Source organism: Mycolicibacterium gadium (assembly GCF_010728925.1).
Taxonomy (GTDB): Bacteria; Actinomycetota; Actinomycetes; order Mycobacteriales; family Mycobacteriaceae; genus Mycobacterium; species Mycobacterium gadium.
This window is the reverse complement of record NZ_AP022608.1, coordinates 1,879,140-1,993,472: the sequence shown is the minus strand read 5'-3', so window position 1 is coordinate 1,993,472 and position 114,333 is coordinate 1,879,140. Positions and strand designations below refer to the sequence as shown.

Sequence of the window (114,333 nt, the reverse complement as noted above, 5' to 3'; positions counted from 1 at the left end):
ACGCGGGATCACCCGCGGAGGTGAACACGTGCCGCACACCCGCCGCGGCGAGCATTTCGACGATCGAGGGGTCACCCTTCCAGCCCTGGATCATCAGGTTGGCCGCGACGGGCAGGTCCGTCAGCGTGCGCACCCTCATGAGGTCCGCACGGCCCTCTGGGGTCAAGGTCTCGATCATCCCCAGCCCGCCGGCCTCTGAGACCGCTGCGGCCAATTCCGCGCGCGCGATGTACGTCATGGGGGCTTGAACGACGGGATAGTCGACGCCGAGAAGGGTTTGCACTCTATTGGGCACAGACCATTTAACCGCGCTGAGCGGGCAAGCAGCCGGCTGTCGCCTTTTTACATTGAGTGCTTTATGATTTTTCGCATGGCCAAGCCACCCCTGTCGATGAAGCCGACCGGCTGGTTCCAAGTTGCGTGGTCTGACGAGATCAAGATCGGCGACGTGCACCGGATGACGTACTTCGGCACCGAGATGGTCGCGTGGCGAGCCGAGTCCGGCCAGCTCACCGTGATGGACGCATACTGCGAGCACCTCGGCGCGCACCTCGGTCACGGTGGTCATGTCGAGGGCGAGGTCATCCAATGCCCGTTCCACGGCTGGCAGTGGAACCACGAGGGTCGCAACGTGTGCATTCCGTATCAGGATCGGCCCAACCGGGGCAGGCGTATCCGCACCTACCCGACTGTCGAACGCAACGAGTCCGTCTACATCTGGCACGACATCGAGCGCCGCGAACCGTATTTCGACGCACCGGACATCTTCGCGAGTTTCGGCGACGGCAGCAGCGCGGCCGACTACTACCCGCAGCAGCGGCTCTACCGCGAAACGTTGGAGCTGCACCCCCAGTACGTCCTGGAGAACGGCGTCGACTTCGCCCACTTCAAGTTCGTGCACCAGACGCCGATCGTGCCGGTCTTCACCCGCCACGACTTCGACAACGACGTGTCATACGTCGATTTCACGATCACCTTCGAAGGCGACGATCAGCAGAGCATCGAAGACGTCGACAGCAGGGTCGAAGCGATCAACGGTGGTCTCGGGATCGCTGTGACGAAAAGCTATGGGATGATTGATAATCGGACTATCTCCGCAGTCACCCCGGTCGACGATCGCACGTCCGACGTTCGGTTCATGGTCTACATCGGGCGCACGCCGGGCCGTGACGACGAGCGGGCCGAGATGAAGGCCCGCCAGTTCGGTGACGAAGTCATCCGGCAGTTCACTCAGGACATCCACATCTGGCAGCACCAGCGATACTCGGATCCGCCCGCGTTGGCGAATGCCGAGCAGGATGGGTTCACCGCAATCCGGCAGTGGGCCTTGAAGTTTTATCCCGACGGCCTCGGCGGTAGCGCCGCCGACCTGCAATCCGCTTCCAAGAGAGGGCAGAAGAGTTGAGTGCAAATCGTAAGCCGATCCGCGTGTTCCAGGTCGCGACGGGCAACGTCGGCAGCGAGATGATCAAGCGGATCGCCGACCGGCCCGACCTCGAACTGATCGGTGTGCACTGCTACTCACCGGAAAAGGTGGGGAAGGACGCCGGCGAGCTCGCCGGGCTGGCGCCCAACGGGGTGGTCGCGACCGGGTCGATCGAGGAGATCATCGCCGCCAAGCCCGATGTCCTGACCTTCCACGGCGTCTTCCCGGACGAGGACCTCTACGTCAAGATCCTCGAGGCCGGCATCAACATCGTCACCACCGCGGACTGGATCACCGGCTGGCACCGCGACACCAACCATCCGCATCCGTCGGGTAAGCCTGTCTCGCAACTGCTTCGGGAGGCATGTGAGAAGGGCGGTTCCACCTTCTACGGCACCGGGATGAATCCAGGCCTGAACCAGATCCTGGGAGTCGTGTGCTCGGCCGACGTCGCCGAGATCGAGAACGTCACCACGATCGAGTCGGTCGACGTGTCGTGTCACCACTCGAAGGACACCTGGATCGAGGTCGGCTACGGCCTGCCCGTCGACGATCCGAGCATTCCGGGCAAGTTGGAGAAGTACACCCGCGTATTCGCGGACAGTGTGCTGATGATGGCCGATTGCTTTGGTCTGACACTCGATGAGGTCAAGTTCAGCTTCGAACTCGGGGCGTGCACCAAGGACGTCGATCTGGGCTGGTACGTGCTGCCGAAGGGTTCGCTCGGCGGCAACTACATCAAGTATCAGGGCATGGTTGACGGCGTGCCCAGAGTTGAGACGCATCTGGAGTGGCAGATGACTCCGCATACGGATCCGAGCTGGGATATCAAGGGCTGCTACATCACACAGATCAAGGGCGATCCGTGTGTGTACAACAAGCACATGATCTTCCCGAAGCCCGGAGTCGACCTGTCCGACCCGGCGAACTTCGCGTCGATCGGTATGACGGTGACCGGAATGCCCGCCTTGAGTGCGATCACGTCCGTGGTCGATGCGCCGCCCGGGCTGGTGACGAGCGCCGATATACCGTTGCGTGGGTTCGCGGGCCGCTTCAAGTTGTGACCGTCTCAGGCCACGCTGAGTTTCAGCCTTTCCAGACGACGCACGAGAAGGCTGGGCAGCCACCTGCCGGTGTCGACTGGCTCGATCCACGAGGTGCGCTCGAGGAGTCGGCCGATGACGATTCTCGCTTCCAGCCTCGCGAGCGCTGCGCCGACACAGAAGTGGGCTCCCTTGCCGAAAGTGATGTGCCCCTTACCGCCCGGTCGGTCAAGGCGGAAATCGTTGGCAGAGGGGAAATGTGACGGGTCCCGGTTTGCCGCCCCCCACAGCAACACCAGACGTGACTCGGCGGGCAGGTCGACGCCGAAAAGCACAGTGTCGTTGATGACGTGGCGGTAGTGCCCCCGGAAGGGCGGCTCGAACCGCAGCACTTCTTCTAGAAAGGCCCCCAGCAGATCCGGATCATCACGGACCTCCCGCTGGACGGCGGGTTGTGAAGCCAGCACGTGTGCAGCGGATCCGATCAGCGACGCGGTGGACTCACCGCCGGCACTGAACAATGTCGCCATGATGTTGAGTGCAGTCGCGTCGGTCAAATCCCCTGCGGCGCGGGCCGTCGCAAGATCACCGAGCAGATTGTCCTGCGGGTTGTCGGCAGCCTGCTGAAAGTGCTCGTTGATGTAGACGGCGAGTTCCATGACGGCGACGCCCGCCTCGGTGACTTCCTCCTGGCTGACCAGGCCCTCGACCGTTTTCGTGCCGGCGTAGCCCCACCGCATCAGCTGCTCGGTATCGACATCAGGTACGCCGATGAGGCGGGTGACGATCATCATCGGCAGCCGGTTGGCCATCGCCGACATCCACTCGATGCGTCCGTCGTGGACATGCTCGTCCCACAATCGGGCTTCCATCTCGCCGACATACTCCTCGACCGACTTGATCCGCCTCGCTGCGAGTTGTGGCAGCAACAACTTGCGGTGGGCGGCGTGGGCGGGGTCATCAGCCGTCGCCAGCGCTTGCAACTCGCTGCCGAGCTCACTGAACGCGAAACGTCCGACCTTGCCGTTCTCGTAGGTCATCGTTGCGGTCAAATTCGATGAGAAATCTTCCGGCCGTGCGATGACCTCATTGATGGCATCCCAACCGGAGACGGCGTAGAACCCCGAGTCGCCGATCGCATGTACCTGGCCGCTGGCATGCATTCGCTCGTAAAGAGGATACGGATCCTGGATGTTCTCATCGTCGAACAAAGCCAGTCCGAGCTGACCCTCTTGCACCGTCATTTCTCAAGGCTGAGGCGCAATGCGCACCGCGTCAACGGCGGCGCGTGAAGTTGAAACGCCAAGTCGCGGCAGTTGACAGAGGCTGTCTCACGTCACGGCTTGTAGCAGCAATTTCCGTGAGATGGATACACGATTTTGTCTCAACGTGAGATCATCCGTTCCATGACTCGCACAGACTGGCTGGTGGGCGACGACCGGCGAACGGCGGCCGCTGAGCGCATCTACGCCGCCGCCACCGAGATGATCGCCAGCGGTGGACTGGACGCGTTCGATGTCGACACGCTCGCGTCGCGGGTGCACTGCTCGCGCGCGACGATCTACCGCCACGCGGGCGGCAAGGCCGAGATTCGTGAGGCCGTACTCATCCGCGTCGCTGACCGGATCATCACCACGGTCCGCGAGTCCGTCGACCACCTCACCGGCTCCGGCCGTATCGTCACGGCGATCTCGGTGGCCCTGAAAGAGATTCGGTCCGATCCACTGGGACGCTTGATGATGTCCTCGGTGAAGGCTCAGGAGATCAGGTTGTTCACTGACTCTCCGGTGGTCGCGCGGTTCGCCCGTGACATCAACGGCCTCACCGAGGACGATCCACAAGCCGCGCAGTGGATCGTCCGCATCGTGCTGGCGCTGATGTACTGGCCCGTGGACGACGCCGAGGTCGAACGCCAGATTGTGCAGCGCTTTGTCTCGCCGGCCTTCGATTCGGCCGCCGTAACATCTGGAGAACCATGACCTCCAACGTCACGCCGCGTCGTCCCGCCAACGGCAAGCAGGTTCGCGCGGACCGCACGCGGGCGATGGTCATCGACGAGACCGTGCACTGCGTCCTCGAGGAGGGGTTCGGCGCCGCGAGCGCCAAACACATCACCGAGCGCGCCGGTGTGACGTGGGGTGTGATTCAGTACCACTTCGGTGACCGCGACGGTCTGCTGATGGCCGTCGTCGACAGTGGGTTCAGCGAGTTGCTGGCGAAACTGCGAGAGGTCGAACCCAAACTGGGCTCACACATCGGACGTGCGAGGACCGAACTTCTCGTCAACACTGTCGCGGACGCATTTCTGAGTCCGACATCGATTGCGGCACTGGAGATTCTGATCGCGACGAGGGCGAGCCGGGCGGACGTCGACCAACGTCATCTGCTGAATTTGTTCGCGACGCTCACCGGTCTCGGTCGTTATGTCGCCGAGGGACTCGAGCCCGAGCGCGCAGATGCGGTCGGCAATCTCGTGTGGACCACGTTGATGGGCACCATGGTGGCCACCATGGCGGTGCCGGACCCCGTCGACGTCAGCCGCGAACTACGTGCGTTGACCGATGCGATCACGGCGTACGTCGACGAGGCGCGCAGAGGTTAGCGCGGTGCGGCCCGTGTCGGCTCGGTCGCGGCACCGGCCGGCGCTGCCGCGCGGCGGTGGGTGGCGAGCACGCAACCGACGAGGATGAGCACCAGGGCAGCGACGTTCCACGGCGTGAGCTGTTCGTTCAGCACGATCACCCCGGCCGCCAGAGCCACCGCCGGATTGATGTAGGTGAATACCAGCGCCCGAGCCGCCCCGACCTCGCGGATCAGGGCGAAGAACACCATGAACGCCAACGCCGTGCAAATCACGGCGAGCCCGGCGAGTGCCAAAAGCACTTGAGTGGAGGGCATTTCAGATGGCCAGGTGACCGCGGCCGGCACCGCATACACCAGTGCCGCGAAGCCGAGACACACTGCAGTCATCGGCAGTGCAGGCACGTCGGCCAGATGGCGCGCGGCGATCAGCGGTGCGATCGCGTAACACGTCGCCACCAACAGCACCTCGATGATCGGCCACGTGCTGCCCCCGATGTGCGGGCCTGCGAGAACCGCGACACCCGCGATGCCGACGGCGAGGCCGAGGATCCGTTTGGCGCCGAGTCGCTCGCCGCCGGTGAGGCGGTCCAGCGCCGCGGCGATGATCGGAGCCGCGGCGATGAGAAGACCGGTCATCGAACTGCTGAGGTGACGTTCGGCGTCCGACAGCAGCCACCACGCGGCGATGATTTCGAAGAAAGCGAATCCCAGCAACGCCTTCCAATGGTCGCGCACGATGGTCACCGTCCGTCGCGACATGGCCAGCGGGAGCAGGACCGCGGCGCCGACGGCGACGCGGGTGAACACCAGCACCGGTACCGAAACGCCATCGACCGCAATCTTGATCAGCAGGTAGGGGATACCCCAGATGATGCTCATCGCGAGGAACAGGATCCATCCGCGCGAGCTCACGCAGCCACCCTACGTTGCGAATTCGGCGCGTTAACCGACCGCGAGGGTTGACCAGCGCGCCCGATTCGCTACTACGTGGTGAGCTCCGCATACCGGCCGACGTGATAGTCCGTTGAACCGAACTCGAACTGGGCCGCGGTCAACCGCTTGAAGTAGTGGCCGATCGCCAGTTCCTCCGTCATACCCATACCGCCGTGGAGCTGCACCGCCTGTTGACCGATGAAGCGCGCGGCGCGCCCGACTGTGGCCTTGGCCGCCGATACCGCTCGGGCACGGATTTCGGGTTCGGAATCGAGCTTGAGGACCGTGAGGTAGACGGCAGCGACGGCCTGCTCGAGTTCCATGTACATGTCGACCATCCGATGCTGCAGCGCCTGAAAGCTGCCGATCGGCTGTCCGAACTGATGGCGCTGCTTGGCGTATTCGACGGTATCGGACAACACCTTTCGCATGCAGCCGACCGCTTCGGAGCAGACCGCCGCCGCCCCTTCGTCACGCGATGTGGCGATCGACGGCCAGGCCTGACCTTCCTCGCCCAGCAGTGCTTCGCCCGGCAGCGTCAGCCCGTCGAAGACGATGTCGGCGGCGCGTCGGTCATCGACGGTGCGATACGGGTGCGTCTTGATACCAGCGGTCGCCCCGTCCAGCTCGACGACGAACAACGACATGCCGTCATCGGTGCGGGCAGTCACGAGCAGGTGAGTCGCCAACGGGGCGCTCATCGCGACGATCTTCGACCCTCGAAGAACCCACCCGTCGCCGCCACGCTCTGCGATCGTGGACACGTCCTGCCAGTTCTCGCCCGACGATGCTTCCGCCGCTGCCAGCGCGACGACCGCATTGCCTTCCACGATCTTCTCGAGCAGCGACGTCGCGACGGGACCGCCCGCACGCTGCAGCAATCCGCCCGCGACCACCACAGTGTCCACATAGGGCTCGACCACCAGCGCGTGCCCGAGCGCCTCGGCGATCACCATGATCTCGACCGGGCCGCCGCCGATGCCGCCGACATCCTCGGGCAGTGCGGCGCCGAGGATGCCGAGTTCATTGGCGAAGCCACTCCAGATGTCGGGCTGCCAGCCAGGGCCCGTCTTCGCCGCGGCGCGGCTCTTCTCGAGGTCGTATCGGGTCGCCAGGAACTTGCCGAGCCCGTCGCGCAGCAGTTCCTGTTCCTTGCTCAGGTTGAAGTCCATGTGATGCCGCCTATCAAAGTCCGAGAGCCGCTTTGGCCAGGATGTTGCGCTGAATCTCGTTGCTGCCCGCGTAGATCGAGCCGGCGCGATCGTTGAGATAGCGCAGCGGCGCGACGGCCTGCCACTCGTCGCCGCTGATGTAGTCGTCGGCGGGGGCCTCGTATTCGGTCACCGGGCCGCCGGGACAGGCCGCGTGTGGTTGGTAGACCCGTCCGCGTGGGCCGGCCGCTTCCATCGCGAGCTCGGTCAGCGCCTGACTCAACTCGGTGGCGAGCACCTTCAGCATCGACGACGCCACGCCCGGATTCTTGCCCTCGGCGACGGCGGCGAGCACCCGGTATTCGAGAATCTCCAGAACTTCGGTACGGATTCGCGCGTCAGCCAGCTTTCGCGCGAAGGCGGGGTCGTCGAGCAGGCGCCCGCCGGCGGGACCGGGCTGATCGGCGGCGACGGAGGCGATCTCGTCGGCCATCACCTGCAGCGCCGGCGATGACGCGCCGCCACCGCGCTCGAACTCCAGCAGGTACTTCGCGACGGTCCAGCCCTCGTCGATCTTGCCGAGCACATTGGCCTTCGGCACCCGAACCTCGTCGAAGAAGACCTGGTTCTGCACCTCCTCGCCGGAGGTCATGACGAGAGGGCGGATTTGGATGCCCGGCGTTGTCATGTCGATGAGGACGAACGTGATGCCCTGCTGTTTCTTCTGGGCCTTCGAGGTCCGCACCAACGCGAACATCCAGTTGGCCTCGCGGGCGTGGGTCGTCCAGATCTTGCTTCCCGTGCACACCAAGTGGTCGCCATCGTCGACGGCGGCCATCGACAGCGCCGCCAGGTCGGAGCCGGCTTCGGGTTCGGAATACCCCTGGCAGAAGAACACCTCGCCGGTCAGGATGCGGGGCAAAAAGAAGTCCTTTTGCTTCTGCGTGCCGAACTTGACCAGCGCGTGCGCGACCATGCGGATGCCCATCGGAGACAGCGACGGCGCTCCGGCCAGCTGGGATTCTCTACTGAAGATGTAGTGCTGGGTCAGGGTCCAGTCGCAGCCGCCGTGCTCGACGGGCCACGCGGGTGCCGCCCAACCACGTTCGTGGAGAATGCTCTGCCACTTCATGCTCGCTTCGTGATCGGCGTAGACGCTCGTCATGAGGCGACCGGCGCGGCGCAGTTCCGGTGTCAGCTTGTCGTCCAGAAATTCGCGCACTTCGTCGCGAAAAGCCACATCGGCCGACGACCACGTGAGGTCCATGGTTGATCCCCTGTCTGCAGGACGCTACGGACAGAGTAAACCTAGTTAGTTAAGTGGGATACAGGCGGTCGTACCTTCAGGGCGACATGAAGTGCGTGGTGGCGCGATAAACCTTGGCCTTGTACATCGCGGCGTCGGCGTCGCGCAGGATCTCTGCCGCGTCACGCGAATCCTCAGGAACCACCTGGGTCACGCCGATACTCGCGGTGAGGCTGCACGCGATGCCGGCGACATCCAACGGTGCGGCGAGGGCGGCATGCAGTCGCTCGGCAAGGCCTTCCAGCGCGGAGTAGTCGGGGTTTCCGAAAAGCAGTGCGACGAACTCGTCTCCGCCGTGGCGGGCGATCAAGTCCTCGGAGCGCAGGGTGGCTCGTAACCGCTGCGCCGCGGTCTTGATCACGGCGTCGCCCGCGTAGTGGCCGAACGCATCGTTGACGGTCTTGATGTTGTCGAGATCGATGAACATGACCGCCGCCAGCGTGGGTGGGTCGGCCTGCAGCGCCTGGGTCGCCTGCGCCTCGGCATACGCTCGGTTCGGGAGCCCGGTGAGTGAGTCGTGATGAGCTTGATGTTTGAGCTGAAGTTGCGCATCACGCTGGTCGGTGACATCGGTGAACGACGCGAGCAGCGCCTGCTGGCCGGTCTCGGCCGGGTCGAGCAGGCGGGAGCTGACGGAAAGCCAGCGACGCGCGCCGTCCGGCCGGTCGAAGCCGACGACTACGTGCCGAGGCACGAGACCGGTGGTCAGTGACCTCACGAAGAACGGATGCCAATCCTCGAGCTCGTGGCCTTCGGCGTCATACAGCGGGAATGCCTCCGAGAGGTCTGCGTAGTGGGGCAGCTTGCCGCTGAACGGCAAGCCGAGGATGCGGCGCGCGGCGGGGTTGATCCACTCCGGCTGGCCGTCCGCGTCGAGAACCACCACGCCTTCGACGAGTGAGTCCACGACGATCTGAAACCTGCGCTCGGCTCGCCGCAGGGCCGTCTGGTCAGAGCAGACGAGGACGTAACCGTCGTCCATCGCCGCGGCTGCGACCCGAACGATGAGCGCCGTGCCGTCCGCGGAGTAGTGAATCGAGTGCTCGACGCCGCCGTCTGCGACGATTGCGGCGGGATCGACGGCGGCGCCGACCGCCTCGGTGATCGGGAGGTCCAGTGCGTCCGCCGCGGACCTGCCGTAAATGGCTTCGGCCGCTGGATTCCAGGTGGTGATCGTGCCAGCTAACGTCGTCGCGATGATTGCGTCCGTGGCGTGAGTTACGAGTGCGGCCTGATATCGCAGGGTGGCCTCGGCGGCCTTCTCGATCGTCAGGTCGCGGAAGATCACTTGGTAAGCAGGTTTGCCGTCCCAGCTCGTCAGCACCGACACGATTTCGGCGTCCACCGGGCTGCCGTCCAGCCGCAGCATCACCGCTTCCGCGGCCGGCGTGCTGTCACCCTCCCCGTGCAGAGAGGCAATGCGGCCGAGCATCGGTGCGATGGAATCGGGATGGACGAAATCCGTGATCATCCGCCCCACGAGGTCATCTGCGCTCTTGGCGGCGATCCCCCTGACACCGGCGGGATTTACGTAAACTACACGCCCTTCGGCGTGGACACACATGGGGTCGGGGCTGTGTTCCAACAGCCGCCTGAAGCGCTCTTCGACCGGATCGAGCGGTTGAGACGAGGCGTCGTTCGTGGCCGCGTCGTCGTCACTGGCCGTCATCGACGGCTCCTCGATCCCAAGTTAGCTGGTGGTTCACGCAGCTCAACGGTGTGCGTCGTCACTGCACCCACTGTCCCATGTGTGACATTCTGCCTGGTCAACTCCGGCGGAATAGGCGTTAATTGAATGGGGAATTTCTCAGCAACGGGCAAACAGAAAGGCGATAAATCATGGTAGGACCGATGACCATCACCGGGATCGGTGCAGTAACGGGGTATGGCTGGGGCGCGGAGCCGCTGTGGACCGGCCTGATCAGCGGCAAGCCTGCCGCAAAATTGGTCGGGGGGTTCGGTTCGAGCGGCGATGAGGATGCGTGGGTGGCTCAGATCGCCGACGAGGGTAATCCGCTCGACGGGCTCACCAGGTTTTCCCGTGCGATGCGCGGGGCCGCTCGCGAAGCCGTGACCGACGCATTCGAGCGGGGCTGGGTGCCCGGCCGCAGGGTTGGGCTGCTGCACGCCGTCGTGATCTCCGAGGTCGAGGGTTGGCGCGACTTCTACCTCAAGGACGCGGCCCATCGCAGAATTCGCGACTACCTCACCTTGATGCCGTCCACCCCGGTGTCGATGCTGATGAAGGAATACGACTTCCATGGGCCCGCGATGAACGTCTCGGCGATGTGCTCGTCGGGCAACGCCGGGTTGATCACCGCGAAGATGTGGCTGGACAGCGGCTTCGTCGACGACGTGGTGTTCGTATCCACTGACCTGTCGCTGACGCCGGAGAACGTAGAACATTTCGTACGCCTCGGCGTCGGCGTCGTCGACGTCGAACCGCTCGACGCGTGCCGCCCGTTCCAGGAGGGCAGCCGAGGCTTTCCGGCGGGCGAAGCCGCGGTTTCCTTCGTCCTGTCCAAAGGCGTCGAGCGGCCTTACGCACAAATGCTCGGTGGCGACATGTCCCACGACGCTCACCACCTGACGTCGGTCGACCCCGCCCGTACGTACATCGATCAGTGTGTCCGCAACGCGCTGAGTGCGGCGAACACATCGACCGACGAGATCTCCTATCTCAACGCTCACGGACCCGGCACCCAGCAATGCGACGCCGCAGAGGCCGGAATCGTCGACGAGGTACTGCACGGCATACCGGGCATTTACTCCATCAAGCAGATGGTCGGGCACTGCCAGGGCGCCGCGGCGGCCGTCGAGCTCGCCGCGGCCGCACTCAGCTATGAGCACGGAACCGTTCCTGCGCCGCCGACCGTGGCTCCCGGTCACCCGCGACTGCTGGATGGGCCCACGCGGATGAAACCCGGTGCGCTGACGCTGAAGACGTCATTGGGCATGGGCGGACACAACTCGGCGGTGGTGCTCGCACCGGCTGCCTGATTAGTTTCCGAATCAACATTGTGGACCCCCTGATTGCCCGTAGTCTGCGGCCTGCCCGGCTTCGGTGTACCGCCGATCCTGGGGAGGAGAGTTCAGTCGCCCGATGGGCGTTGATGTCTGGGCACCTGCGCCGTCAGCCGACAGGGAGAACATGAGTCATCGAGTTTCCGGCCGTCGCGACGAGTGGCGCCCGCCTCGGCGTGCGGCAGATCAGGCGCCCGCGTCGGCTCCGACTCGGCGGTGGTCGGTGTTGGGCGTCATCGGGGCGGCGCAGCTGATGGTCGTCCTCGACATCACCATCGTGAACATCGCTCTGCCGTCGGCTCAAGACGAACTCGGATTCGACGTCGCGAGCCGGCAGTGGGTGATCACGGCTTACTCGCTGGCCTTCGGCAGCCTGCTGTTGCTCGGGGGCCGGTTGTCCGACCGGGTGGGCGTCCGCCGCACGCTGATCATCGGACTGCTCGGATTCGCAGGGGCGTCTGCTGTCGGCGGCGCCGCCGGCGGGTTCGCGATGCTGATCGCGGCGCGCGCGGGCCAGGGAGTTTTCGCCGCCATCCTTGCCCCGGCGGCACTATCCACCCTCAACATCACGTTCACCGAACCCGAAGACCGCGCAAGAGCGTTCGCCGTCTTCTCCGCGATCGCGGCCAGCGGCGCCGTCGTTGGACTGCTTCTCGGGGGTGCGGTGACGGAGTTGCTTTCCTGGCGGTGGTGCCTCTACATCAATCTGGCGTTGGCGTTGCCGGCGGCGGCCGGCGCGTTCTTCATCGTGCGAGCCGCCCCACGGCCGCGCCGGGCCGGGCTCGACTGGCCCGGCGCGGTATCCGCGAGCGGCGGGCTCTTCTGTCTGGTGTACGGGTTGTCAACGGCTGAGTCGGACGGCTGGACCGCATCGCTCACCGTCGTCCTGCTCACCGCGTCGGCGCTGCTGATCGTGGCCTTCGTCGTCATCGAAACGCGGGTGCAAGCGCCGCTGCTCCCTCTCCAGATCGTCGCGGATCGCAACCGGGGTGGCGCCTACCTGACGATTGCGCTCACGTTTTGCGCGATGTTCGCGGCGTTCCTGTTCCTCACCTACTTCATGCAGCGCGACCTGATGTACAGCCCACTCGCTACCGGTGTCGCCTTCCTGCCGATGGCTGCCGGCATTGGGCTCGCCGCCGCATTGGCGAACACGGTGTTGATGCGCCGCGTCGGGCCGCGCCCGATAATCCCGACGGGCATGGTCGTGGCAGCGGCAGGCATGGCCTGGCTCGGCCGGCTCGCGGTCGATGCGACGTACACCCGCGACATCCTCGGCCCGATCATCCTGCTCGGTCTCGGCATGGGGATGGCGTTCTCACCGGCGGTGGCTACCGCGACAAGCGGTGTCGCCACCCGGGACGCAGGCGTCGCCTCGGCGATGGTCAACACCAGTCAGCAAATCGGCGGAACGGTCGGTACCGCCGCCCTTTCGACGATCTTCACCACGGTGCTGGATCGCTATATCCACCACCACCAACCGCCCACCCCCGCTGTCGCGGCAACCGGGGCCATCCACGGGTACACCGTGGCCTTTCACATCGCGAGCGTGCTGTTCCTCGTCGGCGCGATTCTGACGGGCATCATCTTGCGGAGCGGACGATTGATCAACAATGAACCAATTCATATCTGAGCGCCCTTTTGGCAAGCGGCTGAGCGGGTCCCCTGTCGGTCGGTGGGCTGGCACTTTCACGGTGCCCAAGCAATCAAGCAACGAGATGACTTTGTGCCAGGTCAGGAGGAAGGTGACATGCCGGTTAACTTCGCCAGCTACTACTCCCGCGACCATTTGCCAGGCGTTAACATTTGTCAATGCCGAGGTCCGCGTGCCATCCATGAGGGGTGAGCGCTGATGACCGCTGGCGGGCGCAAAGAACGCAGCCGCGATCATTACTATTGGCTCACAGCGTTTCTCGCGGCGCGAGGAGCTCAAACGACCACGTGTCGGGCGATCGCGGCGTTCATAACTTTCTGCGGGATCATCCCGTTGGCGTTGGCCTTTGGTTCCCCCGGCGCGTCCGGCACGTGGGACCGATGGGTGGCGGTGGTCGGCGGGGTGGCCGCTTTCGCGATGGCCGCATGCTGGCTGCGGAGTCGTTGGCCCGCTCGTATCACATCGGAAGTATGTGTCGTCGTCGGCTCCCTCTACACGGCAATCGCCACCCTGATTCAAGGCGATCCTGTCGTCGGGCTTTTGGGATCGACAGCGTTCGCAATCGTCGGCGGCTTCGTCGCGCTGTTCCATTCGATGCGATTGCTGATGTTCATGTGGTTGGTCGGCGGCGCGACAATCGTGGTTCTGGCGGTGCGGATAGCTGAGACCAATCCGGCGTTGGCGGTCTGCGGCGCACTTCTTGTCGCCCTGGTGAATGCCTTCGTGGTGTTCGCATGCCGGACGCTGCTGCGGTCGATCAACAGTGAGGCGATGTTCGACGACGTCGAACCACTGACCAGCCTGCTGACCCGGGATGCCTTCGCCGAGAAGGTCGCAACGCTCATGAGTTCGCGAGCCCGCGGCGATGACCGCTACCTAGCGGTGGCCGTGGTGAACCTCGACAGCTTCTCGCTCCTACAGGACATGGCCGGCGTCGTGGCGGCCAACCGGGCGCGAGTGGCCATCGGCCAGCAGTTGCGCGAAACGGTTCGACGCGTCGCTGTGCTCGCTCACGTAGCCGAGGCGGAGTTCTTCATCGCCGACATCCTCACCAGCGATGATCCGTCCCCCTTCGTGGAGCGGGTGCGGGCGACGATCGCAACGTCGCCCAGCCGACTGACCGCCAGCATCGGCGTGGTGAGCACTCCGCTGAGCCCCCTGGCGGGGCACCCTCCGTACGACGTCCTCGACGAGCTCCTCGGCATCGCCACCACGGCGATGCGTCAGGCCCGCCGTGAAGGCGGGAATCGGGTAAAGCAGGTCCTTTCCCCCGCGCTGGCCGTCCTGGATCGCCCCTCCGGGGGCGCCTGGGAATCCGAAGAATCGGCCTGACAGGCTCTTCCCGTCGCCCACCGCGTTTCTCGACGAAGTCGAATCGAATGTGGAACGCCTCGTCTGCTCGCCGCCGGTGTTGTGGCACTGTGAGCACCGGATCATCCGATACGGCAACCAGACAGTGGATTTTCAAAAGGAGCGACAGTGAAAACCTTCAGTGGGCTCGATGAGCTGATCGCGGCGCAAGGCAGCCAGCTCGGTCCGACGGAGTGGCTCGAGGTCACGCAGGACCGCGTCAACACATTCGCGGACGCCACCGATGATCATCAGTGGATCCATGTCAACCCCGAACGCGCGGCCAACGGCCCGTTCGGCGGAACGATCGCTCATGGATTGCTGACACTGTCACTGATTCCGCACTTCTCCCACCAGCTGTACACGGTCGAGAACATCACGATGGCAATCAACTACGGCTACAACAAGGTTCGCTTCATCACGCCGGTCAAGGTGGGCGCCAAGATCCGGGCCCGCGCAGAGCTCACGAAGGTCGATCAGCTCGACGGGGGAGCGCAGGCGACGATGACGACGACCGTGGAGATCGAGGGCTCGGACAAGCCCGCCGCCGTGGCGGAATCGATCGTCCGCTTCCTGGCGTAGTCCCTGGGCTTCGCGTCGGCCCGAGAGCGCCACGCGTCAGAACTGCGTCGAACCCTGGTCGACCGATATCGCCTGGGCTGTCACCATCTTCGACTCGTCGCTGGCCAACCAGCAGACGGCGTCGGCGATGTCTTCGGGCTGAGCCATCCAGGTCGGCAGGAACGGCGTCAGCACGTTCAACAGCGCGTGGTTGCCGACGACTTCCGCCGCCTTGGCGATCGCCTCGACCATCTCCGGGGAACCCATCTCCGTGACGACGGGGCCCGGGTGCACACTGTTGACACGGATCGAATGCGTGCCGAGTTCGGCGGCGAACGCCCGGGCCATCCCGGTGACGGCGTGCTTGCTGGCGGTGTAGTGAATCATGAACGGCTGGAACTTGACTCCGGCAGCAGAGCTGATCAGGATGATCGACCCGCCCCGGCCACCGTCGACGATGTGCTGCGCGCCGGCCATCACGGTGTTCCAGGTGCCGGTGAGGTTGATGTCGATGACGTCGCGCCACTCCTGGTGAGTGATGGCGTTCCAGGCGTGCGGCGCGGTGATTCCGGCGTTGGCGACGATGATATCGAGCCTGCCGAACTCGGCGACGCCGTCGTCGACGACCTTGCGCAGCCCGTCGTGGTCGCGAGTGTCGACCGCGGCCGATAGGACGCGGCCCCCGGAGGCCTCGGCCAGCCGCACCGTCTCCTTGAGGTCCTCCGGTGTCGCCGACGGGTAGGGCACACTCGCGGGCAGCGGGCCGGCGATGTCGACGGCGATGATGTCGGCGCCTTCCCTGGCCATTCGGACCGCATGTGCGCGGCCCTGGCCACGCGCTGCCCCGGTGATGAATGCCACCCTGCCGGCGAGTCTTCGGTTCATGCCTTATCCCTTTGTGCTGCTTTGACGAGGTTCGCCCCGATGATGAGCCGCTGAATCTCGCTGGTGCCCTCGTAGAGCCGCAGCAGGCGGACGTCGCGGTAGATGCGCTCGACGGGCACTTCGCGCATGTAACCGCTTCCGCCGTGGATCTGGACCGCGAGATCGGCTACCTGGCCGACCATTTCGGTGCAGAACAGCTTCGCCGCGGACGGCGCGATCCGACGATCTTCTCCGCTGACCCACGCCCGTGCGGTCTCCCGCACCAGGGCTCGGCCGGCGAGCACGCCGGTTTGTTGATCGGCGATCATTGCCTGCACGAGCTGGAAGTTGCCGATCGGTGTGCCGCCCTGGGTGGCCGTCGCCGCGTAGGCGACGGACTCGTCGAGGGCGCGCTGCGCGGTGCCCACGGCCAGCGCGGCGATGTGGACGCGGCCACGGGCCAAGGAGATCATGGCGGCCCGGTATCCGATGTCCTCACTGCCGCCGATGAGCGCGGAGGCGGACACGCGAACGTCGTCAAAGCTGACGTCCGATGTCCATGCGCCTTCCTGGCCCATTTTTGCGTCTTTGGTGCCGACGACCACGCCGGGCGCGTCGGCGGGCACGAGGAACACCGCGATGCCCGCGCCGTCGTCGTCGGCCGGGCGGGTACGCGCAAACACGATGAACAGGTTCGCGGTCGGTGCGTTGGTGATGAAACGCTTCTGGCCGTTGATGATCCAGTCGTCTCCTGAGCCATCGCGGACCGCCTTCGTCCGCAGACCGGAGGGATTCGACCCGGCGCCCGGTTCGGTCAGCGCGAACGAGGCGACGACGTCGCCGGTGGCCATCGGCTCGAGCCAGCGCGCCTTCTGTTCATCGGTGCCGAACCCGACGAGAACCTGCCCGGCGATGCCGTTGTTGGTGCCGAACATCGACCGCAGCGCCAGCGACGTGTAGCCCAGCTCCATCGCCAACTCGACGTCCTGCGCGAGGTTCAGGCCGAGCCCGCCCCACTCCTGCGGAATCGCATAGCCGAACAATCCCATCTTCTTCGCGTGCTCGCGCAAGTCGTCGGGCACGCGGTCGTCGGCCAGGATCTCCTGCTCGCGTGGGACGACGGCAGTGCGGACGAAGGTGCGTGTCTGCGCCAGGATCTCCTGAAAGTCGTCGTCGCTGACTTCGGACGTGGTCATCGGCAGTCTCCTGTTCCGGTTGTCGCGCGAGAAGACGGAAAACTGCCTAGAAATACGCACAAAAGGGCACTTTTGCGTCTGCTCGGCCAGGGGGTCCCCGGCGGCCGCCGAAATCATATATGAAATATGATGTCTGCTTGAAGGGGCCCCTGCGGGGTTCCACCAGCCAAGAGGGGTGATCAGGTGTCGTTGCTGAGCGGTCGGACCGCGGTCGTCACCGGAGGCGCGCAGGGCCTCGGGTACGCGATCGCGGAGCAGTTCATCGCCGAGGGTGCGCGTGTCGTGCTCGGTGATCTGGACCTCGGCGCAACCGAGGCGGCGGCGAAACAACTCGGGGGAGAGCAACATGCGCTCGCCGTTCGCTGCGATGTGACGAAGGCCGATGAGGTGGATGCGCTCGTCGCCGCCGCGACCGAACGGTTCGGTGGCCTGGACGTCATGGTCAACAACGCCGGGATCACGCGCGATGCGACGCTCCGCAAGATGACCGAGGACCAGTTCGACCAAGTGATCGCCGTCCACCTGAAGGGCACGTGGAACGGCACCAAGGCGGCGGCGGCGATCATGCGCGAGAACAACCGCGGCGCGATCGTCAACATGTCGTCGATCTCGGGCAAGGTCGGCCTGATCGGCCAGACCAACTACTCGGCGGCCAAGGCGGGCATCGTCGGTATGACGAAAGCGGCCGCAAAGGAGCTGGCCCATCTCGGAGTGCGGGTCAACGCGATCCAGCCGGGGCTCATCAGATCCGCGATGACCGAGGCTATGCCCCAACATATTTGGGACCAGAAGCTGGCGGAGGTACCGATGGGTCGCGCTGGTGAACCGGCGGAAGTGGCCAAGGTCGCGCTGTTTCTCGCCAGCGATCTGTCCTCGTACATGACCGGCACCGTCCTCGAGGTCACAGGTGGGAGGCACGTATGAGTCGAGACGCTGTAATCTGCGAACCAGTTCGCACGCCGATCGGCCGATACGGCGGCATGTTCAAATCGCTGACCGCGGTGGACCTCGGTGTCACCGCGCTCACCGGGTTGCTCGAACGCACCGGGATCGATCCCGCCGCAGTGCAAGACGTCATCCTCGGGCACTGCTATCCGAGCAGCGAGGCGCCCGCGATCGGCCGCGTGGTCGCGCTCGATGCCGGTCTGCCGGTGACGGTGCCGGGCATGCAGGTCGACCGCAGATGCGGCTCGGGTTTGCAGGCGGTGATCCAGGCGTGCCTTCAGGTTGCCAACGGCGACAACGACCTCGTGGTCGCGGGCGGTGCCGAGAGCATGAGCAATGTCAGCTTCTATTCGACCGACATGCGTTGGGGCGGCGCCCGGTCGGGTGTCCAGGTGCACGACGCGCTGGCACGCGGACGCACCACCGCCGGCGGCAAGCACTACCCGGTACCCGGCGGCATGCTGGAGACCGCGGAGAACCTGCGCAAGCAGTACTCGATCTCCAGGCAGGAGCAGGACGAGCTCGCGGTGACGTCGCATCAGCGGGCAGTCGCCGCGCAGAAGGACGGGATTCTCGCCGAGGAGATCATCCCCGTCACCGTCTCAACCCGTCAGGGCGAGGAACTGATCGACACCGACGAACACCCCCGCGCCGACACCACTGTGGAGTCGCTGGCGAAGCTGAAACCTGTTCTGCTGAAAAGTGATCCCGATGCGACCGTCACAGCTGGCAATGCCAGCGGACAGAACGACGCGGCATCGATGTGCATCGTGACCACGCCCGAGAAAGCCGCCGAACTCGGCCTTACGCCGCTCGTTCGGCTGGTGTCGTGGGGATCGGCGGGAGTGGCGCCGAACATCATGGGCATCGGGCCCGTACCTGCGACCGAAGCGGCGCTCGCCAAGGCGGGACTGTCGCTGAGCGATATCGACCTGATCGAACTCAACGAGGCGTTCGCTGCACAGGCGCTCGCGGTGATGCGGGCGTGGGAATTCAACGCCGCCGATCACGACCGGACGAACGTGCACGGTTCGGGTATCTCGCTGGGCCACCCGGTCGGTGCGACCGGCGGACGAATGCTGGCGACACTCGCACGCGAGTTGAACCGCCGCGGTGCCCGGTACGGGTTGGAGACGATGTGCATCGGCGGCGGGCAGGGCTTGGCCGCCGTCTTCGAAAGGGTGGGCAAATGACCAAGCTTGCCCAGACGCTGGGCCTGACCGAGTTCCAGACTGAGATCGTCGCCAACGTACGGCAATTCGTCGACAAGGAGATCATCCCCGCCGCGCAGGAACTCGAGCACGCAGACACCTACCCGCAGGCCATCGTGGACCAGATGCGGGAGATGGGTCTGTTCGGGTTGATGATTCCCGAGGAGTACGGCGGGCTCGGTGAGTCGCTGCTGACTTACGCGTTGTGCGTCGAGGAGCTTGCCCGCGGCTGGATGAGTGTCTCCGGGGTGATCAACACGCACTTCATCGTCGCGTACATGATCCGCCAGCACGGCACCGATGCCCAGAAGCAGGACTACCTGCCACGGATGGCCACCGGTGAGACCCGCGGCGCGTTCTCGATGTCCGAGCCCGAACTCGGATCCGACGTCGCGGCGATCCGCACCAGGGGCAAGCGCAACGACGACGGCACCTACACCATCGACGGCCAGAAGATGTGGCTGACCAACGGCGGCAGTTCGACATTGGTTGCCGCGCTGGTGCGCACCGACGAGGGCGCGGACAAGCCGCACCGGAATCTCACCGCATTCCTCGTCGAAAAGCCAACGGGATTCGGCGAAGTCGCTCCGGGACTGACGATTCCCGGCAAGATCGACAAGCTGGGCTACAAGGGCATCGACACCACGGAACTGATCTTCGACGGTTACGTGGCGCAGGCCGCCGACATCCTCGGTGAAGCCCCCGGTCAGGGCTTCTTCCAAATGATGGACGGCATCGAGGTCGGTCGTGTCAACGTGTCTGCCAGGGCGTGCGGGGTGGGGATCCGAGCGTTCGAGCTCGCCGTGAACTACGCGCAGCAGCGGCAGACGTTCGGCAAGCCGATCGCAGAACACCAGGCCATTGCGTTCCAGTTGGCCGAGATGGCGACCAAGGTCGAGGCGGCGCATCTGATGATGGTCAACGCCGCGAGGCTGAAGGATTCCGGCGCACGCAACGACGTCGCGGCGGGAATGGCGAAATACCTTGCGAGCGAGTTCTGCTCGGAGGTCACCCAGCAGAGCTTCCGGATCCACGGCGGCTATGGCTACTCCAAGGAGTACGAGATCGAGCGCCTGATGCGCGACGCGCCGTTTCTGCTGATCGGTGAGGGAACCAGCGAAATCCAGAAGAACATCATCAGCAAGCGACTGCTCGCCGATTATCGGATCTGATCTGTGTCCGTTCCCGAGCTTCCCCACGCGCTGGCCAGGACGCAACTGGCCGAAGACGTCGCGCGCATCGTGCGCAAGCGGGTCTTCGACGGCACGTACGCCGCGGGCACTTACGTGCGATTGGATCAGCTCGCGGCGGATCTCGGCATCAGTGTCACGCCCGTGCGCGAGGCGCTGTTCGAACTGAAGGCCGAGGGACTGCTCGCGCAACAGCCACATCGCGGCTTCGTGGTGCTGCCGGTGACCGGTCGGGATCTGACCGACGTGTCCGACGTGCAGGCCTATATCGGAGGTGAACTCGCCGCGCGCGCAGCAACCAACATCACCGACGACCAACTACGTGATCTCCAGCAGATCCAGTCCGATCTGGAAGACGCATACGCCGCCGATGACGACGAAAGCGCCGTGCGGCTCAACCACGAGTTCCATCGTGCGATCAACGTCGCCTCGGATTCGCCGAAACTCGCCCAGCTGATGTCACAGATCACCCGTTATGCACCCGAATCGGTGTTCCCGATCATCGCGGGCTGGCCGGAGAAGTCGAACAAGCACCATCGCCGGTTGCTAGCCGCGTTGGAGAAGCGCGACGAGAACCTCGCTCGCACGGCGATGTCCGAGCATCTGGCGGCCGGGGCCAAGCCGTTGATCGAGCACCTCACGTCGCGCGGTGTAGTCCAGTAGCCTCGCGCAGTAGCGCGCGCAGTCGGGGCACATCGACCTTGCCCGTCGCCTTGCGGGGAACCGCGTCGTCGGAGTCGACGGCCAGCCACACCGACGGAACCTTGAAGGCGCTCAGCAGCCGGCGCGCTGCGTCACGGAGTTCTCCGGCAGCCAGCCGGGAGATCACAACGGCGCCGACGGCGCCGTCTACCTCCGTGACGAAGGCACCGCCCACCCCGTCGATCGTGCGCAGCGCATCCTCGACCTCGCTGGGGTACACGGTTGCGCCGCTGACCTTGAACATGTCGTCGGAGCGACCGTGGTAGAACATGAAACCGTCGTCATCAAGGTGGCCGAGATCGCCGGTGGGGTAGAAGCCGTCAGCGGTGAACAGCTCATGGTGACTGACGCGGCAGATGCCCCGCATCATGTTGGGTCCGCGGAGCTGGATCATCCCGACAGTGCCGCGGGGGACGGGTGTGCCGTCGTCCGCGTCTACGATCCGAACCTCCGTGCCGTCGAACGGTTTTCCGCAGCTGCCCCACGCGGACCGCGGCATGTCGGTATCGGCGGGATAGCCGCAGTATGGGCCGAACGATTCGGTCATCCCGAACAGCCTCGCCCTGGCGCCGGGTTCGGCTCGCTGATCGGCGGGTAGCAACGCCTCGAGGCTGCCAGGACGCAGTGACGACAGATCGGCTGCCACTGCATCAGTTTCGCGTGCCAGCGCCGCCGCTTGATCCGGCCACCCGCGGAACAAGGTGACGCGTTCGCGCTCGAGCAGTCGCAACGTCGTCTCGGGCCGGGGGATCTGCTCGGTGACCAGCGTGGCGCCGGCGAGCAGTGCCGACAGCACACCACTGCCGAATCCGCCGACCCAGAAGAAGGGCATCGGGAGATACAGCCTGGTGTCGGCATCGATGCAGCGGGCCGCCAGGCCTGATCGCACCGCGCCCAGCGCGTTGCCGTGCGAATGGATGACACCTTTGGGGGGGCCACTGCTGCCTGACGTGAACATGATCGCGAGTGTGTCGCTGGGCGTGACGGTTTCGGCGACCGCATCGACGGGCGCATTGTCGGAGGGGCGTGGAAGCCGGTCGGCCGTCCATAACTTGCGAAGTGCGGGGAGATCCACCCGATATTGCTCGAGGTCGTCGAGGTAACGGTGGCCGCGGAATTCCTCCACGGTGATCAGGCACTGGACGGAGGCCGTCCGCAGCGCGGCGGCGAGCTCGGGCGGTTGCATCAGCGTGCTCAGCGGCACCAGCACCGCGCCGATGCGGGTGAGCGCCACAGCGATCTGCACCCACTGCGCACAGTTCGGCATGATCAGCCCCACCCGCACGCCCTTGGCGACACCGGTGGCGATGAACGCGGCGGCCAGGTCGCGGCTTGTCGCGTCGAGTTCGGCGTACGTGAGCCGGGCATCAGGGTCGATGACCATCGGTTTTCCCGCGTCGTTGGCGGCTCGAAGTCGCACCAGCCGATCAATCGTGTCAGGCATCGAAGACCTTTGTGAGACGCGGCATGTCGACTTTTCCGCTGGACATCAGTGGAATCTCTGCGGCGCGCATCGCGGCGAAGCGCCTCGGAATCTTGTATGACGACAGCTCGCTCTTTAGCCTTTCACGCAGCGCGTCCTCGTCGAATTCGGCACCTTCGTCCAGCGCAACGATCGCGGCCACGACCTGTCCGCGCTCGGGATCGGGTAGCCCGACGACGTGCGCCGCTAATCCGGCGACCTTGGCGATCGCCTTCTCCACCTCGGCGGGTGCGACGTTTGCGCCCGCGGTCTTGATCATTGCGCCGCGTCGGCCGATGAAGTAGACGAAGCCGTCGGCATCGGTGCGGACGAGATCGCCGGTGTGAAACCAGTCGTCGGCGTCGAAGCACTCTTCACGGCTGAGCTTGTAATAGCGTTGCATCAGAAATGGTCCACGGACGCACAACTCGCCCATCTCCCCCGCGTCGACACGTTCGCCGGTGTCGTCGACGACCTTGGTGTCGAATCCCGGTGCCGGCCGGCCGAACGACCCACGCCGATGTTCGGGCTGGTCGGATTCGTCCTCGCTGATAGTGATGACGCTTCCGGTCTCGGTCATCCCGAGCATCGTGTGCCGCAGCTCGGGGTCCGCCGGCCGCACATCGGGGGCCATGATCGAGTACAGGTTACCGCGGCGCATGGAGGACAGATCTCGCGTCGGGAGGCTGGGATGACTGGCCAGCGAGGTGATTCCGCCCACGAAACCATTGGTCATGGTGGGTTTTTCGGCTTCCAGCAGGTCGAGGGTTTCGCTCGGGTCGACGGCGTTGGAGCACACGAGCGTGGCGCCGGCGAGCATCACGGCCAGAATCGAGAATGCGATACCACCTATCCAGAAGAACGGTGAGTTGCAGAACAATTTGTCTGTCGGGCCCAGCCCGCGGATCTCGTTGAGCACCCGTTGATGGTCGAGTAGCGACGCATGTGTGTGCATGACGCCCTTCGGTGCGCTCGTCGAACCCGACGTGTACACAATCGCCAGCGTGTCCGAGGCGTCGACGTCGTCCTCCATCGCCTCCAGCAGTTCCGAATCGACGGCGACCGGCGGCGCGGAATCGAAGAAGGTCTGCTGTAGCAACGGGATACCGGCCCGATCGATCTGGGCGAATCTCTCGCGGTAGTCGTGGCCGCGGTAGGAAGCAGTGGCGAGCAGGATCTCGACGTCGGCGTGGGCGAGCTGCGTCGCCATCTCGGAAGCGGTGGCGAACGTCGAGAAGGGGATCACGACGGCGCCTATGCGGGCTGCGGCCAGCATTGCCACGATGAAGTCCGGCCCGTTCGGGTACAGCACTCCGACGTGACTACCCTTACCTGCACCGAGCGTGATCAGCCCGCATGCCAACTTGGTCGAGCGTTGTTGGGCCTCGGCATAGCTGAGATGGTCGCTGTCGCATATCAGCAGCGGATGGTCGCCCCGGCTGCGCACTTGTTCGCGCAGCACTGCGGCGACGGTGTCGTCAGGCATGGTCGACGGCGTCGAAGTGTCCGCGGACGGCGGTCAGGTCGGCCTTGCCCGACGGTGTTCTGGGGATCTGTTCGACGATCGCGATGTCAGTGGGAATCTCGTAGCGTGCCAGCCGTGTTCGCAGGTGGTCCAGCAACGTCGCCACGTCGACAGTCTCGCGCAGTTCGACCATCGCCACGGGTGTCTCGCCAAGCCGCTGATCGGGTCGTCCGACCACCGCCGCACCCTGCACGGCCGGATGACTTTCCAACGCGGTACGCACGTCGTCGGGCATCACCTTGAAGCCGCCACGGATGATCGCCTGATCGGCGCGGCCGAGAATCCACAGAAACCCGTCCGCGTCGATGCGCGCCATGTCCGTGGTCCGCATCCAGTCTCCTGCCGGCCCGAGTTGACCGGGCCGCACCTCGAGCACCCCTGGCTGGTTGGCGGTGACAGGCGTGCCGTTGTCGTCGACGACACGTAGTTGCGCGCCGAGCGTGGCCTTGCCGACACTGCCACGCTTGGTGTCCCAGTACTTCTGGTAGTCACGCAGTGACCACCCGGCGACCCCTCCGCCGAACTCCGTAGCGGCGTAGGACGTCAGGACCGGAATACCGAACTTGTCGGTGAATGCGTCGGCATCCTCTGCCGACAACGGGGCGGTACCCGAGGTGACCGCGCGGATACTGTGCAGGTCGTCGCGGGTCAAGTTGGAATGAAGCACGGTGCGCAGGGCCGCGGGAACCAGCGATACCGCCTGCGGGCGGTGTCGGCGGACCGCATCGGCCCACCGGTCGAGCTCGAAGCGATCCAGCAGTGCGAATGACCGTGCTTCGCAGACGCATTGAAGCACCCGGAACACGCCCCCGATGTGCACCAGCGGGGCATTGACGATAGCCACGCCACGCCGTGGTCCGGTCGGTGACGGTGCGGCGTCGAAGTCGGTGCCGATCACGCTGCGGGCCAGCATGTCGTAGGTGAGATCGATGCGCTTGGGCGGACCCGTCGTACCACTGGTCAACATCCGCACCGCGACTCCGGCGCGGCCGGCATCACCGGTTGGTTCGTCCGCCGCGTTCACGGCAGGGGCGTCCATCAGCCCGGCGATCGCCACGGTCGCGGTGTGCGTCGCCGGTGCGACCAGCGTCGACAGATCTTTGTCCGTACCGATGATCAATGGGAGGCGCAGTGATTCGACGTCAGCTCGGATGCGATCGTCGCCGCGCGCGGGGTTGACGACGACGACGGTCCCGCCGCCCATCAGCACGCCGAGGAACGCGGCGACGTGAGACGGTGTGTTACGCAACAGGATTCCGACCTGACACCCGGTGTCATCGAGCGCCTCGATGTGACGCGCCAACGTGGCGACCTCACCCCACGTCAGCCATTCGGCGTCGTACTCGATCGCGGGACCTTCAGGCCGCAGATCCATTACATCGCTGATGCGCCGGCTGAGCGGATGTGCGGCCATCAGCGCAGCCTCGGTGTGAACGTGTCGTCGGGAGAATGGTTGGCGAGTTCGGCCTGCCCGAGGGGGTTTCCCAACCGGGTGTAGATCAGGTTCTGTTCCATGGCCGCGCGATAGGGCTTGTCCAGAGATTCCCAAATCGCTTTCACAGTGCCCTGGGTTGCCGTCGGCGGTTTGGCCGCGATCGCGGACGCGATCTGGTGGGCGCGGGCCCACAGCTGGTCGGTAGACACGACCTCGGACACCAGACCGATCCGCAGCGCGGTGCCGGCGCTTACGCGTTCGTCGTTGCCCATCAGCGCGATTCGCAGTGCTTCACCCAAGCCGACGCGGCGCATCAGGCCGATCGGTTCCAGAGCGCACACCAGACCCGCGCTGACGTGCGAATCGAAAAACGTCGCGTCGTCACTGCAGATGACGACGTCGGATTCGTTGACGAAATAGAACGCGCCCGCGGTGCACATGCCTTGCACCGCGCATACGACGGGCTTCCACATCTTCTGCCACTTGGGGCTGAGGTATTCGCCCGGATCTTCGTGATTCCACACGTTCTCCGGCTGACCATAAGGGGACTTGATGTCCAGACCGGCGGAGAACGCGCGATCGCCCGCCGCACGCACCACAACGGCATGGACCGCGTCGTCGAGCTTGACGATCCGCCATGCCTCGGCCATTTCCTGGCACATCACCCTGTTGAAAGCGTTGAGCGAGTGCGGCCGGTTCAGCGTGATCGTCGCGACGTGCGCGGTGGCATCCACGTCGAGCAGGATCGTCTCGAAACTGTCCGAGGTCATCGGCATTGCCAGATCGGCGCGCGTTTCTCCATGAACGCCCTGGGTCCCTCCAGCGAATCCGCTGTGTGCAGATTGCGCTCTCGAAAGGCTTCCGCGAGAATTTCCGCCTCGTTGAGTGGCAGGTCCAGTGTCTTGTGGATGGCCAACCGAGTGCCCCGCACAGCCAACGGGGCATTCGAGTTCACCATGTCGGCGATCTCGTGTGCGCGTTCGAGAAGACGGTCGTGGTCGACGATCTCGGAGATCATTCCGAGGTCGTACGCGCGCTGGGCATCCATCCGTTCGTGCTTACCTGTCAGCGCCATGCGCAGCGCGATGTTTCGGGGCAGTACGCGGGCAAGCCGCACCATCTCACGGCCTGCCACCAGGCCGATGCTGACGTGCGGGTCGAAGAATGTCGCCGTGTCCGAGGCGATGACTATGTCGCCCGTCGTAACCCAGTCCAGACCTGCGCCGCAGCAGATGCCGTTGATCGCAGCCAGGACGGGTTTGGCCATGCGGCGAAAAGGCGGTGTGCCCTCTTGGGGTGCCTCCCACTGGTCGTAGGTCGACAGGTATGCCCGTTCGTTGATGACCTTGCCGTCCTCCGGGATCTGCTTCGCGTCAGCCCCGGTGCAGAATGCCCGGCCGGTGCCGGTCACGATGAGTATCCAGATGTCGTCGTCTGATTCGGCCTCGTCGTACGCGGAGCGCAGTTCAGTGATCATGTGCGGGCTCAGTGCGTTGAGCGCCTGTGGCCGGTTCAGGGTGATCGTGGCTTTGTGCCCGTCGACCTCGTAGATGATGTCCTCGAAAATTGAGGATGACATTTCTTTTCCTTCCGTCTGGGTCACCGGCCACCGAACTCCGGTGTGCGCTTCTCGCGGAACGCCGCGAGGCCTTCCTTGAAATCCTTGGTCCGACAGGACAGTTCCAGGTTGAAGAGTTCCTGGTTCATCGTCTGCGGGAGCGTCGCGTCCAGTCCGTAATGGATGGCCTGTTTGGCGAGCCCGATCGCGACGGTGGGACCGGAGGCCAACCGTGCCAGCAGTTCCGCGGCGACGTCATCGAGTTCGGAATCGTCGGCGCAACGGTGAATGAGCCCCCAGTCCGCGGCGTCTGCTCCGCTGACCTTCTCACCGAGCAGCAGCATGCTCTTCGCGCGCGCCAACCCGACCAACCGGGGGAGCAGCCATGTCGACCCAGAATCCGGGCTGAAGCCGCGCTCCAGGAACGGTTCCCAGAACACGGCGTCTGTGCTGGCGACGGTGAAATCGGCGGCCAGTGCGAGGTTGCAGCCCAGGCCGGCGGCCCAGCCGCGCACGCTGCACACGACGGGCAGTTGGACGGAGTGGACCAGTTCGATCACGCGATGCGCACCGTGTGGGACGCGGCGCACGAGGTCACCGGTGCGGGGACGCTGACCGGTGTTGGCAGAAATCCAGTCGACCCCTGCGCAGAAATCGGTTCCGCCGCCGCGAATGTGGATGACGCGAAGCGAGTCATCGGTCGCGGCATGGGTCAGTGCGTCGACGAACGCGTTCACCATCGGCGGGCTCAACGAGTTGCGCCGAGACGGGCGCTCGAGCGTGACGTGCAGGACGTCGTCTACGCGGGAATTTGTCACCGCCCCGTCGTCGGTCACCGTTGCCTCCGCCCTTCCCTCGTTATACGGTTAGGCATACAGTATTGCTATCTTGTACAAGTTAGCAAGGAAAGTGTGCTGACGGAACAGGCGGCAATCGAGAGGCGGCTGATGGCCAAGGGCACCCCACGGTTCGGCGAGCAACCGTTGCCGCAGACGGTGGCGGCCGCCGCGGCGCTGCGTCGGCTGACCGGGCTGCTGCTGTCGTTGGAACACGAGCACCCCACCGTCGATGTCATGGTCGCCCAGATCGCCGAGTGGGAACGTGAACTCGCTCCCGCAGTACCCTCCGATCCGACCCCGCGCATCGGGCCGCAGAGCACCGCGGATCAACGGGTGTACCTGGATCACGCTTTCGACGTCGGTGCGTACAACCCGTGCTTCCCCGAGTACAGCTTCGATCACCTGGACGCCGACACCGCATCCGGCCGCGTCACCTTTCCCGTGGTCTACGAAGGGCCGCCGGGTCTGGTCAACGGCGGCTTCCTGGCGGTGTTCTTCGACTGTGTCACCCAACATCAGAGTTGCGCTTCTGGGCGCACCAGCAAGACACGCTCGCTGACGGTCACGTTTCGCCGGCCGACCCCCGTCCTCGTCGAGCTCGGGTTCGACGTCGTTCGCGCGGAAGCCGACGGCCGGGTCACCAGCACGGCACGCCTGCGGTACGGCGACGAGGTTCTGTGCACCGGCGAATTCAGCACGGCGGCGTCGTCACCCGACAAATTGAGCGTCTTCGACTTCGGTCACCGGCGGGCGACGAACTGATGACCAGCGTGCAGCGGATTCGTCAGCCGCGGGTCGCCGAGATCGTCGCATCGCGACTGCGTGACGAGATCCTGTCCGGGCGTATCAAAGAAGGCGACGTACTCCCGTCGCAGGACACTCTGCTCGCGGAGTTCGGCGTCAGCCCGCCTGCGCTGCGCGAGGCCATTCACATCCTGGAGACCGACGGGTTGATCTCCGTGCGACGCGGGAACATGGGCGGCGCCGTCGTTCATCCGCCCTCGGCCGAGCGCACGGCGCACATGATCAGCATGGTGTTACAGACTCGATCGGCTACTCCCGCCGACGTGAGCGGCGCATTGATGCATATCGAGCCGATCTGCGCGGGTTTGTGTGCCGCCCGTGAAGATCGCATGACGGAGGTCGTCCCGTATCTGGAGGCGGAGATCAAAACGCAGACAGAGCAATTCGACAACCTGTCGCGCTATGTCCCGAACGCGCGCCGATTCCATGAGGCGCTGGTGTCGCGATGTGGCAACGAGCCGATGATCCTGTTGATCGGCTCGTTGGAGCTGATCTGGTCGGCCCACGAGTCATCGGTGTGGAGCGACGAGGGTGACCCATTGCAGCACAAGACCATGCGGGCTGCTCTTCGCGATCACCAGCGGCTGCTGGACGCGATCCGCGACGGAAACGAGGCGCGCGCAGTGAAGCTGGCGCAGGACCATCTGTTCGCCGCCCGGCGCAACACGCTCGCGGTTGGTGCGGACAAAACCATTGAGGCCAAATTGATTTCGAATGCAGAGTGAAGGACTTCCGATGACCGACGACCGGGTGATCTTCGACGTCGACCGCGACAAGCGCATCGCGACGATCACGTTCAACAACCCGACCCAGCGCAACTCCTACGATGCGGTGATGCGCGAGACGGTCGGCAGATATCTCGACCAGGTGGCCGAGGACGACGATCTCACCGTCGTGTTGTTACGTGGCGCCGAGGGGGTGTTCAGCACCGGCGCGGACATGAACAACGCCTACGGCTGGTATGGCGATGAGGATGCGCCCGAAGCCAAGCGCCGTCCGAGCCAGCGGCGGCGCCTGACCGTCGACCGCAAGTCGTTCGGCTTCTATCACAATCTGATGGGCTTCCCGAAGGTCACGGTGGGAGAGATCAGCGGCTATGCCCTCGGTGGCGGATTCGAGATGGCGTTGATGACCGATATCTCCGTGATCGGTCGCACCACCAAAATTGGCATGCCCGCCACCCGGTTCCTCGGTCCCGCGTTGGGCAGCCTGCACATGTTCTTCCACCGCCTCGGCCCCGTGCTGGCGCGGCGACTCCTGCTCACCGGCGACATCATCGAGGCCGGGGCCGTCGAACACCTCGGCGTGTTCACCGAAACCTGCGATCCGGCGTCGGTCACCGCTCGGGCGCGGTACTGGGCCGAGAAGGCGGCGAAGATGCCCGCCGACGGTGTCGTCATCGCCAAGGAGGCATTCCGCCTCGTCGAACAGAGCCAGGCCTATCAGGGCGAGGAGGTGGCCAGCTATCTGTTCCACGCCTACGGGACAAACCTGCAGTTCGCGCCCGGTGAGTTCAACTTCGTGAAGACCCGTGCGCAGCACGGCACCAAGGAGGCGTTCCGGCTACGCGACGAGCACTTCCACGTGCCCGAGCCGGAGTGAGCACCCTCACCTACTGGGAAAGCAACACTCTCTGCTACTTTTGTAAAGTTACCTACGCCGAAACCCGAGGTTGAAAACATGTCCACACCCGTCATCGTCGGTGCAGCCAGGACGGCAATCGGCCGCTCCTTCAAGGGGACGCTGGTCAACACCCCGCCCGAGACTCTGATCACCACCGTGCTGCCCGAGGTGGTCCGCCGGTCGGGTGTGGATCCCGCGGATATCGACGACATCATCTTTGCCGAGTCGCATTACGGTGGCGGCGATTTGGCGCGCTACGCCGCCGACGCGACTGGGTTACAGCACGTTCCGGGCCAGTCGGTGAACCGACACTGCGCAGGCAGCCTCACCGCGATCGGCAACGCAGCCGCGCAGATCGGCTCGGGCATGGAGCGCGTGCTTATCGCAGGCGGCGTGCAATCGCTGTCGATGACCCCGCTGACCAACTGGCGGATCCCGGGACCCGAGCTTAAGTTCGAAGAACGGTGGATGCCGCCCACGCACGTCGAGACACCCGATGCGCCGGCGAAGGACATGTCCATCACGGTGGGTTGGAACACCGCGCAGTCGGTCGGTATCACCCGTGAGGAAATGGACGCCTGGGCGGCCCGGTCACATGAACGGGCGGTCGCCGCGCAGGATGCCGGCAAGTTCAGTGACGAGATCATTCCGATGAAAATTCAGCAGTTCGACGGATCGGTGGTCGACTTCAGCGTCGACGAGCATCCCCGCCGCGACACCACCGTCGAAAAGCTCGCCGGCTTGAAGGTGCTGCACCCGGAGATCGAGGGCTTCTCGATCACCGCGGGCAACAGCAGCGGCACCAACGATGCCGCCGCTGGCGTCGCGCTGGTCGAGCGCGGCTATGCCGAGGCCAACAACCTGTCGGTGATGGCCACCGTCAGAGCTTGGGGCGCAGCGGGTGTCCCCGCTCGCGACTGCGGGCTGGGTGCCGTGAAGGTGATCGGCAAGGTGCTCGGCCGCGCCGGACTGAAGCCGTCGGACATCACGCTGTGGGAGATCAACGAGGCGTTCGCCTCGGTGCCGATCGCCGCATGCCGCGAGTACGGCATCGACGAGGAGCTGGTCAACTTCTCCGGAAGCGGTTGCAGCCTCGGCCATCCCATCGCCGCCTCCGGTGCACGGATGGTGACGACGCTCGTCTACGAACTTCAGCGGCGTGGCGGTGGCATCGGTATGGCCGCGATGTGCGCAGGCGGCGGCCAGGGCGGCGCGGTCATCGTCGAGGTCTAAACCTAGCTGTTTGTGGGGCCGCAGCCGCGTTGAGCACGGTTAAAACTCCACAAATGGCTAGCGTTTGCGCGCGGGTTTCTTGGCCTCGTCGATCAGCCGACCGGCGTGGTCCAGGATGCATTCGAGACCGAACTCGAAGTTCTTCTCGTCGGCTGCGCCGAGGTGGTGGCCCTTTTCGGTGACCAGTGCAAGCAGCGGCGTGGATTCGCTGTCGATCGCCATGGCCTCGTCGATATCGGCGGGACCGTCATCCGCCGCGCGGTTCTTCTCGCGCAGGCGCTGCAGCACCACCGAACCGCGGACGTGCACCGACACCGCGGAATACGTATCGAAGGCGTCATCGGCCGACAGGCCCGCCTCCGTCAGGCTGGCGATCGCCTTCTCGACCTCCTGCACGCCGAGCCGTGCAGTACGCGGGCTCAGGGCGGATCGGATGAGGATCAGATCGCTGAGAATCGGGTTGCCCAAGAATGTCTTTCGCATCGAGCGGGCGTGATTACGCAGTGTTTCGCGCCAGTCCTTCGCCTCGACGTACGGCGTGGCGAAGACATATTGGCGTAGCGCCCGGTCGGTCATCGCGTTGAGTAGGTCGTCCTTCTTGCGGAAGTACCAGTAGATGCTGGTCACGCCGACCCCGAGGTGCTTACCGAGCAGCGGCATGGACAGGTTGTCAATGCCCACTTCCTCGGCGAGTTCGAACGCACCCTTGATGATGTCGTCCGGATTGATCGACCCGCGCTCGCGCCGTGGACGCTTCTCGGCGGTCGCCTGCCTTGCCACGAAGGGCACCTCCATTTCGACTGGTGGACTGAATGTACCGGCAATTGCCCTCTGATCTGCGTCTACGCAGGTGTGTCGGCCCTCCGCCCTTGCCGTCAACCGTACCGTTCCACCGTTTCGCTTCTTTACTGTAAGCCCTATAGTAAGTGTTTCCAGCGTCGCAGCGAAAGGCGAAGGGTGTCGGACGAAATCCTGACGGAGCGCCGGGGACGCGTACTCGTCATCACGATCAATCGACCGGAAGCGCGAAATGCGGTGAATCTCGCCGTCAGCCAGGGCCTGGCCGACGCGGTCGACGAACTCGACGCGGACAATGGTCGACGTCGTCTCACCGGGCAGCATCGCGTCCGAGGCGTTGGTCGATTGGGCGTCGTCGGCCGGAGTCGACGGCAGCGATCGGTATACATTGATGTCGGCCATCGACGAGCATTTCGGGCATCCGGCGCACGTGCCGCGCGCAGGTCAGCCGACGAAATCGGTCCCGTCGTAGCGTTTCTCGTTTCGCAGCGAAATTCTTGCATGACCGGTGCCAACGTGAATGTCGACGGAGGCAGCGACTTCACCTGAGGAGGCAGCATGGCCACAGCCAAAGAGGCCCGTGAGTGGGCCCGCAGCAATCTGCGGGGTATCGGCAACTCGCTTTACACGCCGTTCTGCGGCGAGGACGGCGACGACATCGACTGGGACGCGTACCGAACACTGGTTCGTCACTGCGTCGGCGAGCTGGGCCACCCGATGATGTGGTGCACCAGTGGTATCGCGGAGTTCTGGTCGTTGACGTCCGATGAGCGAAAACGCTTGCTGGAGGTGGCGATCGAGGAGGGGCGGGCGGCTGATCCCGACGTCGTCGTGCAGGCCTGCACCGCTGCCACATCGGCGAAGGACTGTCTGGAGCTGACGCTGCACGCCCAGCAGGCGGGGGCCGACATCGTCTACATCCAGACGCCGATGATGGAGGCGCATGGCGGCGAGGGAGTGCTGAACTTCTTCCGGTATGTTGCCGACCGCAGTGACATCGCACTGGGCATGTTCAACTCGCCGTCGTCTGGATACGTGCTGACACCTGCTGAGGGTGCGCGGATCTACGACGAGATTCCAGCGGTGTGCGCGACCAAGGAAGGCGCCTTCCGGCCCACGGCCAGCCGGCAGCTACACAACCTCGCTCCCGACCTGACGATCTGGGAATGCGAGACGATGGTCTACCGCGCCGGCTGGCTACGGGCCGGGATCGTCGGGCCCGCTCAACTGGGCACGTCCGGTTATCTCTACGAAACCCCGCAACATCGGGTGTTCTCCGAATACTGGGAACTCGTGTGGAGCGACAAGCTGTCCGAGGCGATCGACTATGCGGAGAAGTCGGGTATCGACCAGTTCACCGTCGACATCGGCGGGTGCTTTACGTGCTATCCGGGGCGACCGGACTATTTCACCCACTGGGGCGGGGCGTTCAAGTACGCGGCGTCGGTGCTCGGCCTGCCCATCGGGGCGTACCCCCACTCGCGGCCGCCGCAGGCCGTTCTGCCAGCGGATGTCAAGGCCCGGATCGACTCGGCGTATCAGCGGTTTGGGCTGGTCGGCGGCTGAGACGGTCTTCCGTGGCACGGTTGCGGAAGGTGCTACCGATAGGTGTACAGTAAGTGCGAACATCCAGTTCGACACGCCTGAGGAGGGCTGACGGTGAGCGTTGGAGACCGCATGGCTGACCCCGTCGTCTCCGACCAGAGCGAACCGGTGCTTTACGAGGTCCTCGACACCGGCGTCGCGGTACTGACGCTCAACCGGCCCGAACGAATGAATGGCTGGGGTGGCGGTCTGGCCACGACGTTCTACCTGCGTCTCGACGACGCCGAGGCCGATCCCGATGTTCGTGCCGTCGTCGTCACCGGCCGGGGCCGCGCCTTCTGCGCAGGCGCGGACATGGGAGATCTCAACTCGATCAGCGCCGCCACCGTCGACGCCGCAGCGGACACCGACGTCGGCAAGTTGGTCGGTGCACGTCACCCTCACTTCACGACCACGATGCGCAAGCCGATCATCGCGGCAATCAACGGCGCGTGCGCAGGCATGGGTATGACGATGGCATTGATGTGCGATGTGCGGTTCGCTGCTGACGGTGCGAAATTCACCACGTCCTTCGCCCGACGGGGTCTGATCGCGGAGTACGGGATCTCCTGGATCCTCCCGCGCATCGTCGGTCAGGGTGTTGCGCTGGACCTGCTGCTGTCCGGCCGCGTCTTCCTGGCCGACGAGGCGGCGCACCTCGGCCTGGTCAAAGAGGTCGTCGCACCAGACGAGTTGCTGCCGCGCGCGATCGCCTATGCCAAGGACATCGCCGCCAATTGCGCGCCCAGCTCGCTGGCGGTGATCAAGCAACAGGTGTACGCAGACACCATGCGCGAAGTTTTCGACGCCAGCGACGAAGCCGAGAAGCTGATGCACGAATCCATGCAGCGCCCCGATTTCATCGAAGGCATCACGAGCTTCTTCGAGAAGCGCCAGCCCAACTTCCCGCCGCCGGCCGAGTGCCGGCCAGTGAACCTTTGAAAGGACAGGAATCGTGAAAACCCTGGACTACATGGCCATCGACGTCGACAACCACTATTACGAGACGATCGACTCGTGCACTCGCCACCTGCCCAAGGAGTTCAAGCGTCGCGGCGTGCAGATGCTGACCGAGGGCAAGCGCACGTTCGCCGTCATGGGGGGCGTGGTCAATCACTTCATCCCGAATCCGACCTTTGATCCGATCATCGAACCGGGCTGCCTGGATCTGTTGTTCCGCGGGGAGATCCCCGAGGGCGTTGATCCGGCATCACTGATGAAGGTCGACCGGTTGCCCGATCATCCCGAATATCAGAATCGCGACGCCCGGGTGAAGGTCCTGGACAAGCAGAACCTCGAAACCGTATTCATGCTGCCGACTTTCGCGTGCGGCGTGGAGGAGGCCCTCAAGCACGATATCGACGCGACCATGGCCACGGTGCACGCGTTCAATCTATGGCTGGACGAGGACTGGGGCTTCGATCGCCCCGATCACCGGTTCCTGTCGGCGCCGATCATCTCACTGGCCGATCCGGACAGGGCTGTGGAAGAGGTCGAGTTCGTCCTGTCCCGCAGCGCCAAGAACGTCTGTGTGCGGCCCGCCCCGGTCCCGGGAAGGGTCAAGCCACGCTCACTGGGTGACCCGTTGCACGATCCAGTGTGGGCCCGGCTGGCCGAGGCCGGCGTTCCGGTGATCTTCCACCTGTCCGACAGCGGCTATCTCGCGATCGCGGCATTGTGGGGCGGTAAGCCCACTTTCGAGGGATTCGGCAAGAAGGATCCATTGGACCAGGTGCTGCTCGACGACCGCGCCATCCACGACGCGATGGCCTCGATGATCGTGCATCAGGTCTTCACCCGGCACCCGAAGCTCAAGGTCGCGAGCATCGAGAACGGCTCGTATTTCGTCTACCGGTTGATCAAAAGGCTCAAGAAGGCCGCCAACACGGCTCCGTACCACTTCAAAGAAGATCCGGTCGAACAGCTGAAGAACAACGTCTGGATCGCGCCGTACTACGAGGACGACGTCAAGGAGCTCGCCGCGACGATCGGTGTCGACAAGATCCTGTTCGGCTCGGACTGGCCGCACGGCGAGGGTCTGGCCGATCCGATGAACTTCACCGCCGATATCCCGCAGTTCCCCGAGTTCAGCTACGAGGACACCCGGAAGGTCATGCGCGACAACGCACTCGAGCTGCTTGGTGCGAACGTGACGGCCTCCGCCTAGCCATGGGCGAATGGACCATCGGGGCGGTGCTCGACGCGATCGCCGAGGCCGTACCCGACCGACTGATGACCGTCTGTGGCAGCCGTCGCAGCACGTTCGGCGAGTCGGCGGACCGGACCCGTCGACTGGCCAATTTTCTGGCCGCCCAGGGCTTGGGCGCACACCGGGAACGGGACGAGCTGCAGAACTGGGAGTGCGGACAGGATCGCGTCGCACTCGTCATGCAAAACGATCTCTACCCCGACGCGGTCATCGGCTCGCTTAAGGCGCGCACCGTGCCGGTCAATGTGAACTACAACTACGCCCCACGCGAGGTTGCCGAACTCCTCGATTACCTTCGCCCCCGCGCAGTCATCTATCACCGCTCGTTCGGGCCCAAGTTCGCCGACGTGCTCCCGCCTGCCGCGGCGGACGTGATGATCGCGGTCGACGACGACAGCACCGTCCCGCTCCTGCCCGGGGCCATCAGCTTCGAAGACGCTCTGGCGCAGGGCGATACGGACCACGATCTGGCGCCTTCACCGGACGACGTGATGATGGTGTGCACCGGCGGAACGACCGGCCGCCCGAAGGGGGTCATGTGGCGGCAGAGCGACACCTACGTGGTGTCCATGAACGGTGCCGACCATGAGACCGTCGACGAGATTCACGCCAAGCTCGGATTCGAAGGTCAGCCGTGGTTCGCGGTGTCCCCGCTGATGCATGCGGCCGGTATGTGGACGGCTTTCGCGGGACTCCTCAACGGGTTGCCGATCGTCCTCTACGACAAGACACGCTTCGACCCGCGTGCGGTACTCGAGACCGCAGAGCGTGAGAAGGTCGGGATGATGACGATGGTCGGTGACGCCTACGCGGGTCCGCTGGTCGAGGAGCTGCGCGCCGGTTCCTACGATCTGTCGTCGATGTATGCGATCGGCACCGGCGGAGCGGCGACCAATCCGAAACACCAAGAGGCTCTTCTGGAATTGCTGCCGCAGATCACCCTGATCAACGGATACGGCTCGTCGGAGACCGGGAACGTGGGCTTCGGGCGCAGCCAGCACGGCGACCAGAAGGACACTTTCGTGCTCAGGGAGGGCGCGCTGGTCCTGTCCGAGAACTACAGCCGCTTCCTGCAACCGGGGGAGCAGGAAGTGGGCTTCGTCGCGCGCGCCGGCCGTATCCCACTCGGGTACTTCGACGACGAGACCGCCACCCGGAAGACGTTCCCTGTCGTCGAGGGGCGGAGGGTGGTGATCTCCGGGGACCGTGGCTCGCTGGCTGCCGATGGCTCGCTGCAGTTGTTCGGCCGAGATTCCCTTGTTGTCAACACCGGAGGCGAGAAGGTCTTCGTCGAAGAAGTCGAGGAAGTGCTGCGTGCGTACTCGGGCGTGGCCGACGCGTTGGTGGTCGGGCGTCCGAGCGAGCGTTGGGGTGAAGAACTCGTCGCCCTCGTGGCCCTGAAGGAGGCCGTCGATGTCACCCCGGAACAACTTCATCGTCAGTGCACGTCGCGTCTCGCGCGGTTCAAGGCGCCGAAGGAGTTCATCATCGTCGATCAGGTCCGTCGGCTCGGAAACGGTAAACCGGACTACCGCTGGGCGAAAGCCACTGCCGTGCGAGAGGCGTCGCTGACATGAGCCACAGAGCGATTGATTGTCTGGTCAACGTCCACTTTGGCGAGACCGAGAAGCAGCCCGAGTTCATGCTCAAGGTGCGCGACGACTACTTCAAGGGACCGCAGTCCCTCTACGACCAGGTCGAGCTCGAGCAGCTGCTCGAGGAAATGGACGAACGCGGCGTGGAGAAGGCCATCCTGATGGACAGCCTGACGAAGCCGTCGGTGACCGCCCGGAAGTTCGTCGATCAGCGGCCTGACAAATTCGCCCTCGCCGTGGGCGGGGTGAACCTGCTGCGGCCCATGCCGTCGCTGCGAGAACTCACCGCCTTCGTGCGGGAGATGCCGGTGGCGTATACCGCAGTGGGGCCCAGCTTTTGGGGCGACGGTCAATACCCGCCGAGCGATGCCGTGTATTACCCGCTCTACACCAAATGCGCTGAGCTGGGGCTGCCGCTGTGCGTCAACACCGGGCTGCCGGGGCCGCCGATCCCGGGGGAGGCGCAGAACCCGATTCACCTCGACCGGGTCTGCGTGCGGTTCCCCGAGTTGAAACTCTGCATGATTCACGGGGCCGACCCGTGGTGGGATGTCGCGATCCGACTCATGATCAAGTACAAGAACCTGCGACTGATGACGTCAGCGTGGTCGCCGAAGCGGCTGCCGGACAGCCTGCTCCACTACATGCGCACCCGCGGGACCGACAAGGTGATCTTCGCTTCGGACTGGCCGGTGCTGAGAATGCATCGGGTGGTGCCCGAGGCGCTGGCGCTGGACCTGCCTGCCGAGGTGCTGGACAACTACCTCTACAACAATGCACAGGATTTCTTCTTCGGGCCCCGAGAGGAGCAGTGACGATGGACCGTTACGAACTGCGGAGGCTGGACTACAGCCTGTCGGACGACCACGAGGCGATACAGTCCGCGTATCGGGAGTTCTTCAAGACTCACTGCCCGATCGAAACCGTCCGCGCCGCCGAGGAATCCGGATTCGACAAGAGTCTGTGGGAACGCCTGTGCGCCATGGGTGCAACCAGCATGGCGCTGCCCGAATCCAGCGGAGGAGACGGCGCCACCCTCGTCGACCTGACGCTGGTGGCCGAGGAACTCGGCCGGGTGCTGGCGCCGGTTCCGTGGATCGACCACATCTGTGCGGCGCGCCTGCACGCACGGCTCGGCACGGTGGAACCCGACGTGGTCAACGGTAAGCAGCTCGTTGCGCTCGATCCCCGACACGACAACGTGTCGGGTGTCCGCCTGATACCGACCGGCTCGATCGCGGATCACATCATCGTCCGCGACGGCGACGAAGTGGTGCGCCTGACGTTCGGAACACGTCCGGCCAAGGTCGACAACATCGGCAAGATGCCGATGGCATGGGTCGATCCCAGTGCGGCCGATGACCGTACCGTCCTGGGCAGCGGTCCGAAGGCGTTGAGCGAATATCAACGTGCACTCGACGAATGGCGGGTGCTCACTGCTGCAGCGCTTGTCGGACTCGTCGAGGAGACGATGACCATCGCCGCGGAGTTCGCCAAATCCCGCTACACGCTCGGTGTCCCGATCTCGACGCTGCAGGGTATCTCGCATCCCCTCGCCAACATCGCCATCACGGTGCAGGGCGGACGCAACCTGGCGCGGCGCGCCGCGTGGTTCCTCGACAACGAGCCCGACGAGCGTCCCGAGCTGGCGCCGTCGGCGTTCGTGTTCATGGCCGAAGAAGCCTCGAAGGCGGCGACGATGGCGGTTCATGTTCAAGGCGGTCTTGGTGTTTCGGCTGAAGCGGCCGCCACCGCCTATCTGGTGCGGGCACGGGGGTGGTCGTTGGCCGGTGGCGACCCCGGCGTCACCGCCAAATACATCGCCGAGATTGTGTCGGCACGGGAAGGCAGGTAGGGGCCGCACATGGATTTCTCACGGGTCGAACTCTCCGATGACGATCAGGCATTCCTGGAGGAGGCGCGCGCCTTCCTGCGCACCCACGTCACAGACGAGGTGATCCGCCGTGATCGCGAGACCGGCGACAATTTCGACGAGGGCGTGCACTTGGCGCTGGGTGAAGCGGGCTACCTGGAGAAGGAATGGAAGCCGGAATCGGAGGGCGGTTTCGATCGCCTCCGGGCCCGAATCTGGGCACTGGAGAAGCGCCGCGCCCACGTGCCGTGGGTTACCTCGGGCACCACCGCCATGATCGCGCGCTCGGTGGAGAAGTTCGGATCACCCGAGCTCAAAGCCGAAGTGCTGCCGCAGGTTTACAGCGGCTACGCTCGACTATGCCTTGGATACACCGAACCCGAGGGTGGGTCCGACGTCGCAACTTGCAAGACCCGCGCGGTGCGTGACGGCGACGGGTGGGTGATCAACGGATCGAAGATGTTCACCACCGGCGCACACAACTGTCAGTACGTCTTCCTGATCACCAATACCGACCCGACGGCACCGAAACACAAGAGCCTGACCATGTTCCTCGTTCCGCTGGACTCACCGGGTATCGAGATCCAGGGTGTGCGGACCGTCGACGGCGACCGCACGAACATCGTTTATTACAGCGACGTTCGCGTCGACGACAAATACCGGCTCGGCGAGGTGAACGACGGCTGGACAGTGGTGCGCGAACCGCTCAATGTCGAGCACGGCGCGGTGGAAGCCGCGCGGGACGGTCTGCAGGACGTGTCGATCATGATGCACCAGGCCGGATTCATGGCGACCGCGGTCGACAGGGCGGCTGCCAAGGTCGCCGAGACGGCACCCGACGGCCGTCGCCTGGTCGACGACGGCGCGGTCTCCTACCGGCTGGGCCGAAGCGTCGCTCGGATGGAGGCGGCCCTCAGCGCGCCGAGCATCTTCGGACGTGTCGCGCTCGCCCAGACGATGCGCGACATCTCACCGGATCTGATGGACATCCTCGGCACGGCGGCGTCGCTGCCGATCGGCACCGACGGGGCGGCCGACGACGGGGCCGCCGAGTACGTCTACCGGTTCGCGCCGCTGGTCGGCATCTACGGTGGCACTCTCGAGGTATTCCGAAACATGATTGCGCAGTACGCGCTTGGTCTCGGTAAACCGGCATACGCACCGGTCACCACGAAGGCGTCGTAGTATGCCCTCGCCGCGTAGGGCTCTCGTCATGGGGGCGAGCGGGTTCGTCGGCTCCCACGTCACTCGAAGGCTCGTCGAGCGCGGCGACGATGTGCGGGTGTACCTCCGCAGGTCCAGCAAGACCCTCGGTATCGACGACCTCGACATCGAACGGTGCTACGGCGATCTGTACGACGAGGAGGCGTTGCGGGCTGCGATGGCCGACCGCGACGTCGTGTACTACTGCGTGGTGGACACGCGATTCCACTTGCGTGACCCGGCACCGCTTTTCGAAACCAACGTCAACTGCCTGCAGCGAGTGCTCGGCATCGCCAATGAAGCCGATCTGTATCGATTCGTGTTCTGCAGCACCATCGGCACAATCGCCCTCGGCCATGGCCGGCCGGCGACGGAAGACGATGCGTTCAACTGGCCGGGGGTAGGCGGACCCTATATCGAGTCGCGCCGCAAGGCGGAGGAACTGGTCCTGGCTTATGCCCGCGACCGGGGACTGCCCGCTGTCGTGTTGAACGTGTCCAACCCGTACGGCCCACTGGACTGGCAGCCGAGTCAAGGGCTGATGGTGAAAATGGCTGCTCACGGCCAACTTCCGGCTTACGTCAAGGGGGTGTCCACCGAGGTGGTGGGTATCGAGGACGTGGCGGACGCGTTCCTGCTCGCGGCCGAGCACGGAAGGGTCGGCGAGCGCTACATCATCTCCGAGTCATACATGTCGATGCGGGACTTGCTGACCACCGCTGCGGACGAGGTCGGTGCGCGACCACCGCGTTTCGGCATCCCGCTGCGAGTGATGTACGCCGCGGGCTTCGTCACTGGAGTGGTATCTCGATTGCTGCGACGCGATCCCGTCATCGATGTGACGGGCGTGCGACTCCTACACACCACATCGCCAGCGGACCACGGTAAGGCGACGCGGGAACTCGGCTGGAAGCCGAGCCCTGCGGCCGAATCGATTCGCAAGGCGGCACGGTTCCACGTCGACCATGCCAAGGATGTAGCCCGCCGGGGCTGAGCCGGCCAGCCTACCGCGAACCGCCGATGTCGCCGGCTATGCGTTCGACAGCACGGGCGGCTCGAGCGCCGCTGGATCAGGGTTTGCGATCGGCAGTCCCATGAACCGCCGTGCGTTGTCGCCCATGAAGTCGTACGTCCGCCGCTCGTCCATGCCCTCGGCGTACTTCCAGAACCCTTTCGGCTCGGCAAGTCCCTCCGGGTGCGGATAATCGGACCCGAACAGCACTTTGTCCCAGCCGACCGTTGTCACGACATCGGAGACGCAACCTTCCCAGAACGGGCTCACCCAGATGTTGCGGCGGAACACGTCGTGTGGATGCTCGGGAAAGTTCTGCGGCATCTTCTTGCGCAGATCCTCGAAGTCGTTGAACAACGGGAAGATCCACGAACTACCGTTCTCGACGCTGGCGATCCGCAGCTTCGGGAATCGGGTCAGGGTGCCGTGACAGATCAGGGCGGCGATCATGTCCGAGATCTCCCGGTGGCCCAGCACCATCCAGCGGAACGCGCTCTGCGCCATGAAGTTCTGGGTGTGCGGCGGTTCCCACTTGGCGACGTAGTCGTCGAGCGGCGGGTAGCTGGCGTGCAGGACGACGGGCAGGCGGGCGGCCTCGACATCGCGCCAGAACGGGTCGAACTCGGGCAGCGCGGGTGACCGCCAGCCCCGGATACCCTTGACCGGACCGGGTTTGATCAACAAGACTTTGACGTCGTTGGCCAGCAGGTACTCCAGCTCACGCTGGGCCCCGTCGACCTCGGAGAGGTTGATGATCGGTGTTGAGAACACGCGGTCCTCGTAGTTGAACGTCCACTGCTCGAGCATCCACCGGTTCAGCGCATGGATGACGGCCAGCGACAGCTCGGGGTCATCTGCGGTCGCGTGCTCGATGAGGCTGGCCAGTGTGGGATAGTTCAACGCCTCGACGACACCCTGACGGTCGAGTTCGGCCACGCGGTCGACGGGGCTGCGCGTCGCAGCGGGCGCATCGATGGCGGGCCCTTGCATTTCGCGCAAAGTAAGCCCTTCGGTGTTCTCGCCGGCGAAGAACTTCTCATGCGCACCGGGCGCGGCGACGCGTTCGAATGTCGGGTTGGGGATGAAGTCGTTGACCCGGTTGTTGATCACGATCCGCGTGTGTCGTCCGAACTGAGCGAATTGCACAGCACGCGAGTACTTCTCGGGCAGGAACTTCGTCAGCGAATCCGACGTCTCGTACATGTGCTGGTCGGCGTCGAAGATCGGTGCGCCGGTGAACTGGGTCATGGTCACCTCGTGAGGATCGTCGCCGCGGCGGTGCCGGGCGCCCCGTAGAGTTGGGCGAAGCCGACCTTCGGCTCGCCGGGCACCTGCCGGTCTCCCGCCTCGCCTCGCAATTGGCGCACCAACTCGTGGATCTGACGCAGGCCCGATGCCCCGATGGGTTCGCCATTGGCGATCAGTCCGCCGTCGGTGTTGACCGGCAACGTGCCACCGATCTCGGTGGCGCCGTCGGCCAGCAGCTTCTCCTGATCGCCGTCGGCGCAGAATCCGCACTCGGCCATGTGGATGATCTCAGCGCCTGCGTCGGTGTCCTGCAGCTGTATCACATCGACGTCCTCCGGTGCGACCCCGGCCTTTTCGAATGCGGACCGGGCCGCGTATACCGTGGGGGCCACATCCTCGGCGACCGGCGCGAACGTGGTGTTGACCTCATAGGCGCCGTATCGCCGGGTCCTCACCTCGACCGCCTTCAGATATACCGGCTTCGTGCTGTATTTGTGCGCAACGTCGGCGCGACACATGACCACGGCCGCTGCTCCTTCATCGGGCGCACAGAACATGTATTGGGTCAGCGGGTAGTTCAGCATCGTCGAATTGAGGATGTCCTCCACAGCGATGGGCTTGCGGCGGAACGCGTTCGGGTTCAGCGCACCATTGCGGAAGTTCTTGTTGGCCACCCGGGCCAGCGTCTCCTGCGAGATGCCGTGGTCGTGCAGATACTTGTTGGCCTTCATCCCGAAGAACTGCGTGGTGAGGTACTGGCCGTTCTCGGCGTACCAACTCGGCATGCCCACCAGCGCCGGATCTTCGGTGAACGCGCCGCGAGGATGTTTGTCCAGTCCGACCGCGATGCCGATGTCATAGTCGCCCAATCGGATTCCGTCGGCGCAGGCCTTGGCGGCGCTCGCGGCCGTGGCGCACGCGTTGAACACGTTGGTGAACGGGATCCCGGACAACCCGACCATGCTGACGATGGCGTCGGGATTCGCGACAGTCCAGCTGCCACCTGTGGCGGCCTGGATGTCCTTCCACTCGACACCGGCGTCGGCGACCGCGGCGAAAATGGCGTCCACCCCCATCTCCATGGCCGACTTGCCTTCGAAGCGGCCGAACGGGTGCAGCCCGACACCGATGATCGCGACGTCGTAGGTCATAGCTCGAAGCCTTTCGGTCAGACCGGCTGGGTGATCCTCCCATTCGGAGCAACAGACTATCTCAACTGTAACTATTACAGTATCGTAGTCGGCGTGGCACCGGTGATCGAACACAAGCCCACGTTCTGCCGGATCTGTGAGCCGCTGTGCGGCATGATCGCGACCGTCGAGGACGGCCGCCTCGTCGCCTTGCGCCCAGACAAGGAACATCCGCTCTCCGCCGGGTTCGCGTGCCAGAAGGGCATCGCGTTCGCGGAGGTGCAGAACGATCCCGACCGCGTCACGACCCCGCTGCGGCGCGGGCCGAACGGATTCGAACCCGTCACGTGGGACGAGGCGATGGCCGATATCGCCGCGCGGTTGTCGGGCGTGCTGCGCGCGCACGGTTCCGGTGGCGTCGGTTGGTACATGGGCAATCCGGGCGCCTTCAGCTACGCGCACACGTTCGCGGCGCTGCTCTTCACAAAGGGTCTGGGTCGCCACGGCCATTACTTCACCGCCTCGTCGCAGGACACCAACAGCAGGCTGATCGCGAGCCAGCTGCTCTACGGTGTGCCCACATCGGTGCCGATCCCCGATCTGACCCGTACCGATCTGCTGGTCTTGATGGGCGCCAATCCGGTTGTGTCTCACGGCAGTTTCCTGACCGCGCCCCGAATCAAAGACCGAATGCAGGACATCGTCAAGCGCGGCGGACGCGTGGTCGTCGTCGATCCGCGCCGGACCGAGACCGCCGTCGCATTCGAATGGCTGGGCATCGTGCCCGACTCGGATTCGTATCTGCTGCTGTCGCTGATCCAGGTGATGTTCGCCGAACACCTCGTCGACGTCGACCGGGTGAGTCGGGCAGCCGACGGCCTGGATTGGCTGCGCTCGCTGAGCACACCGTTCACGCCGGAGGTGACGGCCGCTCAGACCGGTATCGACCCGGCAAGTGTCAGGACGCTCGCCCGCGATCTCGTCAACACGCCGCGCGCGGCGATCTACGGACGACTCGGTACGTGCGTCGGCCGGTACGGCACGCTCACCACATACCTGATCGATGCGGTCAACCTGGTCGCCGGAAACCTGGACGTCCCGGGGGGTTCGGTCTTCAGCACGATGGGCACCATCGGAGCCAAGTGGCAGAACGCCATGATGGGCGCTGTCATGCGGCGGTCCCGGCGGCGGAAACGTTCGCGTGTCAGCGGGATTCGCAGTGCGATCGGTTCCGAACCCGCGGCGATGATGGCCAAGGAGATGACGACGCCGGGCGACCGCCAGATCAAGGCGATGTTCATCTCGGCGGGAAATCCGGTGCTGTCGGTACCGAACGGGGACGAACTCGAGGCCGCGCTGGAGACGCTGGACTTGTCGGTGGCGCTGGATTTCTATGTCACCGAGACGACCGCGCGCTGCGACTACATCCTGCCCGTCACCACCATGTACGAGCGCGACGACTTCCCGTACACGTTTCAGGGATTTCAGGCGACGCCGTTCCGTCAGGCCACCGAGGCTGTGGTAGCACCCGCTGGTGAATCGCGATCGGAGTGGGATATCGTCGCCGACCTCGCAACGCGACTAGGACGGCAGATTCCGGCATTCGCGGTGTTCGGCGCCGCACGAAAAGGATTGAGCGCCTTCGGGAAGAGTCTCACCCCGCGTCTCATGATTGATGCCCTGGTCCGGATGTCGCAGGGTGGCGACCGGTTCGGCCTTCGCCGCGGTGGTTTGTCGTTGCGCCGCTTGACCGAGCAATACCCACACGGCGTCGTATTGGAACCGCACATCCGAACCGGAGTTCTGCGCGATGTGGTCGGCTATCTGTCCCGTCGCGTGCGATTGGTCCATTCCGATATCTCCGACGAGGTCGACAAGCTCTCGGACAGCGGACATCCCGAGGGCTACCCGATGCGGATGATCGGCATGCGAGAGCCGCGCTCGGAGAACTCGTGGATGCACAACTCGCCGCTGTTGATGCGCGGCGAACGCCGCCATCACGCGCTGATGCACGTCGACGACGCCGCCGAGTTGCAGATCGCCGACGGTGATGTCGTGCGGATCAGCTCGCCCTACGGCGAGATCGCCGTGCCGGTCACCTCCACGAAGGACCTCGTCGTCGGCGTGGTCGCGATACCCCACGGGTGGGGTCACAAAGGCACCGGTGGATGGCAGCTGGCCAACCGCGCGGGCGGCGCGAACGTCAACCGGTTGACCTCCAGTGAGCCCAGCGATGTCGAGTCCGTATCCGGGATGGCCTGGCTCACAGGCGTTCCCGTGCGCGTCGATCGAATTGACTCGGCGTCCACGCCGCAAAAAGTCGAGTAAAGGCGCCCTGAGCGCAGAGCCAGCGCAAGTGATCGGATTGACGGCGTCGCTGACGCGGACCCGGCGTAGTCATGAAACCGCAATACAGCGGTCGATGGCGTCGTAAGTTGAAGCCAAGCCGATCGGAGGGGCAACGGCGAAAGGGCTCGAAGTGGCGATCACATCTGAGCAAGTCGAACTGGTGGCGCGTCGGGTGACTGATGGGCACCTGAAGCCGCCGCACAAGGCGAACCGCGACGTAGATGACCGAATGGCGCGAGAAGAAGCCGCCCCGGCCGTATACCGAGCGAGTCGTGAGTTGATGGGGGCAATCGCGCAGCAAGTCGCGGCCGACGAGGCACTCATCGACGTGAAGCATGCGACCGGGTACTCCATCGCGGCATTCAGCGGGGCCAGGGCCAAGGTGAGCCTGCTTGTGGCAACCAACCGCAGGGTCTGGTTCAGCCGGTACGAGGACGGAACCGTTCAGGATTTGCGTGCCGTCGAATACCCGACGATGAACATCGAGAGGAAGCGAATTTCTCTGGGGTGGCCGAAGCTGGAGGGCGCCACCATCACGTGCGGTGGACCGACCGCAGAATGGCTCACGGAATTGAAGTCCGGTCGTCACCAGCCGTCACCTTGGCTGCAGCCGGGCGCCTCATCGCCAGCTGCCGGGCCGTCCCAGGGCGCGCCCGCCCCTAACTGGTATCCAGACCCATACCGGCGTCACCAATTGCGGTACTGGGACGGCGCCCGCTGGACCCCCCACGTCTCGACGAACGGGGTGACCGCGAATGATCCGGTCAGCCAGTAGCTGGGACGCTTAGGCGATGGCGCCTGCATTCTTGAGCGCCTCGATGCGGTCCCAGTCCATCCCGAGTTCCATCAGCACGATTTCGGTGTGCTCCGAGGCCTGCGGGGCACGCGTCGTCTCCAGCGGCTCGTGGTTGAACTGCACGGGGCCGCGCACGACCTTGAACGGTGCGCCGCCGTCGCTGGCTTCCACCTCGACGATCATGTCGTTGTCGATCGCCTGCTCGTCGGAGGCGAGGTCGATGAGGCTCTGGAACGGCGCCCACTGGCCCTTCATGGTCTTGAGGTGCTGACGCCAGTATTCGAAGGGCCTGCTGCGGATCGCCTCGGCGATGAGTTGTACGCCCGCTTCGGCGTTTTGGATCAGTGGCATGACGTCGCAGAATCGTGGATCATCCGCCAATTCGGGCAGTCCGAGATGCTCGAACGCGTCCCGAATGTATCCGGTCGGGCTGACGATGCACAGGTTTATCGTGCCGCCGTCCGACGTCAGGTAGTTCGCCATGAAGGGGTTGACCGACGCGGTGGTTCCCGGCATCAGCGAACGCATCGTCTCGCCGGTCTCCATTCCCTGGGTGACGCTGGCGCCGGCGGCCCACCACGCGGTGCTCAGTAGGGACACGTCGAGTTCCACGGCTTCGCCTGTGCGTTCCCGGTGGAACAGCGCCGCGGAGATCCCGCCCGCGATATTCATCCCGCCGATCGAATCGCCGAACGCCGGAATGCCCTGTGGCAGTGCCCCGCCGATCTCCTCGGGGGTCAGCGCGTGGCCGACACCGCTGCGCGTCCAGAATGCGGTGCCGTCGAAACCGCCCGTGTCGCGCTCGGCCCCCTTGTCTCCATAAGCGCTGCCGCGCGCGTAGATGATGTTCGGATTGACGGCGCGGATGTGCTCGATGTCGAACTTGTTCTTCTGCCGTTGGGCTGGCATGTAATTGGTGAGGAAGACGTCCGCGGTCTTGGCGATCTCGTACAGGACTTCCTGACCACCGGGGGTGGAGACGTCGATACCGACGCTGCGCTTGCCGCGGTTGGGATGCTCGATCAGCGGGTGGCGGTTGGGGTCGAGTTGGAAGCCGCCCATGTTGATGAAGCCGCGCTGGGTGTCACCGCGCACCGGGTGCTCGACTTTGATCACGTCCGCGCCCCAGTCGGCGAGGATCGCCCCGGCGGCGGGGACGAACGTGAACTGTGCAACCTCGAGAACGCGAACGCCCTCCATCACCTTGATCAACTCGACCCTCTCCCTGCGCACACGTCGTTGTATTCGCCTACTGTAATAGTTACAGTTGAGCGTCCAGCATTGATCAGATTGTACGAGGTTGCAGGGTGAGCACCACCGAGGAATCGGTAGACCTGACCGAAACGAGCGTCGAGGTCGGCAGGCGGGCGGCAGCGCGCGCCGAATCCCGCATGCTCGTCGACGGTGAGCTGGTGGAATCGACCTCGGGTGCGACCTTCGACAATGTCAGCCCCGCGACCGGCCTACTGTTGGGCGCCACGGCCGCCGCCGACGCCGTTGACATGAGCCGAGCGATCGCGGCCGCGCGGCGCGCCTTCGACGAGTCCGACTGGTCGACCCACCGTGAGCTACGCAAGCGGTGCCTGGCGCAATTGCAGTCGGCGATCGAGGCCGAGAAGGAAGACCTGCGCGAGGAACTGATCGCCGAGGTCGGCTGTCCCGCGATGACAACGCAGTCCGCGCAATTGGATTGGCCGCTTGCCGAAGCGCTGCGCTATCCGGCCGGCTTGATCGACGACTTCGAATGGGAGCGCACGCTCGGCGGCGGCGGCCTGTTCGGTGACCGGAACGTGCGCACCGTGGTCAAGGAACCGGTCGGCGTGGTTGCGGCGATCACCCCGTCGAACTTCCCGATCGAGGTCATCCTCAACAAGCTGGGACCCGCGCTGGCGGCGGGTAACACGGTGCTGCTGAAGCCGGATCCGAACACCCCGTGGAACGCCGCGCGGCTGGGCAGGCTCGTCGCCGAGCACACCGAGTTCCCGCCGGGCGTGCTGAACGTCGTCACGACCCCATCGAACGACGTTGCGGGCGTGCTGGGCACCGATCCGCGCGTGGACATGATCTCGTTCACCGGATCAACGGCCGTCGGCAAGCTGCTGATGCGGCAGGGCGCCGACACGATGAAGCGGATGTTCCTGGAGCTCGGCGGCAAGTCTGTCGCGATCGTGCTCGACGACGCCAACCCCGCCGCGATCCTGGGCGCCGCGATCGGCATGTGCGTGCATGCCGGGCAGGCGTGCGCGGCGACCACCCGCATGCTGGTGCATCGGTCCCTGTACGACGAGACCGTCGCCGCCGTCACCGCCGCGTACCAGGGGGTGCCGGTCGGCGATCCGGTACGGCCGGAAACCATTGTCGGGCCGGTGATCAGCGCCGCGCAGAAGGACCGCGTGCTCACGGCTGTCGAGCGGGCACGAGCGGGCGGCGCCGAGATCACCGTCGGGGGAGGTGTGGTCGATGGGCTGCCCGAACACCTTGCGGCCGGTCACTATGTACAACCCACCGTGATCGTCGGTGTCGACAACAACGCCGCGATCGCACGGGAAGAGGTTTTCGGCCCGGTATTGATCATGATGCCGTTCGACGACGACGACCACGCTGTCCGCATCGCGAACGACAGCGCGTATGGCCTTGCCGGCGCGGTTGTTTCGCGATCGACGGAACGCGGCATGAATATCGCCCGCCGTATCCGCACCGGCGCGTTCGGCGTCAACGGCGGGATGTTCTACGGCGCAGACGCTCCATTCGGCGGCTACAAGAACAGCGGCGTGGGGCGGCAGTGCGGAATCGAGGGATTCCAGCAGTACCTCGAGACCAAGACGATCGGATGCCGGATGCCCCGGCCGAAAATGAGTGATTTCGGTGCGCGCACGGTCGCTCAGCGATAGCGAGCGCACCGAGATCACTGATCGATGAGCGTTTGCGCGTGGTCGAGAATGCTCTCCAGGATGTAGTCGTAGTCGATGTCGTCGGCGAAGCCGATGTAGCGCTTGCCGTTCGAGCGAGGAGCGGGGAATCCTTCGGCCTTGTCCTGGATACGCTCCAGCACCGCCGACCCGCGGGTGTGCACGGAGATCGCGCCGTAAACGGCGATGGCCTGGCTCGCATCGAGTCCCGCCTCGATCAGCGCCCCGACGGGCTGCTCGATCTTCTGCAATGCTCCACGTACGGCGCTGCCGCCGAACTGACTGCGAATGAGGACCAGGTCGCACAGGATCGGATTGTCCCGGAAGTGTTTGCGCATCGTATGTGCGTGGTCACGAAGCGACGCACGCCAATTGGAGGCGTCGATGGTCGGCACGGTGAACTCGAACCGCTCCAGCGCGCAATCTGTCATCGCGTCGAGTAGATCGTCCTTGCGCCGGAAATACCAGTAGATGCTGGTGACTCCGACGTCCAGATGCTTGGCCAGCACCGGCATGCTGAGGTTGTCGATCGACACCTGTGCGGCTACGTCGAAGGCGCCCTGCAGGATCTCGTCGGCACTGATCGAGCCGCGGTCCCGTCGCTTGCGGGTGTCGACCTTCGCATGGGCGCCCACAGCTCAACCGGCAGGGTTGAACGTCACGGGAATGGCGGTCGGGGAGCGGAAGGGCTGCCCGTGAATGGTGGGGTTGTCGTCAGTGATGAGTTGGATGTCGGTCAGCCGATCGAGTAGGCATTCGACGGCGACGCGGGTCTCCATGCGGGCCAGATGCAGCCCCATGCAGGTGTGCTCGCCGGCCGCAAACGATATGTGCGGCAGGCGTTTGCGGTGGATGTCGAACTTTTCCGACCGTTCCCAGCGTTGCTCGTCGCGGTTCGCCGACCCGATGCACACATCGATCACTGCGCCGTGTGGAATGGTGACGCCCTCGAGTTCGGTCTCCTCGGTGGCGTAGCGCTGCACCGTGGTGAGCGGCGTCTCGTACCGCAACCCCTCTTCGATCGCGGGCCCGATGAGATCGCGGTCGGCCTGCACCGCACGGAACTGCTCGGGATGGGTCAGCAGAAGGAACAGCAGATTGCCCGACGACCGGTAGGTGGTCTCGAGCCCGGCGGGCAGCAGCAGACGCAGGAAGGAATAAATGGCTTCATCGGTGAGCTTTTCGCCGTCGATCTCGGCGGTCACCAGGTCGCCGATGATGTCGGGCGTCGGCTTGCGCCTGCGCAACTCGATCTGTTGCAGGAAATAGTCTTTCAGTGCTGCCGACGCTTCGAAGGCCCGCTTCCACTTGACGGTGTAGCTGATCAGCTCGACGGCGCGCTTGCGGAACCAGGGCAAGTCTTCTTCGGGAAGCCCCAACAGCTTCGAGATCACCCGGGTGGGGAACTCGAGGGTGAATTGCTTGACCAGGTCGGCGTGTCCGACGTCGATGAACTCGTCGATCAGCCCCTCGACGACCGGGCGAACGATCTCGGGTTCCCACCGCGACAGCGATCTCGTCTTGAAGGCTGCCGAGACCAGATTGCGGTGCTCCCAGTGCTTCTTGCCTTCCATCGCCAGAATCGTCGGCCCGATGAACAGGCCGATGGTGTTGTCATAGATCTGCGAGTTGAAGACCTTGCTGTCCCGGAACACCCGGTTGACCGCATCGAAAGAGACCGCGGCGTAGAGGTTCTCGGGAAGCATCGATTCGGGTGTCGTGGACCAGTCCATGACGCTGCCCTTGAAGACACCGAACTCTTGCCTCCGCCGCGCGAACAGGGGATAGGGGTCACGGACGAGGTCAGCCGCCTCCTCGACCGTGATGTTGTGCACTGAGCTCTCCACGAATGCTCCAGCATCTCCGGGTCCGGCTTGGTCCTGCGAACGGTACTGTAAATCTTACAGTAGACTATATCAGCTGGACAGGAGGCCCGGCTGTCATCGAGGTCACGAACCCGCCGTCGACGTGTATGTCCTGGCCGGTGATCCAGCGGGCATCCGGTGAGCCGAGGAACGCGATCACGGGCACGACGTCGTCGACAGTGGCGTGGCGTCCCACGGTGGCACGACACATATCGAGGACCTCCTTGCCCATGGTGTGCTCGAAGTCCGAGAGGATCGGTGTCTCGACGGGGCCTGGGCTCACGGTGTTGACCCGGACTCCGTACTTGGCCCACGCGGGTCCGGCAAGGCGCTTGGTGTACAGGATCGCCGCCTGCTTGGACGTGCTGTACACCGGATATGCGGGATCCTGACCTTCCTGCCAGCGTGCGACTGCATCGCCGTCGGTGAGTTCGAGCAGCTCGGACAAAACGTCGATCCGCTGATCCCAACCGAGTGCCGCCGTCGATGCCACCGTGACGATCGAACCGCCCGTGTTCATCAGCGGCAGCATGCCTTCGGCCATCAACCGCATGCCGAGGTAGTTGACGGTCAGCACATCGGCGGCGGGGGCGGTCCCCGGAATCCCCGCCACGTGGGCGAGCATGTCCCAGCCGGTGCCGATGTCGCCGAGAACCGTGTCGATGCGGGCTGGGTCGCGCAAATCGCATTGCCGGTATTCGGAGACCGGCGACTGCGGCTCGCGGATGTCGACTGCCAGCACGTGGTCGCCGCTGGCGTAGAAGTGTTTCGCCGCGGCCGCACCGATACCCGACGCCGCGCCGACGACCACGATCCTGCTCATCTGTGCCCAACCCTTCCGGCCTCGCGCACTTCCGTCATACCATCGAATGGCCGACAGTAAGCTCGACAGTAAACAATTCTGGTGGCCTAGACAATCACTTCGGAACGGGTGGCGCGATGAGCACGAGCACACCGAGCGTCGCCCTGGTGGCTCGCGAGAACATGGTCGCAGTGTTGGCGCGTCAGCGGCAGGCGTTCCTCGGCGACGGCCCGCCGAGTGTCGCCGTGCGCCGCAACAGGATCGACCGGTTGCTGGCGCTGGTCCTCGACAACGCCGACACCTTCGTCGACGCGATGGCAACCGATTTCGGCACCCGGCCGAGGGCGGGCACGCTGTTCACCGAAGTCCTCGGCATGACCTCAGTGATCGAGCACACCAGATCGCATGTACCGCAATGGATGTGGACAACACATCTGATGCGTGGCGCGACTCTTCGGGCTGCGGGCCCACCGCGGATTCCGCAAGATCGCGCCGACCATCGCGCGCGACGTCGACGAGCGGATGCGTACCGCCGACGAGGTGATGTTCGGACCAGTGCTCGTCGTGTGGCCGTATTCGGAGGTGGCAGACGCCATCGACTACATCAACCAGCGGCCTGCACCGCTTGTCGCGACTGGTACGGGCCAGACGACGACGACTTCCGCCGTTTCGTCCGTAGTACCCGAAGCGGTGGTGTGGCCCGTAATGACTTTGCCGCACAAATGATTCCGTCGGCCGCGCCGTTCGGTGGCGTCGCCCGCAGCGGAATGGGTGCCTACCACGCGGATTGCGCGCCACCGCACGAACCGTGGGCTACGGCGCCGATGATTCGCTCGCAAGCGTCGCTCATGCGCTCCCGCTGATCGCCTGCTCGCGCGCCCAGCGGTAGTCGGCCTTGCCTGCCGGGCTGCGCTCGATGACGGGCCGGAACACCACCGCCTTGGGCAGCTTGTACCGCGCAATGGAATTCGACGCGTGGTCGATCAGTTCCTGGGCGTCTGCGCTGGCACCGTCAAGCAGGGCCACGATCGCGACGACCTCCTGGCCCCACCGCTCGCTCGGTCGGCCTGAGACCACGACGTCGGCCACCGCCGGGTGGGATAGCAGCGCGGTCTCGACCTCTTCGACGAAGATCTTCTCCCCACCGGAGTTGATGGTCTGGGACTCGCGGCCGAGCAGTTCGATTCCACCGTCGGCGAGATGGCGTGCGCGATCGCCAGGAATCGAGAACCGCACACCGTCGATGACGGGAAATGTCTTGGCGGTCTTGGCTTCATCGCCCTTGTAACCCAGCGGCACAAAGCCGCGCTGGGCCAGCCAACCGATGCCCTCATGGCCCGGCTCCAGAATCGAGTCGAGTTCCTCGGAAGCCACGAAGGTGTCCGGTCCCGCATTGAACTTGCCCGTCGACACTGCGCCGGGTGCCGACATGTGACTCATCTGGATGCCGGTTTCCGAGGATCCGACGCCGTCCATGACGATCAGGCCGGGTTTGACGTCGATCAGGCGTTGTTTGGCGGTGGGTGTCAGCAGCGCGCCGCCGTTGGCCACAACGGCCATCGACGACAGATCCGCCGACGAGCGTTCGAGGGCGTCGGCAAGTGGGCGCGCCATCGCGTCGCCAACCACCTGTACCGCCAGCACCTTTTCCTTCTCGACGGTCTGCACGACCTCATCGGCGTCGAACCGGCTCGGGTTCTCGGAGAACACGACGGTCTGTCCGGTGGTCAGAGCGGTCATCACGCTCCACTGTGCGGCGCCGTGCATCAGCGGTGGGAGCGTGAAGATCTTCGTGCCCGGGTTCTCTTGGACACGCTTGGCGATCTCGTCGTAGGACTGGGTGAGCTCGCCGGTGGCCATGTTGCGACCGCCGAACGACGTCATGAAGATGTCGTGCTGACGCCACAGCACGCCCTTGGGCATGCCGGTCGTGCCGCCGGTGTAGAGGACGTAGAGATCGTCGGGGGACGGCTCGACCGGCGGCGGCTCCGACGAGCCCGACCTGACGATCGACTCGTAATCGACCGCACCGTGGACCAGGTCGTTGCCCGAGTCGTCGGCGATCTGGATGAGGACGCGCAGGCGTGGGAGCGCGCGCTTGACGTCAGCGACGCGTGGCGCGAACGTCGCGTGGTAGATCAGCGCGGTCGCACCGGAATCTTGGAGCAGGTACTGAAGCTCGTTCTTCACGTAGCGATAGTTCACATTAAACGGCGCGACCCTGGCCCGCCACGAACCGAGCATCGCCTCGACGTACTCGGGACCGTTGTAGGCGTAGATGCCCAGCAGGTCCTGTCCCACCTCATGCCCTGCAAGCTCCGACCGTTCGGTCTTGGCTCCCAATCCGCGTGTGTGCAAATACCTGGCGAGCCGGTTGGACCGTTCAAGGATCTGGGAGTAGGTATACCGGCGGTTGCCCTGGACGACGAATTCCCGGTCACCGATCACCGCGGCGACGGCATCTGCAGCGGCCGGAACGGTGAACTGCGGTGCGGAGTCGGACATCGTGCCTCTCATGGCTGGTGTGGGAGCAGGCGGAGCATCAGGCCGTTGGCTTCGCTGAGGACTTTGCCATCAGAGTCTGTCATCGTCGCGGTGACGAAGGCCTTCCGCCCATCGATCGAATCTATCCGACCGTGAGACACAAGCGGTTGGTCGATCGGCGTGATCTTGCGGTAGTCGACGTGCAAATACGCGGTGCGACTGTTGGCCCGGGCGGCCGCGGAGACGATCATCCCGAAATGCCAGTCGTAGAACAGCGGTATGACGCCACCGTGCACGGCGTTGTTACCGCCGACGTGGAAGCGGCTGAAGTGGCCCTCCATGACGACCCCTTCGGGTCCGAACTCGGTCATCGTCCACGGCGGCATCAACGGGTGCCCGAGGCCCGGGAGATGGGGCCCGCGGCCGGCGGGGGCGATACCCTGCGGTGCGCGGTGGACTTCCAGGCGCGCGCACAGTTCTTCGATCTGGCCGGCGGCGTCGGCCCACAGATCCTGGTCCGGATCGGTCGACACGACGATGTCCTGCAGTCGCCGCATGGCGGTCATGAAACGGCCCAACTCGGGGCCCGTGTCGACGGGTTTGATCTCGGGGAAGGCCGTGCTCTGGTGGTCGGTGTCGGTCACAGCTGCTTCCATACCTCGATCAGTTCGTCGGTGGAGATGCCGGCGTCCCGCGCTGCGGGCAGCCGTTCGATGTTCGGCAGCGCCGCACGGCGGGCTTCGTGTGCGAGGGCGGCCAGTCCGGCGTTCGGTCCGACGACCGCGCCCTGGCATTCCTGGGTGACGATCTCCGTACGCGCGGGTGCGGCGAGGTCGATTCTCATACAGATGCAGGAACCTCGTAAAACTGCTGTGCCCACTTCCTCAGCGCCATATAGGGTTTCGCGTCGATCTTCGCCAGCGGCGGGTTCTCGATGTAATCCTGGTAGCGCCAGATGTCCAGGTCCTCCCAGACCGTGCCCATGAACTGCTTCTCGACGCGCTCACGCACCTCGGCGGGCGGGATGTCGGAGGTTTCACCGTTCAGCTTGGGCCACCAGACCGAGTAGAACATCGTCGACAGCCCGTCCTCCACGGGGGTGACCGCAAAGATCAGACGGTGATTCGACTGTCCCTCGAATACGCTGATCGCGCCTCCGAGCCCGAACATGTGGCTATGGATGTGCAGCGCCATCTTGTTCGGGTCGTCGCTGCGGGCATCCGGCCAGCCGGTGAGGAACTGCCACTGCTCGTCGACGATCTTCCACTCCAGGTTCACCGGTGTCACCGTCGCGCCGTGGACATAGTGGAAGTGCGAGCTGTCCGGGCCGTTCTCGGCCACGATCTGCGGGTGAACCGGCTCGTTCTCGGCACGGCGTGAAAACTCCGGGTACGGGCGGTAATACGCCGACGGGTCGGTCTCGAACTGCGGGAACGAAGCGAAGATGTCCGGCATCTCCCACTGCGGCTCCTTGCCTTGAGGTTGATGCCAGACGAAGACGCAGCCGTGCTGCTCGTTGACGGGGTACACGCGAAGCTTGAGTGCGCGGTTGGGTCGGTCCGGTTGATAGGGGATGTAGCGGTTGGTCCCGTCGGGACCCCATCGCCAGCCATGGAACGGGCACTCCACGCAGTCGCCGACGACCTTGCCGCCGTGGCCGATGTGCGCGCCGAGGTGTCTGCAGTGCGCCTGCATCACATGGAGTTCGCCGGAGTCGTCGCGATACGCGGCAAGATCCTCGCCGAAGTATCGGAGGGGACGGACCTCGCCCTGCGGGAATTCGGCCGACCAGCCCACCATGAACCAGCCGGTGACCTTCCAGGTGAACGGGACCTTCACGTCGCCTCCTCTGACGGCAAAGCGTATCCAACGGAAGATATTACAGTAGAGGTTTCGACAGCGATGGGTGAGAGGCGTGCCCTCGGATTGCGTACGACAACCGCTGTGGAAAAAGCTGTCTGCCGTTCGAATCCAACTCCAGGTTCGGGGCTATGCCTTAGGCTTGATTTCCCGTGAACCTACGGTAGCGTAGGTTACGCGGCCGTAAGCAGGACTGGACAGCTAGAGAGTCTCGATGACGACAACCCAAAGTGCACTTCTCACCGAGCTGGAACCAGTGGTGGAGAGCAACCTGAACCGCCACCTGGACTCGGCGAAGCCATGGAATCCGCACGACTACGTGCCGTGGAGCCGCGGACGTGACTTCGCGTTTCTGGGCGGTGAGGACTGGGTCCCGGAGGATTCACCCCTCGACGACGTCGCCAAGGCGGCCATGGTCGTCAATCTGCTCACCGAGGACAACCTGCCGTCGTATCACCGCGAGATCGCGGTGCGCTTCGGGCCCGACGGGGCGTGGGGGCAGTGGGTGGGCCAGTGGACCGCTGAGGAAGCGCGGCACAGCATCGCGATCCGCGACTACCTCATCGTCACCCGCGGCGTCGATCCGGTGGCGCTCGAAGAAGGCCGCATGATCCATATGAAGGCCGGTTACGACTCGGGTGACAAGTCGATGCTGGAGGCCTTGGCCTACGTGTCGTTCCAGGAACTAGCGACGCGAATCAGCCATCGCAACACTGGCAAGGCCTCGGGCTGCCCTCTCGCAGAGCAACTTCTGACCCGAGTGGCCACCGATGAGAACCTGCACATGGTCTTCTACCGAAACCTGGTCGACGCCGCCTTCGACATCGCGCCCAACGAGACGATGAAGGCAATCGCCCACGAGGTCATCCACTTCCAGATGCCCGGCAGCGCAATGCCCGGATTCGCGGACAACGCACTGGTGATCGCCAAGGCGGGCATCTACGACCTGCGTTCACATCTGGACGACGTCGTCCGGCCCGTCTTGCGGTTCTGGCGCGTTTTCGAACGCGACGATGTCCACGGCGAGGGGGCGCGTGCGCGAGATGAGATGGCGGCCTTCCTGGATCTCGTCGAGGACAAGGCGAGTCACTACGAGCGGCGACGCCAGGAGCGGCTCGCGGGTGCAGGAGCGCCTGCCGGCGGCTGACCTCCTGCGGTAGACGGCAGCAATCTGCGTCACCGACGCTGCTCGCGCCTGATACTGTAATCGTTACAGTATCTCCCGTCGGAGTGAACACGAGGTGCCGACACGTGACCAATCCCAGCCCATCCCGATTCGATGCGATCGTCATCGGCGCCGGATTCTCCGGCTTGTATGCACTGCACCGGTTGCGCGAACTCGGCGTGCGAACGCGTGTGCTCGAGGCCGCCGAGGACGTCGGCGGGACGTGGCTGTTCAACCGGTATCCCGGTGCTCGATGCGACATCGAGAGCATCGAATATTCCTATAGCTTTTCCGACGAGATACAGCAGGAGTGGGTCTGGTCAGAGACCCTGCCTGCCCAGCCCGAAATCGAGGCCTACCTCCACTTCGTGGCCGACAAACTCGACCTGCGCCGCGATATCCGCTTCAACACCAAGGTCGTCGCGATGACCTTCGACGAGGCCGCGGCCGAATGGCTGGTCGAAACCGAGGCCGGTGAATCGTTGGTCGCCTCGTTCGTGGTCGCCGCATCAGGCATCCTGTCGGTGCCGCTGGACCCCGACTTTCCGGGAATGGACACGTTCAGCGGGTCGTCGTTGTTCACCGGTAACTGGCCGAAGGACGGCTTCGACTTATCGGGTAAGCGGGTCGGTGTCATCGGCACCGGCTCGACGGGCGTTCAGCTGATCCCCGTGGTCGCCAAGCAGGCCGAACACCTCACGGTGTTTCAGCGCTCACCGGCCTACACGCTGCCGTGGGAAGTGCGTCCGTTCGACGACGGAGAGCTCGACGAGCTGAAGGCGAACTACGCCGAGATCCGCGCCGCACAAAGGAAACACGCGGTCGGTGCAGCTCGGCTGAGCGCGTTCTCGGTGCTGTTCGACATGATGGCCAAGCCGCCGTTGAAGTCGGCCTCGCGACAGGACCAGCTGCGTGCCATCGAGGAAAGCGGCGTGATGGGCGCGCTCAGTTGGGGCGACGTCTTCTTCGACATCGAAGCCAACCGGATGGCCGCGAAGCTCTACGGCGAGGCGGTCGCCCGCATCGTCAAGGATCCCGAGACCGCGGCCTCGCTGACGCCGAGCCACCCCTTCGGTTGCAAGCGACCGATCATCGACCAGGGCTACTACGAGACGTTCAACCGCGACAACGTGACGCTGGTCGACCTGCGCAAGGGGCCGATCGTCGAGGTCACGCCGAGGGGTATCCGCACCGAGCAGGGACACCACGACCTCGATGTGATCGTCTACGCCACCGGGTTCGACGCGATGACGGGAGCGCTCACCCGGATCGACGTCCGGGGGCGCGACAGGTTGTCGTTGGCGGACTTCTGGACGTCCGAGGGGCCGTACACCTATCTCGGTATCGCCGTCGCGGGTTTCCCGAACCTGTTCATCGTGCAGGCACCCGGAAGTCCTTCGGCGGCAACCAATTTCGTCGCAGCACTCGAGCAGCATGTCGAGTGGATCGGCGACTGCATCGGATACCTGCGTGACAACGGTTACCGCACCATCGAGGCATTGCCGGATGCGCAGCGTGAATGGATCGAGCACACCACAGCGCTCGTGGCGCCGACGGTCCTGGTCGATCCGTCGTGCAACTCCTGGTACAACGGCGGCAACGTGCCCGGGAAGAAGCGGATGTACATGGGCTACACCGCCGGAATCCCGGAGTACCGGAGGCGGTGCGACGAGATCGCGGATGCGGGCTACTCGGGTTTCAAGCTCGCATGAGGGCATCCGAGCGCGCCCGGCTCATCGGCCGCGATTTCGCCGGCGTGGTGCCCAGGGCACACGCGGCGGTTTCGAGCTCGACGGACTGGAAGCCGTTGTCGCAGCGCGGAGCCCGTCAACTCGGTGAGGTGGTGCTGGACGAACTCGCGCTGTCCGGCATGACCTTGACCGCTCCGCCGCCCAAACTGGAACGCACGATCGACTCCTGTGCCGCCGCGGCGCAGGAGTTGTCCGGCCTCAGTGTGGCAGAGGCCAACGCGGACCCGGAGCCGTTGCAGGTCAAGTCGGTTCGCTGGCGCCGAATCGGACGGCTGATCTACGAACAGATGAGGTTCGACCACAATCCGCAGCTTGCACCGGCGCTGGTATCCGAGGGATTCGGAGGTCCCGCTACCGCTGTGGTTCATCTTTGTCGGACCGGAGACGACACGCGTCCCTGGCTCATCTGGGTGCATGGTGCGGGTCAGGGTCAGCCGATCGACATGTTGTTCTCGCGCGCGCGTCGACTCCAGGAGAAGTTGGGCTTCAACATCGCGCTCCCGGTGCAGCCCGGCCACGGTGCCCGCCGTGACGCGTGGCCGACCTATCCCGACATGGATCCGCTGAACAATGTCGCGGGCATGATGCGGGTGGTATCCGAGGTCCGCGCGCTGGTCCGGTGGTTGGGCCCCCAATCCAGTGCGATCGCGGTGTCCGGGGTGTCCATGGGAAGTCCAGTAGCCGCGTTGGTCGCACATCTCGAAAAGGTCGACGGGGTGGCGATATACACGCCGATCTCCGGGCTCAACGGGATGATCGCTCAGCATCTCGGCCGGTGGGGACCGTCGGTGCGCGACACGATCGAGCTGTTGCAGTCCGATAACGTGGCCGCGGCGGCCTCCGTCGTCGACGACCTGGATGTCGAGCCGACTCCGCCCCCGTCGCGCAGGCTCATCGTGGGCGCCTGGCACGACCGGATGGCGATGCGCGAACCCGCTCAGCAGTTGCACGCGCGATGGGGTGGCGAGTTGTACTGGCACCCGGGAAGCCACGTCGGACATCTGTTCGCAGGTGGAGTGCAGCAGGCCTCGGAGCGGTTTCTCCGCGCAGTCAGTGAGTCGAGCCGTACTCGCGAATGAACCGGTCGCGGACGTACGCCAACTCGCGATCGAGATCGTAACCGTCGCCAAGCAGGGTCCACAGGTACGCGGCGCCGAAGATTGCTGCGCTGAGATCGCCTGTCGCACGGTTGATGTCGACGTCATCACGAACCGACCCGTCGTCGACTCCGCGTCGCAAACCGGCCTCGACTTTGTCGACTCCACGCTGGAGCCAACGCTGGACGCGCTCGCGCAATGGCGAAGTGCTCTTGACGCCCTCGAACGTGGCAACAAACATTGCGCGCAGGAAGGCCTGATCTTCGGAGAACAGTCGTCGAACCCGGTCGAAGTGGCCGACCGCCTCCTGCAGCCCCGTGGCATTGGGGTCGGCGTCCGGACTGAGCTGCTTGACGTAGTCGTGCAGAAAGAAGGCGTCGAGAATCGCGTCCTTACTGCCGTACCTAGCGTGGACCATGGCCCTGCTGTAACCCGCTCGGCGGCCAATTTCGGCGGCGGTCGTTGCCTCCCAGCCCTTTTCGACGATCAACTCGGCGGCTGCCTCGACCAGCCGCCGACTGGAGATCTCGACCCGTTCCGGCTGTGTCAGGCCACGAGTGGGAGACGGCACGCATTGCATATTAGACGATCGACAACTATGTTAGTTGCGTCTCGTCAAGTAAGTGACAGAGGAACTCAGTGAAGAGTGCGGGTGCGACCGACGTCCCATTGGGAATCGACGCCGTGACGCCGCAGTGGTTGACCAATGCGCTCGGCTCCGACGTGACGGGCGTTCGGGCCGAACAGATCGCGATGGACAGCGGTTTCTCGTCGCTGCTTTACCGCCTGACCCTGACCGGAGACAGCGTCCCGCCGACGTTGATCGCAAAACTCCCCGCGCTCTCCGAAGCCCGTGGTGCGATGGACCTGATGGGTGGTTACCGCAGGGAAGTCGCCTTCTACCGGGACATCGCCGGTCGGGCGCCGATGAAAACCCCCGACGTGCACGTCGCCCGGATCGCCGACAATGGTGTCGACTTCGTGCTGGTGCTCGAGGATCTCGCCGGCTGGGACAACGCGGACCATCTGGCAGGGCTGTCGATGGACCGAGCGCGAACGTGTCTCGAGTCATTGGCGGGGTTGCACGCGTGGTCCGCGCACCGGGACAACAGAGATGTGCTGCAGCAGTTTCCGAGTATGGACAATCCGATGATCCGCGAAGCTATGGTGCCGGCCTTCGGTTACGGATGGCAGTTGTACCTCGAGAAGCGCGACAACGCTGTGCCGCCAGGGCTCGCCGAATTCTTCGAGACCTTTTCGGATCGCGCTCCGGAAGCGCTTTCCGCGTTGACCGAACACGACATGCTGATACATGGTGACATCCGGGCCGACAATCTGTTCTTCGACGGTGACGCACTCAAAGTGGTGGACTTCCAGTTCGCGGCGCGCGGGTCCGGTGTCGCCGACGTGGCCTACCTGCTCACCCAGGGATTGCCGATCCAGAAGCGTACCGGTCAAGACGAGACCCTGCTCCGCGAGTATCTGGGCCATCTGGCCGATAGGGGAGTCGACTACGGATTCGACGCCGCGTGGCGCGACTACCGCACCGCTGCGGTGTACCTGACATTGATGCCCGTCGTCGCACTATTGACCTGGGATATCGTGCCGGAAAGGTCGCGCCGACTCTGCCTCACACTTGCCGACCGTGCGGTCGCCGCCATCGACGAAATCGACGCACTGGAGGTGTTCAAGTGACTCGTACGGCGCGGGAAGTGGTGGAGCTGTACAACCTCGTCGTCTGGAACGAGCGCAACTTCGACCTCGCTGAGGAACTCATGGGGGACAGCGTGATTCGCCATGATGTCGGAGAGTCGACAACGCTGACTCACGAGCAGGCGGTTGCGCGCATCGTGGACCACTGGGCCATGTTCGAGACGATTCGTTTCGACCTCAACCTGGTGGTGGCGGGCGATGACGGCGAGCATGTCGCCATCGTCTACCAGTCGCCGATGGAACTGAAGGACGGCACCAAGACCGACGTCGGCAGTATGGAGATATTCCGGGTGGTCGACGGTCGGATCGTCGAGGTGTGGAATTGCGGCTACAAGCAAGGAGTTTGGCAGTGACTGAATTACCGGCTCAGCCGGATGCGGGCGAACGCGTGCTCGATGAGCTGGGTTACTACTTGCTCGCTGGTGCGGGTGGTGAGGGACCTGCGGGGCTGATGGACGAAGCGCGCCGTGGTGAGGAACTGGGCTTCGGCACGGGGTTCATCTCGGAGCGGTGGAACGTCAAGGAAGCGTCGTCGCTCTCCGGTGCCGCGCTTGCGGTCACCAATCGGATGCAGATCGCCACCGCCGCGACGAATCACAACACCCGGCACCCGCTGATCACCGGTTCATACGCGACCACCATGCACCGGCTGTCGAAAGGCCGGTTCACGCTGGGAATCGGCCGCGGTATCGCAGCGATGTACGGCGCCTTCGGGGTGCCGGCTGTCACGACCGCGCAGATGGAGGACTTCGCTCAGGTCATGCGGAGGCTCTGGCACGGTGAGCTCATCTTCAACCATGACGGGCCGATCGGGAAGTATCAGTTGCTGTTCCTGGACCCGGACTTCAACGAGGACATCCGGCTGGCGATCGTCGCGTTCGGCCCCAAGACGTTGGCGCTGGGCGGGCGCGAGTTCGACGACGTCATTCTGCACACCTACTTCACGCCCGAAACCCTGCAGCGCGCGGTGAAGACCGTCAAAGACGCCGCGGAGCAGGCGGGCCGCAACCCCGACGACGTGAGGGTGTGGTCGTGCTTCGCGACCGTCGGTGACCATCTGCCCGAGGAGCTCCGGCTGAAGAAGACGGTGGCGCGGCTGGCGACCTACCTACAGGGCTACGGCGAGCTGCTGCTCAACACCAACGGCTGGGATCTCTCAGTGCTGCAACGCTTCAGGGACGACGAGGTGGTGCAGTCCATCGGCGGCGGCATCGACCACAAGGCGACTGCCGAGCAGATCGAGCACATCGCCACGCTCATCCCCGACGAATGGCTCGAGCCCTCGGCGACGGGCTCGGCGGCACAGTGTGTGGACCGCATACGGAAAGAGTTCGATTACGGCGCCGACGCGGTGATCATGCACGGAGCGACACCCGACGAACTCGAGCCCATCGTCGCCGAATACCGCGCAAAGAGCTAGGGCGTGATGACGGTGCGGCTCACCGGTTCTGCCGCGGCCTGCCTGCTGTAGAGCCCACGCTGCAGCGCCGAGAGCAACGCATTGCGCGTATCCTCCGGGCTGATGAGGTCGTCGAACCCGAGGTGGCCGGCCGACCGGAACGACGCCTCGACCTCGGCCTTGCGCAGCTTGGCTTCCACATCCTCGGCGGCGTGGGAGGCCTTGCTGAGGGCGGCCGCGCTCATCGCGCCCATCGTCGCACCCGGATAGGCGAACGTGGCGCTCTGGTTGTCGAAGCCCAGCAGCGACATCACCATCGACCCGAATCCGTAGGCCTTGCGCAGGGTTACATGCAGCTTCAGCGTGGTGGCCGCGGTCTGGGCGGCGAACATCCGGGCACCGCTGCGCAGCACGCCGCTCTTCTCGGATCGGCTGCCCGGCAACATTCCCGGGTTGTCCGCGAGGAACACGATCGGTAGATGGAACGAGTCGGCGACATTGATGAAATGCGCTGCCTTGTCGGCGGCGGCGGCGTCGATCGATCCGGCGATCACCTTGGGCTGATTGGCGACGACGGCGACGGGATGACCGCCGAGATGGGCCAACGCACAGATCATCGCCTGCCCGAATTTCGGCTGCACCTCGAACCAGCCCCGGTCGTCGAACACCACGTCGAGGACGGCACGCATGTCGTAGACGCGCCGGTTGCCGCGCGGGACGATGTCGAGCAGTTCCGGCGTCGAGCGCGGTTCGCTCGCCTCGTCCTCGGGCAGTGACGCCGGATACGACCACGCGCTCGACGGGAAGTACGACAGATAACGACGGATGTCGTCGAGGACCGCCTCATCGTCCTCGGCGAGGTTGTGGATCACCCCGCTGGCGAGCGCCACCGACGGCCCTCCCAGGTCTTCTTTCGAAATGTCCTCGCCCGTCGACTCTTTCACGACCGGCGGGCCGGCGGTGAAGATCGCGCCCTGGTTGCTCATGATGGTCCAATCGCACACCGGCGCCACCAGTGCACCATGGCCCGCCGACGGGCCGAGCAGCCCTCCGACCATCGGCACCTTGCCGGAGCATTGCGCCTGGGCGAGCAGATCGGTTGGGGTGCGGCCATAGTGCTCGCCGCTGGGCCGGAAGCCCGCGCCCTCCAGAAGCATCACCAACGGGATCCGGTCCCGCAGCGCCAACTCCGCTAGCCGATAGCGCTTCGCGTTACCGCCGGGACCGATGCTGCCCGCCAACGTGGTGAAGTCCTCCGCGCCGACCATCACCGGCGAGCCGTTGATGAGGCCCGAGCCGGCCACAATCCCGTCGGCCGCGATCTCACCGCCCACCAGCGTGCCGAACTCCCGGAAGCTGCCCTTGTCGAGGAGGTGGTTCAGCCGCGCACGGGCATCCAGCCTGCCCTTGCCGTGATGCTTGGCCAGCCGCTCCGGGCCACCCATCGCGCGCGACCGCTCACGCCGAAGATCGAGGTCTTCGAGCGTCTCCTTCCAACCCTGCTCGTTCGTCATGCGCTCTTCCTGTCGTTGAAAGGCGATCGTCGCACCGGCATGTTCACGTTGACCATACTGAATTGCTTACTGTAGCGTCTGCGGGCATGGGTAGCGGCGCCGGCCTCAAGGTCGACGGCGGTGTGTTCAGCCAGCTCCATGCCGTGGTCGACGCGGCGGTGACCCTGGAACGGCGGGGCTATGACGGCTGCTGGACCGCCGAGGTCAACCATGATCCGTTCCTGCCGCTGACGCTCGCCGCCGAGCACACCGAGACGATCGAACTGGGCACCAGCATCGCTGTCGCGTTCGCCCGGAACCCGATGACCGTCGCCAACGTCGGCTGGGATCTGCAGGAGTACTCCGGGGGTCGGCTGAACCTCGGTCTCGGCTCGCAGATCCAGCCGCACATCGAGAAGCGCTTTTCCATGCCGTGGAGCCGGCCGGTGCCGCGGATGCGGGAGTTCGTGCTGGCTTTACACGAAATCTGGGCGTGCTGGCACGACGGCTCGAAGTTGCGGTTCGAGGGCGACTTCTACACACACAAGATCATGACGCCGATGTTCGTGCCGGAGCCGCACCAGTACGGCGTCCCGAAGGTGTTTATCGCCGCAGTCGGTGAGGCGATGACGGAGATGACGGGCGAAGTCGCCGACGGGGTTCTCGCGCACGCCTTTACGACCAAGCGGTATTTCGAGGAGGTGACCATTCCCGCGCTGATGCGGGGGATGGCCAAGTCGGGCCGGGTGCGCGACGACTTCCAGGTGTCGGCTCCGCTGTTCGTCGTCACCGGTTCCGACGAATCCGAGTTGGGCGCCGCCGCCCTGGGCACCCGCAAGCAGATAGCTTTCTACGGTTCGACACCCGCGTACAAGAAGGTGCTCGATCTGCACGGCTGGGGAGCGTTGCACGACGAGTTGCACGGCCTTTCGCTGAAGGGCGACTGGGACGGTATGGGTGCCCTGATCGACGACGAGATTCTCGAAGCCTTCGCGGTCGTTGCGCCAATCGACAAGCTGGCGGCCAAGATTCGCGACCGTTGCGACGGTCTGATCGACCGCGTCATGGTGGGCTTTCCCCGTACGACTTCGGAATCAACAATCTCGGCGGTATTGACAGAGCTGCGCGCGCCGACTGCACAGTGAGGAACCGGCTATGGCCACCCGGATCATGGATGAAGCCGCGAAGGTGTTCGCGACCCCGCGGGCGTACACCGACGAGACCAAGCTGCACGCCGCACTGACGCATCTGCGCGCGAACGCTCCTGTGTCATGGGTAGACGTACCGGACTACCGGCCGTTCTGGGCGATCACCAAGCACGCCGACATCATGGCGATCGAACGGGCGAACGCGTTGTTCACCAACTCGCCGCGTCCCGTGCTGACCACCGCTGCCGGCGATGATCAGCAGGCTGCAATCGGGGTCAAAACCCTGATTCATCACGATGATCCGGAGCACCGCGCCATCCGGGCCATCGGAGCCGACTGGTTCCGACCAAAAGCCATGCGTGCGCTGAAGGTGCGCATCGACGAGCTCGCCAAACGCTACGTCGACCAGATGGTGGCGGCGGGACCGGAATGCGATTTCGTCCAAGAAGTCGCGGTGAACTATCCGCTCTACGTGATCATGTCGATGCTCGGCATTCCCGAAACCGACTTTCCGCAGATGTTGAAGTACACACAGGAGCTTTTCGGAACCGACGACGAGGAGATGCAGCGTAGTTCGTCCATCGAGGAATCCATGGGCGTGCTGCTCGAGATGTTCGCCTACTTCAACGAATTGACCGCGGCCCGGCGCGCGACGCCGACCGAGGATCTGGCCTCGGCGATCGCGAACGCCACGATCGACGGTGAACCACTGTCCGACATCGACACCGTGTCCTACTACCTGATCATCGCGACCGCGGGACACGACACCACCAGCGCCGTGATCTCAGGCGGACTTCACGCGCTGATCGACCATCCACATCAGTTGCAGCGCCTACGCGCCAACATGGATCTCATGCCGTTGGCCACCGAGGAGATGATCCGCTGGGTCACGCCGGTGAAGGAGTTCATGCGTACCGCACACGAGGACACCGAGGTCCGCGGAATTCCGATCGCCGCGGGGGAGTCGGTGCTGCTGTCCTATGTCTCATCGAATCGTGACGAAGACGTCTTCGACGAACCGTTCCGATTCGACGTAGGACGCGAACCCAACAAGCACAACGCATTCGGCTACGGCGTGCACTTCTGCCTCGGTGCCGCGCTGGCCAGGATGGAGGTCAACAGCTTCTTCTCCGAGTTGATCCCCCGGCTGGACGAGATCGAGCTGACCGGAGACCCGGCGTATACCGCGACGATCTTCGTCGGCGGGCCCAAGCACCTGCCGATCCGGTACTCGCTCAAGTGAATTGAAGATGGCCGCCCCGGTAGTCGGGACGGCCATCCTCGGATTCATGTCAGATCGGGAGGGGAATCCAAATCCCGAAGAAATAAAGGCCCTACTGGTTGTAACTCGCATCCCACACCGGCTGCTCATTGAAGCCGCAGTAGTTGATGGGCGCCGGTGGTGGTCCCCACGGCTCGGGGGAGCGGTCCGTCCCAGGCCGGCGGTGGCGGTGGGCCCCAGCCCCACTGCGGAAGTCCGGCACCCCAGGGAGCGCCATTGAACCGTCCGCGCCAATAATGGTCGCTGGGGTTCCACGGAGGTCGCCAGTCGTGGTTGTCGGGCGTGCGGAAGTTTTGCCCGACGGGGCCGCCGGGTCCGCGGTTGCCGCCAGGGGGCCGCCGAATGCCGAGTGCTGCCCTGGCGGTCCGCCGCGGCCGGGCTGTGGCGGACCGCCACGGTCACCGCCTGGCTCTGGCCCTGGGCCCCCGGGGCCGCACTGGGCGTCGGGTCCAAGGCTGCACGGGGGTGCCGATGCCAGCGGCTACCAGCGCGCAACCGACCGCTGCCAGGCCGTACTCCTCTTTTGGTCTGCCCGCGACCGCATTCAAAGCCACATTCGGTATGACCACGTCGCGAAACTGCCAGGTGTCGCTGCCGTCAGCGTTGTGCACCAACCTCGGCGCCTCGTCCAGATACCTCTTCTGGAGATGATTCTTGAACATGTCCGGCGGTTCGACGATGTGATCATCAACGCTGATCAGAATCATGTCGACCTTGTTCACGGCGCTCCTATGTGGTTGCTTACCGTGTGGCCAACAGTCTAGCTGTCGCGGTCCGCGCGTTACGGTGGTTCTCTGCGCTCAACCTACGGCGATGTGAGGTGACTGGGAATGGCAAAGTCCCGAATTGCCCCTTCTGCGGCTTTCGCTTCGATCCCGGTGGACGACCTCGGTCAGGGTGACCGGATCAACTTCGGCGTGGCATCGATACTCGGCCACCGACCGGAGGTCGCGGGCGCGCTCGGCGCGTTGAAAGCGGCGCTCGTCTCCACCGGGACGCTGTCGCCGCGGCTCGTCGAACTGGTGCGATTGCGAATCGCCTTCCACAATCAGTGCCGCAGTTGCATGTCCGTGCGTTATCAGAGCGCGATCGACGACGGGCTCACCGAGGATCTGGTGTGCTCCCTCGAACGGCCCGCCGAAGCTGACCACCTGACACCGGCCGAACGCAGCGCGCTGCGCTATGCGGATCTGTTCGCCACCGACCATCTGTCGATTGACGACGCGGTATACGACGACCTGCGCAGGCACTTCACCGAATCCGAACTCGTCGAACTCGGTGTGCACTGCGCGTATGCGGTGGGGATGGGTCGACTGGCGGCGACTTGGAGTGTCACCGAGGACGTGCCGGACGCGTTCCGGACGGCGTCGGATTCGCCTCTGGCGCCGTGGGATTCCGACGGTGTCGTCGCCTCTGGCTAATTGCCGCAGGTCAGCGCGCTGAGCAGGCTGCCGCCACCATTTGCGTGTACAAACCTCAAACTATGTGGGGCGCTGGCATGATGTGCCTTTGCCAAATCATCGGCAGAGAGGCGCGAGATGAGCTCAGACACCGCGGACAGCGATCTGGTCGGCGGGATTCCGCGTCGACGTATCGTGATCGCCTCGATGATCGGTACCACCATCGAGTTCTACGACTTCTACATCTACGCCACCGCCGCGGTTTCGGTGTTCCCGCACCTGTTCTTCCCCAAGGGTGATCCGACGACGGCGCTATTGGCGTCGCTGGCCACCTTCGGTCTCGCCTTCGTGGCCCGCCCCGTGGGCTCGGTCCTCTTCGGCCATTTCGGCGACCGAGTCGGCCGCAAGGCCACCTTGGTCGCGTCGCTGCTGGTGATGGGAATCGCAACGTTCGTCATCGGATTGTTGCCGACCTATTCGCAGGTGGGCGTCATCGCTCCGACACTGCTGGCGATCATGCGCTTCTCGCAGGGCTTGGCGCTCGGCGGTGAATGGAGCGGGGCGGCGCTACTCGCCACCGAGACCGCCGAGCCCGGTAGACGGGGCTGGGCCGCGATGTGGCCGCAACTCGGAGCTCCTTTCGGATTCCTCTTGGCGAACGGGCTTTTCGTCGGCCTGCTGCTGTGGCTCGGACACAGCAATCTGAACCCAGACCCCGACGGTGCGTTCCTCACATGGGGCTGGCGGGTGCCGTTCCTGCTGAGCGCGGTGATGGTGGCCATCGGTCTGTACGTGCGATTGCGCCTGATCGAGACGCCGGTGTTCACCCGCGCTGTCGCGCGCGGTGAGAAGGTGAAAACGCCAGTGACCGAAGTGTTTCGGACGAGCTGGCGTCAGTTGATCATCGGTACCTTCGTGATGCTTGCGACGTACACCATCTTCTACATTGTGACGACGTGGGCATTGAGCTTCGGCACCGGGAAGCGGCCGCCCGACGGTAAGGGGCTCGGGTTCGCCTACGTCGACTTCCTGCAACTGCAGTTGATCGCCGTGTTGTTCTTCGCCGCGACGCTGCCGCTGTCGGGTCTCGTCTCCGACCGCTTCGGCCGTAGGCGCTCGCTTCTGGTCGTCACAGTCGGCATCATGGCGTACGGCGCGCTGTTCGCCCCGATGCTCGGATCCGGCAACACGTCCGAAACCATGATGCTGCTCTTCTTGATCATCGGAATGACGTTGATGGGCTTCACCTTCGGCCCAATGAGCGCGGTTCTACCCGAGCTGTTCCCGACGAATGTGCGCTATACGGGTTCGGGTATCTCCTACAACGTCGCCAGCATCCTCGGCGCCGCGGTGGCGCCGTTCATCGCCACGTGGCTGGCGACGTCCTACGGCGTCGGCTGGGTTGGGCTGTACCTGTTCATCGCGGCGTGCCTGAGCTTCGTCGCGATTCTGGTCATGCACGAGACCAAGGACGCCTCGCTGGACTCTGGCGCCGAACCAGACCCTGAAACAGTCATCACTCCCTAAAGCGGTCAGCAGTACGGCATTTCAGCAAATAGTCAGGGTTACCTAACTCAGCGGAGTGAAGTCGGATGGGCGGGTCGAAACCTGCATCAATGACGCCGCTTTTACCGCAATAGTTTCCGCAAAAGCCGCACTCCATTCGCGGTCTGATGGTTGTCTGGGGATGTGAGCACGGCGGCTACGCCGGACACCGGCACCGGCAGAACTGTCAATCTGGTGCTGGCTACTTGGGTCTCGGCGATCAATTTCTGGGCCTGGAACATGATCGGGCCCCTTTCCACCACCTATGCGGGCGACCTGTCGTTGAGCAGTACCGAGGCGTCGATGCTCGTTGCGACGCCGATCCTCGTCGGGTCGCTGGGCCGCATCGTCATCGGGTCGCTCACCGATAGGTTCGGCGGCCGCACGATGTTCATCGCGGTGTCCGTCGCGTCGATCGTGCCCGTGCTCGCCGTGGGCGCCGCCGGGGCGGCGGGGTCCTACCCGTTGCTGCTCGTCTGCGGCTTCTTTCTGGGTATCGCCGGAACGATATTCGCCGTCGGTATCCCGTTCGCGAACAGCTGGTTCGAGGCCTCGCGACGCGGTTTCGCCACCGGTGTCTTCGGGATGGGAATGGTTGGCACCGCGCTTTCGGCGTTCTTCACGCCGCGATTTGTACGGTGGTTCGGTCTTCTCACCACCCACGTGATCGTCGCGATCGCGCTCGCGCTGACCGCGGCGGCATGCGTCCTGGTGATGCGGAACTCGCCGAGTTTCACGCCAAGCACCGGAGCTGTGCTGCCCAAGCTGGTCGCCGCAGCGAAGCTCCCTGTCACGTGGGAGATGTCGTTCCTCTATGCGGTGGTGTTCGGCGGCTTCGTCGCATTCAGCAACTATCTACCCACCTACATCAAGACGATCTATGGGTTCTCGGCGGTCGACGCGGGCGCGCGCACGGCTGGGTTCGCGTTGGCGGCTGTGCTGGCCCGGCCGATCGGTGGAGCGTTGGCGGACCGGGTCGCTCCCAAGTACGTGGTGTTGATGTCGTTTGCGGGGACTGCGGCGATGGCGTTGGTCGCGGTGTTTCAGCCGCCCGCGGACATGTGGTCCGCGGCGACGTTCATCACGCTGGCGATCTTCCTCGGCATCGGCACCGGTGGCGTCTTCGCATGGGTGGCACGTCGGGCACCGGCGCAGTCGGTGGGTGCGGTCACCGGAATCGTCGCCGCGGCAGGCGGCCTCGGCGGCTACTTCCCACCGCTGGTGATGGGTGCGACGTACGACGCGTCCGACAACGATTACACCGTCGGTCTGCTGCTGTTGGTGGCCACCGCACTGTTCGCCCTCGGCTACACCGCACTGCGACTGCACGCGCACGAACCGCAGGCTCAACCCAGTAAGGGCGGTACATGACGACGACACCGCGCACCGGCGGCCCGATCGAGGAACTGCTCGGACGCAGCGGCCGGTTCTTCACCCCCGGCGAGTTCTCCGACGATCTGCGCACCGTCACGCGGCGCGGCGGCCGCGACGGCGACGCCTTCTACCGCGACCGCTGGAGCCACGACAAAGTGGTGCGCTCCACACACGGCGTGAACTGCACCGGCTCGTGCTCGTGGAAGATCTACGTCAAGGACGGCATCATCACCTGGGAGACCCAGGAAACCGACTATCCCTCGGTGGGGTCCGACCGCCCCGAGTATGAACCTCGCGGCTGTCCGCGTGGGGCGGCGTTCTCCTGGTACACCTACTCGCCGACGCGTGTGCGCTATCCCTATGCGCGTGGCGTGCTGGTTGAGATGTACCGCGAAGCCAAAGCGCGACTCGGTGATCCGGTGCTGGCGTGGGCGGACATTCAAGCCGATCCGGAGCGACGCCACCGATATCAGCGGGCCCGCGGGAAGGGCGGGCTGGTGCGGGTGACGTGGACCGAAGCGACGGAGATGATCGCCGCCGCCCACGTTCACACGATCAAGACCTACGGCCCCGACCGGGTCGCAGGCTTCTCGCCCATTCCTGCCATGTCAATGGTCAGTCACGCCGCAGGGTCTCGGTTCGTCGAGCTGATCGGTGGAGCGATGACCTCGTTCTACGACTGGTACGCCGATCTGCCGGTGGCGTCACCGCAGGTGTTCGGCGATCAGACCGATGTACCGGAGTCCGGAGATTGGTGGGATGCCGCTTATTTGATGATGTGGGGCTCCAACGTCCCCGTCACTCGCACCCCGGATGCGCACTGGATGGCCGAGGTGCGCTACCGCGGCACCAAGGTTGTCAGTGTCAGCCCGGACTACGCGGACAACACCAAGTTCGCCGACGAGTGGATGCCGTGTGCGGCGGGCACCGATGGCGCCCTCGCGATGGCGATGGGTCACGTGATCCTCACCGAATGCTTTGTCCGTCGCCGGGTTCCGTACTTCGTCGACTACGCGCGCAAGTTCACCGACCTGCCCTTCCTGATCAAGCTGGAGGAGCGAAACGGCGCCTTGGTGCCCGGAAAGAACCTCACCGCCGCCGATCTCGGACAGGATGTCGAGAACTCCGCGTTCAAACCCGCCCTGCTGGACGGGGCCACCGGAACCGTCGCGGTGCCGCAGGGGTCGTTGGGTTTCCGCTTCGGCGACGGCGGAGTCGGCCAGTGGAACCTCGATCTCGAGGCTCTCGTCCCCGCGCTGACGGTGGCGACCGAGGACGGTGAGGTCGCCGCGATCCGGTTACCTAGCTTCGACACCGTCGACGGTCACGGTGCGACGCTCGAGCGCGGAGTTCCGGTGCGCCGTGTCGGGGATCACCTGGTGTGCACGGTGTTCGACCTGATGCTCGCGCAGTACGGGGTAGCTCGGCCCGGCCTTCCGGGGGACTGGCCCAGTGGCTACGACGACGCCGAGCATCCCTACACGCCGGCCTGGCAGGAATCGATCACCGGAGTCGCTGCCGCCCAGGCCATCCGGGTGGCGAAGGAGTTAGCCAACAACGCCGAGGACACCAATGGTCGGTCGATGATCATCATGGGCGCGGGCATCTGCCAGTGGTTCCACGGCGACGCCACGTACCGTGCGGTGCTGGCGCTGCTGCTGCTCACCGGGTCGATCGGCCGAAACGGAGGCGGCTGGGCGCATTACGTCGGACAGGAGAAGTGCCGGCCGATCACCGGATGGGCGACGCTGGCGATGGGCACGGACTGGTCGCGTCCGCCGCGACAAATGGCCGGCACGTCGTACTGGTATGCCCACACCGATCAGTGGCGCTACGACGGATATCGCGCCGATGCGTTGGCGAGCCCGCTGGGCCGGGGCCGGTTCGCGGGCAAGCACACCATGGATGTTTTGGCCTCGGCCACCGCGATGGGATGGAGCCCGTTCTTTCCGCAGTTCGACCGGTCCAGCCTGGATGTCGCCGACGATGCGCGGGCCGCCGGGCGCGACGCCTCAGATATCCCGAACTACGTCGCCGAGCAATTGGCAAGCGGCGCCTTGAAACTGGCGGTCACCGATCCGGACAATCCGGCGAACTGGCCACGGGTGCTCAATGTTTGGCGGGCCAATCTGCTCGGCTCGTCGAGCAAGGGTAACGAGTACTTTTTGCGCCATCTGCTCGGCACCACCTCCAATGTGCAGGGCCAGCCGGCCGATGTGCGTGCGCGGGACATCGTCTACACCGACGAGATCCCGGAAGGAAAGCTCGACCTGCTGATGTCGATCGACTTCCGGATGACGTCGACGACGTTGCTTTCCGATGTGGTGTTGCCCGCCGCCACCTGGTACGAGAAGGCGGACCTGTCCAGCACCGACATGCATCCGTACATCCACGCCTTCAGCCCGGCCATCGACCCGCCGTGGGAAACGCGTTCGGACTACGAGGCATTCGGTGCGATCGCCAGGACGTTCAGCGCACTGTCTGTCAAACACCTCGGCACGCGCACCGACGTGGTTCTCGGCACGTTGCAGCACGACACCCCCGGAGCGATGGCCTACCCCGGTGGCACGGAACATGACTGGCGCGTCACTGGCGAGACGCCAATACCCGGCAAGACCATGGGCCCCATCGCGGTGGTGGAACGCGATTACGCCGCGATCGGCGAGAAATGGGTGACGCTGGGTCCGCTCGTCGAGACCCTCGGCGTCACCACCAAGGGCATCACCACCCATCCGGCCACCGAAGTCGGTGAGCTCGCCGCCAAGTTCGGTGTAATGGATTCCGGTGCGGCCCAGGGGCGTCCGGCCATGACGTCAGCGGAGCGGATGGCCGACGTGATCCTCGCGTTGTCGGGCACGTCCAACGGAAGGCTCGCGGTCGAGGGCTTCCGGCAGCTGGAGCTACGGACCGGCCGCAAGTTGGTGCATCTCGCCGAGGGCAGCGAGGAACGCCGCATCACCTACGCCGACACCCAGGCGCGGCCGGTGCCGGTGATCACCAGCCCGGAGTGGTCGGGCAGCGAGACCGGCGGCCGCCGCTATGCACCGTTCACGGTGAACATCGAAGAACTCAAGCCGTTCCACACCTTGACCGGCCGCATGCACTTCTACGTCGACCATGACTGGCTCGAGGAATTGGGCGAGCAACTGCCGACGTACCGGCCGCCGCTGGACATGTCGCGGTTGTTCGGTGAACCCGCGGTGGGGACCGGCGACGGCATCGGGCTGACGGTGCGATACCTGACCCCGCATTCGAAGTGGTCCATCCATTCCGAATACCAGGACAACCTGTTCATGCTGTCACTGTCCCGGGGCGGTCCGGTGATGTGGATGAGTCCGGCCGACGCTGCGAAAATCCATGTTCGCGACAATGATTGGGTCGAGGCCGTCAATCGTAACGGCGTGGTGGTGTGCCGCGTGGCCGTCAGTCACCGGATGCCCGACGGTGTGGTGTTCGTGTATCACGCGATGGAACGCACCATCGACGTGCCGCTGACCGAGACCACCGGAACCCGCGGCGGCATCCACAATTCGCTGACCCGGCTGCTGATCAAACCGAGCCATCTCGCCGGCGGCTACGCGCAGCATTCGTTCGCGTTCAACTACCTCGGCCCTACCGGAAACCAACGTGACGAGGTGACGGTGGTACGCCGTCGCTCCCAGGAGGTGAGCTACCAGTGAAAGTCATGGCGCAGATGGCGATGGTGATGAACCTCGACAAATGCATCGGTTGCCATACCTGCTCGGTGACCTGCAAACAGGCCTGGACGAACCGGTCGGGTACCGAGTACGTGTGGTTCAACAACGTCGAAACCCGTCCCGGCCAGGGCTATCCGCGCACCTACGAAGATCAGGAGCGCTGGCGCGGGGGCTGGCGTCTGGACCGTCGAGGCCGGCTGAGACTGCGCGACGGCGGCCGGCTGTCCAAGCTGGCCCGGATCTTCGCCAACCCCAAGCTGCCGTCCATCGACGACTACTACGAGCCCTGGACCTACGACTACGACAACCTAATTTCGGCACCGCTCGGGGACCAGATGCCGGTCGCGCCGCCGCGCAGCCTCATCAGTGGCAAGCCGATGAAGGTGTCGTGGTCGGCCAACTGGGACGACGATCTCGCCGGGTCACCCGAAATCGTGCCGGGCGACCCGATTCTCGCGAAGGTCAGTGACGAGATAAAGCTGCAGCTGGAACAGACGTTCATGTTTTATCTGCCGCGGATCTGTGAGCACTGCCTGAACCCGTCGTGTGTGGCGTCGTGCCCGTCGGGCGCGATGTACAAGCGCAGCGAGGACGGCATCGTGCTCGTCGACCAGGACCGCTGTCGCGGCTGGCGGATGTGCGTGTCCGGGTGCCCCTATAAGAAGGTGTATTTCAACCACAAGACCGGCAAGGCCGAGAAGTGCACGCTGTGTTATCCGCGCATCGAGGTCGGTCTGCCCACCGTGTGCTCCGAAACGTGTGTGGGCCGGCTGCGCTATCTAGGTCTGGTGCTCTACGACGTCGACCGCGTCTTGGAGGCCGCGTCGGTCGAGGACGAGAAGGATCTGTACGAAGCGCAACGGCAGATCCTGCTCGACCCCTCCGATCCCCAGGTGATCGCGGGCGCGCGCGCCGAGGGAATCTCAGACGAGTGGATCGAGGCCGCGCAACGGTCTCCGATCTATGCGCTGATCCAGACGTATCAGGTTGCGCTGCCGCTGCATCCGGAGTTCCGGACGGTGCCGATGGTGTGGTACATCCCGCCCCTGTCGCCGATCGTGGACGCGGTCAGCCGCGACGGGCACGACGGGGAGGACGTCGGCAACCTGTTCGGTGCGCTGGACGCGTTGCGCATACCGATGGAATACCTCGCCGGACTGTTCACGGCCGGCGACACCGCCGTTGTGGAAAAGGTGTTGCGTCGGTTGGCGGCGATGCGTTCATACATGCGTGACATCAACCTCGGCCGTGAGACCCAGCCGCACATTCCAGAGTCCGTCGGGATGACCGAAGAGCAGATCTATGAGCTGTACCGCTTGTTGGCATTGGCGAAATACGAAGACCGGTATGTGATTCCGACCGCCTACGTCGCCGAGGGACCACATCTCGAGGAGGCTGGCTGTTCGTTGTCGTTCGAGGGTGGGCCGGGAATGTACGAATCGGGCCCGTTCGGTGAAGCCAGTGGCGGCCCGGTGCCGGTTGCGGTGGAAACTTTTCACGCGCTGAAACAACGCCAGACCCACGAGGGGATGGCCGCCAATGCCGAGCGCCCATCGCGGGTGAACCTGCTTAACTGGGACGGCAGGGGAGTGCCTTCGGACATGTTCCCGGGCGGTAAGTCATGAGACGGAAGAAGCAGCCACTTCAGGACCGCCTGGTGTGGCAGGCGGCGTCACTGCTGCTGGCGTACCCCGATGACGGACAGGGGCCCAGGCTCGACACCGTTGACCGACTGCTGGAGTGCATCACCGGACCGGCGGCCGCACTGCTGGGTCGAACCGTTGCGGCACTGCGCGCACGGGACACGATGGCCGCAGCGGCGGACTACGTCGAAACCTTTGATCTGCGGCGTCGCTCGACGATGCTGTTGACCTACTGGACCGCGGGGGACACCCGCAACCGCGGCGCACAGATGCTGGTCTTTGCACAGGCCTATCGGGACGCCGGTGTCCAACCGCCGAAAGGTGAAGCCCCGGATCACCTTCCGGTCGTCTTGGAATTCGCCGCCGCCGTCGACCCGGTGGCGGGCCGACGCCTGCTTGCCGATCACCGAGTACCGATCGACGTGTTGCGCCAGGCCTTGCTCGATGCCGACTCGCTGTTCGCGCCCGTCGTCACGGCCGTGACCGCGACATTGCCGGCCGCAGGGGAGCAGGATGCCCGACGACTGATGAATTCCGGGCCACCGGCGGAAGCCGTTGGTCTCCAACCCTTTCAGCTGACCGTGCCGCCGCGACTGGCAAAAGGCGGGCGTTGACGATGTCAGGTTGGGAGATCTTCTGGGACGTCGTGCCGTACGTGACGCTCGCGATCGTCATCATCGGCACCTGGTGGCGCTACCGCTACGACAAGTTCGGCTGGACCACCCGCTCGTCGCAGCTCTATGAGTCGCGGCTGCTGCGCATCGGTAGCCCGCTGTTCCACTTCGGCATACTGGTCGTCATCGTCGGGCACGTCATCGGATTGGTGATTCCGGAGTCTTGGACCCGGATGGTCATGAGCGACCACGTCTATCACCTACAGGCGGGGATTCTCGGCGGGATCGCCGGGGTCGCCACTCTGACCGGTATCGCGCTGCTTGTCTATCGGCGCCGGACCAAGGGGCCGGTATTCTTGGCGACCACCGTCAACGACAAAATGATGTACCTCGTGCTGGTGCTGGCGATCATCGCCGGGCTCAGCTGCACGCTAATCGGTATCACTCCTGAAGGGACGGAGCACGACTATCGGGAAACGGTGTCACCGTGGTTCCGCTCGATCTGGGTGTTCCAGCCGCGCGGCGATCTCATGGTGCAGGCGCCGCTGTACTTTCACATCCACGTGATGATCGGGCTCGTGCTGTTCTGTATGTGGCCGTTCACCCGACTGGTGCACGTGTTCAGCGCGCCCATCGGCTATCTGTTCCGGCCCTACATCGTGTACCGCAGCCGGGAGGTGTCGGCCGGTAAGGAATTGATCGGGTCGCATCCGCCGCGCCGTGGCTGGTGACTCAGCCCAGGCCCGATGTCGCGGGCGCAGGCGCTCCGGCCGCCAGCGCGTCGAGCTCACGGGCGTCGGAACCTCTGAGCCTGCGGTGCATCGCTTTGGCAATTCTGCCTGCCTGAAGCTTTGCGCGGTCGGCAGCGGGGCCGTCGTACATGTCGTCGACAGTCGCCTCCCAGAGCGTCAGCCAGCGTGCGAAATGCTTGGCGTACAAGGGATGCCGTAGATCGAGTTGGCGGTGAACCACCAGGGCATTGCCGCGGTAGAGCCCAGCACGGAACAGCACGGTCTCCCAGAAGTCGCACATTACCGGAAGGTGTGACTCGAGCCCTTGCGCGCGCAACTCGCTGAAGGGTTCGGCAAGAACGTCGTCTGCGAACACCTGACCGTAGAAGCGCCGCAACAGCACTTCGACGTCGTCGCGGTTGGCCAAATCGCTCATGGTGACCCCTCTTGGTTTTTACAAGAGCACTTGTATAAACTCTAGCGTATGTCGAGGGCGCCGACAGTGAGCTCCGTGTCACAGCCGTCTGGCCGTCGCGAAGACGTGCTGGCGGCGCTGCGAGATGCGGCAGGCGCGATGACGATCGTCGACATCGCGGAACAGCTGGAGGTGCATCCGAATACCGTTCGCTTCCACCTCGAAGCCCTGGTCGCCAACGGTAGGGCCGAGCGTCTCGAACCTGACCACGGGCGGCAGGGCCGGCCACCGCAGATGTATCGCGCGGTCGCGGGAATGGATCCCGGCGGTTCGCGGCGTTATCGCATGCTCGCCGAAATCCTCACCATCGCCCTGGCCGGAGATCCGGAGGCGAGCGTCAAGGCGCTCGCTGCCGGACGAGCGTGGGCGGCCCGGATGACCCGACCGACCCGCACGAAGCCGGGCGTTCGCGCATCGGTCAATCGGCTGATCGGTCTGCTCGACGACCTCGGGTTCGCACCACAGCGGCGCGACGGACCAGGTGAAGTCCGAGGCGAAGTTCAAGTCGGACTGCGTCATTGCCCGTTTCTCGAACTGGCCGACGAGGCACGGTCGGTCGTCTGCCCGGTCCACCTGGGTCTGATGCAGGGCGCGATGACGATGTGGCACGCGCCCGTCGCCGTGGATCGGCTGGAGCCCTTCGTTGAGCCAGGGCTGTGTCTGGCCCACCTCACCCTCGACAAGGAGGCGTCATGAGCACGGGTCCGGCTGTCGCGATCGCATTGACGTTCATCTGGCTCGGCATGGTGCTGGCCATCTCGTTTCTCGAGGCGCCCCTGAAGTTCCGGGCACCCGGCGTCACGCTGCAGATCGGTTTGGGCATCGGCCGGTTGGTGTTCCGCGCGCTCAATAGCGCCGAAATGCTGGTCGCCTTCGGGATCGCGGTCGCACTGTGGTTCAGCCATCCGCCCACCGGCATCATCGCGGCGTTTGCGATCGCATTCGTCGCCCTGATCGCCCAACTTGTCGGTGTGCGACCGCGATTGACGCGTCGCTCCGATGCCGTGCTGGCCGGCACCAACGGCCCGCGCTCCCATGCCCACTATGTGTACGTGGCGCTGGAAGCGATCAAGGTCGTTGCACTGTTCGCAGGCGGAATTCTGCTGCTGTCAAGCTGAACCCGACGATCCCTACACTGCTGTCATGGCCGGTGAACCGATGGACGTGCTTTCGGAAGACGAGAGCTGGAACCTGCTGTCGAGTCGCACGCTGGGCCGCCTGGTCACATGCGTGGACAGCTACCCCGAGATCTTTCCCGTCAACTTCGTCGTCCAGCGCAGGACGGTCCTGTTCCGGACCGCCGAGTTCGCCAGCAAGCTGTTCACCGTCGTGATGAACGCCCACGTGGTGTTCGAAGCCGACGACCACGACGTGTCGGAAGGCTGGAGCGTGATCGTCAAGGGCATCGCGCAGGTGCTCAACACCGACGGCGAGATCGAGGAAGCCGAGCGCGCACAACTGCTGCCGTGGACGGCGGGGCATAAGCCTCGCTACGTACGCGTGGAGCCCTCGGAAATCAGCGGCCGTCGCTTTCGATTCGGATCCGCCGGCACCGACTGACGGCCCTCCAAATAGGGACTTTTGCCCCTCCCGCTGCGGTCCGAAACGGCCGACAGTTGAGGTATGGAGCAATTGAACACGCTTGATGCGGGATTCCTCCACGCCGAGGACTCCGACCGCCACGTGAGCCTTGCGATCGGTGCCGTGGCCGTGCTGGCTGGACCGATGCCCAGCTTCGATTCACTGGTTTCGACCATCAACGGGCGCGTGCTGGCGGTGCCGCGGTTCTGCCAAGTGCTGCACACGCAGCCGCTGGACCTTGGTGCGCCGCACTGGGTCGACGATGCCGACCTCGACATCTCCCATCACATCCGGCTCGCGGCACTGCCGCGTCCCGGAGACGATGCGGCGCTGTCCCGTTGGGTCGCCGAGGTGATGGAGCGGCGGCTCGACCGTGACCGCCCGCTGTGGGAGTGCTGGGTTGTCGACGGGCTGGCGCACAACCGGTGGGCGATCCTGATGAAGGTCCACCACTGCATCGCCGACGGAATTGCGGCGACACACATGCTTTCCCGAATCTGCGACGACGGTGCGGGCGATACCTTCGCCACTGACATTCGTGCCGCACACGAGTCGATGCGCGTTCTGCGACTGCCTGCGCTCACGCTCAATCCGATCGAGTGGATCGCCGGAGCGTGGCGCACATCGGTCGGCGTGACGACCGCAGCGGCGCAGGCGCTGCAGGGGGTGACCCAGATCGCGGGCGGCCTGCTGCGGCCCGCGGCGGCGTCGTCACTGACCGGACCCCTGACCAGCATGCGGCGTTACGCCTCGGTCGAGGTATCCATGGAACACGTGACGAACATCTGCAATGGGTTTGGCGTCACGATCAACGACGTTGCACTGGCGGCGATTACGGACAGCTACCGCACGATGCTGCTGCGTCGCGGCGAGCGGCCACAGCCCGACTCACTTCGGACGCTCGTCCCGGTTTCGGTGCGTTCTGCCGATGCGTCCGACGAGACCGACAACCGCGTCTCGATCATGCTGCCGTGCCTGCCCGTCGAGAAGGCCGATCCCGTCGCGCAGCTGCAAGCCGTGCACAAGCGGCTCGCCCGGGCCAAGGTCAGCGGACAGCGCCAGGCCGGGAGCATCTTCGTATCCGCCGCGAAAGCGATCCCGTTCGCGCTCACCGCCTGGACGGTCCGGACGCTGACACGACTGCCTCAGCGAGGCGTCGTCACCCTCGCGACGAACGTGCCGGGTCCGCGAAAGCGCTTGCGCGTCATGGGCCGCGAAGTCGTCCGGCTACTGCCGATCCCTCCGCTGGCACTGAAACTGCGAACCGGAATAGCGATCATGAGCTACGCCGACCACCTCGCATTCGGCGTTATCGGCGACTACGACGCGGCCCCGGATGTCGATGAGCTGGCGAGCGGAATCGAGCGCGCCGTCGAACGTCTGACGTCCGTCAGCGCCGGCCACTGGCGCTCCACACCCGTGGGGACGCTGTCACTCGTTCAAGGGGGTTGACATCATGCCGAACACCCAGGGACTCGATGTCCTCAACCGCAGACAGTGTCTGGACCTGCTCCAAGGGGTCAGGGTGGGGCGCCTGGTCTTCACCGAGGACGCACTGCCCGCGATTCAGCCGGTCAACTTCCGGATGTGGCGCGACGACGTCGTCATCCGCGTCGCAGGCGGGGCCAAACTGGCTGCGGCGTGCGACAACCTCGTCGTCGCGTTCGAGGCGGACGAGCTGGATGCGGACCTACGCGCCGGATGGAGCGTCACCGTCGTCGGGCACGCCCAACCGATCACCGCTGTCGACGACCTCGTGGAGGTCGCGGGCACATTCCTGCGGCCGTGGGTTCAGGGCCCACGTGACCACTTCATCCGGATCCGCACTGAGAAGATCACGGGACGCCGCTTTCGGGAACGGGGCTTACCGCAGTACCGCGCGGCCGCCGGCAGCTAACGTCACCCCTGTGAAGGACTCGCAATGGTGACGGTGTTCCTGGTCGACGATCACGAGGTCGTCCGGCGCGGCCTCGTCGACCTGCTCGGATCGGATCCTGAGCTCGAGGTGATCGGTGAAGCCGGTTCCGTGGGCGAGGCGATGGTAAAGATCCTCGCGCTACGCCCCGACGTCGCGGTCCTCGACGTGCGCCTGCCCGATGGCAACGGCATCGAACTATGCCGTGACCTGCTTTCCGACTTACCGGAACTGCGCTGTCTGATGTTGACGTCGTACACCTCCGACGAAGCGATGCTCGACGCGATCCTGGCCGGCGCCAGCGGCTACGTCGTCAAAGACATCAAGGGAATGGAGCTCGCCCAAGCGATCAAGGACGTCGGCTCGGGCAAGTCACTTCTGGACAACCGGGCGGCCGCGGCGTTGATGGCCAAGCTTCGCGGCTCGACCGAAACCCCTGATCCGCTTTCCGGACTGACCGATCAGGAGCGGACACTGCTCGGGTTGCTCGGCGAGGGACTGACAAACAAGCAGATCGCGGCGCGCATGTTCCTCGCGGAGAAGACGGTGAAGAACTACGTGTCCCGCCTGCTGGCCAAACTCGGCATGGAGCGCAGGACCCAGGCGGCGGTGTTCGCCTCCAAACTGGAGCAACAACGTCGTCGGCCCGGGCAGTCATGACCGGACCCGGTGCACGTCCCTTGCGCGACACACTGTCTCAGTTGCGGCTGCGTGAACTCCTCGGCGAGGTGCAGGACCGCATCGGGCAAATCGTCGAGGGTCGTGACCGCCTCGACGGGCTCGTCGACGCCATGCTCGTCATCACGTCCGGCCTCGATCTCGATGCCACCCTGCGGACAATCGTGCACACGGCCATCGAACTGGTCGACGCCGGATACGGCGCGCTGGGTGTGCGCGGTCAAGGCCACGATCTGGTTGAGTTCATCTACGAGGGCATCGACGAACAGACCCGAGAGCTGATCGGTCATCTGCCCGAAGGTCGCGGTGTCCTCGGAGTGCTGATCGACGAACCCAAACCCATTCGGCTGGAGGACATCCGGCACCACGCCGCCTCGGTTGGCTTCCCGCCGAACCACCCGCCGATGCGAACCTTTCTGGGTGTGCCGGTGCGAATCCGCGACGAAGTATTCGGCAACCTCTACCTGACCGACAAGGCCGACGGTCGACCATTCGGTGAAGACGATGAGGTCTTGGTCGAAGCGCTCGCCGCGGCCGCCGGAATCGCGATCGACAACGCGCGCCTGTACGAGCAGTCGCAGGCCCGACAGTCGTGGATCGAGGCGACACGCGATATCGCCACCGAGATGCTGTCCGGCGCCGACCCGGCCACGGTGTTCCGGCTCGTCGTCGACGAAGCGCTGAAGCTGACCGGCGCGGACGCCACGGTGGTGGCCGTGCCGTCCGTCGTCGGCACGCCCGACGGCCTCGACCTGGTCGTGGTGGCAACAGCCGGTTCGCTCGCCGCCGACGGTGAGCACGCGACGATTCCGGTGCGCACCACAGAGATCGGACAGGTGTTCTCGGGTGGCACACCCCGGAAATTTGACACCGTCGATCTGGGATTGGGCACCGGTCCTGGTCCCGCGCTCGTACTTCCGCTCCGTACGCCGGACGACATCGCTGGCGTGGTGATCGCCTTGCGGCGCGACGGTGCATATCCCTTCAACGCAGACCATTTCGAGATGATGGCGTCGTTCACCGACCAGGCGGCGCTGGCCTGGCAGCTCGCGACATCGCAGCGCAAGATGCGCGAACTCGACGTCCTGACCGACCGCGACCGGATCGCGCGAGACCTACACGACCACGTCATCCAGCGTCTGTTCGCCGCCGGGTTGGCGCTGCAGGGGACCATCCCGCGCGCCCAGTCAGCCGAAGTGCAACAACGGATTTCGGCGTGTGTGGACGATCTGCAAGAAGTCATCCAGGAGATCCGCACGACGATCTTCGACCTACACAGTGCCCCGTTGGGGACGACTCGGCTGCGTCAGCGGCTCGACCAGGCCATCGCACAATTCTCCAGCCCGGACCTGCGGACGACGGCGCAGTTCGTCGGACCGCTTTCGGTTGTCGACGCTGGCCTGGCCGATCATGCCGAAGCCGTTGTGCGGGAGAGCGTCAGCAACGCGGTCCGGCACGCTGCGGCGACGTCGCTGAGCGTAAGCGTCAGGGTCGAGGATGACCTGTCTATCGAGGTCGTCGACAACGGCCGCGGCATACCCGACGACATCACCGGTAGCGGGTTGACCAACCTTCGCCGCCGCGCCGAAGAGGTCGGTGGTGCGTTCACCGCTGAGCGAGTGGCCGACGGTGGCACACGGTTGCGGTGGTCCGCACCTCTTACGTAGGCGAAGCGTCCAGCCACTGCGCGACATCGGCGAACGGACGGCGCGGAGTTGACGGGAGCGGGTCGGCGTTCACCGGCGCCCAGCCGATACGCAACAGCATCTGGGGAACGGCGCTATCGCCAAACACTTCGGTGCGGACGGCTTCTCGTGTCTCGACGATCTCGAGAGGCTCGGTGACCGGACAGCTCGCAAGCCCGAACGAGGTCGCCGAGAGCAGCACCAGGCTCGTGGCCTCGCCCGCGCGCAGCCGCGCCAGCGGGCTGTCGTCATTCGTTCCGAGCGCCAGCACCACCGCGGCGTCGTCTTCCGACGCGACGTCGGCGGGCTGGGCCAACGCGGGGGCGGCGAACAAACGTCCGGGGATGGGCGCCGCGAGATCGGGCGCAGGCGTGTTCCGCGCCGGAACCCCGGCCACCGACGCGTAACGTCCGCTCCACTGGGATAACTCACTGAGATATTCGTGATCGGCCGCGTGCTCGCGAACGGCCTGGGCCACAATCTGTTCCAGCTTTGGCAGCGACGCGACCTGTCGCACCGACACACCCGCGCGCGCGGCGCGTGCACCCATCAAGGCGATGTCGGCGTCCGGCACCGACCATGCGTTGTACAACCGGCGATCGGTGCGGCGCCGAGGTATCGCCGCCGCCAGGGTCACGTCCAGCGCACTGGCGGGGTTGGGGCGCACCTCGATGGCGGCCAGGTGTTCGGGGTCCGCGGGGTTGGGTAGGCGGTGGACTATCGACTGCCACCCGAGCGCCGCCAAAGCGACGACGGCGTGATGCAGTGACGCGCCACAACTGAGCAGCAGGTCGCGGCCGTCCGGGTCGGTGTTGGCCAAGTGCCGCTGCGGATCGGCGTACAGGTGCAGGCTCTCGATGCCCACCCGCCACCGCCACGGTTGCGAGTTGTGAATCGACGGCGCCCGGATGGCCAACGACAACACCGTATGTACCGTCTTGCGATCCGGGAAGTACGCGTTCATGGCTTCATACTTCGCCGCGGTGGCGTGGGGGACTAGGGACGAAAGACCCTGCTTGGTGGGACTTTCTAACGATCAGTCGCCGCGCTGGTAGAGGGCACGAACAGTGTCGATGGTGTCGGCCTCGGCGGGGCTCTTGTCATCGCGGTAACGCAGCACCCGCGCGAAGCGCAGCGCCATGCCGCCGGGGTACCGCGACGACGTCTGCACGCCGTCCAGCGCGATCTCGACGACCTGTTCGGGGCGTACCTTGACGACATAGCCGTCGGTCGGGCCGTCGGCGAGTTCGAGGAACCGGGCGGTCTGCCACGCCAGCATCGCATCCGTCATACCCTTGAAAGTCTTTCCTAGCATGACGAATTCGCCAGTCTGGGCGTCCCGCGCCCCGAGATGGATGTTCGACAGTTTGCCGGTGCGCCGGCCCGACCCCCACTCGACTCCGAGCACCACCAGATCCAGTGTGTGCACCGGCTTGACCTTCAGCCACCCCGCGCCGCGACGGCCGGCTTCGTACGGTGTCGACAGCGATTTCGCCATGACGCCTTCGTGGCCCGCGGCCAGCGTGACCTCGAGGAAATTCTGCGCCTGCTCGGCGTCGTCGGTGATCAACCGGTCGACGCGCCGGGCCTTCGGCACGATTGAGTCCAGCACCGCTATGCGTTCACTGGTCGGCAGGTCCAGGAGGTCGGTGCCGTCGAGGTGCAGCAGATCGAAAACGAACACCGACAGGGGTTGTGCCGTACGAGCCGCCGCGATGTCGACCGAGCGCCCGAACCTGGACGCGGTGACCTGAAACCGATGGGGACGACCGTCGGGACGCAGCGCAATCGCCTCGGCATCGGCGATCAGATCGGTGACCGACAGTGCCAACGTCGCATCCACCACCTCGGGCAGCCGTGCGGTGACGTCGTCGAGGCTGCGGGTGTAGATCCGGACCTCGTCACCCCTGCGGTGAATCTGCACGCGCGCGCCGTCCAGCTTGGCCTCGAAAACCGCTGTGCCACCGATACGTTCAAGTGCCTCGGCGACACCGGCGGCGGTTTGGGCGAGCATCGGACCGACGGGCTGGCCGACCTTGAGCCTGAACTCCTGCAGCGCGACCTCGCCTGCCGTCAGCGCGGCGGCCGCGACGGCGGGAAGATCGCCGCCGAGCATGGCCGCGCGGCGCACCGCGGCGAGCGGAACATCGGCCGCCTTCGCGACCGCGTCGGCCATCACTCCCACCAAGGCCCCCTGGCGGAGTTCGCTGCCGAGCAGGCGGCGCAGAAATGTCTGCTCGGCGTCGGTGGCCTGACCGAACAGTCCCGCTACCAACTCGGCGCGCCGCGCTTGGGAGCCCTTGCCTGTGACCGCCCCGATCTCGCTGAACCGGGCATCGACATCGAGGACGGTCAGCGACGGCTCGGCCGCCGCGGGTGGCAACGATCGAAGTGCCGCCCAGCCGACGCCGATCTGGCGCTGCGGCAGCTCGCCCGACAGCCACGACACGATCACCGCGACCAGCGCGGCATCGCCCTCTTCGCCAGCACGGCGCAGCAGATCGGCGATCCGGGCGATCTTTTTCAGTCGGGCCGACGAGGCGCCTACCTCGACGGAGGCGGTGACGACGTCATGAAGCTGCACGATCCCAGCCTGGCACGGGTGTCAGACATCTCCGAGTAGGCCGGTGAGTACCGCGGCTTCTGCGCGCAGGGCGGCGGCGCGTTCGGTGTGCCCGCCGCTGCTCACCTGCTCGGCAGCGGCCAGCCGCTCGTCGACCTCGGTCCGCACCAGGGCGCGAATCTCGTCGTCGGACAACTCCCGGCGCGCCACCTCGGCAGCACCGAGCCCGACCACCCCACCGGCGATGGCTTCACTCTCGGGCGCATTGATCTCCACAGCGTCGGGGGTTTCCGCGTTGTCGATGGCACTCAAGGCCGAGCGCAGCGCGGACACTCGGGCGACGTCGCGCTCCCTGCGGGCGGCGAGCAGCGCATCGCCCAGGGACTTTCTCCAGAACTGTGCAGCAGTCACGGCACGCAAAACTAGGCGTCCGAGGCCGGGACTGCAGCTCATTATTCGACCGCGAAGGAGACGGTGTGCCAGCCGGTCGCGCCGTCGGGAATCGGGTCGGCCAGCTCGGCCGTCTGGACGGCGCCGGTGTTGTCGGTGGCGCGGACGGAGATCGTGTGCAGGCCCGGCTCGGTGGCCTGCCACGGAAAGCTCCACAACCGCCAAGTGTCGTCGGCGTAGCTCGCGCCGAGCTCGGCTTGCTTCCAGTCGCCCTCATCGATGCGCACCTCGACGGCGCGTACACCGCGGTCCTGAGCCCACGCCACCCCGCCGAACCTCACCGCCCCCTGTGCCACGTCCTGGCCGCTGCGCGGCACGTCGATGCGCGACTGCGTCTTGATCGGTCCGCGCGCGGACCAGCCGAGCGGCGTCCAATACCCCTGTGCACGATCGAACCGGGTGAGTTCGAGGTCGACGACCCACTTGGTGGCCGACACATAGCCGTAGAGGCCGGGCACGACGAGGCGCGCGGGGTAGCCGTGTTCGGTGGGCAGCGGCTTTCCGTTCATGCCGACGGCGAGCAGCGAATCGCGGTCGTCGGTAAGTGCTTCCACGGGGCTGCCCGCGGTGAATCCGTCGATCGACATCGACAGCACCATGTCCGCGTCGGAGTGAATACCGGCCTCGGCCAACAGGTCCCGAACTCGATAGCCGGTCCATGCCGCGTTCCCGATGAGGTCTCCTCCGACGGGGTTGGACACACACGTCAGCGTCACCAGCTTCTCGACGGCCTCGAACCGTTCGAGATCCTCGAAGCGGTAGGTGATTTCGCGGTCGACCATGCCGTGGATCCTCAGTTGCCAGTCGGCCCTACTCAGCTGCGGCACCGACAGCGCGGTATCGATCCGGTAGAAGTCCTCGTTGGCGGTGACAAAGGAGGGCAGCGCCACGCCTTCCGGTTGCACGGTCGGCGGGACCGCCGGTGCGGGGATGTCGATCTTCGGTAGTGCGAAGGCGTTGCGGTCGCCCGCGACCGACGTCGTCAGCCGCGACAGCACAGCACCCCCGACCCCGGTGAGCGCTCCCGCCCCGAGGAATCCGAGCGTGACGAGCGAAAGCCGTCGGCCGCGATCAGGGGAGTCCATCGCGGGATCGCGTTCCGGTTCGTCGACGAACCGGCCGGAGGTCAGCAGCCGAAGCACCGCGACACCGCCGACGGTGCCGATGATCGTCGGGACGATGTCGGCCCAGCCCGCTCCCGCACGCGACAGCACGGCCGCACACCCCGCGACCCCGGCGGCGACGATTGCGGCGCTGCCGATGGGAGCGCGTCGCGTCTCGTATTGCGCCGTCACCGCCGCGATCGCCGCGATGACGGCAATCACCGCGATCGACAGGAACAGTTTGTCGGCCGTACCGAACGTCTGGATGGCCCATTCCTTGAGCGGGCCCGGAGTGAGATCGATGACAGCCGATCCGACAGCGGTGCGCGCATCGGCCGCAGGCCCGAACAAGACGACGAGCAGTTGGGTCAGGCCGAGGGCGACCGCGGCCGCCGCCACGCCCGCCATCGCTTTAGCGCCGCGCTCCGTCATGAGGCCAAGCTACCCACGCGCCGACCCGAAAGCCTTAACGAAAAGTGACGTCAGCTAAGTTGCTTTACAGTCTGACCTCATTTTGGAAAGGGAACTAAATGGAGATCTCGGGCAAGAATGCCATCATCGTCGGCGGGGCTTCCGGCTTCGGTAAGGCCACCGCTGAATTGCTGGCCAAGCGCGGCGCGAACGTGGCAGTGCTGGACCGCCCGCAGTCGAAGGGCAAGGAAGTCGCTGACGAGATCGGTGGCACCTTCTATGAGGTCGACGTCACCGACTTCGAGGGCACCGAGAAGGTCCTGCAGCAGGCCATCGACCAGCTGGGCGGCCTGCACATCATCGTCACGACCGCCGGCGGCGGCGCCGCCGAACGCACCGTGAAGAAGGACGGGCCGCATAGCTTGGAGTCCTTCCGCAAGTGCGTCGACCTCAACCTCATCGGCACCTTCAACATCAGCCGGCTGGCCGGCTGGCAGATGAGCAAGCAGGACCTCGTCGACGACGAGCAGGAGGAGCGCGGCGTCATCATCAACACCGCGTCGATCGCTGCCTTCGAGGGCCAGATCGGACAGGTCGCCTACACCGCGTCCAAGGCGGCGATCGCAGGCATGTGCCTCACCATGGCTCGCGACATGGGCAGCCTGGGCATTCGCGCCCTCGCGATCGCCCCGAGCCTGTTCGCCACCGGCCTGACCGAGGGCATCCCCGACGAGTTCGCCAAGGCGCTCACCAAGGATGCGGCGTTCCCGAAGCGGCTGGGCAAGCCGGAGGAGTACGCGAAGCTGGTTGCCGCGATCGTCGAGAATCCGATGCTCAACGGGCAGTGCCTGCGCCTTGACGCCGGCCAGCGTTTCGCCCCCAAGTAAACCGGTGATTTCGGTGCGCTTACCGCCGCTCAGCGGTCGTAGGCGCACCGAAATCGCATAGGGTGGGACGCGTGGCGACTGTTGCCGATCACGTCATCGAGGCTCTTCGGATCAGCGGCGTACGCCGCGTCTACGGCCTGCCCGGCGACAGCCTCAACGGCTTCACCGACGCGATCCGCCGCTCTGGCGAAATCAGTTGGGAGCACGTGCGTCACGAGGAGACCGCCGGATTCGCGGCCGCGGCGGATGCGGCGCTCACCGGCGGCCTGGCCGTGTGCGCGGGCAGCTGCGATCCCGGCAACCTGCACCTGATCAACGGCTTGTTCGACGCGCACCGCAGTCGCGTTCCCGTGCTCGCGATCGCCGCGCACATCCCGCGCACCGAGATCGGATCGGAATACTTCCAGGAGACGCACCCGCAGGAGCTGTTCCGCGAGTGCAGCGTCTACTGCGAACTCGTCAGCACCCCCGAGATGGCACCGCGCATCCTCGAGATGGCGATGCGCGCGGCCGTCGAGGACAACGGGGTTGCCGTCGTCGTCGTCCCCGGAGAGATCTTTCTGCAGCGCGCCGACTCCTCCGGGTGGAACGCGCGACCGGTCGTGGCGACGCGGTCGGTGGTACGCCCCGACGACGAGTCGCTGCAGCGAGCGGCCACCATCCTCAACGACGCGGAGGCGGTGACGATTCTGGGCGGCGCCGGCGTGGCCGGTTCACACGACGCCCTGATCGCCGCGGCGGCGACGCTCAACGCGCCGATCGTGCATGCGCTGCGCGGCAAGGAATTCATCGAGTACGACAACCCGTACGACGTCGGTATGACGGGACTGCTCGGCTTCGCGTCGGGATACAAGGCGATCAAGGAATGCGACGCGCTGCTGATGCTGGGCACCGACTTCCCGTATCAGCAGTTCTATCCCGACAACGCCAAGGTCGTCCAGGTCGACATCCGCGGCCGCAACCTCGGCCGTCGCACCCCGACCGAGCTCGGGCTGGTGGGCTCGGTCAAGGACACCCTCGCCGCGCTGCAACCGATGCTCAGACAGAAGACCCGGCGCGAACACCTGGACCGTTCGCTGCGCCATTACTCCAAGACCCGCAAGCGGATGGACGACCTTGCGGTCAACGATCGCGATCGCACCCCCATTCGACCTGAATACGTTGCCGGGCTTGCCAATCGGCTGGCAACCGATGATGCGGTGTTCACCGCCGACGTGGGTTCGCCGGTGGTGTGGGCTGCTCGGTACCTCACGATGAACGGCCGTCGCCGGCTCATCGGCTCGTTCAACCACGGCACCATGGCGTGCGCGCTGCCACTGGCAATCGGTGCGCAAACCGCTTACCGCGACCGGCAGGTCGTGGCGCTGGCCGGCGACGGCGGGCTGTCGATGATGTTCGGTGAGTTGCTCACACTGATTCAGAATCGGCTGCCGGTCAAGGTGATCGTGTTCAACAACTCGTCGTTGAATTTCGTCGAACTGGAGATGAAGGCTGCGGGCATCGTCAACTTCGGAACCGATCTGGTGAACCCTGACTTTGCCGCCATTGCTCAGGCGATGGGAATCTTCGGCAGGCGCGTCGAAGAGCCGTCCGGTCTGGAGGCGGCCTTGGTCGAGGCATTTGACTTCGACGGACCCGCCATCATCGATGTGGTGACCGCGCGGCAGGAGCTGTCTATTCCACCCGCGATCACAGTTGAGCAGGCAAAAGGCTTCTCGCTGTACGCGATCCGGACGATTCTCGCCGGGCGGGCCGACGAGTTGCTCGACTTGGCGACGACCAATGTGGCGCGACGCATTCTCGACTGAGCTTGGTCACGACACGCGCAGGAAGACACACCTGGCACATCGAAGATCGACCCCAACCCGCACGGCAGCGTGTTCGACGAAGGCATCAAAGCGCTGCATAGCAACAGCCTCATGGAGACCGCCGTACGGGCGGACAACGGCGAACATTCTTGTCGATTACCGGATATTCCCGCTCCTCGGGGCGTTGAGTGAACGGTGCGGCATGGATTGGCGCCAGTCAGATCTGTTACCAGACCGTCAATTTCGGCTTACGTCCATGTTTGTACTCGACTGAGGAGGCCTCGCCATGACTGATCCCCCAGCAACCCTCGACGTACAACAGGTCGCTGCCAAACATCGCGCGATGTGGGCGTCCGGCGACTATCCCAAACTCGCCGTCGAACTCGTTTCTCCGCTCGGGCCCGTGCTGGTTGAAGCTAGCGGCATCGGCCCGGGGGATCGGGTCTTGGACGTAGCGGCCGGAACGGGAAACGCGTCGATACCGGCCGCCGAAACAGGCGCGACGGTCGTCGCCAGTGACCTGTGCCCGGACCTGTTGGACGCCGGCGCTCGATTGGCCGCCGACCGAGGCGTCGAGCTGGAATGGCGTGAGGCCAACGCCCATGAATTGCCCTTCGATGACAACGAATTCGATGTGGTGATGTCGTGTATCGGCGTGATGTTCGCGCCGTTTCATCAGCTCGCCGCACGGGAGCTGATCCGCGTGTGTAAACCCGGCGGCAGGATCGGGCTGATCAGTTGGACACCTGAAGGCCATATCGGGCAGCTGTGGGCGACGATGAAGCCCTACGCTCCGCCCCCACCGACCGGTGCCCAACCGCCGCCGCTGTGGGGAGACGAGGACCACGTCCGCGCGCTGCTCGGTGACCGCGTCACCGACGTCGTCACCGAGAGACGCACCCTGACCGTCGACCACTTCGCAGACGGAGCCGCCTTCCGTGACTACTTCAAGGCCACCTACGGTCCGACGATCGCGGTCTACCGCAACATCGAAAACGACACAGACCGGGTGGCCGAGCTCGACGCGGCCATTGCGCAAGTGGGCGACAGCGTCCTCAGCGGCGACTCGACGATGGAATGGGAGTACCTGCTGCTGACGGCGCGTAAGACCTGACAACATGTCTTCATGCCCGATGACGCGCAGCAGCTGCCGACACTGAGCGACGACGACCAGGCTGCGTTGCAGCGCTGGGCGCAACAGCAGGGCCTTGGCTCGACGGTGAGCGACGTACAGCCGCTCACCGGCGGCACGCAGAACATCGTGGTGCGGATCCATATCGACGGTCGGCCAATGGTGCTGCGCCGCCCGCCCCTTCATCCGCGGCCGACGAGCGACAAGACGATGCTGCGCGAGATCGCAGCGCTGCGCACGCTCGCCGGTAGCGACGTCCCGCATCCAGGTTTCATCGCAGGGTGCGAAGACCTCGACGTGCTCGGGGTCGTCTTCTATTTGATGGAGGAGATCGACGGTTTCAACCCCGGCAGCGAAGTGGCCGAGGCGTACGTCCGCGACCAGTCTTTCCGACACGATGTCGGCCTCTCCTATGCGGCGAGCTTGGCACGGCTGGGGAACGCCGCATGGGAGGGTAAGCCGCTCGCGGAGCTGAAACGGCCGGGGTCTTTTGTGGAGCGCCAGGTTCCGCAGTTTCTGCGGCTGTTGGAAAGCTATCGGCACGAGCGCTACGAGCCCGAATCGCTGGCTGTCACCGACCTTGCCGACTGGCTTCTTGCCAACATCCCGCCGGAGAGCGAGCCGGGAATCATGCACGGCGACCCGCATATGAGCAATGTTCTGCTGCGGCGCGACAAACCGGAGCTGGCAGCGTTCGTGGACTGGGAGATGTGCACCGTCGGTGACCCGCTGCTCGATCTCGGCTGGATGCTGATCACCTGGCCGCTGGACACCAGCACGATCACCGCGGGGGGTGCGCTTGGCGCACTCGGTGGGCTGGCCACCCGGCGCGAACTTCTCGAGGCCTACTGGGACGCCGGCGGACGTGAGACGCCGAGACTCGATTGGTACATGGCGATGGCGTGTTTCAAGCTCGGTGTGGTCATCGAGGGCACCTGGTCGCGCTACCTGATGGGCAAGGCGAGCCGCGACGCAGGCGAGGCGCTGCATGCCAATGCCCAGAACCTGATCGATATCGGTACCCGGGTCGTGAAGGGCGACAACCCGTTTGACCTTAACTAGCCGAAGGCGTCAAACCCGAGTTTGACGGCCAGCGCCAGTCCCGCAGCACCGATCGCCAGCCGAATCGGCTTGGCAGGTGCGTGACGCACGACGACGGGACCCAGCCGTGATCCGACGAGGCAGCCCAAGCCGAGAGGGACGACCGCCGACCACTGCACCGGTGCGACGAAGACGAAGATGACCGCCGCGACGACGTTGGCGATGCCGAGGATGACGTTCTTGCCCGCATTGGCGTGCGCGAGCGTCGCCCCGCCCGCCCGGAGCAGTATCGCGAGCAGGAGAACACCCGCGGCTGCACCGAAATAGCCGCCATAGATACAAATTACGAAGATCGCGGCCGACTCGAGTACCAACGTCACCGTGTGTCTTCGGTGACTGGCCACCGTCGCATCCTTGCGCTGGCGGGCCGGGATGAGGATGGCCACCGAGGCGAATGCGAGGAGAAGGGGAACCACCTTCTCGAAGCCCTCGGCCGGGAGCGACAACAGCAGAACGGCGCCGACCAGTCCTCCCGCCGCCGCGACCGGAGCGATACGTTTCAGCCACGGACCCTGCCCGTTCAGTTCAGGACGCGAGCCCCACACCGACCCGATGCCGTTGAACACCACGGCGACCGTGTTGGTCACGTTGGCCGTAACGGGTGGCAGGCCCACGAGCAACAGTGCGGGATACGTGGCGACTGAGGCCAAGCCCGCGATGCTCCCGGTGAGGCCGCCGAGCACACCTGCTGCGGCGAGAAAGGCCGCATCCCACCACGTCATCGCGCGCTCACGTTACTTCGCGGACCGTTGCAGGCTGCCCGCTGGGGCCGGGGTTTTGCGCCTGACCCGCGTTGCCGCCTGAAATGTGTTTGCACCCGCCTGCGGGGGCGTCTAGAGTCGCCAACGTGCCGAGGCGACTCGTAGTAGCAACCCGCAGCGGGGTCTGATCCTGACCGACCCCTCGCTGTGGGTCGTCGCTACTTCGTCGGTCACTTCCTCTGAACTGAGAAGACCGGCACATGACATTCGAACCCGCAATCAGTGCAGCTCCCATAACGGGCCCAGCACCGTTCGCGAGCCACGTGGATGGACCCCTGCCCCGCGGTCTGCGCCAGGAGGCCGATGCGATGTCTTTCGAAACGTTCCTCGATCAATATGCGCCCACGACAGGACCATTGCGACTGGGCCAGTGGGAGTGCGCCGATGCTGATCGGCCCGCCACCCGGCTGGGTCCGCAGGCCCGCACCTATAAGGCGACGCTGGCCGTCGGAGATCGCATCAGCACGTCGTCGGCCAAGGCGTGCGGACCGGTCGCCGCGCTGACGGAGATGCTCTACGAGCGCGGGATCGCGGTCGAGATGACCGCGTTCCACCAACTGCCGGCCGGAGACAACACCGCGACGTTCATCCGCGGTTCCGGCGGAGGTCACTCCGAATGGGCGGTGGGCCTCGCCGACGACCCGACGCAGTCGGCGTTGCGTGCGGTTATCGCGTGCGCCAACCGGCTGCTGGCGGCTTGATCTCGCCGAAATCGAATTCCAGCAGGCCTCTACTCGGACTTTCGCTGCTGGAATTCCATTTCGCGGCGATGGGCTAGCGTGCGATGCCGCGCAGGGCCCATGCGCCGAGCGCGACCGCGAGAACCGGCACGGTGACGGGGGCGCCGGCCGTCGAGCGCGTGAAGTCGCCGCGGGATATCGCGACGGCACCGGCGGCGCCGTCGCCCACATCACACGCCAACCCGGCGGTCACGAACGCTCGTTGCTGCGCACCCGACGACAGCAGCGTGCCCATGCCGATGACGACGTCGCGTACTCCGAACAAGCGCCACGCGTAATGCGACTGGCCGCCGTCGGCATCCATCCCGAAAACCCGTGCGGTGAGGCTCGGGCTGAGCCACGCCAGCACGCCGGCGGCGATTCGCCCGATGGCCAGTGCCGCAAGCACGCGGCCGGCCACGGAACGCTGATTGTCGGCCATGGTCAGTGCAGCGGACGCAGCACGATGTGCATACCGTCCTTGGGCACCGGCATGCCGCCGTAATCCCATTCGGTCGTATAGCCCTTGTGTGGGAGCTCGAGCCGGTACTTGCGCAGCAGCCGGTGCAGGATTGTCTTCACCTCGAACTGGCCGAACGTCATGCCTATGCACTTGTGCGCGCCGCCGCCGAAGGGGCTGAACGCGTACCGGTGCGACTTGTGCTCGTTCCGCGGTTCGGTGAAGCGCAGCGGATCGAACTTCATCGGTTCGGGGTAGAACTCCTCGAGTCGATGGTTCATCCCGGGGTAGGCGATGACGTTCGTGCCCTTGGGCAGGTAGTAGCCCAACAGTTCGGTGTCGCGCACCGTTTGACGCATCGCCCACTGCACCGGGGTCACCAGGCGGATGGACTCGTTCATCACCAGATCGAGGGATTCCAGCTTCTCGAGCGAATCGATGTCGAGCGGTCCGTCGCCGAGACGGTCGGACTCGTCGCGGCAACGGTCTTGCCACTCAGGGTGTTTCGCCAAGTGGTAGATCATCGTGGTCGCCGTCGATGTCGACGTGTCGTGCGCGGCCATCATCAGGAAGATCATGTGGTTGACGATGTCGTCGTCCGAGAACTTGTTGCCGTCCTCGTCCTCGGTTTGACACAGCACGGTCAGCAGATCCGAACCGTCCTTGCCGCGACGTTCCCGCACTCGCTCCTCGAAGTAGTCCTCGAGAAGCTTGCGGGCCTGCATCCCGCGCCACCAGGTGAAGGGCGGCACCGGCTTGCGGATGATCGCGTTGCCCGCGCGGGTGGTGGTGGTGAACGCGTTGTTGACCTTGGTGACGAGTTCGTGGTCGGTGCCCGGCTCGTGACCCATGAACACCATCGAGGCGATGTCGAGCGTGAGCTCCTTCATCGCCGGATACATCAGGAACCGCGGGTCGTTGGTCACCCAGTCATTCGCGATGACCTGTGAGACCACCTTGTCGACCTGCTCCTGATAGCCGACCAGCCGGCTCCGGACGAACGCCTCCTGCATGATCCGCCGGTGGAACATGTGCTCCTCGAAGTCGAGAAGCATCAGGCCGCGGTGGAAGAAGGGGCCGATCACCGGGACCCAGCCCTGCTGGTTGAAGTCCTTGTTTCGGTTGGAGTAGATGGCCTGCGCGGCATCGGGGCCGAGCGCCGTGACGGCGGGCAGGACGGGAGAGTCGGCATAGTAGAGCGGGCCGTATTTGCGGTAGATGTGCAGCAGGTAGTCGGGTCCGCCGCGGAACATCTCGATCATGTGGCCCAAAATCGGCAGGCCGGCGTCGCCGGCGACTCCCTTGAGCTCGCTGCCCGGGGGCGGGTTCGTCATCGTCTTCTGTGGAAAGTCGGTGTTGAGCAGCCGGCGCTCGACCACACTCATACCCGGGAAATTGGTGATCGACGGGGTCAACCGTCGCTTCGCCTTGTCCAGCAGGTAGTCCTTGGTGCTGATGGTCGTCGGCATCTGGGCTCCTCAAGCAAAAGATGACTGTGGCCTGACTGTGGGCGTTGTCACTCCTATCCTTATCCTGGATGGCAGACTTGACGCATGTCAAGTTTGGATCTGGCGTGGCGCGATGCGAAGGTCTACTGCCATGACCGCTGAGTCCGTCGGCCCCGAGGTGCGCCGCAGCAGGGGTGACCGGCAACGTGACGCCATCGTCACCGCGGTGCGCGATCTGCTCCACGAGCGCTCGTTCGCCGATTTGTCCGTCAGCACCATCAGCGAACGAGCCGGGGTCGCCCGATCAGGTTTCTACTTCTACTTCGACTCGAAGTACGCGGTGCTCGCGACGATCATGAAGGACGCCGGCGACCTGCTCGACGACCTCACGCATCATTTCGCGCCCCGTGAGCCCGGCGAGGCGCCTGCGGCCTTCGCGAAGCGGATGGTGGGTAGCGCGGCTGCCGTGTACGCGAACGAGGATCCGGTGATGACGGCATGCGCGGCGGCGCGCAACACCGACGCGGAGATCCGCGAGATCATGGACGACTTTTACGACGGTGTCATCGCCAAACTGATCACTCTGCTCGAGAACGACCCCGACGCGCGGCCGATCTCTGACGACCTGCCCGCCCTGGTTCGGACCCTGGCGGCGGTGACCTCCTTCACGCTGATGCATGACAGTGCCTTCGTCGGTCGGAATGAGGAACCCGCGCGCGCCGTAGATATCGTCGAGCGGCTATGGCTGTCCGCCTTCTGGGGCAACGGTCAATCGGCCTAGGTAGGGTCAGCGGAATGGCGACTAGCGTGTCTGGGAGAAGCGATTTCGCCGGTAAGCGTTGTCTGCTCACTGGTGCCGCCAGCGGCATCGGCCGCGCGACTGCGCTGAAGCTGGCCGCCGAAGGGGCCCACCTCTATCTCACCGACCGCGACGCCGAAGGTCTGGAGCAGACCGTGGCCGACGCCCGTGCGCTGGGTGGCGTGGTCGGCGCCTACCGTGCTTTTGACATCTCCGACTACGACGCCGTCGACGAATTCGCCGCCGACGTCCACGCCGAGCACCTGGCGATGGATGTGGTGATGAACATCGCGGGTGTGTCGGCGTGGGGCACTGTCTCCACGCTTTCACACCAGCACTGGAAGTCGATGATCGACGTCAACCTGATGGGTCCGATCCACATCATCGAGTCGTTCGTCCCGCCGATGGTCGCCGCGGGCCGGGGTGGCCATCTGGTGAACGTGTCGTCGGCCGCTGGTCTGGTCGCGTTGCCATGGCACGCCGCCTACAGCGCGAGCAAGTACGGCCTGCGTGGCCTCTCCGAGGTGCTGCGATTCGACCTGGCGCGGCACCGCATCGGCGTATCTGTCGTGGTACCGGGCGCGGTGAAAACGCCGCTGGTGCAGACGATTCACATCGCGGGCGTGGACCGCGAGGATCCCAGCGTCCAACGTTGGACGGACCGCTTCAGTGGCCACGCGGTGTCACCGGAACATGTCGCAGACCGAATCCTGCGCGGCGTTCGGCGCAACAGGTTCCTCGTCTACACGTCTCCGGACATCCGGGCGCTCTATATGTTCAAGCGCACCATGTGGTGGCCGTACAGCGTCGCCATGCGTCAGGTCAACGTGCTCTTCACCCGTGCGCTGCGGCCGGCCAAATCTCGCTAGCGCTTACCCCAATCCCACGCCGGGGCCGTGAGCATGGTCAGGCCGTCGACACATGTCTCGCCGAGATCCTTGCGCAACTCGAGCTGGATCGCGTCGCCGTCGGAGTCGGCATTCCCGACTGCGCCCAGGTGGTCCAGTAGTGCCGTCGAATGCGTGACGACGATGACCTGCGTGGCGTCCGCCGCTGCGCGGATCAACGACGCGAGCGGGCCGACCAGGTCGGGGTGCAGCGACGTCTCCGGTTCGTTTAGGACCATGAGTGAGGGTGGTTGGGGGCTCAGCAACGCGGCGGCCCACAGCAGGAAACGCAATGTGCCGTCGGATAATTCAGCGGCGCGCAGTGGACGGAGCATGCCCTGCTGCTGCAGTTGAAGGTCAAACAGCCCGTCGTGCACGGCGACCGACACGGCGGCGCCGTCAAATGCTTCGGCGACGGCGCGATGCAGATCGTCGAAGCCCGCTTCGATGATCGTCTGGATGGCGGCCGCCAGATCGCTGCCGTCGTCGGCGAGCACCTGTGTCCTGGTACCCACCTGCCTCAGCCGCGACGGCGCCGTCGCGTCCACCCGGAAGCCATCGTAGAAGCGCCAATTGCGTAGCCGGTCGCGTACCGCGGCGAGCTCCGGATGTGCGCCGGGATGGGCGTACTCGGCGAGGACGCTGCGGTATGCCGGAAGCGCTTGGGTGAGCTTGTCGAAGCCGCGGCCCGATTCCGAACTCGCCTCGGCGTATTCGCGGGTGCGGCGCACCAGCGTCGAACCGGGCCGCATCACGGGCCCGACGAACACTGCCTCGCGTTTGATCTCGGGGTCGCGGGCGAACAACGAGCGATGCCCCGCCATCTGTGGCAGCCCGAGGTCTACCAGATAGCCGAAGTCGTCGGATGCGAATCCCAGCTCGAGCGAGACGGGTCGGGTTCGCGTCGTGCCCTCGACGCGTCCGGTGCGCTTGGCGCCGCCGAGTTGTTCGGGACCCGCCCACAGCACCGACTCCAGACCACCCTCGGCCGCCAAGGAGCCGATCACCTCGCCGCGGCCGCAGTCCGCGAGTAGCCGAAGTGACCGGTACAGCGAAGACTTGCCCGTACCGTTGGCGCCGGTGACGACCGTAAGCCCGGCCAGCGGCAGCACCACATCGCGCAACGACCGATACCCGCGGATCGCGATCGTTTTCAGCATGGGGGCAGCGTATTGCCGTGGTGTGACTAGTCAGTACCCGCCGTCGGGCGCGGCGAGCTCAAGTCGCACGCCGAGCAGGCGGATCGGACGGTCCAGTTCGAATTGGTGCAGCAGATCCAGCGCCGTGGCGACAATCGTCCGTTCGTTGTTGCCCGCCGACGCCAGCTTGCGAATCTTGGTGCGGGTGAAGAACGTCTTGGTGCGCACCGTCACCGCCACCCGGGTGACGACGCGGCCCTGGTCGATGATCTCGGCGAGTGTTGTCTTCGCGAGTTTCACTACCGCCGAATCGATTTCGGCAGGGTCGGTCAGGTCCTCGGGGAACGTGATCACGTGGCTGCGCGAGCGCGGCACCCACGGTTGCGCAGTGACCTCGGTGTCACCGCCACCCTTGGCCAGCAACAGAATCCAGAGTCCGGTCGTCGGACCGAAGGTAGACGTCAACAGTTGCGCGTCGGTGGCGGCCAGGTCTGCGACGGTGTTGACGCCCATGCCGGCAAGCCTTTTCGCTGTCTTGGGACCGACCCCCCAGAGGGCCTCGACCTCACGGTCACCCATCACCGCCATCCAGTTGTCCTCGGTCAGCGAGAAGATTCCCGACGGCTTACCGAAACCGGTCGCGACCTTGGCGCGCTGCTTGTTGTCGCTGATGCCGACCGAACACGACAGCCCCGTGCCCGCGGCCACGACCTCACGGATGCGTTCGGCGAGTTGGAACGGATCGATCGACTCGTCGGCGCCGATGTACGCCTCGTCCCAACCCCACACCTCGACGGGATGGCCGAGGTCGCGCAGCAGGCCCATCACCTCTTCGGAGGCCTCGTCATACGCGTTCGTGTCCAGCGGCAGGAACGTCGCGTCGGGGCACTTGCGCGCCGCGGTGCGAAGCGGCATCCCGGCGTGCACGCCGAACGCCCGCGCCGGGTACGACGCGCAGGTGACGACCTTCCTGGGCTCATTCGGATCACCGTTGCCGCCGACGATGATCGGCAGCCCGGCGAGCTCAGGGTTCCGCCGGACCTCGACCGCGGCCTGGAACTGATCGAGGTCGACGTGCAGGACCCAGCGGGGACTCATCGGGGTCAGGTGCCGCAGACCTTGCGCGCCAAGGTTTCCCACGCGTCACCAAGGCTCCTCAGTGTCTGACCGCCTTCGGTGAGCTGGTGGTGCACGTAGTCGGCGTCCAGCAGCGCGAGCAGGGCAGTGGCCTGGGCGTCGAGGTCCCCGGTGGTGGCCGCCTCGTCAAGCAGCACCGTGATGTGCCGTTGATGAAGCGTGGCCGGGGCGCTGAAGCGCATCTGCGGGTCCCTGTTGGCGTCCGATAGCAGCGCCTGATGGGCTCTGACGAACTTCAGCCTGGCGCGGCCGAACGCGATCAGCCGTTCCAGCGGCGGCGCGCCGGGGCCAAGCGGAGGCGGCCCGAACAGAAAGGCCTGCTGCTGGACCTTCTCGTCCTCGTCGAGCAGGACGATCATCAGCCCCGCACGGCTGCCGAAGCGGCGGAACAGTGTGCCCTTGCCCACACCCGCGGCGACGGCGATGTCGTCGGTGGTGACCGCGTCGGCGCCGCGTTCGGAGATGAGCCGGCGCGCGGCTTCCAGCAGTAACGTGCGATTACGAGCGGCGTCGCCCCGTTCTTGCGGCGCCTCGTCGGAGATCGGCAGCGCGTGTGGGGGCATGTCACCACTTTAATTCAGTGGGATGAATTCGGACCAAGGTCCGGTTTCACGATGCGAGGATCCATACCGCGATCGAAAGGGTTTGAACATGTCGGACATCAAGATGCTCGTATTGGTAGGCAGCCTGCGTGCGGCGTCTGTCAATCGGCAGCTCGCCGAACTCGCCATCGAATCGGCTCCAGACGGTGTACGGCTGCAGACTTTCGACCGGCTGGGGGAGTTGCCGTTCTACAACGAGGACATCGACAACGCCGACGTCGCAGAGCCGGTAGTCGCGTTACGGCAGGCCGCTGCCGACGCTGACGCCGCTCTGGTCGTCACACCCGAGTACAACGGGAGCATTCCGGGCGTGTTGAAGAACGCGATCGACTGGTTGTCGCGGCCGTTCGGTGACGGCGCGCTCAAAGGTAAGCCGCTGGCGGTCGTGGGGGCTGCGCTCGGCCAATACGGCGGGGTGTGGGCCCACGACGAAACGCGCAAGTCGTTCGGCATTGCCGGACCGCGCGTCATCGAGGACCTGACTCTGTCAGTGCGATCGACGGCATTCGACGGCAAGCACCCCCGTGAGAACACCGAGGTTGCCGAACAATTGCGCGACATCGTGGGCAAGCTGGCCGCCGAAGTCGGCTGACATCACAGCGGCGGGCTCGCGTCGCGGTGGGCCGCGCGTCTGCCGTGTTCTGCGTAGCGCGGACTCAACGCCGCCAGGTGTAGCTGGCCGCCGTAGTGCTGAATGACGCGCCAGTCCATGATGCGGCGCCATAACGGCGGGATCATCGCAATCAGCATCATCGTGGCGTAGCCCGACGGAAGCTGCGGCGCCTCCTCGGCGTGGCGCAGCGTCTGATAGCGGCGCACCGGATGGGCGTGATGGTCGGAGTGCCGCTGGAGGTGGAACAGACACACGTTGGCGACGATGGTGTTGCTGTTCCAGCTGTGCCACGCGCGTACGCGTTCGTAGCGCCCGTCGGCGAGTTTTTGTCGCCTCAGCCCATAGTGCTCGAGATAGTTGACGGTTTCGAGCATGCAGAAGCCGACGATCGCCTGGCCGATAAGCCATGGCAGCACAACGACTCCGAACCAGACGACCAGGATCACGAACAACACCAGGGTGAGCAACCAGGCGTTCAGCACGTCGTTGCGCAAGCTCCAGTGGGTCGTCCCGATACGCGCGAATCGTGCTCGCTCGAGTCGCCATGCGGATCGCACACCGCCCGTCAGCGATCGGCCGATGAACAGGTACAGCGATTCGCCGAGTCGTGAGCTTGCGGGATCCTCCGGCGTGGCGACCCTGGCGTGGTGGCCGCGGTTGTGCTCGACGAAGAAATGCCCGTAGCCCGATTGGGCGAGTGCGAGCTTGCTCAGCCTGCGCTCCAGTCCGGCCCGCCGGTGGCCGAGTTCGTGCGCGGTGCTGATCGCGATCCCGCCAACGATACCGACGGTGAACATCAGTCCGAGCTTGTCGACCATTGACATGTGGACCCAGCCGCCGCCGGCCCAAATCCAGCACGCGAAGAGCAGCGAAAGATATTGCGAGGGAAGGAAGAGCATGGTGACCCAGCGATAGAAACGGTCGTTCTCCAGCCAGGCCAACGCGCTGTCGGGCGGGTTCTCGGCATCGGCGCCGACCAGATGGTCGAGCACCGGCACGACGAAGAAGGTCAGGATCGGACCGAACCACCAGAACAGATCCACACCGGTCACCTGCACCAGAAACCACGATTCGGCGACAAGCGACGGGACGATCGGCGCTAGCAGCCAGAGGTAACGCTTGCGGTCCCGCCAACCCTTGTTCGTGGCGATGTCTTGTCCGGGCTCAGTATGCCCGCGATGCTCTGCTCTCGATGTTGACTCCATGACTCCAGTTCATTGCTAGATCTGCTTTCACAAACTACAAAAGAAAGCTAATATATTCAACTCGAACCAGAAATCCATGCGATGTGGCATCGGGAGACGATCGGCTCAGTGGATGAAGGAGAGCGCTCGTGATAACGGCGCAATGCCCTGAATGTGGCTATCGACACTGCGAAAGCACAGCTAATCCACGTGAAGGTTTCCCCAGGGGCACCCCATGGGAAGCAGTTCCGGACGACTGGAACTGTCCGGACTGTTGCGTCCGCGACAAATTCGACTTCGTGATCCTTACTGACAGCACGCTCGACTCACCTGAAATTGACGTCTGTAGAAAATAATGAAAAATTCGCTAGAGTCGCAGACGACCGACAAGTTCCTGGTCCAGCGAGCGCCCGTTGCGCGACATCGACGCGCTGAGCCGACGGTCTCACGCAGGCGCTTTCTGGGAGCCTCGGCGGGAATGGTCGCCGGTGCTGCTTTCGGCGCCGGTTTCCTCGAGTTCCGGATTCCGCCGGCAGCGAAGACCTCGCGAAGTCATTACCCCGCGATCGTGGTGGGCAGTGGTTACGGCGGCGGGGTGTCCGCGCTGCGGCTTGGGCAAGCCGGCATTCAGACATTGATTTTGGAGAAGGGAAGGCACTGGGACACACCGGACGAAGACGGCAGACGCTTCACCCGCATGCTGCCCGCCGACACGCGTGCGGCGTGGTTCTCCGACGTCCCGCCGAGCCTGGTGCCGTCGTACATGGGTGTCTCTGTCGAAGACGTGGCCAAGAACAACCCGTCGGCACAACCCGTCCAAGCCGGCATCTGTGACAAGTCAGTGCACGGCGCGCACAGCGTGTTTCGCGGCGTGGCGGTCGGTGGCGGATCGATGATCAACGCGGCGATCGCCGCCGTCCCCACCGCGGATCAGGTTCGCGCCGCCTTCCCTGACATCACCGCCGACGAGTTCCTCGGCACCTACGTCGGGCGCGCCGCCCAGATGCTTCGCATCAACGGCCGCGACATGGATTGGTTCGAACAGACACCCTACTTTCAGTACGCGCGGGTGGGCCGTCAATACGCACAGGCCGCGGGTTACGGCGTCGACTACAGCGCCAGCGCCTATTCATTCGAGTACATGAAACAGGAGGAGGCGGGGCAGGTTCCGCGTTCCGCACTCGACTTCGAGCAGCAGTACGGCAACAACTTCGGGCGGTTCGGCAGCGTAGACCAGACATACATCGCCGCGGCCCTGGGGACCGGCTATGTGAAACTACGTGCCCTCACCGAAGTCACCGGCATCCGTCGCGAACCCTCCGGCGAGTACGTGGTAGCCATCCGCGAGATCGACCGGTGGGGGACCGAGGTCGCCCGCGAGGAATTAGGTTGCGATCGGCTGTTCTTGAGCGCCGGGGTGCTCGGCACGTCGCATATTCTGTTGCGGGCCCGGGACACCGGAGCGCTTCCGGATCTCAGTGACGAGATCGGCCGTGGCTACGGCAACAATGGGGACGTCATGGTGTCGCACATGACCAGCGATCCGACGGGCACCGAGCAGTCGCTGATGGGCATGATCAACATCGACGGCCGCAGCGACCCGGACAATCCGGTGTATGCCAGCGTCTTCTCGATCCCGCTTCCGGTCGAGACTCACGCGCTCGGCTACTACGCGATGGTCAAGACCGACGACCGTGCGGACATCATGTACGACACCGCCACCGATTCGATCACCATCGACTGGCCGGAGGGGCACACCGAGCATCAGGTGGCCAGGGCCCGGACCGTGTTCGACCGGATCGTGGGCGCCAACGGCGTCGAGTACCGCGATGACATCTTCGACGGGAAGGTCTTCGCACCCCACACGGTGCATCCGCTGGGCGGGGTGGTGCGGGGGCGGGCCACCGACGCTTTCGGGCGGGTCAGGGGCTACGACAACCTCTATGTGAACGATGCGTCGCTGCTCCCGGGCTACATCGGTTGCAATCCGTTCATGTCGATCACCGCGCTTGCCGAGCGCAACATCGAGGGAATCCTTCGCGGCCGTCGTTACGCCGACGATGCCGGACGCCTTCCGTGACCGTTTCGGAGCATTTGCTGTTACGTCACTGTGACAGTTGACGGGGGCCGACCTGTCGGTGGCCCGTGGTAGATCTGGGGCTCAGGCGCGACACACCCACGATGTGATGTGCGACACGCCGGGGAAGATCGCCGACGAATGCTTACGACCAGGGAATTTCAAAATTGTTATTCAGAACATCTGGTATCTGTTCGGATTGTCGGACACTAGGTGTAGTGTTTCGAACACCGACAGACCCCCACAGTTTCCAAATCTCCACGGGTCGGCCGGAGGCCAGAAATCCGCCGGTGTCGGCTCTCAGACCCCACGGACCGCGGCCTCGGACCGCAGGAATTTTGAGGGCCTCCGGGCCGCTGAAATTCAGTGGGATGTAGTACCCGAGAAGTAGCCAGCCCAGCACAGGCCTGTTGTAGAGGAGCCGTACCGAATGTCGCACCCATCGATCACCGTGTACACCAAGCCCGCATGCGTGCAGTGCAACGCCACGTACAAGGCGCTGGACAAGCAGGGCATCGCCTACGAGACGGTCGACATCAGCCTCGACAGCGAGGCGCGTGACTACGTCATGGCGCTCGGCTACCTGCAGGCCCCGGTCGTGGTTGCCGGCAACGATCATTGGTCGGGCTTCCGTCCTGATCGCATCAAGGCGCTCGGCGCCGTCGCCGCCACGGCCTAGGGGTATCCGGACAGCGGAGAGGAGAAAACGAATGAGCAACCTCGTTTACTTCTCGAGCGTCTCGGAGAACACCCACCGCTTCGTCCAGAAGCTGGGTTTGCCCGCTACCCGGATCCCGTTGCACGGCCGTATCGAGGTCGACGAGCCTTACGTGCTCGTCCTGCCCACTTACGGTGGCGGCAAGGCAACACCCGATATCAACAGTGGGGGCTACGTCCCCAAGCAGGTCATCGCCTTTTTGAACAACGAGCACAACCGGTCGTTGATCCGCGGGGTCATCGCCGCGGGCAACAATAACTTCGGTGAAGAATTCGCCTACGCCGGCAATGTGGTGTCCGCCAAGTGCCGCGTGCCTTACCTCTACCGCTTCGAATTGATGGGAACCCCCGACGACGTTGAAGCCGTCCGTCTGGGTCTTGCTGACTTCTGGAAGGAACAGACGTGCCACCAACCGTCACAGCTGCAGAGCCTGTAACCGCCACCCCGGCCGCCGTCGGCGGCGCCGGCGAGACGGATTACCACGCGCTCAACGCGATGCTGAATCTGTACGACGCAGACGGCAAGATCCAGTTCGAGAAGGACCGCGAGGCAGCGCACCAGTATTTCCTGGAGCACGTCAACCAGAACACCGTGTTCTTCCACGATCAGGACGAGAAGCTCGACTACCTGATCAAGGAGAACTACTACGAGCGTGAAGTGCTCGACCAGTACTCGCGCAACTTCGTCAAGTCGCTGATCAGTCGCGCCTATGCGAAGAAGTTCCGGTTCCCGACGTTCCTCGGCGCATTCAAGTACTACACCAGCTACACGCTGAAAACCTTTGACGGCAAGCGCTATCTGGAGCGCTTCGAGGACCGTGTCGTCATGGTGGCGCTGACGCTCGCCTCGGGTGACACCATCCTTGCCGAGAAACTCGTCGACGAGATCATCGACGGCCGATTCCAGCCGGCCACGCCGACGTTCCTGAACTCCGGCAAGAAGCAACGCGGCGAGCCGGTGAGCTGCTTCCTGCTGCGCATCGAGGACAACATGGAGTCCATCGGGCGGTCCATCAACTCCGCGTTGCAGCTGTCCAAGCGCGGTGGCGGTGTCGCGTTGCTGCTGACCAACATTCGTGAGCACGGCGCGCCCATCAAGAACATCGAGAACCAGAGCTCGGGTGTCATCCCCATCATGAAGCTGCTGGAGGACTCGTTCTCCTACGCCAACCAGCTGGGTGCCCGTCAGGGCGCGGGCGCGGTGTACCTGCATGCGCACCATCCCGACATCTACCGCTTCCTCGACACCAAGCGTGAGAACGCCGACGAGAAGATCCGCATCAAGACGCTTTCGTTGGGTGTGGTGATTCCGGACATCACGTTCGAGCTCGCGAAGAAGAACGAGGACATGTACCTGTTCTCGCCGTACGACGTCGAGCGCGTGTACGGGCTGCCGTTCGCTGACATCTCGGTCACCGAGAAGTACTACGAGATGGTCGACGACGCACGGATCCGCAAGACGAAGATCAAGGCGCGTGAGTTCTTCCAGACGCTGGCCGAGCTGCAGTTCGAGTCCGGTTACCCGTACATCATGTACGAGGACACGGTGAACCGGGCCAACCCGATCGACGGCAAGATCACCCACAGCAACCTGTGCTCGGAGATCCTGCAGGTGTCGACGCCGTCGGTGTTCAACGACGATCTGTCCTACGCCCAAGTGGGCAAGGACATTTCGTGCAACCTCGGCTCGATGAACATCGCCAAGACCATGGATTCGCCGGATTTCGCGCAGAGCATCGAGGTGGCCATCCGGGCGTTGACCGCGGTGTCAGACCAGACGCACATCTGGTCGGTGCCGTCGATCGAGCAGGGCAACAACGACTCTCACGCGATCGGCCTGGGGCAGATGAACCTGCACGGGTACCTGGCGCGGGAGCGAATTCACTACGGCTCCGAAGAGGGTGTGGACTTCACCAACATCTACTTCTACACGGTGCTGTACCACGCGCTGCGGGCGTCAAACCGCATCGCAATCGAACGCGGCTCGCACTTCAAGGGTTTCGAGAAGTCGAAGTACGCGTCGGGTGAGTTCTTCGACAAGTACACCGAGCAGGTGTGGGAGCCGAAGACCGATCGGGTCAAGCAGTTGTTCGAGAAGGCCGGCATTCGAATCCCGACGCAGGAGGACTGGACGCGGCTCAAGGAGTCGGTGCAGAAGGACGGCATCTACAACCAGAACCTGCAGGCCGTTCCTCCGACAGGTTCGATCAGCTACATCAACAACTCGACCAGCTCGATCCACCCGGTGGCGAGCAAGATCGAGATCCGCAAGGAAGGCAAGATCGGCCGCGTCTACTACCCGGCGCCGTACCTGACGAACGAAAACCTCGAGTACTACCAGGACGCGTACGAGATCGGCTACGAGAAAATCATCGATACGTATGCCGCGGCGACGCAGCATGTGGACCAGGGGCTGAGCCTGACGCTGTTCTTCAAGGACACCGCGACCACCCGTGACGTCAACAAGGCGCAGATCTACGCCTGGCGCAAGGGAATCAAGACGCTGTACTACATCCGGCTGCGTCAGATGGCGCTGGAGGGCACCGAGGTCGAGGGCTGCGTCAGCTGCATGCTGTAGCGCGGTTTTGGGGGCAGAAAGCCGCGCTCAGCGCGGGTAAATGCACCGAGGCGCCTCCGGCGTGCGCAATTGCTCATGCCATCGACTAGGGGCTGGTGCAGGCATACCCTCGATTCATGGCTGATCAAAAGCAGACCTATGACCCTAAGAAGGGCGGCAAGTTCGAGCCGACCACCAAGGCTAAGCCTGCCCCTGGCCCACAAGTGGGCGACCACAACCGCAACAAGAAGAAGTAGCGACGCGGCCCGATAGGGCCGATGGCGACCAGGCGCGCGGCTCGAACACCGCCCCGCCAGGTGAATCTGCGTGTCAGTAGCTGCGCGATTCTCCGTCCCGAGAGGTAAGGCTTGCCTTCCTTGCCCTGCGGATCTAAATTAACCGGAAACATTTCCTCTAAAGAGGGGCCGGTTGATGTCCACGCGCTTCGCAGTCGCTGCGGGAATGGTGGTCGCTGTTGCGGCGGCCATGCTCAGTGGCGCGCCTGGCGCGAATGCCGTGCCGGGGTTCGACGACAATTTCGCGATCACCTCCGAAGTGCCGACACTCGCCGAGCTCGACGCCCAGATTCGATTGTTGGTCGGCACCCCTGCGCCCGATTGGGTGAAAGCCGCACAACTGGAGGGCGGCAATCGTGCCGTGATCGTGCCGAAGATGGTCTACCGCATCGGCTTCTTCCGCCCGCCCCGCGGATCGAGTCTGGTCACCGGACCTGAGACGCACGAGCCCGATCGGCACACCGCCGTCATCAACGCCAACAGGCAAGGTGCTCCCACCATCGCGATCAACGCTGAATGGCGGCGTATCAACGGCCGATGGAGGGTGGCGAGCAAGTCACTGTGCAATGGCATCAAGACGCTCGGTCTTCCTATCCCGTGCAACTTCGAGTGATTCGCCCCGTGATCGAAACCATTGGATTGACAAAGTCTTTCGGAAGCAGCCGCGCCGTCGATGGCGTCACCGTCGAATTTCCCGCGGGCTCCGTCACGGCGCTGCTCGGTCTCAACGGCGCGGGCAAGACCACCCTGTTGCGTCTGATCGCGGGCCTCGATCGCCCCGACGCTGGCACAGTCGCCGTGTGTCGGCAGCCCCGATCCGGCGGCCCTCGACTACTCGGCGTCCACCTCGGTCCCGACGCGATGAACCCGAAACACACCGTGCACCGGCACCTGGCCTGGCTGGCCGCGCTATCCGGCATCGGTTCGGCGCGCGTCGACGCTATCCTCGACGAGACAGGGCTACTCGGCCAGCGGTCCGTGCGCATCGGCCGACTGTCACTGGGCGCGCGGCAGCGGTTGGCCATTGCAGGGGCGCTGCTGGGAGAGCCGCGAGCGCTGCTGTTCGACGAGCCCCTCAACGGTCTCGATGTACCCGGCATCGTCTGGTTCAGGTCACTACTGCGCAGGTTGGCGAAAGCAGGCTGCACGGTGGTGGTCGCCACCCATCTGCTCGGCGAAGTGGCACTCACCGCCGACCGAATCGCACTGCTCGTCGACGGTCAAATCCAAACCGTCGGCGCTCTGCAACAGCTGGCCCCCGAGGGGGAGGACACCCGTGAATGGTTGGAAAACGCGCTGCTGGAATACGCATGAGCGCCGCGCCCGCGCTGATCGCGCGCAGCCTCGAAGCGGAACGCGTCCGCACCAGTGGCCGCAGCCGGCTATGGACGGTCGTCGTGCCCGCCGCCGGCGTCGTCCCGATGATCATCACTTTCGGAATCGCCGCTGTGGCAGAGGCGTTCGCCCGCATACCAGGGCAGCTTTCAGTACTGGCAGTGTCGACCTCTAATGCCGCATACTGGGTCATCACTATCACCGTCGTGCTGGTCGCCGTTGCGGCCGCGGACGGACAGGCTTCCGAAAGCCGATATCGTGCAAGGGAATACGCGCATCTAGCGTTCGCCCAACCGTGGCCGGTACTGGCCGGCCGCTGGTTGTTCTACGGGTCAGTCGGCGCGGTCGTCACCGTTGTCACGCTGATTGCCGTTCTTGTGGCGCTACCGCTCATCTCGCCGCTGGTGTACGGATCGGTGTCGCCCACCGATCCGGTCGGTTACCGTCTGCTCTGGACTGGCCCTGTGCTCGCCTTCGCTGCCGCAGGCGCCGGTGTAGGCGTCGGTGCGCTGATCCGGTCGCCTCTCGGTGCTGTCGGTGTGATCTTGCTGTGGGCGTATGTCGCCGAGTCGGCCGCCGGGTATCTGCCCAGCGGGGCGTCGATGCAGCGCTTCATGCCCCTGCTGAACGCGGTGTACGCGACGGGGCAGGACACCGTGCTGATCCCTCCGTGGGGAAAGGACGCCGCGCTGCTCTACGCGTGCGCATTGTTAAGCGCGATCTTCATGGTCGCCGTGGCCGAAAGGACGATCCGAAAATGACAGGCAGAGAGGCCCTTCCGTTGGCTGGGCGATGTGACGCCGACATGCCGGGGCACTGGCTACTGGCACGGCTGGGCAAGCGGGTGTTGCGACCCGGCGGCCTCGAGCTGACCACCCGGGTGCTCGCTGCCGCCGGAATCGGCGGAGCTGACGTCGTGGAACTCGGCCCCGGGCTGGGCCGCACCGCACGTGACATCGTCGCGTTGCGCCCACGGTCGTATGTCGGGGTCGATGACACAGCCGCAGCGACCGAGGCAGTGCGCGAAGTCGTAAAGCCCGTCGACGGAACGGTGGTCGTCGCAGATGCCGCGGCCACGGGTCTTCCCGGCGCCAGCGCCGACGTCGTTGTGGGCGAAGCGATGCTGACTATGCAGGGTGATAAAGCCAAACGCGCGATCGTCGCCGAGGCATTCCGCATCCTGCGCCCCGGCGGCCGCTATGCGATCCACGAGTTGGGGCTGAAACCTGACTCAATGCCTCAGGAGACCAAAGACGATATCCGGCGTGATCTCGCGCGATCGATCAAGGTCAATGCGCGTCCGCTCACCGCGGCCGAATGGACGCAGTTGCTGTCTGACGCCGGCTTCGAGGACATCAAGGTTGACTACGCACCAATGGCTCTGCTAAACCCGGCACGCGTGCTGGCCGACGAAGGTTTGCTGGGTGCGTTGCGGATCGTCGGCAACCTGATCGTCCGCGGCGCCGCGCGGCGGCGGGTGATCGGCATGCGCCTGACCTTTCACCGGTACCGGCACGCCCTGACGGCGGTCGCGGCTGTCGGCGTCGTGCCGTCGTCATGACAAACTCAGGGGGTGCCAGTGCAGCGCCACGCCATCGACTCGCGGCCGGACCGCGCGGCGGGTCAACAACGGCAGAAGGTGCTCGGCCTGCTGCAGAGTGCGGCGGGGCCGGTCGATGCCCGGCATGTCGCCGACTCGCTGCAGATTCACATCACCACGGCTCGGTTCCACCTGACGACGCTCGAGGATCAGGGATACATCCGGCGTGGCGGCGGAGCAAAAGTCGCACGCGCAGGACGACCGCGGCTGACGTACGAAGTGGCGCCGAGGCTGGACTACGCGGACATCGTCTCACTCTTCGCCGCTCACCTCGGCGGGACGGTGGAGGAACGCGAGCGACGCGCACTGCGTATCGGTGCAGATCTCGCCCATCGGGTTCGCGTGGCCAGGGAGCGAGACGAAACGACGATCGCCGATCTGGTGGTAGCTACGCTGAGCGAGCTGGGATTTCAGGTGCGCTCGGTGCTGAATTCCTTCGGCGAGGTGACGGTTCAGCTGTGCACCTGTCCGCTGGCCGAGGTTGCAGCGACCGCACCCGAGGTGGTCAGAGGCATTCAACAGGGTCTCATGCAAGAGGTCGTCGATCTCAACGCGGACGCGATCGGTGCGTCCTATCGCGTCGCCGTCACCCCGGACTCGCGAACAGGCTCCTGCGAAATCGGGTTGATATTGAGCCCCAAGACCTGAGCCCAAGGCGGTGCGGCTGGTGAATGCCGTGGATACGCTGTCGCTTTCGGTTATCGCCGACGAACAGATCACAGCCGCCAGGTCTGCACCTTCGGGTCGCTCTGCGCAGACCGTTTACGGCGGCCGCGGCCACGCGTTGCGTCAGACTGTGCTGGCGCTGGCCGGCGGGCATGGCCT

The 114,333-nt window shown here is 64.9% G+C and carries 106 protein-coding genes and 5 pseudogenes (2 of these 111 running past the window's edge); 71 read left to right on the top strand and 40 right to left on the bottom strand.

Annotation, left to right across the window (positions count from 1 at the left end):
• On the bottom strand, positions 1-295 hold the beginning of the coding sequence (locus G6N36_RS09960; protein ID WP_163686371.1) for an NAD(P)H-dependent flavin oxidoreductase. It extends 623 nt beyond the left edge of the window; the window shows 295 of its 918 coding nt (coding positions 1-295); its start codon is at positions 293-295; its stop codon lies beyond the left edge, outside the window.
• Between the two features lie 75 nt (positions 296-370).
• On the opposite strand from G6N36_RS09960, the gene G6N36_RS09955 reads away from it, so the two are divergent.
• Positions 371-1,405, top strand: a complete 1,035-nt coding sequence (locus tag G6N36_RS09955; RefSeq protein ID WP_163686370.1) for a Rieske 2Fe-2S domain-containing protein — start codon at positions 371-373, stop codon at positions 1,403-1,405.
• Entirely contained in the window at positions 1,402-2,490 is a 1,089-nt protein-coding gene (locus G6N36_RS09950) for an NAD(P)H-dependent amine dehydrogenase family protein (RefSeq protein WP_163686369.1), read from the top strand. Before G6N36_RS09955 ends, G6N36_RS09950 begins: the two co-directional genes overlap by 4 nt.
• 5 nt (positions 2,491-2,495) lie before the next feature.
• Here the strand turns inward: G6N36_RS09950 and G6N36_RS09945 are convergent, their stop codons facing one another.
• The gene (locus G6N36_RS09945; protein WP_163686368.1) at positions 2,496-3,713 is read right to left on the bottom strand and encodes a cytochrome P450; all 1,218 of its coding nucleotides are present in this window, start codon (positions 3,711-3,713) and stop codon (positions 2,496-2,498) included.
• 162 nt (positions 3,714-3,875) lie between these two features.
• Here G6N36_RS09945 and G6N36_RS09940 point away from each other — a divergent pair, with 162 nt between their 5' ends.
• Positions 3,876-4,448, top strand: coding sequence for a TetR/AcrR family transcriptional regulator (locus G6N36_RS09940; RefSeq protein ID WP_163686367.1), 573 nt, complete (start codon positions 3,876-3,878; stop codon positions 4,446-4,448).
• Positions 4,445-5,071 (top strand): TetR/AcrR family transcriptional regulator, encoded by a 627-nt coding sequence (locus G6N36_RS09935; RefSeq protein WP_163686366.1) that lies wholly within the window; start codon positions 4,445-4,447, stop codon positions 5,069-5,071. The genes G6N36_RS09940 and G6N36_RS09935 overlap by 4 nt, the downstream gene beginning before the upstream one ends.
• Here the strand turns inward: G6N36_RS09935 and G6N36_RS09930 are convergent.
• The 4 genes from G6N36_RS09930 to G6N36_RS09915 form a co-directional block, all read right to left on the bottom strand.
• Positions 5,068-5,964, bottom strand: coding sequence for a DMT family transporter (locus G6N36_RS09930; protein ID WP_163686365.1), 897 nt, complete (start codon positions 5,962-5,964; stop codon positions 5,068-5,070). The genes G6N36_RS09935 and G6N36_RS09930 overlap by 4 nt on opposite strands.
• 71 nt (positions 5,965-6,035) lie before the next feature.
• Entirely contained in the window at positions 6,036-7,157 is a 1,122-nt protein-coding gene (locus G6N36_RS09925; protein WP_163686364.1) for an acyl-CoA dehydrogenase family protein, read from the bottom strand.
• Positions 7,158-7,170: 13 nt separating this feature from the next.
• Positions 7,171-8,403 carry an acyl-CoA dehydrogenase family protein gene (locus G6N36_RS09920; RefSeq protein ID WP_163686363.1) on the bottom strand — a complete coding sequence of 411 codons (1,233 nt, stop codon included), beginning with the start codon at positions 8,401-8,403 and terminating at the stop codon, positions 7,171-7,173.
• A gap of 76 nt (positions 8,404-8,479) precedes the next feature.
• Positions 8,480-10,111 (bottom strand): sensor domain-containing protein, encoded by a 1,632-nt coding sequence (locus tag G6N36_RS09915; protein WP_163686362.1) that lies wholly within the window; start codon positions 10,109-10,111, stop codon positions 8,480-8,482.
• Positions 10,112-10,281: 170 nt separating this feature from the next.
• Between G6N36_RS09915 and G6N36_RS09910 the strand changes: the two genes are divergently transcribed.
• From G6N36_RS09910 to G6N36_RS09895, 4 genes are all read left to right on the top strand, one after another.
• A complete protein-coding gene (locus G6N36_RS09910) occupies positions 10,282-11,442 on the top strand; it encodes a beta-ketoacyl synthase N-terminal-like domain-containing protein (protein WP_163686361.1) in 1,161 nt (386 codons plus the stop codon).
• A 103-nt stretch (positions 11,443-11,545) separates the two neighbouring features.
• Positions 11,546-13,099: an MFS transporter gene (locus G6N36_RS09905; RefSeq protein WP_235689999.1), complete on the top strand. Its 1,554-nt coding sequence runs from the start codon at positions 11,546-11,548 to the stop codon at positions 13,097-13,099.
• A gap of 219 nt (positions 13,100-13,318) precedes the next feature.
• On the top strand, positions 13,319-14,452 hold the full coding sequence (locus G6N36_RS09900) for a GGDEF domain-containing protein (RefSeq protein ID WP_163686359.1): 1,134 nt from the start codon (positions 13,319-13,321) through the stop codon (positions 14,450-14,452).
• Positions 14,453-14,599: 147 nt separating this feature from the next.
• Positions 14,600-15,052 (top strand): MaoC family dehydratase, encoded by a 453-nt coding sequence (locus G6N36_RS09895; protein WP_163686358.1) that lies wholly within the window; start codon positions 14,600-14,602, stop codon positions 15,050-15,052.
• Positions 15,053-15,088: 36 nt separating this feature from the next.
• Here the strand turns inward: G6N36_RS09895 and G6N36_RS09890 are convergent, their stop codons facing one another.
• Together G6N36_RS09890 and G6N36_RS09885 are read right to left on the bottom strand one after the other, a co-directional pair.
• Positions 15,089-15,916: a mycofactocin-coupled SDR family oxidoreductase gene (locus G6N36_RS09890; protein ID WP_163686357.1), complete on the bottom strand. Its 828-nt coding sequence runs from the start codon at positions 15,914-15,916 to the stop codon at positions 15,089-15,091.
• The gene (locus tag G6N36_RS09885) at positions 15,913-17,091 is read right to left on the bottom strand and encodes an acyl-CoA dehydrogenase family protein (protein WP_163686356.1); all 1,179 of its coding nucleotides are present in this window, start codon (positions 17,089-17,091) and stop codon (positions 15,913-15,915) included. Before G6N36_RS09885 ends, G6N36_RS09890 begins: the two co-directional genes overlap by 4 nt.
• Positions 17,092-17,274: 183 nt before the next feature.
• Between G6N36_RS09885 and fabG the strand changes: the two genes are divergently transcribed.
• The 4 genes from fabG to G6N36_RS09865 are packed head-to-tail and all read left to right on the top strand — an operon-like array spanning position 17,275 to position 21,100.
• Complete coding sequence (fabG, locus tag G6N36_RS09880; protein WP_163686355.1) at positions 17,275-18,015, top strand: 3-oxoacyl-ACP reductase FabG; 741 nt, start codon at positions 17,275-17,277, stop codon at positions 18,013-18,015.
• A complete protein-coding gene (locus tag G6N36_RS09875; protein ID WP_163686354.1) occupies positions 18,012-19,229 on the top strand; it encodes an acetyl-CoA C-acetyltransferase in 1,218 nt (405 codons plus the stop codon). Before fabG ends, G6N36_RS09875 begins: the two co-directional genes overlap by 4 nt.
• Complete coding sequence (locus tag G6N36_RS09870) at positions 19,226-20,419, top strand: acyl-CoA dehydrogenase family protein (protein ID WP_163686353.1); 1,194 nt, start codon at positions 19,226-19,228, stop codon at positions 20,417-20,419. Before G6N36_RS09875 ends, G6N36_RS09870 begins: the two co-directional genes overlap by 4 nt.
• A 3-nt stretch (positions 20,420-20,422) precedes the next feature.
• On the top strand, positions 20,423-21,100 hold the full coding sequence (locus tag G6N36_RS09865; protein WP_163686352.1) for a GntR family transcriptional regulator: 678 nt from the start codon (positions 20,423-20,425) through the stop codon (positions 21,098-21,100).
• On the opposite strand, the gene G6N36_RS09860 is transcribed toward G6N36_RS09865, so the two are convergent.
• The 6 genes from G6N36_RS09860 to G6N36_RS09835 are packed head-to-tail and all read right to left on the bottom strand — an operon-like array spanning position 21,075 to position 27,955.
• Positions 21,075-22,583 carry a class I adenylate-forming enzyme family protein gene (locus G6N36_RS09860; protein ID WP_163686351.1) on the bottom strand — a complete coding sequence of 503 codons (1,509 nt, stop codon included), beginning with the start codon at positions 22,581-22,583 and terminating at the stop codon, positions 21,075-21,077. The genes G6N36_RS09865 and G6N36_RS09860 overlap by 26 nt on opposite strands.
• Positions 22,576-24,087 carry a class I adenylate-forming enzyme family protein gene (locus G6N36_RS09855; protein ID WP_163686350.1) on the bottom strand — a complete coding sequence of 504 codons (1,512 nt, stop codon included), beginning with the start codon at positions 24,085-24,087 and terminating at the stop codon, positions 22,576-22,578. Before G6N36_RS09855 ends, G6N36_RS09860 begins: the two co-directional genes overlap by 8 nt.
• Complete coding sequence (locus G6N36_RS09850; RefSeq protein ID WP_163686349.1) at positions 24,080-25,540, bottom strand: class I adenylate-forming enzyme family protein; 1,461 nt, start codon at positions 25,538-25,540, stop codon at positions 24,080-24,082. Before G6N36_RS09850 ends, G6N36_RS09855 begins: the two co-directional genes overlap by 8 nt.
• Positions 25,540-26,337 (bottom strand): enoyl-CoA hydratase/isomerase family protein, encoded by a 798-nt coding sequence (locus G6N36_RS09845; protein WP_179964755.1) that lies wholly within the window; start codon positions 26,335-26,337, stop codon positions 25,540-25,542. Before G6N36_RS09845 ends, G6N36_RS09850 begins: the two co-directional genes overlap by 1 nt.
• The gene (locus tag G6N36_RS09840; protein ID WP_163686347.1) at positions 26,328-27,140 is read right to left on the bottom strand and encodes an enoyl-CoA hydratase/isomerase family protein; all 813 of its coding nucleotides are present in this window, start codon (positions 27,138-27,140) and stop codon (positions 26,328-26,330) included. Before G6N36_RS09840 ends, G6N36_RS09845 begins: the two co-directional genes overlap by 10 nt.
• A gap of 20 nt (positions 27,141-27,160) precedes the next feature.
• Complete coding sequence (locus tag G6N36_RS09835) at positions 27,161-27,955, bottom strand: enoyl-CoA hydratase/isomerase family protein (protein WP_163686346.1); 795 nt, start codon at positions 27,953-27,955, stop codon at positions 27,161-27,163.
• Positions 27,956-28,066: 111 nt separating this feature from the next.
• Between G6N36_RS09835 and G6N36_RS09830 the strand changes: the two genes are divergently transcribed.
• The 4 genes from G6N36_RS09830 to G6N36_RS09815 all read left to right on the top strand — a co-directional run bounded on the left by G6N36_RS09830 (position 28,067) and on the right by G6N36_RS09815 (position 31,618).
• Complete coding sequence (locus G6N36_RS09830) at positions 28,067-28,720, top strand: hotdog family protein (protein WP_163690577.1); 654 nt, start codon at positions 28,067-28,069, stop codon at positions 28,718-28,720.
• On the top strand, positions 28,720-29,487 hold the full coding sequence (locus G6N36_RS09825) for a FadR/GntR family transcriptional regulator (protein WP_163686345.1): 768 nt from the start codon (positions 28,720-28,722) through the stop codon (positions 29,485-29,487). The genes G6N36_RS09830 and G6N36_RS09825 overlap by 1 nt, the downstream gene beginning before the upstream one ends.
• A 10-nt stretch (positions 29,488-29,497) precedes the next feature.
• Positions 29,498-30,364: an enoyl-CoA hydratase/isomerase family protein gene (locus tag G6N36_RS09820; RefSeq protein WP_235689998.1), complete on the top strand. Its 867-nt coding sequence runs from the start codon at positions 29,498-29,500 to the stop codon at positions 30,362-30,364.
• Between the two features lie 78 nt (positions 30,365-30,442).
• Positions 30,443-31,618, top strand: coding sequence for a thiolase family protein (locus G6N36_RS09815; protein ID WP_083126077.1), 1,176 nt, complete (start codon positions 30,443-30,445; stop codon positions 31,616-31,618).
• Between the two features lie 57 nt (positions 31,619-31,675).
• Here the strand turns inward: G6N36_RS09815 and G6N36_RS09810 are convergent, their stop codons facing one another.
• Positions 31,676-32,398, bottom strand: coding sequence for a TetR/AcrR family transcriptional regulator C-terminal domain-containing protein (locus G6N36_RS09810; protein WP_083126180.1), 723 nt, complete (start codon positions 32,396-32,398; stop codon positions 31,676-31,678).
• Positions 32,399-32,575: 177 nt separating this feature from the next.
• On the opposite strand from G6N36_RS09810, the pseudogene G6N36_RS29760 reads away from it, so the two are divergent.
• The 10 genes and pseudogenes from G6N36_RS29760 to G6N36_RS09760 all read left to right on the top strand — a co-directional run.
• Positions 32,576-32,710: pseudogene (locus G6N36_RS29760) on the top strand (crotonase/enoyl-CoA hydratase family protein); the annotation flags it as partial.
• Position 32,711: 1 nt separating this feature from the next.
• Positions 32,712-32,965, top strand: a pseudogene (locus G6N36_RS09800) (SDR family oxidoreductase); the annotation flags it as partial.
• 9 nt (positions 32,966-32,974) lie between these two features.
• Positions 32,975-33,982: a dihydrodipicolinate synthase family protein gene (locus G6N36_RS09795; protein ID WP_163686343.1), complete on the top strand. Its 1,008-nt coding sequence runs from the start codon at positions 32,975-32,977 to the stop codon at positions 33,980-33,982.
• A 111-nt stretch (positions 33,983-34,093) separates the two neighbouring features.
• The gene (locus tag G6N36_RS09790; RefSeq protein ID WP_235689997.1) at positions 34,094-34,942 is read left to right on the top strand and encodes an enoyl-CoA hydratase; all 849 of its coding nucleotides are present in this window, start codon (positions 34,094-34,096) and stop codon (positions 34,940-34,942) included.
• 31 nt (positions 34,943-34,973) lie between these two features.
• Entirely contained in the window at positions 34,974-36,167 is a 1,194-nt protein-coding gene (locus tag G6N36_RS09785) for an amidohydrolase family protein (RefSeq protein WP_163690576.1), read from the top strand.
• 2 nt (positions 36,168-36,169) lie between these two features.
• The gene (locus G6N36_RS09780) at positions 36,170-37,786 is read left to right on the top strand and encodes an acyl-CoA synthetase (protein ID WP_163686341.1); all 1,617 of its coding nucleotides are present in this window, start codon (positions 36,170-36,172) and stop codon (positions 37,784-37,786) included.
• A complete protein-coding gene (locus tag G6N36_RS09775; RefSeq protein ID WP_163686340.1) occupies positions 37,783-38,619 on the top strand; it encodes an amidohydrolase family protein in 837 nt (278 codons plus the stop codon). The genes G6N36_RS09780 and G6N36_RS09775 overlap by 4 nt, the downstream gene beginning before the upstream one ends.
• A 2-nt stretch (positions 38,620-38,621) precedes the next feature.
• Entirely contained in the window at positions 38,622-39,659 is a 1,038-nt protein-coding gene (locus tag G6N36_RS09770) for an acyl-CoA dehydrogenase family protein (RefSeq protein ID WP_163686339.1), read from the top strand.
• A 9-nt stretch (positions 39,660-39,668) separates the two neighbouring features.
• Positions 39,669-40,862 carry an acyl-CoA dehydrogenase family protein gene (locus G6N36_RS09765; protein ID WP_163686338.1) on the top strand — a complete coding sequence of 398 codons (1,194 nt, stop codon included), beginning with the start codon at positions 39,669-39,671 and terminating at the stop codon, positions 40,860-40,862.
• 1 nt (position 40,863) lies between these two features.
• Complete coding sequence (locus G6N36_RS09760; protein ID WP_163686337.1) at positions 40,864-41,874, top strand: NAD-dependent epimerase/dehydratase family protein; 1,011 nt, start codon at positions 40,864-40,866, stop codon at positions 41,872-41,874.
• 36 nt (positions 41,875-41,910) lie between these two features.
• On the opposite strand, the gene G6N36_RS09755 is transcribed toward G6N36_RS09760, so the two are convergent.
• Positions 41,911-43,140: an amidohydrolase family protein gene (locus tag G6N36_RS09755; RefSeq protein WP_163690575.1), complete on the bottom strand. Its 1,230-nt coding sequence runs from the start codon at positions 43,138-43,140 to the stop codon at positions 41,911-41,913.
• 2 nt (positions 43,141-43,142) lie between these two features.
• The gene (locus G6N36_RS09750) at positions 43,143-44,291 is read right to left on the bottom strand and encodes a thiolase family protein (protein WP_163686336.1); all 1,149 of its coding nucleotides are present in this window, start codon (positions 44,289-44,291) and stop codon (positions 43,143-43,145) included.
• Between the two features lie 93 nt (positions 44,292-44,384).
• Here G6N36_RS09750 and G6N36_RS09745 point away from each other — a divergent pair, with 93 nt between their 5' ends.
• Positions 44,385-46,598 carry a molybdopterin-containing oxidoreductase family protein gene (locus G6N36_RS09745; RefSeq protein ID WP_163686335.1) on the top strand — a complete coding sequence of 738 codons (2,214 nt, stop codon included), beginning with the start codon at positions 44,385-44,387 and terminating at the stop codon, positions 46,596-46,598.
• 151 nt (positions 46,599-46,749) lie between these two features.
• Complete coding sequence (locus G6N36_RS29580) at positions 46,750-47,394, top strand: DUF2510 domain-containing protein (protein WP_197746606.1); 645 nt, start codon at positions 46,750-46,752, stop codon at positions 47,392-47,394.
• A 9-nt stretch (positions 47,395-47,403) separates the two neighbouring features.
• Here the strand turns inward: G6N36_RS29580 and G6N36_RS09735 are convergent, their stop codons facing one another.
• Complete coding sequence (locus G6N36_RS09735) at positions 47,404-48,615, bottom strand: CaiB/BaiF CoA transferase family protein (RefSeq protein ID WP_163690573.1); 1,212 nt, start codon at positions 48,613-48,615, stop codon at positions 47,404-47,406.
• A gap of 191 nt (positions 48,616-48,806) precedes the next feature.
• On the opposite strand from G6N36_RS09735, the gene G6N36_RS09730 reads away from it, so the two are divergent.
• On the top strand, positions 48,807-50,306 hold the full coding sequence (locus G6N36_RS09730) for an aldehyde dehydrogenase family protein (protein ID WP_276068185.1): 1,500 nt from the start codon (positions 48,807-48,809) through the stop codon (positions 50,304-50,306).
• Between the two features lie 14 nt (positions 50,307-50,320).
• Here G6N36_RS09730 and G6N36_RS09725 read toward each other — a convergent pair whose 3' ends face one another.
• The 3 genes from G6N36_RS09725 to G6N36_RS09715 form a co-directional block, all read right to left on the bottom strand.
• Positions 50,321-50,959 carry a TetR/AcrR family transcriptional regulator gene (locus tag G6N36_RS09725; protein WP_163686333.1) on the bottom strand — a complete coding sequence of 213 codons (639 nt, stop codon included), beginning with the start codon at positions 50,957-50,959 and terminating at the stop codon, positions 50,321-50,323.
• 3 nt (positions 50,960-50,962) lie between these two features.
• Positions 50,963-52,171, bottom strand: coding sequence for a cytochrome P450 (locus G6N36_RS09720; protein WP_163686332.1), 1,209 nt, complete (start codon positions 52,169-52,171; stop codon positions 50,963-50,965).
• A 64-nt stretch (positions 52,172-52,235) separates the two neighbouring features.
• Positions 52,236-53,012: a coniferyl-alcohol dehydrogenase gene (locus tag G6N36_RS09715; RefSeq protein ID WP_163686331.1), complete on the bottom strand. Its 777-nt coding sequence runs from the start codon at positions 53,010-53,012 to the stop codon at positions 52,236-52,238.
• 170 nt (positions 53,013-53,182) lie between these two features.
• Between G6N36_RS09715 and G6N36_RS09710 the strand changes: the two are divergent.
• Positions 53,183-53,773, top strand: a pseudogene (locus G6N36_RS09710) (aldehyde dehydrogenase family protein); the annotation flags it as partial.
• Positions 53,774-53,837: 64 nt separating this feature from the next.
• Here G6N36_RS09710 and G6N36_RS09705 read toward each other — a convergent pair.
• From G6N36_RS09705 to G6N36_RS09690, 4 genes and pseudogenes are all read right to left on the bottom strand, one after another.
• Positions 53,838-55,496, bottom strand: coding sequence for a medium-chain acyl-CoA ligase Mig (locus G6N36_RS09705; protein WP_163686330.1), 1,659 nt, complete (start codon positions 55,494-55,496; stop codon positions 53,838-53,840).
• Between the two features lie 8 nt (positions 55,497-55,504).
• Positions 55,505-56,119: a PaaI family thioesterase gene (locus G6N36_RS09700; protein WP_264001863.1), complete on the bottom strand. Its 615-nt coding sequence runs from the start codon at positions 56,117-56,119 to the stop codon at positions 55,505-55,507.
• A gap of 35 nt (positions 56,120-56,154) precedes the next feature.
• Positions 56,155-56,319 (bottom strand): annotated as a pseudogene (locus G6N36_RS09695) (cysteine hydrolase); the annotation flags it as partial.
• On the bottom strand, positions 56,316-57,314 hold the full coding sequence (locus G6N36_RS09690; RefSeq protein ID WP_163686328.1) for an aromatic ring-hydroxylating oxygenase subunit alpha: 999 nt from the start codon (positions 57,312-57,314) through the stop codon (positions 56,316-56,318). The pseudogene G6N36_RS09695 and the gene G6N36_RS09690, both read right to left, overlap by 4 nt.
• Before the next feature lie 235 nt (positions 57,315-57,549).
• Between G6N36_RS09690 and G6N36_RS09685 the strand changes: the two genes are divergently transcribed.
• From G6N36_RS09685 to G6N36_RS09675, 3 genes are all read left to right on the top strand, one after another.
• Positions 57,550-58,482 (top strand): acyl-ACP desaturase, encoded by a 933-nt coding sequence (locus G6N36_RS09685; RefSeq protein WP_163686327.1) that lies wholly within the window; start codon positions 57,550-57,552, stop codon positions 58,480-58,482.
• Positions 58,483-58,586: 104 nt separating this feature from the next.
• Positions 58,587-60,212 carry a flavin-containing monooxygenase gene (locus tag G6N36_RS09680; RefSeq protein ID WP_163686326.1) on the top strand — a complete coding sequence of 542 codons (1,626 nt, stop codon included), beginning with the start codon at positions 58,587-58,589 and terminating at the stop codon, positions 60,210-60,212.
• On the top strand, positions 60,209-61,330 hold the full coding sequence (locus G6N36_RS09675) for an alpha/beta fold hydrolase (RefSeq protein WP_163686325.1): 1,122 nt from the start codon (positions 60,209-60,211) through the stop codon (positions 61,328-61,330). The genes G6N36_RS09680 and G6N36_RS09675 overlap by 4 nt, the downstream gene beginning before the upstream one ends.
• On the opposite strand, the gene G6N36_RS09670 is transcribed toward G6N36_RS09675, so the two are convergent.
• Entirely contained in the window at positions 61,302-61,928 is a 627-nt protein-coding gene (locus G6N36_RS09670) for a TetR/AcrR family transcriptional regulator (RefSeq protein ID WP_163686324.1), read from the bottom strand. The two genes, G6N36_RS09675 and G6N36_RS09670, sit on opposite strands and share 29 nt — an antisense overlap.
• Before the next feature lie 59 nt (positions 61,929-61,987).
• Between G6N36_RS09670 and G6N36_RS09665 the strand changes: the two genes are divergently transcribed.
• Genes G6N36_RS09665 through G6N36_RS09655 form a run of 3 tightly spaced genes read left to right on the top strand, consistent with a single transcriptional unit; the run spans position 61,988 to position 64,481 of the window.
• Positions 61,988-63,043: a phosphotransferase gene (locus tag G6N36_RS09665; RefSeq protein ID WP_163686323.1), complete on the top strand. Its 1,056-nt coding sequence runs from the start codon at positions 61,988-61,990 to the stop codon at positions 63,041-63,043.
• Positions 63,040-63,414 carry a nuclear transport factor 2 family protein gene (locus G6N36_RS09660; RefSeq protein ID WP_163686322.1) on the top strand — a complete coding sequence of 125 codons (375 nt, stop codon included), beginning with the start codon at positions 63,040-63,042 and terminating at the stop codon, positions 63,412-63,414. The genes G6N36_RS09665 and G6N36_RS09660 overlap by 4 nt, the downstream gene beginning before the upstream one ends.
• A complete protein-coding gene (locus G6N36_RS09655) occupies positions 63,411-64,481 on the top strand; it encodes a TIGR03857 family LLM class F420-dependent oxidoreductase (protein ID WP_163686321.1) in 1,071 nt (356 codons plus the stop codon). The genes G6N36_RS09660 and G6N36_RS09655 overlap by 4 nt, the downstream gene beginning before the upstream one ends.
• Here the strand turns inward: G6N36_RS09655 and G6N36_RS09650 are convergent.
• Positions 64,478-65,974 carry an acyl-CoA carboxylase subunit beta gene (locus G6N36_RS09650; RefSeq protein ID WP_163686320.1) on the bottom strand — a complete coding sequence of 499 codons (1,497 nt, stop codon included), beginning with the start codon at positions 65,972-65,974 and terminating at the stop codon, positions 64,478-64,480. The genes G6N36_RS09655 and G6N36_RS09650 overlap by 4 nt on opposite strands.
• Positions 65,975-66,060: 86 nt before the next feature.
• Here G6N36_RS09650 and G6N36_RS09645 point away from each other — a divergent pair, with 86 nt between their 5' ends.
• Together G6N36_RS09645 and G6N36_RS09640 are read left to right on the top strand one after the other, a co-directional pair.
• A complete protein-coding gene (locus tag G6N36_RS09645; RefSeq protein ID WP_163686319.1) occupies positions 66,061-67,098 on the top strand; it encodes an LLM class F420-dependent oxidoreductase in 1,038 nt (345 codons plus the stop codon).
• 25 nt (positions 67,099-67,123) lie between these two features.
• Entirely contained in the window at positions 67,124-68,344 is a 1,221-nt protein-coding gene (locus G6N36_RS09640) for a cytochrome P450 (protein WP_163690572.1), read from the top strand.
• Positions 68,345-68,856: 512 nt separating this feature from the next.
• Here G6N36_RS09640 and G6N36_RS09635 read toward each other — a convergent pair.
• A pseudogene (locus G6N36_RS09635) lies at positions 68,857-69,105 on the bottom strand (amidohydrolase family protein); the annotation flags it as partial.
• Positions 69,106-69,213: 108 nt separating this feature from the next.
• Here G6N36_RS09635 and G6N36_RS09630 point away from each other — a divergent pair.
• From G6N36_RS09630 to narI, 7 genes are all read left to right on the top strand, one after another.
• Complete coding sequence (locus G6N36_RS09630) at positions 69,214-69,804, top strand: carboxymuconolactone decarboxylase family protein (RefSeq protein ID WP_163686318.1); 591 nt, start codon at positions 69,214-69,216, stop codon at positions 69,802-69,804.
• Positions 69,805-69,921: 117 nt separating this feature from the next.
• Positions 69,922-71,310: an MFS transporter gene (locus G6N36_RS09625; RefSeq protein WP_163686317.1), complete on the top strand. Its 1,389-nt coding sequence runs from the start codon at positions 69,922-69,924 to the stop codon at positions 71,308-71,310.
• Positions 71,311-71,472: 162 nt separating this feature from the next.
• The gene (locus G6N36_RS09620) at positions 71,473-72,699 is read left to right on the top strand and encodes a nitrate/nitrite transporter (protein WP_163686316.1); all 1,227 of its coding nucleotides are present in this window, start codon (positions 71,473-71,475) and stop codon (positions 72,697-72,699) included.
• On the top strand, positions 72,696-76,382 hold the full coding sequence (locus G6N36_RS09615) for a nitrate reductase subunit alpha (protein ID WP_163686315.1): 3,687 nt from the start codon (positions 72,696-72,698) through the stop codon (positions 76,380-76,382). Before G6N36_RS09620 ends, G6N36_RS09615 begins: the two co-directional genes overlap by 4 nt.
• Complete coding sequence (gene narH / locus G6N36_RS09610; RefSeq protein ID WP_163686314.1) at positions 76,379-78,025, top strand: nitrate reductase subunit beta; 1,647 nt, start codon at positions 76,379-76,381, stop codon at positions 78,023-78,025. The genes G6N36_RS09615 and narH overlap by 4 nt, the downstream gene beginning before the upstream one ends.
• Positions 78,022-78,657 carry a nitrate reductase molybdenum cofactor assembly chaperone gene (gene narJ / locus G6N36_RS09605; RefSeq protein WP_163686313.1) on the top strand — a complete coding sequence of 212 codons (636 nt, stop codon included), beginning with the start codon at positions 78,022-78,024 and terminating at the stop codon, positions 78,655-78,657. The genes narH and narJ overlap by 4 nt, the downstream gene beginning before the upstream one ends.
• A gap of 2 nt (positions 78,658-78,659) precedes the next feature.
• Positions 78,660-79,388, top strand: coding sequence for a respiratory nitrate reductase subunit gamma (narI, locus tag G6N36_RS09600; RefSeq protein WP_163686312.1), 729 nt, complete (start codon positions 78,660-78,662; stop codon positions 79,386-79,388).
• 1 nt (position 79,389) lies between these two features.
• On the opposite strand, the gene G6N36_RS09595 is transcribed toward narI, so the two are convergent.
• Complete coding sequence (locus G6N36_RS09595) at positions 79,390-79,824, bottom strand: group III truncated hemoglobin (RefSeq protein WP_163686311.1); 435 nt, start codon at positions 79,822-79,824, stop codon at positions 79,390-79,392.
• Between the two features lie 48 nt (positions 79,825-79,872).
• On the opposite strand from G6N36_RS09595, the gene G6N36_RS09590 reads away from it, so the two are divergent.
• From G6N36_RS09590 to G6N36_RS09560, 7 genes are all read left to right on the top strand, one after another.
• Entirely contained in the window at positions 79,873-80,559 is a 687-nt protein-coding gene (locus G6N36_RS09590; protein ID WP_163686310.1) for a helix-turn-helix transcriptional regulator, read from the top strand.
• Positions 80,556-80,981, top strand: a complete 426-nt coding sequence (locus tag G6N36_RS09585; RefSeq protein WP_163686309.1) for a hypothetical protein — start codon at positions 80,556-80,558, stop codon at positions 80,979-80,981. Before G6N36_RS09590 ends, G6N36_RS09585 begins: the two co-directional genes overlap by 4 nt.
• Positions 80,982-81,006: 25 nt before the next feature.
• Positions 81,007-81,423, top strand: a complete 417-nt coding sequence (locus G6N36_RS09580; protein WP_163686308.1) for a pyridoxamine 5'-phosphate oxidase family protein — start codon at positions 81,007-81,009, stop codon at positions 81,421-81,423.
• Positions 81,424-81,486: 63 nt separating this feature from the next.
• The gene (locus G6N36_RS09575; RefSeq protein ID WP_163686307.1) at positions 81,487-82,896 is read left to right on the top strand and encodes a WS/DGAT/MGAT family O-acyltransferase; all 1,410 of its coding nucleotides are present in this window, start codon (positions 81,487-81,489) and stop codon (positions 82,894-82,896) included.
• Positions 82,897-82,900: 4 nt separating this feature from the next.
• Entirely contained in the window at positions 82,901-83,341 is a 441-nt protein-coding gene (locus G6N36_RS09570) for a pyridoxamine 5'-phosphate oxidase family protein (protein WP_163686306.1), read from the top strand.
• 24 nt (positions 83,342-83,365) lie between these two features.
• Positions 83,366-84,019, top strand: coding sequence for a hypoxia response regulator transcription factor DosR/DevR (gene dosR / locus G6N36_RS09565; RefSeq protein ID WP_163686305.1), 654 nt, complete (start codon positions 83,366-83,368; stop codon positions 84,017-84,019).
• Positions 84,016-85,704 (top strand): sensor histidine kinase, encoded by a 1,689-nt coding sequence (locus G6N36_RS09560; RefSeq protein ID WP_163686304.1) that lies wholly within the window; start codon positions 84,016-84,018, stop codon positions 85,702-85,704. Before dosR ends, G6N36_RS09560 begins: the two co-directional genes overlap by 4 nt.
• Here G6N36_RS09560 and G6N36_RS09555 read toward each other — a convergent pair.
• From G6N36_RS09555 to G6N36_RS09540, 4 genes are all read right to left on the bottom strand, one after another.
• Complete coding sequence (locus tag G6N36_RS09555; RefSeq protein ID WP_163686303.1) at positions 85,697-86,686, bottom strand: Acg family FMN-binding oxidoreductase; 990 nt, start codon at positions 86,684-86,686, stop codon at positions 85,697-85,699. The two genes, G6N36_RS09560 and G6N36_RS09555, sit on opposite strands and share 8 nt — an antisense overlap.
• Before the next feature lie 72 nt (positions 86,687-86,758).
• The gene (locus G6N36_RS09550; protein WP_163686302.1) at positions 86,759-88,306 is read right to left on the bottom strand and encodes an ATP-dependent DNA ligase; all 1,548 of its coding nucleotides are present in this window, start codon (positions 88,304-88,306) and stop codon (positions 86,759-86,761) included.
• Positions 88,307-88,327: 21 nt separating this feature from the next.
• On the bottom strand, positions 88,328-88,696 hold the full coding sequence (locus tag G6N36_RS09545; RefSeq protein WP_163686301.1) for a glutamyl-tRNA amidotransferase: 369 nt from the start codon (positions 88,694-88,696) through the stop codon (positions 88,328-88,330).
• Positions 88,697-88,737: 41 nt separating this feature from the next.
• Positions 88,738-90,270, bottom strand: coding sequence for a molybdopterin-dependent oxidoreductase (locus tag G6N36_RS09540; RefSeq protein WP_163686300.1), 1,533 nt, complete (start codon positions 90,268-90,270; stop codon positions 88,738-88,740).
• Between the two features lie 98 nt (positions 90,271-90,368).
• On the opposite strand from G6N36_RS09540, the gene G6N36_RS09535 reads away from it, so the two are divergent.
• From G6N36_RS09535 to G6N36_RS09520, 4 genes are all read left to right on the top strand, one after another.
• Positions 90,369-91,136: an SDR family NAD(P)-dependent oxidoreductase gene (locus G6N36_RS09535; protein ID WP_163686299.1), complete on the top strand. Its 768-nt coding sequence runs from the start codon at positions 90,369-90,371 to the stop codon at positions 91,134-91,136.
• Positions 91,137-91,207: 71 nt separating this feature from the next.
• The gene (gene poxB, locus G6N36_RS09530) at positions 91,208-92,944 is read left to right on the top strand and encodes a ubiquinone-dependent pyruvate dehydrogenase (protein ID WP_163686298.1); all 1,737 of its coding nucleotides are present in this window, start codon (positions 91,208-91,210) and stop codon (positions 92,942-92,944) included.
• Between the two features lie 286 nt (positions 92,945-93,230).
• The gene (locus tag G6N36_RS09525; RefSeq protein WP_163686297.1) at positions 93,231-94,058 is read left to right on the top strand and encodes a class I SAM-dependent methyltransferase; all 828 of its coding nucleotides are present in this window, start codon (positions 93,231-93,233) and stop codon (positions 94,056-94,058) included.
• Between the two features lie 12 nt (positions 94,059-94,070).
• Positions 94,071-95,138: a phosphotransferase family protein gene (locus G6N36_RS09520; protein WP_163686296.1), complete on the top strand. Its 1,068-nt coding sequence runs from the start codon at positions 94,071-94,073 to the stop codon at positions 95,136-95,138.
• Here G6N36_RS09520 and G6N36_RS09515 read toward each other — a convergent pair.
• Entirely contained in the window at positions 95,135-95,899 is a 765-nt protein-coding gene (locus G6N36_RS09515) for a sulfite exporter TauE/SafE family protein (RefSeq protein ID WP_163686295.1), read from the bottom strand. The genes G6N36_RS09520 and G6N36_RS09515 overlap by 4 nt on opposite strands.
• Before the next feature lie 239 nt (positions 95,900-96,138).
• Here G6N36_RS09515 and G6N36_RS09510 point away from each other — a divergent pair, with 239 nt between their 5' ends.
• A complete protein-coding gene (locus tag G6N36_RS09510; protein ID WP_179964754.1) occupies positions 96,139-96,639 on the top strand; it encodes a 2-isopropylmalate synthase in 501 nt (166 codons plus the stop codon).
• A gap of 73 nt (positions 96,640-96,712) precedes the next feature.
• Here the strand turns inward: G6N36_RS09510 and G6N36_RS09505 are convergent, their stop codons facing one another.
• Complete coding sequence (locus G6N36_RS09505; protein ID WP_220096926.1) at positions 96,713-97,099, bottom strand: DUF4267 domain-containing protein; 387 nt, start codon at positions 97,097-97,099, stop codon at positions 96,713-96,715.
• A 2-nt stretch (positions 97,100-97,101) separates the two neighbouring features.
• Positions 97,102-98,586, bottom strand: a complete 1,485-nt coding sequence (locus tag G6N36_RS09500; RefSeq protein ID WP_163686292.1) for a cytochrome P450 — start codon at positions 98,584-98,586, stop codon at positions 97,102-97,104.
• A 130-nt stretch (positions 98,587-98,716) separates the two neighbouring features.
• Here G6N36_RS09500 and G6N36_RS09495 point away from each other — a divergent pair, with 130 nt between their 5' ends.
• Together G6N36_RS09495 and G6N36_RS09490 are read left to right on the top strand one after the other, a co-directional pair.
• Positions 98,717-99,346, top strand: coding sequence for a TetR/AcrR family transcriptional regulator (locus tag G6N36_RS09495; RefSeq protein WP_163686291.1), 630 nt, complete (start codon positions 98,717-98,719; stop codon positions 99,344-99,346).
• 14 nt (positions 99,347-99,360) lie between these two features.
• The gene (locus G6N36_RS09490) at positions 99,361-100,233 is read left to right on the top strand and encodes an SDR family oxidoreductase (protein ID WP_179964753.1); all 873 of its coding nucleotides are present in this window, start codon (positions 99,361-99,363) and stop codon (positions 100,231-100,233) included.
• Here G6N36_RS09490 and G6N36_RS09485 read toward each other — a convergent pair.
• The 3 genes from G6N36_RS09485 to G6N36_RS09475 are packed head-to-tail and all read right to left on the bottom strand — an operon-like array spanning position 100,230 to position 103,090.
• Complete coding sequence (locus tag G6N36_RS09485) at positions 100,230-101,411, bottom strand: AAA family ATPase (protein ID WP_163686290.1); 1,182 nt, start codon at positions 101,409-101,411, stop codon at positions 100,230-100,232. The two genes, G6N36_RS09490 and G6N36_RS09485, sit on opposite strands and share 4 nt — an antisense overlap.
• A gap of 30 nt (positions 101,412-101,441) precedes the next feature.
• The gene (locus G6N36_RS09480) at positions 101,442-102,488 is read right to left on the bottom strand and encodes a DNA polymerase IV (RefSeq protein ID WP_163686289.1); all 1,047 of its coding nucleotides are present in this window, start codon (positions 102,486-102,488) and stop codon (positions 101,442-101,444) included.
• A 5-nt stretch (positions 102,489-102,493) separates the two neighbouring features.
• Positions 102,494-103,090, bottom strand: coding sequence for a TetR/AcrR family transcriptional regulator (locus G6N36_RS09475; RefSeq protein WP_163686288.1), 597 nt, complete (start codon positions 103,088-103,090; stop codon positions 102,494-102,496).
• 88 nt (positions 103,091-103,178) lie between these two features.
• Here G6N36_RS09475 and G6N36_RS09470 point away from each other — a divergent pair, with 88 nt between their 5' ends.
• Positions 103,179-103,721, top strand: a complete 543-nt coding sequence (locus G6N36_RS09470) for an NADPH-dependent FMN reductase (protein ID WP_163686287.1) — start codon at positions 103,179-103,181, stop codon at positions 103,719-103,721.
• A gap of 2 nt (positions 103,722-103,723) precedes the next feature.
• Here the strand turns inward: G6N36_RS09470 and G6N36_RS09465 are convergent, their stop codons facing one another.
• Positions 103,724-104,947: an alkane 1-monooxygenase gene (locus G6N36_RS09465; RefSeq protein WP_163686286.1), complete on the bottom strand. Its 1,224-nt coding sequence runs from the start codon at positions 104,945-104,947 to the stop codon at positions 103,724-103,726.
• A gap of 128 nt (positions 104,948-105,075) precedes the next feature.
• On the opposite strand from G6N36_RS09465, the gene G6N36_RS09460 reads away from it, so the two are divergent.
• From G6N36_RS09460 to G6N36_RS09410, 11 genes are all read left to right on the top strand, one after another.
• Complete coding sequence (locus G6N36_RS09460) at positions 105,076-105,282, top strand: rubredoxin (protein WP_163686285.1); 207 nt, start codon at positions 105,076-105,078, stop codon at positions 105,280-105,282.
• Complete coding sequence (locus G6N36_RS09455; RefSeq protein ID WP_163686284.1) at positions 105,282-107,006, top strand: GMC oxidoreductase; 1,725 nt, start codon at positions 105,282-105,284, stop codon at positions 107,004-107,006. Before G6N36_RS09460 ends, G6N36_RS09455 begins: the two co-directional genes overlap by 1 nt.
• Before the next feature lie 427 nt (positions 107,007-107,433).
• The gene (locus G6N36_RS09450) at positions 107,434-107,682 is read left to right on the top strand and encodes a redoxin NrdH (RefSeq protein ID WP_163686283.1); all 249 of its coding nucleotides are present in this window, start codon (positions 107,434-107,436) and stop codon (positions 107,680-107,682) included.
• A 31-nt stretch (positions 107,683-107,713) separates the two neighbouring features.
• A complete protein-coding gene (gene nrdI, locus G6N36_RS09445) occupies positions 107,714-108,157 on the top strand; it encodes a class Ib ribonucleoside-diphosphate reductase assembly flavoprotein NrdI (RefSeq protein WP_163686282.1) in 444 nt (147 codons plus the stop codon).
• Positions 108,124-110,298, top strand: a complete 2,175-nt coding sequence (gene nrdE / locus G6N36_RS09440) for a class 1b ribonucleoside-diphosphate reductase subunit alpha (protein WP_163686281.1) — start codon at positions 108,124-108,126, stop codon at positions 110,296-110,298. Before nrdI ends, nrdE begins: the two co-directional genes overlap by 34 nt.
• Positions 110,299-110,709: 411 nt before the next feature.
• Complete coding sequence (locus G6N36_RS09435) at positions 110,710-111,186, top strand: MTB12 C-terminal domain-containing protein (RefSeq protein ID WP_163686280.1); 477 nt, start codon at positions 110,710-110,712, stop codon at positions 111,184-111,186.
• 8 nt (positions 111,187-111,194) lie between these two features.
• A complete protein-coding gene (locus tag G6N36_RS09430; RefSeq protein ID WP_163686279.1) occupies positions 111,195-111,887 on the top strand; it encodes an ABC transporter ATP-binding protein in 693 nt (230 codons plus the stop codon).
• Positions 111,884-112,669: an ABC transporter permease gene (locus G6N36_RS09425; protein ID WP_163686278.1), complete on the top strand. Its 786-nt coding sequence runs from the start codon at positions 111,884-111,886 to the stop codon at positions 112,667-112,669. Before G6N36_RS09430 ends, G6N36_RS09425 begins: the two co-directional genes overlap by 4 nt.
• Positions 112,666-113,469 carry a class I SAM-dependent methyltransferase gene (locus tag G6N36_RS09420; protein ID WP_163686277.1) on the top strand — a complete coding sequence of 268 codons (804 nt, stop codon included), beginning with the start codon at positions 112,666-112,668 and terminating at the stop codon, positions 113,467-113,469. Before G6N36_RS09425 ends, G6N36_RS09420 begins: the two co-directional genes overlap by 4 nt.
• Before the next feature lie 18 nt (positions 113,470-113,487).
• Entirely contained in the window at positions 113,488-114,156 is a 669-nt protein-coding gene (locus tag G6N36_RS09415; protein WP_163690570.1) for a helix-turn-helix transcriptional regulator, read from the top strand.
• Between the two features lie 28 nt (positions 114,157-114,184).
• Positions 114,185-114,333, top strand: the 5' portion of a protein-coding gene (locus tag G6N36_RS09410; RefSeq protein WP_163690569.1) for a cupin domain-containing protein. It continues 196 nt past the right edge of the window; 149 of the gene's 345 nt are visible here — the first part of the coding sequence; it begins with the start codon at positions 114,185-114,187; the stop codon falls past the right edge of the window.

Excerpts from the sequence above, each read along its gene's own strand:
- G6N36_RS09755 (WP_163690575.1), bottom strand. The coding sequence starts at position 43,140 with ATGACCCAGTTCACCGGCGCACCGATCTTCGACGCCGACCAGCACATG.
- G6N36_RS09785 (WP_163690576.1), top strand. The coding sequence starts at position 34,974 with ATGGCCATCGACGTCGACAACCACTATTACGAGACGATCGACTCGTGC.
- G6N36_RS09515 (WP_163686295.1), bottom strand. The coding sequence starts at position 95,899 with ATGACGTGGTGGGATGCGGCCTTTCTCGCCGCAGCAGGTGTGCTCGGC.
- G6N36_RS09670 (WP_163686324.1), bottom strand. The coding sequence starts at position 61,928 with ATGCAATGCGTGCCGTCTCCCACTCGTGGCCTGACACAGCCGGAACGG.
- G6N36_RS09765 (WP_163686338.1), top strand. The coding sequence starts at position 39,669 with ATGGATTTCTCACGGGTCGAACTCTCCGATGACGATCAGGCATTCCTG.
- G6N36_RS09465 (WP_163686286.1), bottom strand. The coding sequence starts at position 104,947 with ATGGAGTCAACATCGAGAGCAGAGCATCGCGGGCATACTGAGCCCGGA.
- G6N36_RS09955 (WP_163686370.1), top strand. The coding sequence starts at position 371 with ATGGCCAAGCCACCCCTGTCGATGAAGCCGACCGGCTGGTTCCAAGTT.
- G6N36_RS09615 (WP_163686315.1), top strand. The coding sequence starts at position 72,696 with ATGACGACGACACCGCGCACCGGCGGCCCGATCGAGGAACTGCTCGGA.
- G6N36_RS09890 (WP_163686357.1), bottom strand. The coding sequence starts at position 15,916 with ATGAACCGAAGACTCGCCGGCAGGGTGGCATTCATCACCGGGGCAGCG.
- G6N36_RS09590 (WP_163686310.1), top strand. The coding sequence starts at position 79,873 with ATGTCGAGGGCGCCGACAGTGAGCTCCGTGTCACAGCCGTCTGGCCGT.
- G6N36_RS09730 (WP_276068185.1), top strand. The coding sequence starts at position 48,807 with ATGCTCGTCGACGGTGAGCTGGTGGAATCGACCTCGGGTGCGACCTTC.
- G6N36_RS09650 (WP_163686320.1), bottom strand. The coding sequence starts at position 65,974 with ATGACGAACGAGCAGGGTTGGAAGGAGACGCTCGAAGACCTCGATCTT.
- G6N36_RS09420 (WP_163686277.1), top strand. The coding sequence starts at position 112,666 with ATGACAGGCAGAGAGGCCCTTCCGTTGGCTGGGCGATGTGACGCCGAC.
- G6N36_RS09450 (WP_163686283.1), top strand. The coding sequence starts at position 107,434 with ATGTCGCACCCATCGATCACCGTGTACACCAAGCCCGCATGCGTGCAG.
- G6N36_RS09900 (WP_163686359.1), top strand. The coding sequence starts at position 13,319 with ATGACCGCTGGCGGGCGCAAAGAACGCAGCCGCGATCATTACTATTGG.
- G6N36_RS09435 (WP_163686280.1), top strand. The coding sequence starts at position 110,710 with ATGTCCACGCGCTTCGCAGTCGCTGCGGGAATGGTGGTCGCTGTTGCG.
- G6N36_RS09905 (WP_235689999.1), top strand. The coding sequence starts at position 11,546 with ATGGGCGTTGATGTCTGGGCACCTGCGCCGTCAGCCGACAGGGAGAAC.
- G6N36_RS09885 (WP_163686356.1), bottom strand. The coding sequence starts at position 17,091 with ATGACCACGTCCGAAGTCAGCGACGACGACTTTCAGGAGATCCTGGCG.
- G6N36_RS09920 (WP_163686363.1), bottom strand. The coding sequence starts at position 8,403 with ATGGACCTCACGTGGTCGTCGGCCGATGTGGCTTTTCGCGACGAAGTG.
- G6N36_RS09485 (WP_163686290.1), bottom strand. The coding sequence starts at position 101,411 with ATGCTGAAAACGATCGCGATCCGCGGGTATCGGTCGTTGCGCGATGTG.
- G6N36_RS09470 (WP_163686287.1), top strand. The coding sequence starts at position 103,179 with ATGTCGGACATCAAGATGCTCGTATTGGTAGGCAGCCTGCGTGCGGCG.
- G6N36_RS09760 (WP_163686337.1), top strand. The coding sequence starts at position 40,864 with ATGCCCTCGCCGCGTAGGGCTCTCGTCATGGGGGCGAGCGGGTTCGTC.
- G6N36_RS09790 (WP_235689997.1), top strand. The coding sequence starts at position 34,094 with ATGGCTGACCCCGTCGTCTCCGACCAGAGCGAACCGGTGCTTTACGAG.
- G6N36_RS09860 (WP_163686351.1), bottom strand. The coding sequence starts at position 22,583 with ATGCCTGACACGATTGATCGGCTGGTGCGACTTCGAGCCGCCAACGAC.
- G6N36_RS09645 (WP_163686319.1), top strand. The coding sequence starts at position 66,061 with ATGGGTAGCGGCGCCGGCCTCAAGGTCGACGGCGGTGTGTTCAGCCAG.
- G6N36_RS09750 (WP_163686336.1), bottom strand. The coding sequence starts at position 44,291 with ATGACCTACGACGTCGCGATCATCGGTGTCGGGCTGCACCCGTTCGGC.
- G6N36_RS09830 (WP_163690577.1), top strand. The coding sequence starts at position 28,067 with ATGGCCAAGGGCACCCCACGGTTCGGCGAGCAACCGTTGCCGCAGACG.
- nrdI (WP_163686282.1), top strand. The coding sequence starts at position 107,714 with ATGAGCAACCTCGTTTACTTCTCGAGCGTCTCGGAGAACACCCACCGC.
- G6N36_RS09935 (WP_163686366.1), top strand. The coding sequence starts at position 4,445 with ATGACCTCCAACGTCACGCCGCGTCGTCCCGCCAACGGCAAGCAGGTT.
- G6N36_RS09915 (WP_163686362.1), bottom strand. The coding sequence starts at position 10,111 with ATGACGGCCAGTGACGACGACGCGGCCACGAACGACGCCTCGTCTCAA.
- G6N36_RS09780 (WP_163686341.1), top strand. The coding sequence starts at position 36,170 with ATGGGCGAATGGACCATCGGGGCGGTGCTCGACGCGATCGCCGAGGCC.
- G6N36_RS09425 (WP_163686278.1), top strand. The coding sequence starts at position 111,884 with ATGAGCGCCGCGCCCGCGCTGATCGCGCGCAGCCTCGAAGCGGAACGC.
- G6N36_RS09705 (WP_163686330.1), bottom strand. The coding sequence starts at position 55,496 with ATGTCCGACTCCGCACCGCAGTTCACCGTTCCGGCCGCTGCAGATGCC.
- G6N36_RS09455 (WP_163686284.1), top strand. The coding sequence starts at position 105,282 with ATGAAAAATTCGCTAGAGTCGCAGACGACCGACAAGTTCCTGGTCCAG.
- G6N36_RS09770 (WP_163686339.1), top strand. The coding sequence starts at position 38,622 with ATGGACCGTTACGAACTGCGGAGGCTGGACTACAGCCTGTCGGACGAC.
- G6N36_RS09585 (WP_163686309.1), top strand. The coding sequence starts at position 80,556 with ATGAGCACGGGTCCGGCTGTCGCGATCGCATTGACGTTCATCTGGCTC.
- G6N36_RS09840 (WP_163686347.1), bottom strand. The coding sequence starts at position 27,140 with ATGTCATCCTCAATTTTCGAGGACATCATCTACGAGGTCGACGGGCAC.
- G6N36_RS09795 (WP_163686343.1), top strand. The coding sequence starts at position 32,975 with ATGGCCACAGCCAAAGAGGCCCGTGAGTGGGCCCGCAGCAATCTGCGG.
- G6N36_RS09735 (WP_163690573.1), bottom strand. The coding sequence starts at position 48,615 with ATGGAGGGCGTTCGCGTTCTCGAGGTTGCACAGTTCACGTTCGTCCCC.
- G6N36_RS09570 (WP_163686306.1), top strand. The coding sequence starts at position 82,901 with ATGCCGAACACCCAGGGACTCGATGTCCTCAACCGCAGACAGTGTCTG.
- G6N36_RS09775 (WP_163686340.1), top strand. The coding sequence starts at position 37,783 with ATGAGCCACAGAGCGATTGATTGTCTGGTCAACGTCCACTTTGGCGAG.
- dosR (WP_163686305.1), top strand. The coding sequence starts at position 83,366 with ATGGTGACGGTGTTCCTGGTCGACGATCACGAGGTCGTCCGGCGCGGC.
- G6N36_RS09555 (WP_163686303.1), bottom strand. The coding sequence starts at position 86,686 with ATGAACGCGTACTTCCCGGATCGCAAGACGGTACATACGGTGTTGTCG.
- G6N36_RS09580 (WP_163686308.1), top strand. The coding sequence starts at position 81,007 with ATGGCCGGTGAACCGATGGACGTGCTTTCGGAAGACGAGAGCTGGAAC.
- G6N36_RS09855 (WP_163686350.1), bottom strand. The coding sequence starts at position 24,087 with ATGCCTGACGACACCGTCGCCGCAGTGCTGCGCGAACAAGTGCGCAGC.
- G6N36_RS09595 (WP_163686311.1), bottom strand. The coding sequence starts at position 79,824 with ATGAGCGATTTGGCCAACCGCGACGACGTCGAAGTGCTGTTGCGGCGC.
- G6N36_RS09505 (WP_220096926.1), bottom strand. The coding sequence starts at position 97,099 with ATGGCCGACAATCAGCGTTCCGTGGCCGGCCGCGTGCTTGCGGCACTG.
- G6N36_RS09815 (WP_083126077.1), top strand. The coding sequence starts at position 30,443 with ATGTCCACACCCGTCATCGTCGGTGCAGCCAGGACGGCAATCGGCCGC.
- G6N36_RS09560 (WP_163686304.1), top strand. The coding sequence starts at position 84,016 with ATGACCGGACCCGGTGCACGTCCCTTGCGCGACACACTGTCTCAGTTG.
- G6N36_RS09715 (WP_163686331.1), bottom strand. The coding sequence starts at position 53,012 with ATGAGCAGGATCGTGGTCGTCGGCGCGGCGTCGGGTATCGGTGCGGCC.
- G6N36_RS09845 (WP_179964755.1), bottom strand. The coding sequence starts at position 26,337 with ATGCCGATGACCTCGGACAGTTTCGAGACGATCCTGCTCGACGTGGAT.
- G6N36_RS09535 (WP_163686299.1), top strand. The coding sequence starts at position 90,369 with ATGGAGATCTCGGGCAAGAATGCCATCATCGTCGGCGGGGCTTCCGGC.
- G6N36_RS09500 (WP_163686292.1), bottom strand. The coding sequence starts at position 98,586 with ATGCCGACGACCATCAGCACCAAGGACTACCTGCTGGACAAGGCGAAG.
- G6N36_RS09480 (WP_163686289.1), bottom strand. The coding sequence starts at position 102,488 with ATGAGTCCCCGCTGGGTCCTGCACGTCGACCTCGATCAGTTCCAGGCC.
- G6N36_RS09675 (WP_163686325.1), top strand. The coding sequence starts at position 60,209 with ATGAGGGCATCCGAGCGCGCCCGGCTCATCGGCCGCGATTTCGCCGGC.
- G6N36_RS09870 (WP_163686353.1), top strand. The coding sequence starts at position 19,226 with ATGACCAAGCTTGCCCAGACGCTGGGCCTGACCGAGTTCCAGACTGAG.
- G6N36_RS09875 (WP_163686354.1), top strand. The coding sequence starts at position 18,012 with ATGAGTCGAGACGCTGTAATCTGCGAACCAGTTCGCACGCCGATCGGC.
- G6N36_RS09925 (WP_163686364.1), bottom strand. The coding sequence starts at position 7,157 with ATGGACTTCAACCTGAGCAAGGAACAGGAACTGCTGCGCGACGGGCTC.
- G6N36_RS09825 (WP_163686345.1), top strand. The coding sequence starts at position 28,720 with ATGACCAGCGTGCAGCGGATTCGTCAGCCGCGGGTCGCCGAGATCGTC.
- G6N36_RS09940 (WP_163686367.1), top strand. The coding sequence starts at position 3,876 with ATGACTCGCACAGACTGGCTGGTGGGCGACGACCGGCGAACGGCGGCC.
- G6N36_RS09850 (WP_163686349.1), bottom strand. The coding sequence starts at position 25,540 with ATGGCCGCACATCCGCTCAGCCGGCGCATCAGCGATGTAATGGATCTG.
- G6N36_RS09475 (WP_163686288.1), bottom strand. The coding sequence starts at position 103,090 with ATGCCCCCACACGCGCTGCCGATCTCCGACGAGGCGCCGCAAGAACGG.
- narJ (WP_163686313.1), top strand. The coding sequence starts at position 78,022 with ATGAGACGGAAGAAGCAGCCACTTCAGGACCGCCTGGTGTGGCAGGCG.
- G6N36_RS09685 (WP_163686327.1), top strand. The coding sequence starts at position 57,550 with ATGACGACAACCCAAAGTGCACTTCTCACCGAGCTGGAACCAGTGGTG.
- G6N36_RS09490 (WP_179964753.1), top strand. The coding sequence starts at position 99,361 with ATGGCGACTAGCGTGTCTGGGAGAAGCGATTTCGCCGGTAAGCGTTGT.
- G6N36_RS09640 (WP_163690572.1), top strand. The coding sequence starts at position 67,124 with ATGGATGAAGCCGCGAAGGTGTTCGCGACCCCGCGGGCGTACACCGAC.
- G6N36_RS09625 (WP_163686317.1), top strand. The coding sequence starts at position 69,922 with ATGAGCTCAGACACCGCGGACAGCGATCTGGTCGGCGGGATTCCGCGT.
- G6N36_RS09820 (WP_235689998.1), top strand. The coding sequence starts at position 29,498 with ATGACCGACGACCGGGTGATCTTCGACGTCGACCGCGACAAGCGCATC.
- G6N36_RS09540 (WP_163686300.1), bottom strand. The coding sequence starts at position 90,270 with ATGACGGAGCGCGGCGCTAAAGCGATGGCGGGCGTGGCGGCGGCCGCG.
- G6N36_RS09910 (WP_163686361.1), top strand. The coding sequence starts at position 10,282 with ATGGTAGGACCGATGACCATCACCGGGATCGGTGCAGTAACGGGGTAT.
- G6N36_RS09630 (WP_163686318.1), top strand. The coding sequence starts at position 69,214 with ATGGCAAAGTCCCGAATTGCCCCTTCTGCGGCTTTCGCTTCGATCCCG.
- G6N36_RS09510 (WP_179964754.1), top strand. The coding sequence starts at position 96,139 with ATGACATTCGAACCCGCAATCAGTGCAGCTCCCATAACGGGCCCAGCA.
- G6N36_RS09520 (WP_163686296.1), top strand. The coding sequence starts at position 94,071 with ATGCCCGATGACGCGCAGCAGCTGCCGACACTGAGCGACGACGACCAG.
- G6N36_RS09575 (WP_163686307.1), top strand. The coding sequence starts at position 81,487 with ATGGAGCAATTGAACACGCTTGATGCGGGATTCCTCCACGCCGAGGAC.
- G6N36_RS09495 (WP_163686291.1), top strand. The coding sequence starts at position 98,717 with ATGACCGCTGAGTCCGTCGGCCCCGAGGTGCGCCGCAGCAGGGGTGAC.
- G6N36_RS09945 (WP_163686368.1), bottom strand. The coding sequence starts at position 3,713 with ATGACGGTGCAAGAGGGTCAGCTCGGACTGGCTTTGTTCGACGATGAG.
- narI (WP_163686312.1), top strand. The coding sequence starts at position 78,660 with ATGTCAGGTTGGGAGATCTTCTGGGACGTCGTGCCGTACGTGACGCTC.
- G6N36_RS09525 (WP_163686297.1), top strand. The coding sequence starts at position 93,231 with ATGACTGATCCCCCAGCAACCCTCGACGTACAACAGGTCGCTGCCAAA.